Below are 115,343 nucleotides of genomic sequence, written 5' to 3' on the forward strand. Positions count from 1 at the left end.
CAATCGCCGGAAGAACGCGAAGAGCTGGACGGCGTGTACGAGTGCATCCTGTGCGCGTGCTGCTCGACGTCGTGCCCGTCGTTCTGGTGGAATCCCGACAAGTTCGTGGGCCCGGCCGGGCTGCTGCAGGCCTACCGCTTCATCGCCGACTCGCGCGACGAAGCGACGGCCGAGCGCCTGGACAACCTGGAAGATCCGTACCGCCTGTTCCGCTGCCATTCGATCATGAATTGCACGGACGTGTGCCCGAAGGGTCTGAACCCGAACAAGGCCATCGGCAAGATCAAGGAATTGCTGGTGCGCAGGGCGATCTGAGCCGGTCGTCCATGCATGACGTCCGCGTGGGCACGGTGTGCCCACGCGTGACGCCGGCGGACCGCAAACGTCCGGGTGGCACGGCGTGCCCACCCGGCGGTATCAAATGCCGCTGACGAACGCGTCGACCAACCGGTTGAATTCCGCCGCGTGCGTCACGTTCATCCCATGCGACGCACCCGCCATGGTGCGCGCCTCGGCATCCGTTATCCACTCCGCAAGCGACTCCACGTTCTGGCGATACACGCGCGGACTCTTCGCGCCCGCGATCAGCAACGTCCTGCACTTGATGCTTTCCGCCGCCGCCCGCGTATAGGCCGGCAACGGGTCGCGGAACTGCTTCGGCAGCGTGGCCGCGTTGTCGATCGCCATCGTGCGGAACGCGGTGGGGCTCTTGCGCCAGATGCCCGGCATGCTGACCGAGTCGACGAACAGCTCCAGGCCGGCCTCGATGGCGCCGTTCCCGATCAATGCCGCGGCTTGCGCGCGCAGCGCATCGGTCGCCGGTGCCGTCGGCGCTTCCGGCATGCCCTCGATGTGCAGCGGACCGCCCGGATCGGCGAGCGTCAGCGACTTCACCAGGTACGGGTATTCGCGCGCCAGGTGGAAGGCAACGCAGCCGCCGCGCGAGTGGCCCACCAGGTGCACCGGGCCGATGTCCATCGCGGTGATGAATTCGGCGAGCTCCGCGACGTGCGTGCTCCAGCCGAACGTGCCCGTTATCGCGGTGTCGTCGCCCGGCCAGTAATGACTGAGGCTGACGGACACGCACATGAAGCGTTGCGACAGGACGTCCGCCTGGCCGTTCCAGTAGCGGTAGTCGCACAGCGAGCCGTGGACGAACAGCAGCGGTGCGCCGGAGCCGCGCGCCACGTACGGCATGCGCACACCCGAGGGCAGGGTGGCGAAGTACGTTTCCGGCGTGGCGAGGACTTGTTGATCGGTTCGTGCGTTCATGATTGGGCTCCTTTCCGCTACTATGCACCACACCCAAGACCAAGAAAATCGCATAATATTGATCGAATCAATCAGATTTTCTGATACCCGTGAAAACACTCGATCTCGATGTCCTGGCCATGATCGTGGCCGTGGCCGATACCGGCAACATCAGCCGCGCGGCCGAAGTGGTGCACCGTTCGCAATCGGCGGTGAGCATGCAGATCAAGACGCTGGAGACGGCGCTCGGCAAGCCGTTGTTCGTGCGCGGGCCCCGCAGCGTCACGCCGACGCAGGACGGCGAGGTCCTGCTGACGTACGCGCGGCGCATGCTCGCGCTGCGCGACGAAGCGTGGGCCGCCGTGGTGCGGCCGGACATCACCGGGCGCGTCGTCATCGGCGTGCCCGATGATTACGCGTCGTCGCTGCTGCCGTCGATTCTCAAGAAGTTTTCCGCCACTTATCCGAAGGTGCAGATCCAGGTGGTGGGATTGCCGAGCGTGGCGCTCGCGCCGATGGTCAAGGACGGGTCGGTCGACCTGGTGTGCGCGACGCGCGTGAAGGGCCTGTCGGGAGAATTCATCCGTTTCGAACCGATGGTGTGGGCCGCGCCGCCCGGCGCCCGCGCCATCTGGAGCGAACGGCCGTTGCCGATCGCGGTGTTCTTGCCCGGCAGCGTCGCGCGCGAGAACGCGATCCGCAGCCTCGAACGGGCGAAGATTCCGTATCGGACGTCGTACGAGAGCCCGAGCCTGATGGGGCTCCTCAGCATGGTCGAAGCGGGGCTGGCGGTGGCGCCGTTGGCGCGCTGCGCGGTGCCCGCCCATCTCACCCTGCTCGGCCAGGCGCAGGGGCTGCCGGAAATCGACCCGCTGGAGGTCATCCTCGCGCGCAGCACCAAATCGAAGCGGCCGCCGTGCGATTTCCTGGCCGAGAAGATCATGTCGGAACTGCGGCGCTGATCGTATCCGCGCCGGGCGAGGCAAGCCGGCGCGGCGTCGATGCGTCCTACGCCGCAACCAGCGCGGGCGCCACGGGCTCCAGCCGGCGCAGGCGCAGCGTGATCATCAGTGCGGCGCCCAGGAACACGCCGAGCAGCGCCACGACGCCGCCCCAGCCGCCGTGTTCCCACAGCACGCCGCACAGCCAGCCGACGAGACTGGAGCCGAGATAGTAGAACGATAAATACAGCGCCGATGCCAGCGCCTGCTGCGTGCGGGCGCGCCGGCCCACCCAGCTGCTGGCGATCGAGTGCGAGGCGAAGAAGCCGAACGTGAACACGGCCATGCCGGCCACGATCGCGGCGAGGTTGTGGGCCAGCGTCAGCAGCAGGCCCGCCAGCATCGTCCCCATGACGGTCCACAGGACGTGGCGGCGGCCCAGGCGGTCGGCGCGGCGGCCGGCCCAGACCGAGCTGAAGATGCCGAGCAGGTAGAGCAGGGAGATGCCGCCGACGACGCTCTGGCGCAGTCCGAACGGCGCGCCCAGCAGGCGAAAGCCGATGAAATTGTAGGCGCTCACGAAGCATCCCATCAGCAGGAACGACAGCGCGAACAGCCAGGGCAGGCCGGCGTCGCCGAAGTGGCGGCGCAGGCCGGAGAGCGTCGTCGCCATGCCGCCCGACGACGGCCGGAAGTTGCGCGATGCGGGCAGGCTGCGCCAGAATTCCCATGCCGCCAGCAGGCCCGCGACACCCATCACGCCGAGGGCGGCGCGCCAGGACAGGAAGTCGGACAGGATCGCCGCCAGCATCCGCCCGATCATGCCGCCGAACGCATTGCCGCTGATGTACAACCCCATCGACACCCCGAGCGACGCCGGCTCGATTTCCTCGCTGAGATACGCCATCGCGACGGCCGGCATGCCGCCCAGCGCGAAGCCCAGCAGCGTGCGCGCCGCCAGCAGCTGCGGGTAGGTGCGCGCGAATGCCGCCACCACCGTCATGATCGCGGACACGACCAGCGCGACGACCATCATGTTCTTGCGCCCGAGGCGGTCGGACAGGACGGACGACAACAGCAGGGAGACGGCCAGCGCGGCCGTCGCCAGGGACAGCGACAGGCTGCTCTGCGCCGGCGTCAGCGCGAACTCCCGCGCCAGCAGCGGCATCAGCGGCTGCACGCAGTACAGCAGCGCGAAGCAGGAAAAGCCGCCGAAGAACAGCGCGCGGTTGGTACGGCGGTAGGTGGGGACGGGACGGGACATGGCGGGACCGGGCAGGATACGATATCCCATCGTAGGATTGCCGGAACTGACTGTCCAATATATATTTGTGGCGTTACTTATCGTTCAAACAGATAACATGGAACTCAGGCACCTGCGTTACTTCGTGGCCGTGGCGGAAGAATTGAGTTTCACGCGCGCCGCAGAACGGCTGCACATCGGCCAGCCGCCGCTGAGCCAGCAGATCCAGGCGCTGGAACACGAGATCGGCGCCCGGCTGTTCGAACGCAACAGGCGGCGCGTCCTGCTGACGGAAGCGGGCAGGCTGTTCCTGGCGGACGCGCGGCGCATGCTGGCGTTGTCCGAACAGGCCAAGGAAACGGCGCGCCGCGCCCACCTGGGCGAGGCGGGCGAGCTGCGCGTCGGGTTCACGTTCTCCACGCCGTTCACGCCGCTGTTCGCCAAGGTCGTGCGACGCTACCGCCAGCAGTATCCCGGCGTGCTGCTGACGTTCCAGGAGATGGCCACGCTGCCGCAGCTGGCGAAGATCGAGGCGCGCGAGCTGGACGTGGGCTTCGTGCGGCCGGCCTCCATGCCGCTGCCGTCCACGGTGGCGGTGACGATGCTGCGCCGCGATCCGCTGCGGCTGGTGCTGCCGGCGGACGGGCCGCTCGCGCGGAAAAAATCGATCGCCGTGAACGACCTGGCGGACCAGGCGTTCGTCGTGTTTCCCAAGGAAGCCGGCACCGGCATCTATCACCAGATCCTCGACATGTGCCGCGCCGCCGGCTTTTCCCCGACCATCGCGATGGAGGCGGGCGAGCCGTCGACGATCATCGGCCTCGTCGCCGCCGGCTGCGGCATTTCGGTCCTGCCCAGTTCCTTCGAAGGGATCCACATGGAGGGCGTCGTCTACCGGCCGCTGGTCGACGCCGCGGCCACGACGTCGATGTTGCTCGCACGGCATGCCGACGGCGGCGGTCCGCTGGTGGACGCGTTCGTCGCCATTGCGCAGGCCGCCGTGGAATGACAGCCGGCGACGCCATCCCTAGTCCGCATAGCTGATACGGTCACGGCCTTCGTTCTTCGACCGGTACAGCGCCTGGTCGGCGCGGCCGATCAGTTCGAGCGGATCGCGGCGGGTCGCGGGCGTAAAGCCGACGACGCCGAAGCTCGCGGTGACGGCCAGTGTCTTCCCCGTGCCGATGTCGACCGGTTCGGCGCGCACGATCCCGCGCAACGCATCGATCCGGCCCGAATCGGCCGGCAGCGTCAAGCCGGGCAATACGATGATGAATTCTTCGCCGCCGTAGCGCCCGACCGCGTCGTAAGGCCGCACGGCCGACTTCAGGCGGCGCGCCGTTTCCACCAGCACCGCGTCGCCCGCCAGGTGTCCATGCGTGTCGTTGACCCGTTTGAAGTAATCCAGATCCAGCAGCACCAGCGCGAAACTCTCGCCCGAGCGCAGGCATTTCTCGATCTCGCGCTCGACGATTTCCATCGTCGCGCTGCGGTTCCAGCAGCCGGTCAGCCCGTCCTTCAAGGCGCGTACGCGCATCTCCTCGCGCGACAGTTCCAGCTCGTGCGTTCTTTCCTGCACCAGCGCCGCCAGCCTGGTTTCGCGCCGCGTCAGCGCGCGCAGGCGGACGCGATGGAAGCCATAAAACGCACCCAGCGTGGCGACGACGCACAGTCCGTAGAAAAGGCCGCTGCGCCACCAGGGCGGGGCGATCGAGAAGGCCAGTTCGGCCGGTGCCGACTGCTCCCCGGTTTCATTGTCGACGGCAACGAGCTGGAAGCGGTAATCGCCGCCCGGCAGGGCCGCATAACGCACTTCCGGCTGCACCGTTTCATTCCACTGATCGTCGACGCCGAGCAGGCGGAATCGATAATGGAATCCCTGGCGGTCCTCGTATTGCAGGTTGGCGAGGTGGAATACGAGCTGGTCCGCCGTCCACGGCAATGCCGCGGCGCCTGCCGCCAGGGGGCGGCCGGCGCGGATCGCCGCTTCGATCACCGGCTTGCGTGCGGCGGCATCGAACAGGCGTTCGGGATGCAGGACGTGCGACAGGCCGTTGCTGGTGATGAGCCACATCGAGCCGTCATGGTCTTCGTATGATGTGTAGCCGTTCGAATCGTTCCATGCCAGGCCGTGCGTCTGGTTCAGCAGGCGCCAGCGCTTGCGGTTCCATACCGCGAAGCCCACGTCCAGTCCCGCCCAGATCCAGCCGCGGCTGTCTTCGGCCAACGAATGGATGGCGCGATCGCGCAACACCGGCGCATCGATGCGCGTGGCGCGGGGGACGCCGCGGGGCTGAAGCTGCCACAAGCCTTCGTACGTGCTCGCCAACAGCGTACCGTCGCGCGTGCAAGCGAATGCCACGATGTCGCGGCCATGCAACGCTGCGCCAAACGGCAATACCTCCCAGTCACGGCCGTTGAAATGCAGGATGTCGGCCACGCTCGCGAACCACAGGTCGCCGTGCCGGTCCGCGCAGCCGGAACTCACCGGGTTTTGCGGGTGCCGGCCGGCCATGGCGGGAATGGGCGCCGCTTGCGGTTGCGCGCCGGCGGGCGCTGTGTCGGGCAGTACGCGCAGGCCGTTCGCGGTCGCCACCCAGATGCGTCCACGGTCCGCCAGCACGTGGCTGATCAGCGGCTGATGCGCGATCAACGTCGTTCGCGCGGCGCGGTCGCGGCGCAGCAGCAGGCCGGAATACGTGCCGGCCCATAACCGGTCCTGCGTGTCGGTGTCCATGCCCGCCCATTGGTGTCCGGCAAAGGCAGCCGGCCCGGCGTCGGCCGTGAACCGGCGCCCGCCGGGGGCTTGCGAGGCATGGCCCGAGCGCGTGCCTACGTGCAGGGTACCGTGGAGGTCCCGCCGCACGGAGATGACGACGTCGTCCGGCAATCCCTGGGACGCGGTCCAGTTCTCCAGATTGCCATAGCCGAGCCAATGCACCAGGCCGCGTCCCAGGGTGCCCAGCCAGATGCCGTGCTCGTGGTCCTGCAGGATGGCCGTGACGCCCCCGCCGGCATGCAGATCCTGGTCGCTGCCGAAGGATTCCCATTTGCCCGCATGCCAGCGCACCAGGCCCGAGTCGGCATTGGTCATCACCCTGCCATCCGCGTCCACCTGCAGTTCGGTGCGCAGGGAATGCTTGCGTATCTCGTCCGGTGTGCGCTCCTCGAAGCGCCCGGCGCCTGCCGGCAGTGCGAAGACGCGTGTCGCGCTGCGGATCCACAGCGTGCCCGCGGCGTCGCGCGCGATGCTGGTCCATTTATCCGCGGGCAGGCCGGCGTCGCGCCCGTCGACGACGACACGGCCATGACTGACGGTGCACAAGGACTGCATGCATCCCATCCGCAGGCTGCCGTCCGCATCGACGTGGATGCTGGCGATTTTTGCCAGTTCCGGCCGGGCCCGTATCTGCGCGGGGGTGAAGTAATTGCGGACGCTGGTCTCGCCGCCGTGCCGTGCGATCGCCAGCAGGCGGCCCTCCGTGACGAGCAGGACGTCCTTGTCCGGCCCCTCGGCGCCGACCTGTCCCGGCCAGACCGCGATCGGCTTGCCCTGGTACAGGACGACGGACAGCCGCCCGCCGTCGAGGCGGTAGAAATTCTCGTACGTGCCGACCCAGGTTCCCGCGGCGCGGCCGGCGAACAGCGCGGTCACATCGGCATCCGCGAGGCCGTCCGGCGCGCCGTAGCGGCGGAAATCCGCGCCATTGAAACGGAACAGGCCGTTTTCCGTGCCGACCCAGAGATAACCGGCACCATCCTGCGCCAGCGCCGTGACGGCCAGATTGCCCAGTCCTTCGCCCTGGCCAAATTGCTTCAGTGATAATTGCTGGGCAGGCGCCTGCATGACCAGACAGGTGAGGGCAAGCCCGGAAAGGCGTTGGGTCAACTTCGGATTCATGACATCGAGATAAATATGGCGTTACATTGTCCGATCTTACCTTATATTGCGCGATAGCAATATTATTGTCGCCTGTTCATGTTGCAGCGCAGCGCAGCAAACTATCGTATGTTTTCAATTTATAGAATACAATTGGCACACTACTCCAGTCAGCAGTAAAGGATCGTCATGTCCAGCACCACCCCAGCGCAGGCCGGCAGCCTGCTGCTCATGTCACGCGAGGACAACTGCCTCATCGCCCGCGTCGACCTCAAGGCCGGCGCCACGGTCGTCATCGACGACCGCGCCGTGACCCTTCCCGGCGACGTCCGTCTCGGCCACAAGGTCGCGCGCCGCGACCTCGCGCCCGGCACCAAGGTGCTGCGCTACGGCGCCATCATCGGCACCGCCACGGTCCCCATCGCGATCGGCGCGCACATCCACACGCACAACCTGGAAAGCGACTACATCCCGACTTTCACGCTCGACCAGGACGGGCACCACTTCATCGGACACAAGGCACCATGAGCACCATCGATATTCCCGGCACCGCCCTGACGGGCTATCCGCGCGCGGACGGCCGCAAGGGCATCCGCAACGTCGTCGTCGTGGCCTACCTGGTCGAATGCGCGCACCACGTCGCGCGGCTGATCGTGAACGCGTTTCCCGGCCAGCCGGTGCACCTGATCGGCTTCCCCGGCTGCTATCCGAACGAATACGCGGACGCGATCATGCGCCGCGTGCTGACGCACCCGAACGTGGGCGCGGCGCTGCTGGTGTCGCTCGGCTGCGAGAGCTTCGACAAGGGCGGCGTGGCCCATGCCGTCGCGGACAGCGGGCGGCCCGTGCACACGGTCACGATCCAGGACGTGGGCGGCACGCGCTCGGGCGTGAAGGGCGGCGTGGAATGGGTGCAGTGGGCCGTCGAGGACCTGGCGCGCCAGGAGCGCGTGCCGATGCGGCTGGATGAACTGGTCGTGGCCACGATCTGCGGCGGCTCGGACAGCACCAGCGGCATCACGGCCAATCCGGCCGTGGGCGCGGCGTTCGACCAGTTGATCGCGGCGGGCAGCGCCTGCATATTCGAGGAAACGGGTGAACTGGTCGGCTGCGAATTCCACATGAAGCGCCGCGCCGTCACGCCCGAGCTGGGCGACGAGATCGTGCGCACGGTCGAGAAGGCGTCGCGCTACTACACGATCATGGGCCACGGCAGCTTCGCGCCCGGCAATGCGGACGGCGGCCTGACGACCCTGGAAGAGAAATCGCTGGGCGCCTACGCCAAGAGCGGCGCGTCGCCGATCTGCGGCATCCTGAAGCCCGGCGACCTGCCGCCGACCGGCGGCCTGTACCTGCTGGACGTGGTGCCGGACGGCGAGCCGCGCTTCGGCTTCCCGAACATCTCGGACAACGCCGAGATCGTGGAGCTGATCGCGTGCGGCGCGCACGTCACGCTGTTCACCACGGGGCGCGGTTCGGTGGTCGGGTCGGCCATTTCGCCCGTCATCAAGGTGTGCGCCAACCCGGCGACGTATGCGCGCCTGGAAGAAGACATGGACGTCAACGCCGGCCGCATCCTGACGGGGCACGCCAGCATCGAGGAGGTCGGCACCGAGATCGTCGGGCTGGTCGCGGGCGTCGCGAACGGGGCGTGCACGAAGTCGGAAGACCTGGGCCACCAGGAATTCATCCTCACCTATAAACAGTTCGAGCCGATCGGGCCGGGCTGCCTGCCGTTGAAGGTCGCCTAGGATGGAGAGCAACGACACGGAAACCAGGCGGACGAAAGGCCTGCCGTTCACGCGGCTGGGTCTCGGCTGCGCGCAGCTGGGCGGCCTGTTCGAGCCGATGGCGGAAGCCGACGCCCTGGCGCTCGTCGATGCCGCCTGGGACCTGGGCATCCGCTATTTCGATACGGCGCCGTACTACGGCTTCACGCTGTCCGAACGCCGGCTCGGCGCGGCGCTGCGCGCGCGGCCGCGCGACGCTTACTTGGTCAGCACGAAGGTGGGCCGCCTGATGCGGCCCGATGCGACCGTGCGGCCGGGCGAGTGCGGCTGGGCCGCGCCGCTGCCGTTCCGGCCCCATTACGACTACACGCACGACGGCATCCTGCGCTCGCACGAGGACAGCCTGCAGCGCCTGGGACTGGATCGCGTCGACATCCTGTACGTGCACGACATCGGCCGCGTCACCCACGGCGAGCGCCATGCGCACTACTGGACACAGCTGACCGAGGGCGGCGGTTTCCGCGCGCTGGAGCAGCTGCGCGCCGAGGGCGCGATCAAGGCCATCGGCCTCGGCGTCAACGAGTGGGAAGTGGTGGCCGACGCGCTGGATGTGTGCGCGCTCGACTGCGTGCTGCTGGCCGGGCGCTACACGCTGCTGGAGCAGGCGTCGCTGGCGCCGCTGATGGACCGCTGTGCGCGCGCGGGGACGGCCGTCGTCATCGGCGGGCCGTTCAACTCCGGCATCCTGGCCGGCACGAACAAATTCAATTACGAGGACGCCCCGGCCGCCGTCGTCGAGCGGGTGCGGACCATCGCCGCCGTGTGCCGCGCGTTCGACGTGCCGCTGCAGGCGGCCGCGCTGCAGTTCCCGATGGCCCATCCGGCCGTGGTGTCGTGCATCCCCGGCGCCCAGAACATCGCCCAGCTGTGCCAGAACGCGCACTGGTTCGACGAGCCGCTGCCGGCGTCGCTGTGGGCGGCGCTCAGGCGGGCCGGCGTGCTCGACCCGAACGCGCCGGTCCCGGCGGCGTAACCATTTAATGCAACCCGTACCAAAGGAATGACATGAAATTGCTGCGATTCGGCCCCAAGGGCGCCGAGAAACCCGGTCTGCTCGACGCCGGCGGCGTGATCCGCGACCTGTCCGGCGTGGTGCCCGACCTGACCTCGGCCCAGCTGGCCGGCGGCCTGCTGGCCCGCCTGTCCGACATCGATCCGAGCCGCCTGCCGGCCGTGGCCCAGCCGGTGCGCTACGCGCCCATCGTGGCCGACATCGGCAAGCTGATTTGCGTGGGCCTGAACTATTCCGACCATGCGGCCGAATCGGGCATGGCCGTGCCGGCCGAGCCGGTGCTGTTCACGAAGGCGACCAGCTCGATCATCGGCTGCAACGACGCGGTGGTGCTGCCGCGCGGCTCCGTCAAGAGCGACTGGGAAGTGGAACTCGGCGTCGTGATCGGCAAGCGCGCCCGCTACGTCGACGAAACCGATGCCCTCGATTACGTGGCCGGCTACTGCGTGGTGAACGACCTGTCCGAGCGCGAGTACCAGCTGGAACGGGGCGGCCAGTGGGACAAGGGCAAGGGTTGCGATACGTTCGGTCCCGTCGGCCCGTGGCTCGTGACGACCGACGAGGTGCCGGATCCGCAGAACCTGGACATGTGGCTGGAAGTGAACGGCCAGCGCTACCAGACGGGCAACACGCGTACGATGGTGTTCACGGTCGCGCACCTGGTCAGCTACATCAGCCGGTTCATGACCCTGCAGCCGGGTGACGTCATCAGCACGGGCACGCCGCCGGGCGTCGGGCTGGGCCAGAAGCCGGATCCCGTCTACCTGGCGCCGGGCGATCGCATGCGGCTCGGCATTGCCGGGCTGGGCGAACAGGAACAGACCGTCCACGCCTGGAACGAGGCGCTGATCGACGGCTGATCGCCATGTGGCCGCGCGTGCCGCATGTGGATGATCGGTGCTGCGCGTGGGCACCCCGTGCCCACGCGTGGCGTATGTGGATGGCTGGCGCGAAATACAGGCCAGGCACCGGAACGGAGACTTAGCAGACATGACGGACCCCTCGACGCGGCAGTACCGGTTTTCCCTCGTGATGATCACCACATTGTTTTTCATGTGGGGGTTCGTCCATAACCTCGACCCGATCCTGATCCCGCACCTGCGGCGTTCGTTCAGCCTGACCGTGCTGCAGTCCGCCCTCGTGGATTCGGCCGTGTTCATCGCGTACTTCGTGATGGCGCTGCCGGCCGGGCTGCTGATCCGGCGGGCCGGCTACAAGGCCGCCATCATCTGCGGCCTGCTGCTGTTCGCCACCGGCTCGCTGATGTTCATCCCGGCCGCGAACACGCAGCAGTACGTGGTGTTCCTGGCCGCGCTGTTCACCATCGCCTGCGGCCTGACGATCCTGGAGACGGCCGCCAACCCGTACGTGACCCTGCTGGGCAAGCCGGAACGGGCGGCCCAGCGCATCAACCTGGCCCAGTCGTTCAACGGCCTGGCGGCCACGCTGGCGCCGATCATCGGCGCGCGCCTGATCCTCGTGCATGGGGCGAACGACCAGCAGCTGGCCGCGATGCCCGCGCTGGCACGCCAGGCGGCGCTCGCGGCGGAAGCGGCCAGCGTGAAAGGGCCGTACATGGTGCTCGGGCTCGTCATCCTCGTGCTCGCCGTCGTGTTCTACTTCCTCAAGCTGCCGGAGATCGGCGGCCGGTCGGGCAATGCGCCGGCCAAGAGTTCGGTCGGCGCGGCGCTGCGGGTGCCGTCGATCCGCCGCGGCGCCATCGCGCAATTCTTTTACGTGGGCGCGCAGGTCTGCGTGTTCAGCTTCTTCATCCTGTACGCCACGCGCTCGGCGGGCGTGTCGCCCGTCACCGCGGCCGATTACCTCGGGTGGGGCTGCGGCATGGCGTTCATGGTCGGGCGCTTCGTCGGCACGGGCCTGATGCGCGTGGTGGCGCCCGCGCGGCTGCTGTGGCGGTATGCGCTGGCCTGCATCGTGCTGGCGGGGGTGGCGATGGTGGCGCACGGCCTGCTCAGCATCGCGGCCGTGATCGGCATCGCCTTCTTCATGTCGATCATGTTCCCGACGATTTTCTCGCTGGGCCTGAACGGCGCGGGCCACCACGCCGACATGGGCAGTGGCCTGATCATCATGTCGATCGTCGGCGGCGCCTTGCTGCCGCTGCTGTTCGGCTTCGTCAGCGACGTGACGCACAACGTGCAGTTCGGCTACGCGGTGCCGCTGCTGTGCTTCGTCGTCATCGCCTGGTTCGCGCGCGCCGCGCTCGTGCAGGACGGCCGGGACGCCCCCGCGGCGGCGCCATCTTCAATAGGAGTTACGAAACGTGTTTAGACTGAACGACAAGACGGCCGTGATCACGGGCGGCGGCAGCGGCATCGGCAAAGCGATCGCCCAGCTGTTTGCCCAGCAGGGCGCGCATGTGCACGTGGTCGACCTGAACGACGCCGCCTGCCTGCAGGTCGTGCGCGAGATCCGCGAGGAGGCCGGCCGCGTCACGTCGCACGCCTGCGACGTATCGCGCCAGGCCGATGTCGAGGCGTTGATGACGGCGATCGGTCCGATCGACATCCTGATCAACAATGCCGGGATCGCCCACATCGGCAAGGCGGACACGACGAGCGAAGAGGATTTCGACCGCGTCATGAACGTCAACGTGAAGGGCGTCTACAATTGCCTGCACGCCGCGATCCCCCAGCTGCGCGCGAATGGCGGCGGCGTCATCGTCAACATGGCGTCCGTCGCGGCCTGGGTGGGCATCAAGGAGCGCTTTGCGTACTCGACGGGCAAGGGCGCCGTGATGGCGATGACGCTGTCCGTCGCCAAGGACTACCTGCAGGACGGGATCCGCTGCAATTCGATCTCGCCGGGCCGGGTGCACACGCCGTTCGTGGACGGCTTCCTGGCGCGGACCTATCCGGGCCGGGAGGCGGAGATGTTCGAGCAGCTGTCGAAGACCCAGCCCATCGGCCGCATGGCCAAACCGTCCGAGGTGGCCGCGCTGGCGTTATACTTGTGCAGCGACGAAGCGGCCTTCATCACCGGCACCGACTATCCGATCGACGGCGGCTTCATCACCCTGAACTCTTAAGCCCGCACGATGATCATTTCTTCCGCCACCGATTACCGCGAAGCCGCGCGCCGCAAGCTGCCGCCGTTCCTGTTCCATTATCTCGACGGCGGCTCCGGCACCGAGACGACGCTGCGCGCCAACGTCGACGACCTGCAGCGCGTCGCCCTGCGCCAGCGCGTGCTCAAGGGATCGGAAACGCTGGACCTGTCGACCGAGTGGTTCGGGGTGAAGCACGGCCTGCCGCTGGCGCTGGCCCCGATCGGCCTCGCCGGCATGTATGCGCGCCGCGGCGAAGTGCAGGCGGCCCGCGTGGCGGCGGAACGCCACATCCCGTTCATCCAGTCGACCGTGTCCGTGTGCCCGCTGCAGGAAGTGGCGACGCAGTCGGCGCAACCGATCTGGTGCCAGCTGTACGTCCTCAAGGACCGCGGCTTCATGCGCGACTACCTGCGCCGCGCGCGCGAGCTGGGCATCGACACGCTGGTGTTCACCGTCGACATGCCGGTGCCCGGCGCGCGCTACCGCGACGCCCATGCCGGCATGAGCGGCCGCCACGGCCCGCTGCGCCGCGTGCTGCAGGCGATGGCGCATCCGCGCTGGGCGCTGGACGTCGGCCTGCTCGGCAAGCCCCACGACCTGGGCAACATCTCGACCTACCGCGGCAATCCGACCGGGCTCGCGGACTACATCGGCTGGCTGGCCGCCAACTTCGATCCGGGCATCAGCTGGAGTGACCTGCAGTGGATCCGCGACGAGTGGCAGGGGCCCATGGTCATCAAGGGGATCCTCGACGCCGACGATGCGCGCGATGCGAAATCGTTCGGCGCGGACGGCATCATCGTCTCCAACCACGGCGGCCGCCAACTGGACGGCGCGCTGTCCACCGCGAAGGCGCTGCCGGCCATCGCGCAGGCGGTCAAGGGCGACCTGACCATCTTCGCCGACTCCGGCGTGCGCACGGGCCTCGACGTCGTGCGCCTGCTGGCGCTCGGCGCGGACGGCGTGTTGATCGGGCGCGCCTTCGTGTACGCGCTCGCGACGAGCGGCGCGGCCGGCGTGCGCAACCTGCTCGCCATCCTGGAAAAGGACATCCGGACCAGCATGGTGCTCACCGGCGTGCAATCCGTGCGCGATATCGACGCGTCCTGCCTGGCCTGAACGCCCGGGGCGGGATGCGACGGCGTCGCGTTTCGCCCTTGATTGTCTTAAATTTATAGAATACATTTCGAAAGGCGAAACGATGAACCAGATGAAAAGCATCGTGTGCGAGGGACCCGGCGAACTGCGCCTGCGGCGCGGACCGGTCCCGACGGCCGCGGCCGGCGACGTGCTGCTGCGCGTGCGGCGCATCGGCGTGTGCGGGACGGACATGCACATCTTCCGCGGCACCCAGCCGTACCTGGCATACCCGCGCGTGATGGGCCATGAATTGTCCGGCGAAGTGGTGACGGCGCCCGCCGGCTCCGGCCTCCTGCCTGGCGACGGCGTGTTCGTAATGCCCTACCTGTCGTGCGGCGATTGCGTCGCGTGCCGCAAGGGCAAGACGAATTGCTGCACGCGGATCCAGGTACTGGGCGTGCACCGCGACGGCGGCATGGCCGAATACCTCGCGGTGCCCGCCGCCTTCGTGCTCAAGACCGAAGGCATCTCGCTGGACGATGCCGCCATGCTGGAGTTCCTCGCCATCGGCATGCACGCGGTGCGCCGCGGGGCCGTGGCGGCCGGGCAGCGCGTACTGGTGGTCGGGGCGGGACCGATCGGCGTGGCGGTCGCGCTGTTCTCCGCCCTCGCGGGCGCCGAGGTCACCGTGCTCGACGCGCGCGCCGACCGCCTCGGTTTCTGCACGGACGTGCTGCGCGTCGCGCATGCCGTGACGGCGGGCGAGGGCGACCGCGAGCAGCTCGCGGCCATCACCGGCGGCGATTTCTTCGACGCGGTGTTCGACGCCACCGGCAACATCAAGGCGATGGAGCGGGGCCTGGACTTCGTCGCGCACGGCGGCACGTACGTCCTCGTATCGATCGTGCCGGAGCGGCTCTCGTTCGCCGACCCCGAGTTCCACAAGCGCGAAACGACGCTGCTCGGCAGCCGCAACGCGACCGTGGACGACTTCCGCGCCGTGCTCGCGGCGATGAAGGCGGGCCTGGTGCCGACGCGGGCGATGAACACCCACCGCGCCACGCTGGACGAATTCATCGACGCGCTGCCGCGGTGGATGGATCCGGCCAGCGGCGTGATCAAGGCCATCGTCGAGGTGTGACGATGCGGCCTTCCGCAATGACGCGCAGATCCGGTAGAATGACGGATTGTCCATATGGACTGGATCCCGGACTTCATGGCCCGACCTCCCACCATCTTCAAGCGCAGTGCGAACCTGCTGCTGCAGTATATTGCCGACCATGTGGCGGTCGGCGACGCGCTGCCGACCGAGCAGCACATGGCCGAACTGGGCGAGGGCAGCCGCACGGCGATCCGCAGCGCGCTGGCGCATTTCCGCGAGTGCGGCCTGATCAGCGACCTGAAGGAACGCCGCCTGCTGCGCAAGCCGCTGCGCGGGGATTACTTCGAGCTGGACGAACTGCGGACGGGCGCCGACCGCATCCGCGACGTGCTGATGGAGCGGATCTATCGCAGCGACCTGCCGCCCGGGGCGGAGTTCTCGGAAACGGAACTGGCGCGCGCGGCCGGCACGAGCACGATCAGCGTGCGCGAATTCCTGATCGGCTTTTCGCATTCGGGCCTGATCGAGAAGAAGCCGCGCGGCGGCTGGCGCCTGTGCGCGTTCGACCGCTCGTTCGCGATGGAGCTGGCCGACGTGCGCCAGATGTTCGAGTTCGCCGCCATCGACCGCTTCATCGCGCTGCCGCCGGACGATCCGGCGTTCCGGGAGCTGGGTCAGCTGATCGCGCGGCACGAGCAGCTGGGTTCCGTCATGCCCACGCATCACAAGGACTTCCCGGCGCTCGACCGCGACTTCCACACCTTCCTGATGGGGCAGTTGAACAATCGCTTCGCGCAAGGCTTCTTCGACCTCGTGTCGCTGGTGTTCCACTACCACTATCAATGGGACAAGTCGCAGGAAATGGTGCGCAACGAGTACGCCGTGCACGAACACCTGGACATCCTGCGGGCGCTGGCGCGGCGCGACGTCATGGCCGCGCGCGAGGCGATGCGCATCCACCTGAATTCGGCGCGCAGCACCCTGCTGCAGGCGATCCGCGTCCGCGAAATGAAGGCGCACCCCGGCTGACGCACGGGCCGGCGCGGGAGGGCATGTGATGCTCGTCGACGCCCACCAGCACTTCTGGCGGCTGGCCGACCGCGACGGCGCGTGGCCGCCGCCCGGGCTTTCCGCCATCTACCGCGACTTCCTGCCGGACGACCTGGCGCACCTGCTCGACCGCCACGGCGTCGCGCGGACGGTGCTCGTGCAATCGATGCCCAACGAGGACGACACGCGCTTCATGCTCGACCTCGCGCGCCAGCATCCGTTCATCGGCGGCGTGGTCGGCTGGGTCGACATGAAGGCGCCCGGCGCGGCGGCGCGGATCGCCGCGCTCGCGGCCGACCCGATGCTCAAGGGCTTGCGACCCATGCTGCAGGACCTGGAGGACGACGACTGGATCGCCGACGCGGCGCTGGCGCCGGCCGTGGCGGCCATGCAGCGCCATCGCCTCAGCTTCGACGCGCTGGTCCTGCCGCGCCACCTGCCCGCCTTGTCCGCGTTCGCGGCGCGCCATCCGGATCTGCCCATCGTGATCGACCACGGCGCCAAGCCGCTGATCGTGCACGGCGTGATGGAACCGTGGCGCGGCGACATCGCGCGCCTTGCCGCCATGCCGCACGTGTATTGCAAGCTGTCCGGGCTCGTCACCGAGGCGGGCCCCGGCTGGGATGTCGACCGCCTGCGGCCGTACGTGGCGCACCTGCTCGCGAGCTTCGGCCCGCAGCGGCTGATCTGGGGCAGCGACTGGCCCGTGCTGAACCTGGCGGCCGATTACGCGGGCTGGATCGCCGCCTGCGCAGCGCTGCTGGACGGCCTGGACGAGCCGGACCGGCACGCCGTGTTCGGGCTGAACGCCCGGCGTTTTTACCGTATCGATTGAGGAGGAGTGATATGCAGAGAATGGGAATGGTGATCGGCATCGCGCCGGAAAAGATCGCGGAATACAAGGCGCTGCACGCCGCCGTCTGGCCGCAGGTGCTGGCCCGGCTGAGCGAGGCGAACGTGCGCAACTACACGATCTTCCTGCGCGAGCCGGAGAACCTGTTGTTCGGGTGTTGGGAATACCATGGCGCGGACTTCAATGCCGACATGGGCCGCATCGCGGCGGATCCGGAAACGCAGCGCTGGTGGACGTTCTGCAGCCCGTGCCAGGTGCCGCTCGCGAGCCGGGCCGAAGGCGAGCACTGGGCGATGATGGAGTCGGTGTTTCACATGGATTGAGTCCGGAAATCCGGTGCGGGGTGCTAGTCGATGCAGGCCGCCAGGGCGCAGGTACACAGCGACGGCGCGAGGCGGCAGGTGTTGGTGCTGTTCATGATGTTATTTGATGAGGTAATGGTCCTGAGTCGCCATCGCGCGCGGTCGGCTTGGCGTCGATAATCATGTTCTCGCTGCCTTCGACTACGCTGCCGCCATGTGAGGTTGTGCCGTCGACCCGGATGGGTGGCCGGTTCATCGCTTGCCGACCAGCTTGATGCAAGTCTGAGCCGCGCGTCGTTGTTCCAGGTCGGGCACGTGTGCGACGGCCTCTTCGAACTGCTTGCGCAGGGGCGCGGACTTTTTCATGCCCATGAACACGGACAGCGGATCGCCCAGTTCGGGGTCGTAGTACAGCGCGCACGACGAATCCACATCGATCAGGGCCGCGCAACCCGACACTTCGGCCAGCGCCATCATCTTCGCCTCGTCCACGCGTGTCGCGGCCAATTTGTTGACGATCTTGCGCTGGTCGACGTGCTTGGCGTTCGATCCCAGTGCGGCATCGAACGCCTTGTTGAGCGCATTGAGGACATCCACTCCCATCTCTCGCGTGACTTTTTTCGTGGCGATGTTTTTAACCGGACAGACATAACTCGACGATGATGCAGGTAGCGCCTGTGAGCATGCAGTGGCGGAGGCAAGGACGAGGCCGATTGCCGGAAGTAATGCGTAAAGTTTCATGTTATTCCTCGAACCAAATCCAGGTGATCTTGTAGCGGACCGGAATAGTCCTGCCGACCGGCGACACCATCGTCAGTTCATTGGTCCGATAGGTCGGGTGGCGGGTGAAGTAGTCGCTGACGTCGCCGTCCTCGGTCTTGATTTCGATGTGTCCATACATCGTCTTGCCGTCGTGGACCTGATTTCCATGGGGCGATAGATGATGACGGAAACCACAGGTTAGGCTGCGCCTTTGCGGGAATGAAGGACGTTGTCGTCGATCGCGATTAGTTAGCGCCGGTATTTTCGTAAAAGTCCGTCAATGGCTGGCGGCTGAGGATGTGCTTGGCGTGTTCGCCGTACGCCGCGCCAATTGCGGCGTCCATTCTGGCATTCATGTTCCGGCTCTTGGTTTTGTTGTCGCGGGTGCTACCCACGAGTTTGCCGTCCAACGAGTACACGTCGATCCATTCGCACCGCTCGCAATTCCCGCCGTTGTCCATCGTGGCGACGACGAATTTGTCCTTCGCTTTCGTTTCGACGCAGGTGAGTTCACCAAACTGCTCCTCGACAGTAGGATAGGGAACGCCTTTCGTCGGCGTTGCTTGGAATATCCGCGCACCCAGCGGTTTGCCGGCGGCATCGAAAAATCGAATCGCCTGCTGCGTGCACATCATGATGGGACCGATATGTTGGAAACATGTGCCCTCGACGGTGACACGCCGGTCGGCGCACTGCAGGGTTGCGCTCTTGTCATGCAGCGCGGGGGCAGCCAGCGCGGAACCGGTCAGGGCCAAGCTCAGCACCGCGGCGCACGCAACTTTCGTACTCATTCTGGTCAGAGTGATGAACATCCTTGTCCTTTCGTAGTCCTATAAATTGATCGATCAAGCGTGCGCGCCGTCGGCGTGCCATCCGGTGTCGGCACGCTGCCGTTGTCGATGGCCTTCGCCGCGCCCACGTCGATATTGCCCTTGATTTCGTGGCTAGCCGTCGCTGCGCAGCGCCGCGATCGGGTCCAGCGCCGCCGCCTGGCGCGCGGGATACACGCCGAATCCGAGCCCCACCGCCACGCACGCCAGCACGGCCAGCAGCAGGCTCGCGGGCGACCACGCGACCGACCACCCGGCCAGCGCCGCGATGCTGTAGGCCGCCACGGCCCCCAGCACAAGGCCCAGCGCGGCGCCGCTGACGGCGATCACGAGCGCTTCGGCGAGGAACTGCTCCACCACGTCGCGGCGGCGCGCGCCCAGCGCCCGTTTCAGGCCGACTTCGCGGCGCCGCTCCAGCACGTTGGCCAGCATGATGTTCATGATGCCGATGCCGCCCACCAGCAGCGACACGGCCGCGATCGAACTCATGACGATGGTGAAGATGCGCTGCGTCTGCTGGTTCTGGCGGTACAGGCCCATCGGCACGATGAGGTTGGTGTCGTCGACGCCGCCGTGGCGCTGGCTGATCAGCGCCTGCAGCACGCGCGCCGCGGCGTCCGGCGCCACCTTGCCGTCCAGGCGCACGCTGAGGCCGTCCACCTCGTCGTCGATGCGGCGGAAGGCGAACCGGGCGCGGCCCGTTTCCCACGGCACGAACAGGCGTTCGTCGTCCAGCCCCAGCCTCACGCCTTCGAACTCGGATTTGCCGGGCGTGCGGTCGGCCAGCACGCCCACCACCTGCAGCCACACGTGGTTGACCTTGACCCGCTGGCCGACGGCCGGCGCGGCGCCGAACAGCGTGTGCGCGAGGCGCGCGCCCAGCACGCAGACGGGGGCCAGCGTGGCGCCGTCGGCCGGGGTGAGCCAGCGACCCGTCGCCAGCCGCAGGCCGCCGTGTTCGGCGTAGCCCGGCGACACGGCGAAGGCCTGTCCGCTCACGACGCGGGCGCCGACGATCAGCTGGTCGACCTTGATTTCCTTTTTCAGCGCCACCGAGCGGGCGCCCGGCACGACGGACAGCGCCGCCACGCCGTCCTCGGCCGACAGTCCGAGCGAGCGGGTGCGGACGTCCTTCAAGTGCTCGGCGTCGATGCCCTTGCTCTCGACCAGCACATTGTCCAGTCCCAGTTCGGCCACGAGCCGCAGCGCCTCGCGCCTGCTGCCTTCGCCCACGGCCAGCATGGCGACGATGGCGCCGACGCCGAAGATCATGCCCAGCAGCGTGAGGCCGGTGCGCAGTTTGCGCCGCCGCAGCTCGGCGACGGCTTCCAGTATCAATGCGCGATTCATGTAGTCTTGTCCTTGGGAGGCAGCAGCAGGACGCGCGCGCCGGGCGCGAGGCCGCTCCTGATTTCGCTGCGCACCGGGCCGCGCAGGCCCAGTTCGACGGCGTGCTTCACCGGCCGGCCCGCGTCGACCGTGTACACGGCGTAGGCGGCGCCGTCCTGCACCAGCGCGATGTTCGGCACCGTCAGCGCCGCCGCCTTCGCCACCAGGCGCACCGTGCCGTGCAGCGCCTGGCCCGGCTTCAGGCCGAGCTTCCGGGCCTGCTCGGTGTCGATGGCGGCGTCGAAATCGCTGTACTTGACCGGCGACTCGGGCGAGATGGGGCTGGCGCTGTTGCCGACCCGCGTCACCTTCAGGTCGAGCGCCGATCCGGTGCCGGCCAGTCGCACCCGCACGGGCAGGCCCGGCTTCAGGCCGTACGCCTGGCCCTCGGCCACGCTGAAGTGGGCCACGAGCTGGTCGAAGTCGGGCAGGGCGCCGAACGGCTCGCCGGCCATCTGGCTCGCGCCGACCTGGGGCTTGGCGCCATCCCAGCGCGCGGCCAGCAGGAACACGCCGTCGTGCGGCGCCACGAGTTCCAGCGATTCCAGGCTCTGGCGCTGCAGCGTGGCGTTCTGCATGACGCTGTCGCGCTGCGAGTGCAGCACGGCGTCCTGCGCGGCGCTGCGGGCCTGGACCTGGCCGCCCTTCCATTCCAGGTAGGTGCGCTTCTTGGTGAGGAAGCCGACGTCGGCCAGCGCATCGAGGATCGTGTTGCGGGCAAAGACGGAGAGGTCGACGTCGGCATAGCGCCGGGAGAGGCCCAGGTCGTCCTCGACCTTGGCGCGGTCGCCGGCGAGGACCCCCCGTTCGACGGCCGCGTTCTGGCGATTGGCTTCCTCGGCCAGCGTCTTGCGCAGCAGTTCGACGTCGGCCTGCGCCAGCTCCGCGCGCGCCTGCGGGGCATCGAAGCGGGCCACCACCTGGCCTTTCGTGACGCTGCTGCCGTCCGCCACCATGTCCACCAGCACGCGGGTGGTCCAGCCGCTGCCGGGCACCGCGAGCGGCGTGTTGGCGGCGGCCTTGATCTCGCCGTCCGCTTCCAGCGTCTCGGTCCACGCCCTTGCGGACAGGGTCTCGCCGGGGCCGGCGGCCGGCGACGACGCGGCGTCGCAGCCGGACAGCAGGGCGGCACAGGCCAGGCCGGCCGCCAGCGTGGCGGCGCTCTTGTGAAGATGCGGCATCGGGTCTCTCATGGCTGGGGCGCGGCGGCCGCCACGCGTCGAACGGCGCCCGGCAGCAGGTCCACCTGGACGGCGGCGCCGGGTTTGAGGTCTTTCGGCGGCGCGTCGAATTCGAGCTGGACGTCGCGCACGACGATCGCCTGCGCCGCCGACTTGCTGTGGAAGGCGCGTCCCAGGCCGGTCACGCGCGCGGCCAGCGCCTGGCGCGATCCGGTCACGGTGACGCGCGCCGCCTGGCCCACCTGCACGCCGGCCGCCTGCGCTTCGGGCACCTTGGCGTCGACGCCCAACTGGTCCGGGTCGGCCAGCGTCGCGACCGACAGGCCCATCCAGACCTGGCTGCCGATGCTGAATTTATTGCCATCCAACCCGATCCGGTGCAGCACCATGCCCCGCCGCGGCGCCAGGACGGTCAACGCCGCCTGACCCTTGACCAGGTCGGCGACCTGGCCGCGCATCTGCGCCAGGTCGGACTCCAGCCCAGTGCGCTCGGCCTGGCGGGCGCGCCGCTGGGCGTCGTACTGCGCCTGCATCAGCTTCGCGAGCTGGGCCTTTTCGGCGCGCTCGATCACCAGCTTGTCGTAGTCGACGCGGCGGATCAGGTCCTTGGGCTGGCTGGCCTTGCGTTCGGCCTTGTCGGCATTGCTCTGCGCCTCGGCCTGCGCCAGCGCGCCGGCGCGGTCGGCCTCGGCCTGGTCGAGCCGCTGCTTGTCCAGCGCCCGCTCGCGTTCCTGCAGCGTCGCCTGCAGCGCCATCAGCCGGTTCGTCACCTCGGCCGCCTCGAACACGGCGATGGGCTGCCCGGCCTGCACGATCGTGCCTTCCGGCGCGAGGAACGCCAGCTTGTACTGCCAGACGAAAGGGATGGTGGGCGGCGCCACCGGCGTCGAGCGGCGCGACGCGATCTCGCCCTCGATCGTCAGTCCGGCGGCAGACGCCTTGGCCGGCTGCGCGGAGGCCGGCGCCGCACCCGGCGCCAGCGGTTCGACGAGCACGCTCATGCCCGCCGCCAGCGGCAGGCCGTGATGGTCCGGCAGCGCGATCCTGGCGCGGAAGTAGCGCCCCTGGCCCCAGCGCGGGCGCGCTTCCGGCGCACTGGTGATGGCGGCCAGCGTGCCGGCCAGCGCCACGCCGGGCAGGGCGTCGAAGCGCAGGCCGACCGCCTGGCCGGTGCGCAGGTAGGGACGGTCCGCCTCCAGCACCCACGCCGTGACGACCATCCGGCCGTCGCCCAGCACCGTGCCGGCGGCATTGCCCGGCCAGGCCGACGATCCCTCGTCCAGCCGCTCGCCGCGGAAGGGACTGTAGCCGTGCACCACGACGCCGTCGCGCGTGGCCCGCACTTCGGACTGGGCGACCTGGGCGAGCTGGAACGCCTGGTTGATCTGCATTTTCCGCACTTCGAGCGCGCCGTCGTCCCGGCGCCGGACGACGGCCGCGCGGGCATTCCCGAGGCTCTCCCGCTTGATGGCGAGGTCGCGCGTGGCGCGGTCCAGTTCGGCCTGGTGGCGGTCGTAGTCGAGCGCCGCGATCTGCCGCTTCGGCAGCGCCGCGTCGACCTTCGCCTTGTCCAGCGCGGCCTGCGCGCTGACGAGCGCCTTGTCGGCTTCGACGGCCGCGACTTCCAGCGTGGCCGTCTCGCTGTCGGCCTTGGCGCGGGCGCGTTCCTGCTCCATCCTGAGCTGGTCGATATTGGCGGCGGTGGCCGATTCCGTCCGCAGCACCACGTCCCCCGCCTTCACCGGCGTGCCCTCGGGGAGGAAGTTGCGCAGCACGACAGGCGAACTGGTCGACGGCGGCACGAAGATGGTCTGCGAATCCTCCGCTTCCACTTCACCGGTCAGCAGCACGGGGCGCGCCGCGGTGCCGGCGGCAGGGACGGGCGCGGCGGCGGCCGGGGGCTGGCCGGCGGTCCAGGCATGCGACGTGGCGGCGCCGATCGCCAGCGCCAGGGCCGCGCACGACAGGGCGACGCTGCGCGGCTTCATGGCTGGCCGGCGGCGACGCGGCCGTCGCGCAGGTGGATGGTGCGCTGCGCGCTCGCGGCGATGGCCGGATCGTGGGTGACGAGCACCAGCGTCTGGCCGCCGGCATGCAGTTCGCGCAGCAGGGCCATCACGTCGGCGGCGCTGTGCGAGTCCAGGTTGCCGGTCGGCTCGTCGGCCAGCAGCAGGTCGGGCTCGTTGAGCAGCGCCCGCGCGATCGCGGCGCGCTGCAGCTGCCCGCCGGACAGCTGGCCCGGCAAGTGGTCGAGGCGTTGCCCGAGGCCGATGCGTTCGAGCAGCGCCCGCGCGCGGGCCGGCGCCTGCGGGTCGGGCGCGCGCGCGTAGCGCTGCGGCAGCAGCACGTTTTCCAGCACGGTCAAGCGCGGCAGCAGGTGGAAGGACTGGAACACGAAGCCGATGCGGCGGTTGCGCACGGCGGACGCGGCGTCGTCGTCGAGGGTGCTGACCTCGTCCTGCGCGAGACGGTAGCGGCCGCTGTCGGGGCGGTCCAGCCCGCCCAGCACATTGAGCAGCGTCGACTTGCCCGAGCCGGACGGCCCCATGATCGCGACGAATTCACCCTGCGCCACGTGCAGGTCGATGCCGTCGAGGGCGTGGATGTCGCTGCCGCCCAGGCGGTAGGTCTTGCGGATGGCGCTGAGTTCTATCATGCCAAAAAGTATTTCCGAAGACACAACAGCTTGTCAATTGTTAAAAACACCAGGCGGTATATTATTTTCTCATTGCAACAATCTCACATTGCCGCACGAGGTCGGCCAGCCGGCGGCAATCCGCCGCGAGACCGCGTTCATCGATGTTCGTCACCCCGAGCAGCAGCCCCTGCGGAGCGGGCGCGTGGACGTGCCACGGCGACAGCGGCACCGGTGCCATGCCGGCCAGCAGCGCGCGGGCCGCGACCGCGACGTCCGACACGCCGTCGGGCAGCCGCGTGACGACGGCCATGCCGGCCGTCGCCTGCACCGCGATCACGTCGCGCGCTTCCGCGCGCAGGCAATCGAGCAGGGCTGCGCGCCGGGCCGCGTACAGGCGTTTCATCCGGCGCAGGTGGCGCAGGTAGTGGCCTTCCTGCAGAAAGTCCGCGACGGCACGCTGGATGGGGGCGCCCGGCGCCGGCGCCAGGCAGGCGGCGACGTCGCCGAACTGCCGTGCCAGTGCGGACGGCACGACGAGGAAGCCCAGGCGCAGCGCGGGGCTGATCGTCTTGCTGAACGTGCCGATGTGCAGCACCCGGCCGCCGTGGTCGAGCGACGCGAGGGCCGGGGCCGCGCGCCCTTCCAGTTGGAGTTCGCTCAGGTAGTCGTCCTCGACGATCCACGCGCCGCTGGCCTCGGCCCAGGCCAGCAGCGCGCGGCGCCGGGCGAGCGTCATCGTCGTGCCGAGCGGCGCCTGCTGGCCGGGCGTCACGACGGCCAGCCGCGCGTCCGGCGCCAGGCGCACGCCGGCGCCGACGTCCAGCCCTTCCGCGTCGACCGGGACGGGCGTCACCGCCATGCCGCCCAGCGCGAGGGCGGTGCGCGTCAGCGGAAAGCCCGGGGCCTCGAACCAGGCGCGCTGGCCGTGGAGCCCGAGCGCGCGCAGCACGAGCCCCAGCGCGCCCGCGAAGCCCGCCGTGATCAATACCTGCGCCGGCCCGCAGCGGATGCCGCGCGCGATGCCCAGGTAGGCCGCGACCTCGCGCCGCAGGTCCGGATCGCCGCGCGGATCGGGATAGCCGACGGGCGCCGCCGCCGCGTGCCGGGCCGCGCGCGCCAGCATGCGCGACCACAGTTTATAAGGGAACGCGTCCTGGGCGGGCACGCCCATCTGGAACGCCAGCGGCGCGGCGCCGAAGGCGTGGAAGAGGTCGGGCATCGGCAGGGTCGACGGGGCACCGTCGGCCGCGAGCGACCCGGCCGGGCGCTCGGTGACGCGGGTGCCGGCGGCGCCGAAGCTCGCCGCGAGCTGCTCGTCGATCAGGCGTTCGTACGCCAGGCGCACGGTGCCGCGCGACACGCCCAGTTGCGCGGCCAGGTCGCGCCACGACGGCAGCTTCGCGTCGAACGGGATCTGGCCCGATTCGATGGCGGCGCGGATGGCCGCGTAGATCTGCGTGGCGAGGGGGATTTTCTTGGCGCGGTCGAGGCCGATGGGCAGCGAGGTCATGGTCGATGGTACATTAAAAATCACCAAACTTGGCCCTGTTTTTTGGCCACCCGAAGGCGCATGATGCGCCTGCGGCATGAGCCGTTCAGTGTCAAACAGGAGAATAGAATGACGCAGCGCATGGATTACAACGCGGCCACCCCGGCCGGCATGAAGGCACTCGGTGGCGTCTACGGCCACATTCTGCAAAGCGGCCTGTCCAAGGTCCTCGTCGACCTCGTCTATCTGCGCGTATCGCAGATCAACGGCTGCGCCTACTGCATCGACATGCATTCGCGCGACCTGCTGAAGGAAGGCGTCACCGTCGACAAGCTCGTGCTGGTGCCCGCATGGCGCGAAGCGGGCGCCCTGTTCGACAGGACCGAGCGGGCGGCGCTGGCCTGGGCCGAGACCGTGACCCGCGTGGCCGAGACGGGCGTGCCGGACGCCGATTACGCGGCGGCGGCGGCCGTGTTCGGCGAGCAGCAACTGGCCGACCTCACCATCGCGATCGGCCTGATGAACGCGTACAACCGCATGGCCATCCGCTTCCGCGCGGTGCCGGCTGCGGCGGCCCGCTGAGCCGCGCCGATCGGGCGCGCGCCAAGGCGTGCGGTCGTGCCGATTCCCGGCCTTGCCTGTTCGAAATCAATCAGGTAACGTTGGTGCCGTGCGCCTCCACGGCGGGGAATCGGAATCGGGATGCAGAAAACAAGTACGTTGACGGAAGTGGCCGAAGAAGCGGGCGTGTCGCTGATCACGGCGTCGCGCGCGCTGCGCGGCGTCGGGCGGGTCGCGAAGGAGACGCGCGAGCGCGTGCTCGCGGCGGCCGCGAAGCTGGACTACACGCCGGACATGATCGCGCAGAAGATGCGGGGCGGGAACTCGGGCCTGATCGGCGTGTTCGTGAACGGCTTCCGCTCGCTCGTCATGCACGAGCTGCTCAGCGTCATCAACGACGAGGCACGCCGGCTCGGCTTCGACCTCATCGTGTTCAACGCCGACCACTTCGACGATGCGCGCCGCGCCGGCACTGCGGAGATGCTGCGCAAGCTGTGCGACGGCCTGCTCCTGCTGCTGCCCGACGCGAACGACGGCCTGCTGGTCAAGCTGGAACGGGCCCACGCCCCGTGCGTGCTGGTGAGCTTCGCGGGCCGCCAGATCGACCTGCCGGTCGTCCTCGGTTCGAATCGCCTCGCGGCCCGCGCCGCCGTGGACCACCTGCTCGGACTGGGCCACCGCCGCATCGCCTTCATCGCCGGCACGTCGTTCACGGGCCAGAGCGAGGAGCGCCAGCGCGGCTACGAGGATGCGCTGCGCGCGGCCGGCATCGCGATCGAGCCGGCCTACCTGCGCCAGGGCGACTTCAACGATGCGAGCGGTTTCGTGGAGACGCAGGCGCTGCTCGCGCTGCCGCAGCCGCCGACCGCGATCTTCGCCGCCAACGACGCGATGGCGTTCGGCGCGCTGGACGCGATCTCCACCGCCGGAAAGAAGGTACCGGACGACCTGTCCGTCGTCGGCTTCGACGACGTGATCCGCGCGGCCTTCGTCCACCCGAAGCTCACGACCGTGCGCCAACCCCTGAACGAGATCGCGGTCCGGGCCGTGGCGGAGCTGGTCAATGCCATGCGCAGCGCGCGGGCCGACGGCTTCCGGATCGAATTGCCGGCCCGCCTCGTCGTGCGCGATTCCACGGGGCCGGCGCCCAGGGGCTGACGATCCGCCGCGGCAGCGGGATGGCATCGTTACCATCCCGCGCCGCCCGATCGTCTTGCGGGGCACGCCAGCACTTCGACCATCGTTTTGATCGAAAATCTATTGTCATTTGCCAAAACGAATGGTAACGTTGTCTCACCTGATACGGGAGACGACATGAATCGAAGGGATGCGCTGACCCGCGGGCTGGGCGCGCTGGCGCTGCTGGCCGGTCCGCGCCCGGACGCGGCGGCGGGACAGGAAACGGTGCAGGGCAGTGCGGCGCTCGGGCCGCGCGTGCCCAAACGCTACCTGCGCACGGTCGTCGACGAGGCGCTGCTCCGGCGGCACCTGCTGCCCGCGGACGCGTGGCATCCCTATCCGCAGGCGGGCGACCGCGCCGCCTGGGCGCGCGTGCCGGCCGACGTGGCGGCGTCGCTCGTCGCCCGCGCCGATGCCTGGCTGGGCACCGAGTGGCCCCAGCTGCCGGCCAGCCTGTTCCTCGAATTCGCCGAAAACGGCAACCGCACCCGCTACGAACAACGCTATTTCGAGCGCCGCAGCCGCCTGGCGGGCCTGGTGCTGGCGGAGTGCGTGCAAGGCCAGGGGCGCTACCTGCACGCGATCGCGGACGGCGTCTGGCACGTGTGCGAAGAAACGTTCTGGGGCCTGCCGGCGCACAGCGGCATGCAGAAAAGCGGCGTCGGCCTGCCCGATGCGCAGGAACCCGTGATCGACCTGTTCGCGGCGGAGACGGGCGTGACGCTGGCGTACGTCCACTACCTCGTGGGCGCGCAGCTGCGCAAGCTGTCGCCGCTGCTGCCGGTGCGCATCGCGGCGGAAGTCAAGCGGCGCATCCTCGATCCGGGCTGGCAGCGCGACGATTTCAAGTGGATGGGCCTGACGGCCGGGCACGACGGACGCCGGGAACCGCTGAACAACTGGACGTCGTGGATCGCATCGAGCTGGCTGGAAGCGAACCTGCTGCTGGAGCCGGACCCGGAGCGCCGCGTCGCGGCCACGCTCAAGATCTGCGGTTGCCTCGACCGCTTCCTGGAAGATTATTCGGACGACGGCGCCTGCGAAGAGGGGCCCGGCTACTGGGCGATGTCCGCCGGCCCCTACCTGGACTGCCTGATGGCGCTCGACTCCGCGCTCGGCGGCGCCGCGAATCCCGGCGCGGGCCTGGCGGCCGACCCGTTCGTGCGCCGCATGGGCCATTACGTGCTGGATGTCCACGTGGCGGGCGACTGGTTCGTGAATTACGGCGACGCGCACGCCAGGGTCCACCATTCGCCGCCGCTGCTGCACCGCTTCGGCAGGGCGACCGGCGACGGCGGGCTGGCCGCGTTCGGCGCGTTCCGCGCGCCCGCGCACGGCATCGCCCTGTCCGGCCAGGGGCGCCTAGCGCGCGACGTGGCCGACGTGCTGGAGGTCGCGCGGATGCGCGCGACGGCCGGCAAGGACGCGCTGCAGCGCGCGGCGTGGTATCCCGCCCTCGGCCTGGTGACGGCCCGCGCGCAGGCCGGCTCGGCGCAGGGCTTCTTTCTTGCCGTGCAGGCGGCGTCGAATGCGCGCAGCCACGGCCACCACGATTCGGGCAGCTTCATCGTGTTCCACGACGGCCTGCCCGTGTTCGTCGATCCGGGCGTGGAGGCGTACACCGCGAAGACGTTCGGCAAGGACCGCTATACCATCTGGACCATGCAGTCGGGCTACCACAACCTGCCGATCGTCGGCGGCCACATGCAGCGGGGCAGGGATGCGCGCGACCGGGCGGCCCGGGTGCGCGTCGACGACGGACGGGACGAGACCGGCATGGCGATGGACCTGGCCCCGGCGTACGGTCCCGAGGCCGGCATCGAGACCTGGGAGCGCCGCGTCGCGCTGTGCCGGGACACGGAGACGGTGAGCCTGCGCGAGACGTTCGCGCTGTCCCGCGCGGCGCCCGTGGCGCTCGTCTTCATGACGCCGCGCCGGCCCGACGCGGCGCAGCCGGGCATGGTGGCGCTGCCCGTGGCCGGTGGCCGGACGGTGCGCCTGCGCTTCGATCCGCGCCGGTTGCGCGCGGACGTCGAGCCGCTGCCGCTGGCCGACCCGGGCCTGGCACACGAATGGGGCGGGACGCTGTACCGCATCCGCCTGGCGTCGCAGCAGCCGCTGGCCGCGGGCGACCTGACCGTAACGATCGAACATGAAACCTGAAGGAGTCAAATTGAACAAGCGAGTGATGGCCGGCGTCCTGGCCGGCGGCATGCTCCTGCTGGCCGGCTGTGCGGACATGGGCGGCAACCATGCGGCTGTACCGGCGCAGGAAACACGTGCGGCGCTGCCGTCGCGGGCGGAGGCACTGGCCGTCATCGACAAGGTGAACGGCTACTGGCAGCGCAAGACGCCGGCGACCGAATGGGCGTTCTGGAACGTGGCCGCGTACCACACGGGGAATATGGCGGCCTACGAAGTGACCCACAACGAGGCGTACCGGCAGTACTCCGAACGCTGGGCCGACTACAACGGCTGGAAGGGCGCGAAGTCGGACGACAAGAAGGACTGGAAGCTCACCTACGGCGAGACCGACGACCACGTGCTGTTCGGCGACTGGCAGGTCTGCTTCCAGACCTATCTCGACCTGTACCGCCTCGGCCCGCAGGACCCGCGCCGGGTCGCCCGCGCGCGCGAGGTGATGGGCTACGAGATCGGCACCGACCGCAACGATTACTGGTGGTGGGCGGACGGCCTGTACATGGTCATGCCGGTGATGACGAAGATGTACAAGCTGACGGGCGACCGGCGCTACCTCGACAAGATGGTCGCCTATTTCGAGTACGCGAACGGCTTGATGTACGACGCCGACACGCACCTGTATTACCGCGATGCGCGCTACGTCTACCCGCAGCACAAGAGCGTCAACGGCAAGAAGGATTTCTGGGCGCGCGGCGACGGCTGGGTGTTCGCCGCGCTGGCCAAGGTGCTGACCGACCTGCCGCGCACTGACCCATACCGCCCCATGTTCGAGGAACGCTTCCGCGCGATGGCGCAGACGCTGGCGACGATCCAGAGTCCGGACGGCTACTGGACGCGCAGCCTGATCGACCCGGCCCACGCGCCCGGTCCGGAAACGAGCGGCACGGCGTTCTTCACGTACGGCATGCTGTGGGGTCTCAACAACGGTCTGCTGGACCGGACGACGTACCTGCCGGTCGCCGTGCGCGGCTGGCATTACCTGACGCATACCGCGATCCAGCCGGACGGCAAGGTGGGCTACGTGCAGCCGATCGGCGACCGCGCGATCCCCGGCCAGGTGGTCGACCGCGATTCGACCGCGCATTTCGGCGTGGGCGCCGTGCTGCTGGCCGCATCCGAGATGGCGAAACTGGCCCACTGATTCTCTCCTTCGCGAGCTCCGCGCCCGTGTTCGGCCTGCCCTGGGATGGCAGGTCTTTTTTTTTTGAGGGCGCGAAAAAGCTTGCGGTTTCCTTAAGCTGCGGCGATGCTTTAGCTCTTGTTAGTGGGAAACGCGTCCATGTTGGAAGACAAAAGCGCCTACGCGGTCGGCACGTTGCGCTATACGGCGGCGGGCCTCGGCATCGTCCTGTTCTGGCTGCTGTTCGGCGAATTCGCGATCGCCTTGCGCGACCGCTCGGCCATCCCGGGCGTGATGGAACTGCTGCGGCAGCACCACGCGAGCGACACGATGATCGCCGTGCTCGTGTCGGCGCTGCCGGCGCTGCTCGGCAGCGCGCTCGTGCCCATCGTCGGCTTCCACTCCGACCGCTTCCGCAGCCGCTGGGGGCGGCGCCTGCCGTTCCTGGTGGGGATCACGCCCGTCGCCGCGCTCGTCCTCGTCGCGCTGGGCAACTGCACGGCGTTCGGCCGCGCCACCGACCATTTGCTGGGCACGTTGTCCCCCGGCCCCGACGCCTGCGTGCTCGCGTGGTTCTGCGTGTTCTGGACGGTGTTCGAGGGCGTCGCGCTCGTCACCCTGGCGCTGTACGCGGGCCTCGTGAACGACATCGTGCCGCGCAGCGTCCTCGGCCGCTTCTACGCGGGATTCCGCATCGTCAGCCTGGTGGCGGGCATCCTGTTCAACCTGTGGTTCTTCCGCCTCACCGAACATCACCTGCGCGAAGTCTTCCTCGGCATCGGCCTGTTCTTCGGCGTCGCCTGCATGCTGATGTGCGTGCGCCTGAAGGAGGGCGAGTACGGCCCGCCGGCGCTGGACGGTGCGGGCGCGCAGGCCAGCCCGACGTCATGGCGCGCGATGGGCCGGGCCTATTGGCGCGAATGCCTGTCCGACCGCTACTTCCTGCTCGTGTTCCTCGCGCTGACGGCATCCGAGCTGACCTTCATGCCCTTCAATACCTTCTCGCAGCTGTACGCGGACTCGCTGGGCATGGACAAGGCCGTGCTGGGCAAGCTGCTGGCGACGTCGTACGCGCTGTCGATCGGCCTGTCGTCCGTGATCGGCTGGATGGTCGACCGCTACAGCGCCGCCAGCGTCACGGTGTGGACGATGGGACTGTACCTGTGCGTGGCCTGCGGCGGGTTCCTCGCCGTGCACGACCTGCAGAGTTTTGCCGTCGTCTACGTGCTGCACGTCGTGGTGGCGGGCACGTATTACACGGCGGCCGCGTCGCTGCCGATGGCGCTGTTCCCGCGCGCCCGCTTCCTGCAGTTCGACGGCGCCAAGCGCTTCCTGTTCTGCACGTCCAACATCGCGCTGAGCTTCCTGCTCGGCCCCATGCTGGATTCGACGGGCCATGACTACGGCCTGACCCTGTTGTCCGGGGCGCTGCTGGCGGCGGCCAGCCTGATCATGTTCCGGCGGCTGGCGCGCGCGGCGCGCGGGCGCGTCGGCGCGGCGTCGTCGGTGTGACGTCCGCGTGCGGCGCCGGCCCCGTCGATCCGCGCACGACGAGTTTCGCGGGGAAGGCGATGCGCGCCGGTTCCGCCGACCGTCCCGCGATCATGCCGACCACTTCGCGCACCGCGTACGCGGCGATGGCGTCGAACGGCTGATGCATCGTCGTCAGTTTCGGGAACACGCAGCTGGACGTCGGGATGTCGTCGTAGCCGATCACGGAGATGTCGCCGGGGACGCTCAGGCCGCGGCTGTTGACGGCGTCGATGGCGCCGAACGCCATCTCGTCGTTGGCGGCGAAGATCGCGGTCGGCGGGACGGGCAGGGCGAGCAGCTGCTCGGTCGCGGCATACCCGCCCGGCTGCACGAACGCGCCGTTGACGACGAGCGCGGGGTCGGGCGCGATGCCGGCCGCGGCCAGCGCGTCGAGGTAGCCCCGTTCGCGCTCGGCGCTCTGGCCGGTGCCGGGATTGCCGGCGATGTAGGCGATGCGGCGGTGGCCCAGTGCCAGCAGGTGGTCGACGGCGGTGCGCGCGCCCAGCCGGTTTTCCGCCGCCACGACGGGCACGGCGAGCGGGCGCGCGTCGAAGCAGAGCACGACGCTCGCGAGCTGCTGGCGTTCGATGGCGTCGAGATAGCGGTCGTCCGCGCTCGGCATCACGAGCAGCAGGCCGGCGCACAGCTTGCCGAGCAGGTCGCAGGTGGCCATGCGGTCCGGGCTGTCGAAGCGGTCGGCGTTGAACAGCAACAGGTCGTAGCCCTGGGCGCGCGCATGCGTGCTGAGAAAGCGGATGATCTCGTGCAGCACGACGGGGCCGTAATTGTTGACGAACACGCCGATCAGGCGGCTGCGGTCGCCGCGCATGCGCCGCGCCAGCGGGTCGGGCGTGTATTGCAGCTGCGCGGCCGCCGCCAGGATGCGTTCGCGCGTCTCGGCCGACACATAACCTTCGCCGCGGATCGCGCGCGACGCCGTGATCGGCGCGACGCCCGCGAGCCGGGCCACTTCACTGAGTTTGCTGACTTTGCGCATGGTGGCATCCGTAAAACACGAAGTTTGACGGAATAATGAGACAACGTACATCACAAAATTCATTGAAGGTATGACTGTTTAGTATGGCTGTAGTCGTTTCGCGACACAAAAATTGCCGAAACATCCGCTAATTCATAGAAAAAACAATGAGTTACGTGAATTTCGCCTTCGTTCGCGCGCTATTGCTCTTTAATAATCGCCTGTGGTAACGTGACCATCAGCCGGCGTAAAGATACCGCGACATTGCCCCAGTCCGGCACGAACAGGCCCAATAACGAGACAAGGATGGAGACAAGATGAACAAGAAGTTGCTCGCCACGCTGCTGCCGGTGGCGCTGGCCGCCGCCTACGGGAACCCGGTGCTGGCACAGGAAGCCACGGCGCCCGCCGCCCCCACGACCGAGCCGGCCCCGCCGGCCCAGGACGCACCCGCCACCACGACCGTCGTCGTGACGGGCTTCCGTTCCAGCCTGCAGAAGGCGCTGAACCTCAAGCAGCAGGCCGTCGGCGTGCGCGATTCGATCGTCGCCGAGGACATCGGCAAGTTCCCCGAGGCGAACGTGGCCGAATCGCTGCAGCGCGTGCCGGGCGTGATCCTGAACCGCGACGAAAGCTCGGCGGAAGGCCAGCGCATCTCGATCCGCGGCCTGCCGACCGAATACTCGGTGACGACGCTGAACGGCGCGCCCGTCAACACGACGTCGACCAGCACCATCGGCAGTGCCGCGCGCGGCTTCAACTACGACGTGTTCGCGTCCGAACTGTTCGGCCGCGTCGACTTCTACAAGACCCCGCTGGCCGAGCTGACCGAAGGCGGCATGGGCGGCGTCGTCGACCTGCAGACGCCGCGTCCGTTCGACAACCCCAAGCGCAACGTGCGCTACGCCGTCTCGGCCGCATACAACACGATGTCGGAGAAGGCCGATCCGACCGGCTTCGCGCTGTATTCGAACACCTGGGGACACTGGGGCTTCCTGGCCGGCGTGGCCCATTCGAAGGCCGTCAACAACCGTTCCGGCTTCGAGGCGACGGGCGGCTACAACAGCTCGCGCCGCGGCAGCGCCTCGCCGGTGCTGGGCAACTTCGCCATGCAGCTGGACTACGACGACCCGCGCGCGAACCTGTCGGGCTATACGCGCGACCAGGTCGACAACGCGCTGCTGCCGCGTATCTACCGCTTCTACGGCTCGCAGAACCGCCGTTCGCGCGACGGCCTCGTGTCGTCGCTGCAGTTCAAGGAAGGCGGTCTGAATATCAGCCTGGACGGCCTCGCTTCGCAGCTGAAGAACAGCCGCGACGAGCTGTATTACGGCCTCCTGATCCGCAACAGCAAGACGACGAACCCCAGCGCGCCGGCCGGCCAGTCCGGCCACAACGGCCTCGTGCCGCTCGACGTGCACATCGATCCGGCGTCGGACCTGCTGACGGGCACCTTCGGCAACACGTCGTACAGCAGCGGCGTCACGTACGGCGAGGACAAGACCAAGTTCGGCTACCTCGCGCTGAACGGCCGCTGGGAAGTCAAGAAGGGCACCGTGCTGACCGGCCAGCTGTCGGCCAACAACAGCGACGCGACCAGCTACCAGGACACCTTGTCGGGCCAGATCTTCGGCGTCGACACCACCATCGACTACGGTCCCGACCACGTGTATCCGTCGATGTCGTCGCCCGTCGACTACACGAACCCCGCCAACTTCACCGGCTTCGACATCAACACCGGCTGGACGCGCGAGACCGACAAGGGCCGCCAGGCGCGCCTCGTGCTGGACCAGGACTACGACCTGTGGGGCGACTGGACCGGCCGCTTCAAGGGGGGCCTGGTGTACGTCGACACGACGAAGAGCGTCGAGAAGCGCAACGGCACGTCGGCCATGGTGGCCAAGCTGAAACAGGCGGGCGACGCCGGCCTGCGCAGCAATATGGTGTCGAACCTGCCGATCTCGAACCTGGACATGGGCGACGGCTGGCCGCACCAGTTCGGAACGTTCACCCGCAGCTACACCATGGGCACGTACGATCCGCTGGCCTACAACACCAGCGACGCGTTCACGCCGGCGCAAAGCTTCGGCGCGGAAGAGAAGGTCACGACGGGCTTCGTGCAGTCCGACTTCAAGGGCGAGGTGCTGGACCGCGAGCTGCGCATCAACGCCGGCGTGCGCTGGGCGCAGACGAAGCTCGGCATCGACAACTACAAGAAGTCGGGCGCCGGCAATACCTATGCGCCGAACCAGGAGCACGGCAAGTACACGAACGTGCTGCCGGCCATCAGCGCCGCCTACGACCTGACGGAAGACGTGATCTGGCGCGCCTCGTACGGCAAGACGATCAGCCGCGCGTCGCTGTCGATCATCGCCGCGCAGACCGTCGTCCCGAACCCGTTCGACAACACGGCCACCGCGGGTAATCCGAGCCTGAAGCCGCAGCAATCGAAGAACCTCGACACCAGCCTCGAATGGTATTTCAAGCCGGGCAGCCTGCTGTCGGCCGCCTACTTCAAGAAGGACCTGACCGACGCCACCGTCTCGAGCACGACGCAGACCACGTTCGGCGCGCTGGGCCTGCCCGACACGGCGCTGGGCGCGATCTTCCACGACGCGAACGGCCACGTCGACCCGAACCTGCCGATGACCCTGCGCACCTACGGCAACGCGGGCCAGCAGACGCTGAAAGGCTACGAGCTCGCGTACCAGCAGGACTTCACCTTCCTGCCGGAGCCGTTCAAGGGCCTCGGCGCGCTGGGCAGCTACACGCACATCGACCCGTTCAACAGCCAGAAGTGGATCACGAACGCCGGCAAGGAAATCGCGGTCAACTCGGTGCCGAAATACGCGTACAGCTTCACGACCTATTACGAGCGCGGCCCCCTGGCCATGCGCCTCTCGTACAACTACAAGGGCCGCTCGCTGCACCCGGATAATCCGAAGAACAACGGCGACGACCTGATTCGCTGGCATGCCGCGCGGGGCTACCTGGACGGCAACATCAGCTATAAACTGTCGGAGAACCTGGAACTCCGCATCGATGCGCTGAACTTGTCCAACACGCTGTCGTACGATTATTTCGAGGACGCGACCGGGCAGTACGGCGACGGTCACCGTAGCCGCATGGATTATGCGAAGTACGACGGCCGCACGATCAAGATCGGCATCCGCGGCAAGCTGTAATTTTCGAAACTCGACGACGACTACATGACCATCAGTTTCCAACGCCGGCGCCTGCTGCAAGGCAGCGCCGCCGCGCTGGGCGGCGCGCTGCTGCCGCTCACCGCCACCGTCTACGCCGCGGCCTCGCACCGCTTCGCGATCGGCGACCACGACTTCCTGCTGGACGGGAAGCCCCTGCAGATCCGCTGCGGCGAGATGCACTTCGCCCGGGTGCCGCGCGAGTACTGGTCGCACCGCCTCAAGACCATCAAGGCGATGGGCCTGAACGCGGTGTGCGCCTACCTGTTCTGGAATTACCACGAGTGGCGCGAAGGCCGCTACGACTGGGCCGCGCAGCGCGACGCCGTCGAATTCTGCCGGCTCGCGCAGGAAGAGGGCCTGTGGGTGATCCTGCGCCCGGGCCCGTACGCCTGCGCCGAGTGGGAGATGGGCGGGATGCCGTGGTGGCTGCTCAAGCACCCCGGCGACGCCTTCCTGCGCACGCGCGACGAAGCCTACCTGGCGCCCGCGCGGCGCTGGCTGGCGGAAGTCGGGCGGGTGCTCGGGCCGCAGCAGGTGACGCGCGGCGGGAACATCCTGATGGTGCAGGTCGAGAACGAGTACGGCTTCTTCGGCGACGACGTCGGCTACCTGCGCGTGCTGCGCCAGGCGTTGCTGGACGCGGGCTTCGACGTGCCGCTGTTCCAGTGCAATCCGACGAATGCGGTCGCGCGCACCTACATCCCGGAACTGTTCACGGTGGCGAACTTCGGCAGCGATCCGGCCGCCGGCTTCAAGGCGCTGGACGCCGTGCAGAAGGGGCCGCGGATGTGCGGCGAATATTATTCCGGCTGGTTCGACACCTGGGGCGCGCCGCACCGCCGCGGCGGCGTGGAAGGGGCGACGGCCGACATCGCGGCCATGCTCAAGGCGAACGGTTCGTTCAGCCTGTACATGGCGCACGGCGGCACGACGTTCGGCCTGTGGGGCGGCTGCGACCGCCCGTTCCGGCCCGACACGACGAGCTACGACTACGATGCGCCGATCGGCGAAGCGGGCTGGATCGGCGAGAAGTTCGACGCCTACCGCGCCGCCATCACGCCGTTCCTGGCACCGGGCGAGAAGCTGCCGGCGCCGCCGCCGCGCATGCCCGTGATGACGATCGCGCCGTTCGCGCTGGCCGAATCCGTGGCCGTGAAGTCGGCCATGCCGGCGCGCGTGATCAAGGACGTGTCGCCGCGTCCGATCGAGCAGTACGACATCAGCCGCGGCCTCGTGTCGTATCGCGTCACCCTGCCGGCCGGACCGGCGGGCACGGTCGACGTGGCCAGGGTCCGCGACCTGGCGTGGGTCCACCTGGACGGCAAGCCGATCGGCACGATGGACACGCGCTACCGCCGCTACAAGGTCGACGTCCCGGCGCGCAGCAAGCCGGCCACGCTCGAGATCCTGCTGTACACGATCGCGCGCGTGAACTTCGGCGTCGAGATCCACGACCGCAAGGGCCTGCACGGCCCCGTGACGTTAACGCCGAAAGGCGGCGCCGCGCAACCGCTGGAGAACTGGGAAATCCGCGCCATCGACTTCGACGCCGACGGCGTGCTGCCGCCGCTGGCGTTCAGGAAGGGACGCGGCAAGGGCGCCGCGTTCTTCCGCGGCGGCTTCGATACCGCGCGCACGGACGACACGTTCCTCGACATGTCGGCCTGGGGGCAGGGCGTCGTGTGGGTCAACGGCCGTTGCCTGGGACGCTTCTGGAGCATCGGCCCCACGCAGACGATGTACCTGCCGGGGCCGTGGCTGCGCAAGGGCCGCAACGAGGTCGTCGTGCTCGACCTGACCGGGCCGCGCGGACAGGGACTGCCTACGATCGCCGGCCTCGCCATGCCGATCCTCGACCAGCTGCACCGCGAACGGGATTTCCCGCGTCCCCCGAGCACGGCGCGCCTGCATCTGGACGGCGTCAAACCCGTGCACGACGGCGAATTCGCGCCCGGCTCGCAGACGCAGGACGTGCGCTTCGGCGCGCCGAAGGCCGGCCGCCAGTTCTGCCTGGAGTCGCTCGACGCGTTCGACGGCAAGCCGTATGCCGCCGTCGCGGAACTGGCCCTGCTGGACAAGGACGGCAAGACGCTCGACCAGTCCAACTGGACCATCGCCTGGGTCGACAGCGAGGAAGCGACGAAGGAAGACGGCGGCGCCCTCAACGCGATCAATGGCCAGAACAGCGACTACTGGCATACGGCGCTGAACGGCACGGGCCATCCGCACCGCCTCGTGATCGACCTCGGTCGTTCGATGGAGGTGGCCGGCCTGCGCTACGTGCCGCGCCAGGGACCGGACGGCGTCACGGGACGCATCCGCCATTTCCGCGCCTATGTCGGCGACGGGCTGGTGGTCGAACAATGAAGAACAAGGAACACGCATGAAACGACGACACTTCATGGGCAGCGTCGCGGCGGCCGCCGGCGCGTTGGGCCTGCCGGGCGCCGACGCCGCCGTAGCGGCAACGGCAGCGCCGGGCGCGCGCGCGCGCGCGGGCGCCGAGCGCGAATGGATGCTCGGCCTGCTGCAACGGATGGCCGAGCCGGTCCTCGCCGCGATGGCGCGCGGCGAACTGAAAAAACGCTTCCCGCTCGAACTGAGCCCCACTTGGGATGGCCGCAGTCCGAACGTGGCCTACCTGGAATGCTTCGGCCGCCTGATCTCCGGCATCGCGCCGTGGCTGGCGCTGCCGGACGACGCGACGCCGGAAGGGCGGTTGCGGTCGCGCCTGCGCCAGCTCGCGCTGCAAAGCTATGCGCACGCCGTCGACCCGGCCAGCCCGGATTACCTGGGCTGGCACGCCGGCGGGCAGGCGCTCGTCGACTCGTCCTACTTCACGAACGCGCTGATCCGCGCGCCCAAGGCCTTGTGGGAACCGCTCGACGCGAAGACCAAGCAGCGCATCGTCGCCGAGATCAAGGGCCTGCGCAGCATCGAACCGCCGTACATCAACTGGATGCTGTTCGCGGCGATGAACGAGGCCTTCCTGCTGTCGGTGGGCGAACAGGCCGACCCGATGCGCACGAACGTCGCCATCCGCAAGGTCAACGAATGGTATGTGGGCGACGGCTGGATCAAGGACGGCGAGACCTTCCACTTCGACTACTACAACTCGTACGTGATGTACCCGATGCTGGTCGAGATCCTCGAGGTGCTGGAGCGGCACAACGCGCCGTTCTGGAACGGCAAGCCGGCCGACCTGCGCGCCCAGGCGTTGAAACGCATGCAGCGTTATTCCGAACACCTGGAGCGCTTCATCTCGCCCACGGGCACGTATCCGCCCATCGGGCGCTCGCTCACCTACCGCACGGCCGTGTTCCAGCCTTTGGGCCTGCTGGCCTGGCGCAAGCAGCTGCCCCCCAGCCTGCCCGAAGGCCAGGTGCGCGCGGCGCTGCAGGCCGTGCACGAAGCCGTGTGGACGGACCCGACCAATTTCACGAAGGACGGCTACCTGACCATCGGCTTCGTCGGCCACCATCCCGAACTGGCCGACATCTATTCCAACAACGGCAGCATGTACATCGCGTCGGAAAGCCTGCTGGCGCTGGGCCTGCCGGCGGACGATTCGTACTGGACGAGCCCGTTGCAGGACTGGACGCAGAAGAAAGCCTTCGCCGGACGGCCTTTCCCGAAAGACTACGCCGTCAATTACTGAACCCGCAATGGCATGCGATATGCATGGTCCTATATGTTTATGGCATGCCAGACGGTAAAGAATCCATAGTGGTAACGATTGCACTGCTACGTACAATTATTTCGTGCGTCCCTTAAACAAATACAAGGGCGCCACGTAATTCCGCGAAGACCGATGCGCGCCGCCCGTCCGTAAGCCGGACGGCATCGGCGCAAAGCCCCCGCTTTTGCGCCGTAATGCGACAACGTTACCGCTAACGCCTGTCGCATCGGGCGCATGGGTCGATCGAAAACCAAGCAGTCATATAAACGGAGCAAGGGAGATATTAGACATGGACAACAGCAGAATCTATAAAACCGTACTGGCGGCGCTGATCGCCGAACTGTGCGTGACCGCCTACGCCGGCGCGCAGACGACCGACCAGACGCCGCCGGCGGCCGACGGCTCGGTGCAGCAGGTCGTGGTCAGCGGCATCCGCGCGTCACTCAGCTCGTCGCTGATGACCAAGCGGCTGCAGGAAGGCGTCGTCGACGCCGTGTCGGCCGAGGACGCCGGCAAGTTCCCGGACACGAATATCGCGGAGTCGCTGCAGCGCGTCACCGGCGTGCAGATCCAGCGTAACAACGGCGAGGGCCGCTACATCTCCGTGCGCGGCCTCGGCCCGGAATTCAATAACGTGCTGATCAATGGCCGCACCATGACGAGCGACACGGGCGGCCGTGAATTCTCGTTCGACGTGCTGTCGTCCGACCTGATCTCGAAGGCCCTCGTGTACAAGACGTCCCAGGCCTTCCTGCCGGAGGGCGGCATCGGTTCGACCGTCGACATCCAGACGGCGCGCCCGCTGTCCGGAAAAGCCGGCCAGTCGACGGTGGTCAACGTCTCGGATTCGTACGACTCGAATTCGAAGAAGAACACGCCGAACGTCAGCGCCCTGTATTCGTATGCGAACGCGGCGAAGAATTTCGGCGTGTCCGGCTCGCTGTCGTACACGGACCGCGCATCGCGGCAATATAAAGCCCTCAACGACGCCTGGAATCTGCTGGACGTCAAGACGATCAACGGCGACCTGAGTTCCAAGGGGCTGACGGCAGCGGACGTCACGACCCGTAAGCTGCTCATGCCGCAAAGCTACGGCTTCCAGAACGAGGACGAAAGCCGCAAGCGCCTCGTCGCCAACACGACGGTGCAATACAATCCGTCGTCCACCTGGAAGATCACGGCCGACGCCCTGTATTCGCGCCTGAACCAGCGCAACAACGTGATCGCCATCAGCGACTGGATGAATCCGACCCAGCTGAACGTGAAATACGACGCGAACGGCCAGGTGACGGGCTTCGATCGTCCGGGTTCGGCCTTCGTCGCCAACAATCCGGGCCTGGCCGCGGCGGGCATCCTGACCGACGCCAATTCGAACGACATGATCGTCAAGGGCGGCGACCGCCTGTCGACCACGCTGGCCTATGGCGTGAATTCGAAGTGGACGCTGTCGCCGGACTGGAAACTGGACGCCGACCTGTCGACGTCGCGCACGGCGATCGGCTATCCCGACCTGTGGATCGTGGCCGGCATGGTGCCGAAGAACGGCGACGTGCTGACCTTCGGTTCGACGCCGACCGTGACCTTCGGCGATGGCATCGCCGACCCGTCGGCCGTGCGCGCCCACGCCGTCGGCAACAACATCGACACCAACCACGACAACCTGCACGAAGGCCGCCTGAACGCGTCCTGGACGCCGGACATGGGCGTGTTCAAGGGTCTCGACATGGGCGGCGCGTATTCGCAGCGCAAGGTCGAGCATATCTCGTGGAGCGCCGATTCGTGGAACGCCTTCTCCGGCTACCACGTGTCGCTGCCGTCGTCGCTGTTCACGGTGACGCCGCTGGGCAATCCGTTCGGCGGCGGCGGCGGCGTGCCGCCGAACTTCCTGAGCTTCGATCCGTACGCCTACATGGCCTACCTGAACCAGCCGTCGCTGATCCCGCAATCGAACGACCCGGCCCATTACGCCGACAAGTCGATTTATCCGAACGGCCCGATGGCGATCGACTACACGAAACCGTCGCTGTGGGCCGTGCAGGAAAAGGTGGCGAACGCCTTCGTCGAATCGAAGTGGGAAGGCGACGGTTGGTCCGGCGACCTGGGCCTGCGCTACATGCACGTGAAATCGGAGTCCTCGGGCACCAGCCGCGTCCTGCTGTCGGCCGTGCAAAGCCCGAACGACACGACGTACATCCAGAACTGGGGCCCGATGCAGACGAATACGGTCGGCAGCAGCTATAACGCCTGGCTGCCGTCCGCCAACGTGAAATTCGACCTCACGTCCGACATGCTGCTGCGCTTCGGCGCATCGAAGACGCTGACCCGTCCGACACTGGGCCAGATGGGTGTCAGCAATTCGTACGGCGGCCGCGTGGGTTATGTGACCAGTGGGGGCGGCAACCCCTACCTGAAGCCGATGCGTTCGAATAACTACGACGTGTCGTACGAATGGTATCTGTCGAAGACGAACTACGTCAGCGCCGCCCTGTTCATGAAGAAGGTGTCGGACTTCCTGGAGACGACGCTGGAGGACACGAAGGTCGCGCAATATCCGACCGAAATCGTGCACGACACCCGCATCCGCAACGGCCAGACGGGCACGATCAAGGGCGCGGAACTGGCCGGCCAGTTTGCGTTCGATAACATCCACCCGCTGCTGCAGGGCTTCGGCGTGACGGCGAACTACACCTACGTGGATGCGGAAGCGAGCCGCGATACCGACTCGGGTCCGGTGACCTGCGGCTATCCCGGCCTGTCGCGCCAGTCGTACAACGCGTCGCTGTTCTTCGAAAACAGCAAGTTCCAGGCACGGGCCAGCTATAACTGGCGCAATCACTTCTCGATCGATTGCGGCGGCGGCAGCACCTTGCCGCGCAACCGCGCGGCCTACGGCCAGACGGATGCGAGCCTGCGCTACAACCTGACCGCGCAACTGTCGCTGTACCTGGACGCCATCAACCTGACGAACGCCAAGGTGCACGAGTACGCCAACAACGACAGCCAGTTCCTCACGCTGGAAAACGACGGCCGCCGCGTCAACGTCGGCCTGCGGATGGTCTTCTAAGGCTGGAGGGCCGGAGTCCGCCGCCGCGGCGGCGCTCCGGCCCCGATCGATCAAGCCGCCGGGATCAGAGGGCGAGCCCGTTGGCCCCGCGGATCAGCGCATCGAGCGCCTGCTGGTCGAACACCGTGCCCGCGTTGCGGTCGAAGATGGCCGAGCCGTTGTTGCCCGTCCCGCCGGCGTCCCAGTAGAACGGCAGCAGGCCGTTGGCGACGGCCTGGCGCGACGCGTAGTTGAGGAAGTAGGCGCGCGAATTCAGGTGCAGTTGCAGGTTGTCGCCCGACAGCGTGGTCGAGCGGCGGATCGCGCCGAACTCGCCCATCACGACCGGAATGCCCTTGTCGACGAATTTCTGCTTCATCTTCGCGAACAGGGCGTCCAGGTCGGCTTCCTCGCCCCACGTCGCGTTGTGCGCCGTATCCGTGGTCGAGTGGTAGCCGGTGCCCCAGTAGTAGAACTGGTTGCCCCAGGTCGCGTCGGCCGTCATCAGCGTGAACTGGTACGGCGTGTAGTAGTGGATCTCCGCCATCTGGCGCGCCGTCACGGTGTCGGTCGGCATCGTGTTCATCAGGTTGTAGGTGAGGTCGATGTCCGTGCTCGGTCCCTGGACGACCAGCACGCGGTAGGCGTTCCGGCCGCCCGTCGAGCGCACGGCGTCGACGAACGTCTGGTGGTACGACATCAGGATCGCCATCTGGGTCGCGTCCTTCGCCGGCGGCTCGTTGGCGCTGGCGAACATCAGGTGTTCGTCGAAGCCGCGCAGCGTCGTGGCGATCTGTTCCCAGTAGGCTTTCTGCTTCATGTTGACGGACGCCTGGGCGCTCGACGTGATGTTGTTGTCCAGCCAGCCGCCGTCCCAATGGATGTTGACGATGACGTATAGCCCGCTGTCGACGCACCATTGCACCACCTGTTTCACGCGCGCCAGCCAGGCGTCGCTGATCTTGCCCGTGCGCTGGTCGGCATACTGGTCCCACGACGTGGGCAGGCGCACGGCCGTGAAGCCGTTCTGCTTGATCAGCTGGATCTGGGCCAGCGTGATCGGAGGATTGCCCCAGGCGGTCTCGCCGCCGATCGCCTCCAGCGAATTGCCGATGTTGATGCCGACCTTGATCTTGCCGGCCAGCGTGACGGCGTTGCTCGCCATGCCGGTCGCGTCGGCGGGCAGCGGGTTCGTGTTATAGCTGGGGAATCGGGCTTTCGCGGCTGCGACCGAGGACATCGATGCGGCCGTTTGCGTGGGGCTGGCGGGGTCGGTGGCCGAGCCGCCGCTGCAGCCCGTCAGGGCCAGTGCGAGCAGCGTCGCGCTCAGGATTGCTTTGCATTTCATGGCATGTCTCCTCATTACGTTAACGTGTCGTCGTACGGGATGGTGCAAGACAGCATGGTGCGGGCGGCTTTTGCCGGGGCGTGCGCCTCCTTTCGGGTGATGAGGGATAAGGTGCGGGCCGGCGCGGACCGGCCCGGGGATCACTGGATCAGCTTGCGGTCGCGCAGCCATTCCTCGGCGCGCTGCGGCCACAGCGATGCGTCGCCGTGGCCGGCGCTCATGCCCATGCCGTGGCCACCGCGCTCGAAGATGTGCATCTCGGCCGGCACGTGGGCGCGGGTGAGGGCCTGGAAGAACAGGATGCTGTTGTCGACCGGGACGGTGCCGTCGTCCTGCGAGTGGACGAGGAACGTCGGCGGCGTCTGCGCGCTGACGCGGGTCTCGACCGACATCCGCCTTACCAGGTCCGGCGCCGGGTTCGCGCCCAGCAGCGCGTGGCGCGAACCGGCATGCGCGGATGGCGGCATCAACGTGATCACCGGGTACATCAGCAGCAGGAAGTCGGGCCGTGCGCTGACGGCGTCGAGCGCCGCGCCCGTGCGTCCGGCCGGATCGTCGAACATCGTGGCCGCGCTGGCGGCGAGGTGGCCGCCGGCCGAACTGCCCATCACGCCGATGCGGTCCGGCGCCACGCTGTAGTCGGCCGCATGCGCGCGCACGGTGCGCAGCGCGCGCAGCACGTCCTGCAGCGGGGCGGGGTGGCCGAAATCGGACAGGCGGTACTTGAGCACGAAGGCGGCGACGCCCAGGCGGGACAGCCATTGCGCGTACTGCCGGCCTTCGTGGTCGAACGCCAGGAATTCGTAGCCGCCGCCCGGGCAGATGATCACCGCCGTCCTGGCCGCGCGGCCGGGCGCCGCCGGGTAATAGGTCAGCGTCGGCTGCGAGACATGGCTGATGAGCTCGCCATCGAGCTTTTCGGGGCCGGGATTCGCCTTCGCGTTCGGCACGCCTTCCGGCCAGAGCGGGATCACGGTGGTCTGCGCCTGGGCGCCGGCGGCGATGCAGAAGAATAGGGTGAGCAACAGCTTGCGCATGGAGGGGCCTTGAAAAAATCCGGAGAGGAGGGATTGTGGCCATCGGCCGCCGCACGGCGCAATTATGAAATCGGCGAACGCGGCGCATGATTTTTGCCAGAACCGCCCGCCGCTGCGATTTCATCCCGCGCACTCGCGATTTTCGCAATTGCGGTTCGGTGGCGATGTCCGGAGAATGGCTCCCTTTTTCTCCCGAGGTAAGCCCGTGCACCGCTTCTCCACATTGAAGAAGGCGATCGCCTTGTTGTACGTCGCAACCGTCTGCTGCACCAGCGCGACGGCGGCCGAGCCGTGGATGAACACGAAGCTCCCCGCGGACGAACGGGCCGGCCTCGTGCTGCGCGAGATGACGCTGGACGAAAAGCTGAAGCTTGTCTTCGGCTACCTGGGCGCGGACCAGGCGTCGAAGAAGACGAAGCGCCCGGCGCCTTCCCACGACCAGTCGGCCGGATTCGTCTACGGCGTGCCGCGCCTGGGCATTCCGCATTTGTGGGAAACGGACGCGGGCCTCGGCGTGGCGAGCCAGAACGGCCCGAACGTGCGCTACGCAACGGCACTGCCGTCCGGCCTGGCCACGGCGGCCACGTGGGACGTCGCCACGGCGTATGCGGGCGGCGCCATGATCGGCGCCGAAGCGCGCGCCTACGGCTTCAACGTGATGCTGGCGGGCGGCGTCAACCTGCTGCGCGAGCCGCGCAACGGCCGCAATTTCGAATACGGCGGCGAGGACCCGCTGCTGGCCGGCCGCATCGTGGGCGCGCAGATCAAGGGCATCCAGTCGAACCACGTCGTCTCCACGCTGAAGCATTTCGCGCTCAACGACCAGGAATCCGGCCGCACCACCGTGAACGTGCGCATCGACGATGCCGCCGCGCGCATGTCCGACCTGCTGGCGCTGCAGTTCGCGTACGAAGCCGGCGATCCGGGCGCCGTCATGTGCTCGTACAACCGCGTGAACGGTGTCCACGTGTGCGAGAACGCCCATCTGCTGAACGAGGTGCTCAAGGACGACTGGGGCTTCGCGGGCTGGGTGATGTCGGACTGGGGCGCCGTCCACAGCACCGTGCCGGCCGCGAACGCAGGTCTGGACCAGCAGTCCGGCATGCCGTTCGACGTGTCCGACTACTTTGGCGCGCCGCTCAAGGAAGCCGTGTTGAACGGCTGGGTGCCGCGCGCGCGCCTGGACGACATGGCGCGCCGCGTCCTGCGCTCGATGTTCGAACACGGCGTCGTCGACCATCCGGTGGCGCCGGCGCCGGACACGATCGCGTTCAAGGCGCATGCCGCCGTGTCGTTGAAGGACGCGCAGGAAGGCATGGTCCTGCTCAAGAACGACGCGCATGTCCTCCCGTTGAGCGCGACCGTCAAGCGGATCGCCGTCATCGGCGGCCATGCCGACAAGGGCGTGCTGGCCGGCGGCGGTTCGTCGCTCGTGTACCCGGCGGGCGGCAACGCCGTGCCGGGCATCGCGCCGACGACGTGGCCCGGTCCCGTGATGTACTACCCGTCGGCGCCGCTGGAGGCCATCCGCACGCGCGCGCCGGGCGCCACGGTCACCTATGCCGACGGCGCCGACCGCGCGGCCGCGGCCGCGCTGGCGCGCGACAGCGACGCCGTCATCGTGTTCGCGACCCAGTGGACGGGCGAAGGCATGGACGTGCCCAACCTCGCGCTGCCCGACCGCCAGGACGACCTCGTCGCGGCCGTGGCGGCGGCCAACCCGCGCACAGTGGTCGTGCTGGAAACGGGCGGTCCCGTCACCATGCCGTGGCTGGCCGACGTGGGCGCCGTCCTCGAAGCATGGTATCCGGGCACCAGCGGCGGCGCCGCCATCGCGGACATCCTGTTCGGCGCCGTCAATCCGTCCGGTCATCTGCCGGCCACGTTCCCGGCCTCGGAAGCGCAGTTGCCGCGTCCCGTGCTGGACGGCTATCCGGACGTGGCCGAGCGCCGCTTCGAGACCGATTACCACGAAGGCGCGGCCGTCGGCTACAAGTGGTTCGACCTGAAGGGCCTCAAGCCGCTGTTCCCATTCGGGCACGGCCTGTCGTACACCGACTTCACGCTGTCCGGCCTTGCCGCCGACGTGAAGGACGGCATCGTGCACGCCGCGTTCACGGTGACGAACACGGGCAAGGTGGAGGGCAGGGAGGTGGCGCAGGTCTATGTGGCGCCCGTCGAGGCGCGCTGGGAAGCGCCCAAGCGCCTGGCGGGGTTCGTGAAGGTGGACGTGAAGCCGGGTGCCGGCGTCGGGGCGTCGGTGACGGTCGATCCCCGCCTGCTGGCCGTCTTCGACGCCACCGCGAAGACGTGGAACGTGGCCGCGGGCGACTACCGCGTCATCCTCGCGGCCAGCGCGGCGGACGACAAGGCCGTCGCCACGACGGTGCACCTGGACGCGGCCGTGTACGACGTCCGCGGCAAGCTGCTCCGCGCGCGGGCGGCGCCGTGATCGCGGGGCGCCGCCGCGTTGTGTAGGCACAACGCGGCGGCGGCGCGGCGGCGAAACCGCGACCCGGCGAGAGTGGGCTGTTATGATTCCAGCGACGTCCCCATCAGAGGCGACGGATAGGAGTCAATCACCCACCATGCCATATGCAAGAGTTTTATAAGAAGGCGCTGCTCGCGTTCATTCTCATCGTGCTCGCGGACGCGTTGCTGGCTGCCATCCTGGTCGACCGCAGCTACCTGTCGGCGTCGATCCTGCCGGGGAGCGGCCATGCGGCACGGGACGCCGTGCGCTGGCGCCGCGGCTTCACCACGGGCCCGTGGGCCTGGAACGCGGGCGTCATCCGCGTCGACGACGCGGCCTCGGACCAGCTGCGCTTCGACCTGAACCTCCCGGCGACGGGGGCGGACCCCAGCGTGTCCGCCGACCTGCTGGCGGTGGACGATAAAGGCAAGCCTGTGCTGGTGGACCTGTCGACGTACAGCACCGTGTCGTTCGTCGCCCGCTGCGCGCCCGCCAATTCGATGGTGTTCGTCGTCTCCATCTACGACGAACACATCTCGAAGCCCGGCAACTTCCTGACCTATCCGCCGGCCATGACCTATTTCTCGTGCAACGAGGCCGGCGTGCCGGTGTCGCTCGACCTCACGCGGCTGACGGTTCCCGAGTGGTGGTTCGAAACACTGCACCGCGACCTGTCGCGCCAGGACTTCAAGCTGGACCGGGTCGCGCGGCTCGTGTTCGGCGCGACGTCGCAGAGTCCCCGCGGCGTCCCGTCCCACGTGGAGATCGGCAAGCTCACGCTGCGTGGCCGCGATTACCGCTACCTCGCCTGGCTGGCCGGCCTCGTGGCGGCGGGGTGGATCGCGTTCGGCATCTGGTTCTTCCGCGCCCATGCGCGCGCGACGATCGCGGGCATCGATGCGAAGCTCAAGAAGGACCTGCCGCTCGTCGCCTACCGCCAGCTCACGCTGGAGCCCTACCGCGACAAGGAAAAGGCGTCGGTCCTGCGCTTCATCGCGACGAACTACATCAATCCCGAGCTGGACCTCGAGGCCGTCGTCGCCGCGACCGGGACGAATCGCACGAAGGTCAACGACGTGCTGAAATCGGAACTCGGCATGACGTTCACCAGCTACCTGAACAAGCTGCGGCTGACGGAAGCGGCGCGGCTCCTCACCGAGAAAAGCGGCACGACCGTCGCGGAGATCGCGTACTCGGTCGGGTACGCCAACGTCTCCTATTTCAACAAGCTGTTCAAGGAAGAATACGGCTGCACGCCCAAGGCGTTCCGCACGCTGGCGATCCAGCCGGAACCGGGCGCCGGCCCGGGCCAGGAAACCGCGGCGCCTTGACGGCCGGGCCGCCCGGCCGCTCGAACTTCCCTCCCACGTCCCCTTCGTCGCGCCCGCGCGCCCACGCGCGCGGCGCCGTTGTGCATTTCCCACACATCGCATTTTTCATGCATCGGGTTGGTGATTTTAAGAATTGTCCTACACGTGGCTGCCAATCAGAATCAATTCACCGGTACAGGCGCGGATCCCGCCGCCTTCCGGCACCCACAAGAACGGATGCATAGAATGACGCAGAGGAGAATATCAGTGAAGCAGTTTCAAAGAACAGCCATCGCCGCAGGAGCGGCCCAATTCGTACTGATGGCGAGCGGGGTCCTGTTTGCGCATAGCGCACTGGCCGACGACACCACCACGAAGAAGGACGACGCCACGACCACCGTCGTCGTCGTGGGCCAGCGCGCCGCGCTGGAATCGGCCGCGATGCGCAAGAAGACTTCGGACGAGATCGTCGATTCGATCGTCGCCGACGACATCGGCAAGCTGCCGGACAAGTCGGTCACCGAAGTGCTGCAGCGCGTGGTCGGCGTCACCATCGACCGTACGATGAACCTCCCCGACAAGCTGCAGGGCGTGGGCGACGCGATCAACCACTTCGCCGCCGAAGGCACCGGCGTGACCGTGCGCGGCATGTCGTACGTGCGCTCGGAACTGAACGGCCGCGATTCGTTCTCCGCCAACGGCGGACGTTCGCTGAGCTTCGAGGACGTACCGCCCGAGCTGATGGCCGGCGTGGACGTGTACAAGAACCCGTCGGCCGAGCAGATCGAGGGCGCCATCGGCGGTCTCGTGAACCTGCGCACCGCGCTGCCGTTCGACTTCAAGGGCGCCAAGGGCGCGGTGTCGGTGCAAGAATCGCGCTCCCAGCTGCGCGGCAAGAATTCGCCGTCGTTGTCCGGCCTGGTGTCGAACCGCTGGAAGACCGGGTTCGGCGAATTCGGCGCGCTGCTCGACCTGGCGCGTTCGCGCATCGACACGCGCAGCGACGGCATGCAGATCTCGCCGTACATCGCGCGCACCGACGCCGTCGTGGGCGACACCAGCGGCGCGACGCGCTGGATCTCGGGCGGCGGCAGCTGGACGACGAACAACTTCGAACGCGAGCGCGACGGCCTGTACGGCGCACTGCAGTGGAAGAAGGATTCGCTGTCGTCCCACCTGACGTATTTCCGTTCGAAGTACGACATGAGCACGACGGAAGCGGCCCTGTCCGCGAGCGCGAATCCGGCGACCATCATGCTGGATCCGGGCGCCGTGTTCGACGACCGGGGCGTGCTGTTGGCGGGCACGATCCGTGCGCCGAAGGATCCGGGCGTCGGTATCGGCACCGATTCGCGCAGCACCGGCCGCACGTCCGACACGCGCGACGTCGCGTGGAACCTGCAGTGGCGCGCGACCGACCAGTGGGTCTTCAGCGGTGACCTGCAGCACACCCGCGCCACCACGGACGGCTATGACAACACCGTCGGCATGGGCGCCTATGCACCGAAGGAGGGTGTGGACTTCCGCTCCTCGCCGCCGAAGCTGACGTTCGACGACGCGGACCGCGCCTTCCTGGCCAATCCGAACAACTATTACTGGGGCTTTACCCAGGAGCACCGCGACGAGGCCGTCGCCGCCCAGAACGCGGCCCGCCTTGACGCCAAGTTCACCTTCGACAGCCCGGTCCTGAACGACCTGCGTTTCGGCGTGCGCTTCACCAACCGCAGCGCGGAAACGCGTGCGACGCACGGCAACAACCAGTGGCACGAGATCACGCAGCCGTGGGCCGTCGGCAGCGACGGATGGCAGCCGTTCAGCAAGCTCGCCTACCTGAGCGACCCGCGCTTCGCCGGCAATGCGTCGGTGGTGCCGTTCAATAACTTCTTCGGTGGCAAGGTCGCAATGCCGCCGTCGATCGTCGTGCCGAACCTGTCGCTGTCGCAAGGCACGCCGCCGCCGGGCTTCGCCCAGCTGCACGATATGGTGAAGGTGCTGTGCAATGGCACGTGCTCGGGCGATGCGCTCTGGGACTATGCGCTGTTCGGCGATCCGGAGAGCCGCAACCTGCAGCATGAGAAGACCAAGGCCGCGTATGCCCAGCTGCGCTTCGGCTTCGACACGCTGCGCTACCCGGTGGACGGCAACGTGGGTGTACGCGTGGTGCGCACCGACATGTCGGCGGCCGGCTACCTGCTGTTCTCGCCGCCGGACACCTCCAAGCTGCCGACCGTGCCGAAGATCGCCGCGACGTCCGATCCGCGGAGCTTCGACAACCAGTACACGAACGTCCTGCCCAGCCTGAACCTGCGCATGAAGGCCAGCGACCAGCTGCAGTTCCGCGCCGCGTTCTCGAAAGGGATGACGCGTCCGGACTTCTACCAGATGCAGACGTACACGACGCTGAGCCAGAACGTGCACACGCACACGGACAAGGACACGAACGCCACGATCCTCGACGGCGTGGACTACACCGGTACCGGCGTCGGCAACCCGATGCTCAAGCCCACGCGTTCGAACAACTTCGACCTGACGGCCGAGTACTACTTCGGCCACGGTGGCCAACTGACCCTCGCGCTGTTCAACAAGCGCCTGTCGGACATCATCGTCGGCAAGACGTCGTTCACGACGCTGAACGACTCGACCGGCCAGCCGCATGACTTCGCGGTCACGTCGCCCGTCAATGGCGCGACCGGCCGTGCCAGCGGCGCCGAGATCGGCTACCAGCAGTACTTCGACAAGCTGCCCGGATTGCTGTCGGGCCTCGGTGTGTCGGCCAACTACACCTACATCGACAGCCGCCAGGACCTCGGCAAGCCGCTGGCGCAGGTGTGGTGCACGCCGCAGGACAACCCGAACACGCTGCTGGCACGCGACCTCTCCGGTTGCGACACCGACGGCCACCTGCTGAACGTGGGTAACGTGCCGATGACGGGCATGTCGAAGAACGCCCTCAACCTGGCGGTCCTGTACGACAAGGGACCGGTGTCCGCCCGCGTGGCGTACAGCTGGCGTTCGAAGTACCTGCAGGCGATCAATGCCTACGGTACGAACGGCAACGACGGCATCGACGCCAATCCGGCGAGCCCGAACTTCGGCAAGAACTATGTGTTCTACTACGCACTGCCGACCTGGGGCGGGGCGTACGGCCAGGTCGATGCGAGCCTGCAGTACAAGTTCACCGATAACCTGAACGTGTCGGTGCAGGCGACGAACCTCACCAACGCGTTGTTCAAGCAGTACATGCAGCAGGGGATCGGCATGATGGAGCGCGGTGCGTTCTACACGGGCCGCAGCTACTCGGTCCGGATGGGTTACACCTTCTGATCGTAACCTCGTGAGCACACCTCCCGCACGCCATCCGGCGGCGGGAGGTTTTCGCGTTTTTGATATTGGAGACAATCATGTCCGACATGGCTATCCGCAACATCGTCATCGTCGGCGGGGGCACCGCCGGCTGGATGACCGCCGCGCCGCTGGCGCTGCGGCTCGGCACGTCCTGCAACATCGTGCTCGTCGAGTCGCCCGAGATCGGCACCGTCGGCGTGGGCGAATCGACGCTGCCCACGATCCGCTACTACAACCTCGCGCTCGGGCTGGACGGCACCGACTTCGTCAGGCGGACGCAGGCCACGTTCAAGCTCGGCATCGAGTTCCAGGACTGGGGCCACGTCGGCAACCGGTTCTTCCACGGCTTCAGCGACTTCGGTCCGTCCATCGAAAACCGTCCCGCGTACATGTACTGGCTGCGCCTTTCCCGCGCGCGCAAGGACATGCCGTCGTACGAGGAATGGTCGGTGGCGACGGCGATGGCGCGCGCGCACCGCTTCATGCCGCCGTACGGCGACCGGCCATCCGTCACCAATGCGTATTCCTACGCCTTCCAGTTCGACGCCGGCCTGTATGCCGCCTATCTGCGCGACTACGCGACGGAGCGGGGCGTCCAGCGCATCGAAGGCACGGTCGGCGACGTCGAGCAGCATCCGGAAACCGGCTTCATCACGGCCGTGACGCTGCGCGACGGGCGCCGCGTGGAAGGCGACCTGTTCATCGACTGCACGGGCTTCCGCGGCCTGCTGATCGAAGGCGTGTACCAGGCCGGCTACGAGGACTGGAGCGCCATGCTGCCCTGTAACAGCGCCCAGGCGGTGCCGAGTGCATCCGCGGACAAGCTGACGCCCTTCACGCGGGCGGCGGCCAAGAGCGCCGGCTGGACGTGGCGCATCCCGCTGCAGCACCGCACCGGCAACGGCCACGTCTACTGCGACGCGTTCATGTCGGACGAGGAAGCGGGCCGCGTCCTGCTGGACGGCCTCGATACCGAGGCGCTGGACGCGCCGCGCCAGCTGCGCTTCACGGCGGGCCGCCGGCGCAAGTCGTGGGTCAAGAACTGCGTGGCGATCGGACTGTCCAGCGGCTTCCTCGAACCGCTCGAATCGACGAGCATCAACATCGTCGAGCTGGCCGTCGGCTGGCTGCTCCAGTATTTCCCGGACCGCGACTGCCGCCCCGAGCTGGCCGACGAATTCAATCGCCTCGTCGCGCAGCGCTACGAGTTCGTGCGCGACTTCATCGTCCTGCACTACAAGCTCACGAACCGCGACGATTCCGAATTCTGGCGCTACTGCGCGAACATGCCGATCCCGGACTCGCTGCGGCACCAGATCGACCTGTTCCGCGCGTCCGGCCGCGTCACCCTCTACGATCCGGAGGGGTTCTCGATGGACTCGCACGCGTCGATCATGCTGGGACTCGGGATCAGGCCGGAGACGGGCGATCCCCTGATCGACCGCATGGACCTGAAGCGCCTGGACGAGCATTTCGGCAAGGTGCGCGCGACGATCCGGCAGGCGGTCGGCGCGATGCCGGACCATGGCGAATTCGTCGCCCAACTGGCAGCCGGCGCGAGGCGAAAATCGTGAGCGGACCTGGACGATTTCGTTGTTGCCGGCGCCGGATGCAACAGGTATCATTTTGTGTATAGAATACATAAAAAACCGACCTCCGAAGGATAGTGATGAAACGACGTGCACTCTTGCAGCATATGGCGGCCGCCATCCCGGCGCTCGCCCTGTCCCCCTATGCCGGCGCGGCCGGCGCCCGCGTCCCCATGGCCACCGGCCCGTTCGAGCCGAACTGGCCGTCGCTGTCCGGGTACGAGACGCCGGACTGGTTCCGCAACGCGAAGTTCGGCATCTGGGCGCACTGGGGCCCGCAATGCGAACCCGAACACGGCGACTGGTACGCCCGCGGCATGTACGAGCAGGGCAGCGATCACTATAAATACCACGTGGCCAAGTACGGCCACCCGTCCAAGTTCGGCTTCAAGGACGTGATCCGCCGGTGGAAGGCGGAGCGCTGGAATCCGGACGAACTCGTGAGCCTGTACAAGAAGGCGGGTGCGAAGTACTTCGTCGCGCTGGCCAACCACCATGACAACTTCGACCTGTACAAGAGCCGCTACCAGCCCGACTGGAACGCGACGAAGCTCGGCCCCGGCAAGGACCTGATCGGGGGCTGGCGCAACGCCGCCCGCAAGCACGGCCTGCGCTTCGGCGTCTCCGTGCACGCGGCGCACGCATGGTCGTGGTACGAGACGGCGCAGGGCGCGGACAAGACCGGCCCCCTGGCCGGCGTGCCGTACGACGGCCGCCTGACGAAGGCCGACGGCCGTGGCCAGTGGTGGAACGGGCTGGACCCGCAGGCGCTGTATGCGCAGAACCACCCGCTCAGCAAGGACGGCGGCACCGCCGATCAGCGGTGGGCGTGGGGCGGCGGCGTGCTGGCGCCGGACAAGGCGTATGCGGACAAGCTGTACAACCGCACCGTCGACCTGATCGACAACTACGACCCTGACCTCGTCTACTATGACGACACGGTGCTGCCGCTGTATCCCGTCAGCGACATCGGCCCGCGCCTGGCCGCGCACATGTACAACCGCAGCGTCGCGAAGCACGGCAAGGTCGACGTCGTCGTCAACGGCAAGATCCTCGACGAGGTGCAGCGCCATTCGCTGGTATGGGACATCGAGCGGGGCCAGAGCAGCCGCATCGAACCGCTGCCGTGGCAGACCTGTACCTGCATCGGCAGCTGGCACTACGACCGCCGCATCTACGACAACAAGGCGTACAAGAGCGCGCAGACCGTCGTGCACACGCTGATCGACGTCGTCAGCAAGAACGGCAACCTGCTGCTGTCCGTCCCCGTGCGCGGCAACGGCACGATCGACGAGCAGGAGCGCGCCATCGTCGAGGAGATCGGCCGCTGGACGGCCGTCAACGGCGAAGGCATCTACGACTCGCGCCCGTGGACGACGTGCGGCGAGGGTCCCGTGATGGAAGCGGCAGCGGCGCCGATGTCGGGCCCCGGCTTCAACGAGGGCAAGGGCAAGCCGTTCTCCGCCGCGGACATCCGCTTCACGGCCGGCAAGGATGCCGTGTACGCATTCGTGATGGGCTGGCCGGAAGACGGCACCGTGACCATCAAATCCATGCGCGCCGGCGGCGAGCACCTCAAGCAACCGGTGTCGCGCGTCGAACTCGTGGGTGGCGGCGCGCTCGCGTTCCGCCAGACGGCCGAGGGCCTGCAGGTCACGCTGCCGCGCGAGCGCCCGGCGCTGCCGTACGCAATCGCGTTGAAAGTGGCGTGAACATGCCGCACCCGAGGAGTCCACGCATGACCGACAACCTGTCCCGCATCCTCATCGCCGCCGCGCTGTGCGCCATCGGCAATGTCGTCCACGCCCAGGACGCCGACGTCAACGCGGACCGCGCGCGCGCCAATTTCGCCCGCCCCGTGGTCCTCGCGGCGGACGACGTCCGTGCCTTCGCCGCGCCGCCGCCCGGATTCGCGGACGCGCACGCCGGCACCGCGCAGGGCAGGGTGGAGCCGTTCACGTATCAGTCGGCCGTCACGGGGACGCGGCGCACCGCCAACGTCTGGCTGCCGCCGGGCTATGACAAGACGCACCGCTATCCCGTGCTGTACCTGTTGCACGGCATCGGCGGCAACCAGGACGAATGGCGCGGCTACGTGCGCGCGAACGACGTCCTCGACAACCTGGCGGCGGCCGGCAGGATCGTGCCGATGATCGTCGTGATGCCCAACGGCCGCGCGCTGGCGGACGACCGTCCGCCGCCGCCGGACCGCGTCTTCACGCCGGAAAACGCGGCCGGCTTCGCGCGCTTCGAGCACGACCTGCTGGAGTCGCTGATCCCCGCCGTCGACGCCGCGTATCCGACGCTGGCGGACAGCGGCCACCGCGCGCTCGGCGGCCTGTCGATGGGGGGTGGGCAGGCGCTGAACTTCGGCCTGAAGCATCCGCAGGCGTTCGCCTGGGTGGCGGGCTTCTCGCCGGCGCCGAACACGGAAGACGCGGCGACGCTGGCCGCGGAGGCGCACCAGGCGGGCGGCGGGCTGAAGCTGCTGTATCTGTCGTGCGGCAACCGCGATGGCTTGATCAACGTCGCGCAGGGCGTGCACCGGCAATTGAAGGCGCAGGGCGTCGCCCACGTGTGGAACGTGGACGGCTACGGGCATGACCGCGACAGCTGGGCGGAAAACCTGTACCACTACGCCCAGCTGCTGTTCCGATAAGCGCCGTCAGTTCTCTTCGACGATCGCGAGGTCCCACGGACCCAGGTTGACCGTCTCGTCCGCCTTCACGGCATGGGACGTCAGCAGGTCCGTGCCCGCCTTGTGGCGGTACGCGAAGCTTGCCGGGGCACCTGAATAGTTGAAGTAGTAGCGGATCGTCTTGCCGAACCGGTTGACCCCCGTGCGCGCCTGGATGTTCGCGGGCAGCTGCTGGTCGGGGCCGATCAGGCCCTGTTCCTGCAGCACCGATTGCAGCACCGCCTTCTGCAGCTGGTCCGACAAATACGTGCCTTCGTAGACGGCCTTGCCGCTGCCGTACTGGTTCGACGTGATGGCGGGCCAGCGGCCGAAGAACGGGTGGTCGTACCAGGCCAGGGCCTTGGCCGTGTCCAGCTGCAGGAACTCGGCCCAGTACCGCACCTTGTTGTCGGCGCCGGTGTGGTACGGATCGCCCTTGAGCGCGAGGGGCTGGGCGAGGTTCGAGAATTCCTGGTAGTGGAAGCCGAGCGCCTGGCGCAGCGGACCCGGCGCCATCGTCCAGCGCACGGCCGCGTTCTCGTTCGTGAAGCCGCTCTTGAAGGTCATCACGACGTGGCCGCCCTTGCGCACGTAGTCGGCGATGCGCTGCAGCAGGGCGTCGTCCGCCACGTACAGCATGGGCACGATCAGCACCTTGTAGGCGGACAGGTCCTGCGTCTCCGGGAACACGAAGTCGGTGCCGACGTTCAGGTCGTACAGCGCGCGGTGGATCTGGCGCACCTGCGCGCCGTAGTCGGCGTTGCTGCCGCCGGCGCCCCATTGCGACGACTTCGCGAACGGCATGTCGTTGACGGCGTTCAGCGAATCGCGGCTCCACAGGATCGCCACGTCGTTATGGATGCGCAGGCCGACGAGGCGCGGACCGATCTTCTGCAGCTCGTGGCCGGTGCGGCTCATTTCCGCATACGCGCGGTTCGGCTCCAGGTCGTGCGACAGCACGCCTTTCCAGTACGTCTCCTGGTTCGCGTGGATCGACGCCCAGTGCCAGTATTCGACCATGTCGGCGCCGTTCGACAGGTGCGTGTAGACGTCCTCGCGGAACTGGCCGTCGTACGGCGGGTACTGGAAGGACGAGCTCCAGTCGGTCGTCTGCGCGTTCGTTTCCGTGACGAGGAAGTTGCCGCCCTTGAGCGAGCGCGTGAAGTCGGCCTGCAGCTTCTGGTCGGCCCCGTTGTACTGGTCCTGCGTGCCCCAGTGATAGATGTTCACGCCGGGGATGTCGAGCCCGCGCGCGACGGCTTCCTCGTTGACGTCCGCGTGCAGCGAGCCGGAGAAATCGTGCGTGACGAACTGGCGCGGCCCGGCGCATTCGCGGATGAGCTGCGCCTGCCAGTGCAGGAAGTCGGTGACGCGCATCTGGCCCCAGCGCGACCATTCGAGCTTGTAGCCCGTGCTCTGCGCGCCGTCCGGCCGCGGCAGGTCTTCCCAGGTATGGAGGTTCTGGCCCCAGTAGTTCAGGAACCACGCGCGGCTGAGGTTTTCCGGCGTGCCGAATTTCTTTTCCAGGTAGTGCTGGAAGCGGATGAACACGCCGTCGTTGGCGGCGCCGTAGCTGCCCGTCTCGTTGTCGACCTGCCAGCCGATGACGTTGGGGTTGTCCTTGTAGTGGGCGGCGATGCGGCGGATCAGGCGCTCCGCGTAGAAGCGGTAGGCCGGGGCATCCGTGTTCATGTTCTGGCGCATGCCGTAGGTGTTCTTCGCGCCGCCCAATTTCGTCGCCAGGATTTCCGGATGCTGGTGCGCCATCCAGGCCGGGATCGAATACGTGGGCGTGCCCATGATGACCTTGATGCCCGCCTTGCCCATGGCGTCGACGACGCGGTCCATCCACGCATAGTCGAAGCGGCCGTCTTCCGGCTCCCACAGGCTCCACGTGGATTCGCCCAGGCGCACGACGTTGAAGCCGGCCGCCTTGATCATCTGGACGTCCTTGTCCAGCCGCTCGTACGGCATGTACTCATGGTAGTAGGCGGCGCCGTACAGCACGGTCGGGAAGTCCGGCTGCGTGGCCGCCGCCGTTGCCGCCCCCGCGGGCGCGCACGCCGCGATCGCGCAGGCGACCGCGCCGGCGAGGAGTCTCCGTGTAAGCATTCAATACCTTTCAGGTGGATACAGGTGTGGACAATATGCCATTGTGACGAGCCGCGCGATAGTCATGCAATTACAAAAACCGCCAGCGCCGCAACGATTTGTCGCAGGCTGCGACGCTGCGCATTTTGATGTCCGGCGCTGGCGGATTTCACAATTGCGGCGGCGTCGTCCTGCCGACACAATATCGACCAACAGCCGCTACGACCGCTGAACGACATCGCCGCCCGCAGCCATGCGGCCGACCGCTTTTTACCGACGATTTCCCAACCGGCCCGGCTGGAGGAGATGCCGGACCGGGCCCCTTCATGAAAGGTAGAACGACGTGAAATCACTGCTATCGAAGGCGATGTTGTCCATGATGGTCTGTGCGGCACCGTTCGCGCAGGCCCAGAGCTGCGGCAGCGGCGGCGGCGCCACGGTATGCCTGTCGGCGACCGGCAACGGCAATGGCGTCCAGCTGAACTGGACCGTCAGCGGCGCGGTCAGCGGCATCCAGGTCTACCGCGACACCGATCCGGACCCCAGCGGCCGCACCCGCATCGCGCAGCCGGGTAAATCCGCGACGAGCTACACGGACACCACGGCCGCGCCGGGCGAAGCTTACTGGTACTGGATCAAGTTCACGGCCGGCGGCACCGGCTACAACGCCGGCGCCGCGCGTGCCGTGCGCGTGGGCGTCATGCGCAACCTCACCAGCATGCAGATGTCGGCGCAGATGTCGCCCGGCTGGAACCTCGGCAATACGCTGGAAGCCATGGGTACGTATGTGTGGGGCAGCACCAACTTCGCCGAGACGAACTGGGGCAACCCGGCCGCGAACCAGGCGATCTTCGACGGCATCAAGGCGGCCGGCTTCAAGAGCGTGCGCATCCCCGTCTCGTGGAAGGAATACGCGGACGCCAACGACAACATCAGCCCGCAGTGGATGGACCGCGTGACGGCGGTGGTGAACTACGCCCACAACGCGGGCCTCGTCACCATGATCAACATTCACTGGGACGGCGGCTGGATGCAGCCGACCTATGCCCAGCAGGGCACCGCCAATGCGCGCCTGACGAAGTTCTGGACGCAGATCGCCAACAACTTCAAGAACCACGACGACACGCTGCTGTTCGCGGGCACCAACGAGGTCATGGTCGACGGTAACTACAATCCGCCGACGACGGAATACTGCAGCGTGCAGAACGGCTTCAATCAGACGTTCATCAACGCCGTGCGCGCCACGGGCGGCAACAACGCGTCGCGCCACCTGGTGGTCCAGGCCTACAACACGAACATCAACAATGCGGTGACGTGCAATGCCACGATGCCGAGCGACTGGATCGCGAACCATCTGATGATGGAGGTGCACTTCTACGATCCGTACAGCTTCGCGCTCGACACCAGCTCGACCGAGTGGAAGTGGGGCCAGGCCGCCAATCCGTCCGGTTGGGCCAACGAGTCCTACGTCGACGGCCAGTTCCAGAAAATGAAGTCGGGCTTCGTCGACAAGGGCGTGCCCGTGATCCTGGGCGAGTACGCGGCGAGCGTGCGCACCGAGTACGACGCCGCCGGCACGTATCGCAAGTACTGGGACCAGTACATCACGCACTCTGCGTTCACGCACGGCGTCGTGCCGATGTACTGGGATAACGGTTACACGTCCAACCACCAGTCCGGCCTGTTCAACCGTTCGAACGGCACGCAAGGGTATGCGGATGTGATCGGCGCCATCGTGAACGCCGCCAAGTAATTCACCCGGGAGGGGTGGGCGCATTGCGTTCGCGACGCCGGGTTTACCGAGTAGTCTCCTACCGCCTGGCATGGTAGGTTTTCGGGGCGGCCCTGGCCGCCCCCTTTTTTTTGGGGCCATTGCGGACTCGCTGTTATGATCGCAGCACGCGCCTCCGGCAGAGGCGGTGCACCGAGACACCCACCGACGTTCACAATGCAAGAGTTTTATAAGAAGTCACTGCTCGTCCTGATCGCGCTCCTGGCTGTGGATGCGCTGGTCGCCGTGTTGTTCATTTTCCTGAGCCAGCCGACCTACACGCTGTCGCCGGCGCTGCGCGACGGCGTCCGCTGGGAGGCTGTCGCGAGCGCGGACGGCGATCAGGGCGGGACGTCGACGGTACGGCTGGGCGAATCCGGGCCGGACAAGCTGGCGTTCGACTACAAATTGACGAAGACGGCGCACTATCCTTTCGCCGGTGCCAAGTTCGTGGCAAAGGACGCGAAAGGCAATCTCGCCACGGTGGATCTGTCGAAATACGACACGATCACCTTTCTCGCCCGTTGCAGCCCCGCGGATCCCATGGTGTTCGGCCTGACGATATTCGACGACAAGATTTCGACGCCCGGTCAGTTTCTCACTTACCGGTCGCCCGTGACTTTCTTCTCGTGCAACCAGCAGGGCGTGCCCGTGTCGCTCGACATGCGGCGGATGACCATTCCGGGCTGGTGGTTCTACATGATGAAACTGGACCTGGCGTCGCAGGGTTATAAGCTTGACAAGGTGGCCGTGCTGGCCTTCGGATCGAGTTCGCAAACGCCGTTCAATATCGATTCCCGGGTGGAGATCAGCAATATCAGATTGCGCGGGCACGATTACCGTTATATCGCAGCGCTCGCGGTGATCCTGCTGGCCGGCTGGATCCTGTTTGGCGTGTGGTTTTTCCGGACCCATGCGCGCACGCTGGCCGCCAGCGTGAATTACCGGCTGAAAAAGGATTTGCCGCTGGTCGCGTATCGCCAATTGACCGTGGCGCCTTATCGGGACGAGGAAAAAGCATCGGTACTGAAATTCATCGCGACGAATTACACGAATCCCGAGCTGGATCTGGAAAGTATCGTGGCCGGCACCGGCGCGAACCGGAACAAGGTGAACGAGGTGCTGAAGACGGAACTCGGCATGACATTCACCAGTTATCTGAATAAATTGCGGCTGACGGAAGCGGCGCGGCTGCTGACGGAAAAAAGCGCCGCGACCATCGCCGAAATCGCATATTCGGTCGGTTATGCGAACGTGTCGTATTTCAACCGGCTGTTCAAGGAAGAATACGGCTGCACACCCAAGTCGTTCCGGACTCTCGCGCCCCGCCAGGCACCGCCCGGCGAGCCGGCCTCCGGGGAATCGGCATCGTCAAAAAAGGTTGGGAACGGCTGATCCGGCCTTCCACTCCTTGCAGAACTGATCGTAATTTCTGCACGGTGATAGAAAACGCGGTACGTACGTTAGAGGCGCCCCGGGATGGCGCCCTATCCTTGAGTTGAAGGGCCGCCGCCGCCGGCGTCCCGGTCACGCTACGAGGAACCATCCCATGACTGCGCATCCCCCGTGCCTATCTCATTCCAGTCGCGTGCTCGCAACGAGCGCGCCGTCCTTGCGGCTGGAACCGTCCATTATCGCTGCAATTCGTCCCGGCCTGCCCGATGCGCGCCGCCGGGATCCGGATTGATTCCGGTTCCCTTTATTTTTTGCCGCGTGCTTCTGGCGCGGTCGGCGTGGCCTTTATCGGCTGGCGTTTACTAAGCATTCCGCGCCGGGTCGGATAACCCGGCATTAAAACAAAAAAAGAATCATACGGAGACGACGATGAATGAATTCGATCTGCGGGGAGGCGCCGCATGAAGACCAAGGCCTATCGGATTGCGCTGCTGTTCAATGGGAACAAAACCTTCGACCGCGAAGTGATCGCCGGTATTGCGGCCCACCTCGGCGGTACCCGCGTCGCCTGGGATTTATTTCTGGAAGAGGATTTCCGCCTGCGCCTGGCCGGCATGGACCGCTGGCAGGGCGACGGCGTCATCGCCGACTTCGACGACCCGGCCGTGGCCCAGGCCATGGCCGGCTGCACGGTGCCCGTCGTGGCCGTGGGCGGGTCGTATGCCAGCGACGCCGCGTATCCGCCCGGGGTGCCGTATGTGGCGACGGATAATTTCAAGCTCGTCAAGCTGGCCCACGACCACCTGATCGACGTCGGCCTGCAGCGCTTTGCCATGTTCAGCCTGCCCGAAGCGCAGGAAAGCCGCTGGGCGCAGGAGCGCGAGCAGGCGTTTCGCTGCCTGATGTCGGAAGACCGGATGGAAGCGGAGATCTTCCGCGGCTGCGAAACGAGCGCGGCATCGTGGGACGCGGCGGTCCAGGGCCAGATCGACTGGCTGCGCAGCCTGCCCAAGCCGGTGGGCGTCATCGCCGTCACGGACGCGCGCGCGCGCCAGCTGCTGCAGGCCTGCGCCATCGCCGGCATCTCGGTACCGGAGCAGGTGGCGCTGATCGGCATCGACAACGACCCGCTCGTGCGCATGCTCACCCGCATCCCGCTCAGTTCCGTGATCCAGGGCGCGCACGAGATGGGCCGCACGGCGGCGCATCTGCTGGAACAGATGCTGCACGGCGTACGCCTCGCCAACACGCAGATCCTCGTGCCGCCGGCCGGCATCAACGTCCTCGCGTCGAGCCGCTTCCAGGCCGTCAAGCATCCGCACGTGATGCGCGCCTGCCATTACATCCGCCAGTACGCGTGCCAGGGCATCAAGACGCACCAGGTGGCCGAGTACGTGGGGGTGTCGCGCTCGTCGCTGGAAGTCTACTTCCGCCAGGAGCTGGACTGCAGCGTGCACGACATGATCCTGCGTTCGAAGCTGGACGCGGCCAAGGCGGGCCTGGAAAGCGGCGAGCGCAGCATCGCGGACGTGGCGCTCGGCTGCGGCTTCACGTCCACCCAGTACATGCACCTCGTGTTCAAGCGCGAACTGGGTTGTACGCCGCGCGCCTGGCGCGACCGCGCGCTGGGCGAGCGCGACACGCTGTCCGTGGCGGCGTAGCGTCGGCGAGAATCGTTCTCGCCGTTGGTAATTTTCGTAATTGAAAGGCCTTGCGCGGGCCGGGACAATGGCTTCATATCCGACATCAGGAAGCCAGACTGTAATGACGATCCATCTCATCCAGGGTGCCCCGGCCCCTTTGGCCGGCGAGCGCGCATTCATGCTCGAGAACGCGGCCGGCATGACCGTGACGATCAGCGAGCGGGGTGCGCAGCCGCACGCCTGGCACGCGCCGGACCGTTACGGCCGCATGGCCGACATGCTGCGGGCCGGCCCCGCCGCGGCCGCGCCGGCCAGGGGCCGTGCCGCGCGCTGGGCGGGACGCCAGACCGGCAGCGGCGTCACGCTGGCGCTGACCTCGGGCGGCGACGGCGCCGGCATGCTGGTCCACTACCGGCTCGACGACGACGGCGCGCTGACGATCGAGTACCAGGCCGTGGCCGGCATGCCGATTCCGCTGGCGGCACTGGCGCATCCGTCCTTCAATCTCTCAGGCGGCCAGGCCGACGTGGGCGACCACATGGTGCAGATCGACGCCGACTATTTCGAGGAAGCGGGTCCCGGTGGCGTCCCGGCCGGCGTGGCCGCCGTGGGCGGGACGCCGTTCGACTTCCGCCAGCCGGCCGCCATCGGCCCGCGCCTGCGCTGGACCGACACGCAACTCCACCGGGCCGGCGGATTCGACCACTGCTTTTGCGTGCGCAACCACTTCGCGGGCGGGCAGGGCGCCCTGCGTGAAGCGGTCCGCGTGTTCGACCCGGCTTCCGGCCGCCGGCTGCAAATGTACACGACCGAGGCCGCCGTGCGCTTCTGCAGCGGGCGCGCGCCCGCGGGCGCGCAGCGCCTGGACGCCTTCCGCGTCGAAGCCCACGCCAGGCCCGGCCTGATGAGCGCCGCCTGGCCGCGGGTGATGCTCTTGCCCGGGCAGGTGTATCGGCAGACGACGGTGTACCGCTTGTCGTTGCAGGGGTAGCGCGGTCAGGCCTCGGCCGTCTGCGCGGGCGCGCTGCCGATCAGCGTAGCGCCGCACGACGTCTCCATACCATCGACGGCCACGCGCACGCCCAGCATCGTGACGGACGCGGACCCCGCTGCGATCACGGGATTGCCGCCGCATTGCGGACAACTGGCGCGATGGCCCACGCCGGCGACCGGCTTGCCGAGCAGCGTCACGAGCGGATGGCCTTCCAGCACGGTGCCGCCGTGCGACGTCTTGTCGCCGGCGCGGATGATGGTTTTCTGTGGCATGGGGTTATTTGTGGAAGTCGACCGTCAATCCTTCGTCGTCGCCTTTGGCGCAGGCCTGCGTGCGCAGTGCGGAAGGCATGGGGCTGCGCAGGGAGATTTTTTGTAGCGGGCCCTTGTACGGCAACGTCAGCGCAACGTCGTCGCCTTCGTAGCCGACGACCGGGGGCAGTTCGCGACCGCTGGCGTCCTGGGGATTGAAGACGGCCAGCTCGACCTTTCCGTTCACTTCATCGTAGACTGCCACCGCGTGGCCTGTCAGCTGGAACCTGCACGTGCCGGCATGCTGCTTGTAGACGTAATCGAACGAGGGAACGCCGCGGGCATCGACCTGCCAGTGGCTCAGCGCCAAAGTGTGTTCGACGTGGCCGGTCTTCGTTGTGAACGTGGGTGCCCCGTCGAAAGCACGGGCCAGGCCGGTGCTCAGGAGGATCGCGCAAAACAGTGTTGTCTTCATTGTCGTTTCGTGGTCAGTGATAGGCGGCTTGCCGCAGATCGCCCGTGCCCGCATGGAGCACGAGCGTGCTGCCATTTTCGCGCGCCAGGACGGCCCATATCGGGCCTTGCGTCGCCACATGCAGCGGTTCGCCCGGGATTGCCGTCAGCCGCTCTTCCTTGCCGGTGGCGGCGGCGATCGATACCAGTGCGTAGCCTTCTTTGCCGGTACAGGGCTGGCGTACGGCGACGATGCCTTCGCCGTACGGGGCAATCGCATCGGTCGCGCAGAACGCGCTGCGGTAGGTCAGCGGTACCCGGGCCTTTCCGTCCGGCGGGACGACGGCAAGCGTCGTCGTCTTCCGGTCGCTGCCGAGAGAATAACTGGTACCGTCGGCACCGACCGCGATCTCGTTATCCATATTCCACACGAGTGCCGTGGGCGTGCTCCAGACGTAACCGTCCCCCGTGCGCAGGCGCGACGCGGCATAGGTGCCGAAGTCGTCGTCCCTTGCCTCCGCCCGGTAGAATCTGCCAGCCACGTAAAGACTGTCGCCGACGATCCGTGCGTCGAGCGGGTAGGCATAGGTGCCGTTCTTGCGGACGACCGGCGCACCGGTTGGCCGCAGCGTGGCATCGAGCGTGACGGAATACGTGCCGTACCGTTCGGCCGGACCGCCCCGGTCCCGGGTATATCCCGCGATCCTGAGTCCGTCGGGCGATTCGGCCATCGCATAACCGTATTGGCTCATGCCGGGAACGTCGACCCGGGCGGACGCGATCCGTTTGCCGTGCAGGTCGAACGCGATCACGTGGGTCTGTGTCTCGGCGATCGGCGGCGAAAGGCTCGTGTCGGCGTTGGCCAGCACGTACACGCGGTCTGCGGCGACGAGGCATTTGACGGGATGGATGTTGGCGAGATCGTTCGGAACAGCCAGCTTCGTGCGCCACGCCACTGCGTTACGGACACGATCGATCAGCAGGAAGTGTACCGTCGTCGTCGCCATGTCGTCCGGGTCGGTACCCGCGAGGCACAGCTGGTCGCCGGACGCGGAAAATGCCATCGTGTTGACGTAGAAGGTCGTGCCGTCGAGCGGCAGCACCAGCCTCGCGGGTGCGTCGGGCGCGGCGGCGGCCACGGTTGCACATAAGGTGCTGCAGGCCGTCGCCAGGATGTCGTGCATGATTCTCATGGGTGCGCTCAATGGGTCGCCGCGGCCGTCATCGGCGCATGGTCGCTCGCGACGTCGTGCAGCACATAATCGTCATCATAGTCGGGGTAATCCACGGGATAACGATAGGTCACGACCCACGATTTTGGACAATAGCTGTGGCTGACCTCATGGGCATTGCCCTGGTTCCCGCCCAGCGTGGCGATCCGCCTGCCGTCGCGGCTGAGGCCTGCCACGAACGTGACGTGGTAGCTGCCGCCGTCGACTTTGACCAGCGCGACCGCGCCGAGGGCCGGGCGATTGTCGCGCGTCGGCCGTCCCCATTTCTTGAACGACAGGGCCAGCGCGCTCGCCGTTCCCTTGTAGCCCGCGCGGCCGAGGCACCAGTTCGCGAACGCGGCACAGTATGCCGTTTCGTCGACGGCTGCTGCATGCTTGTCGAGCGCCGGCGTCGCCTTGAAGTATTCCAGGATGCGCGGGTCGTTCCGGTCCCTGCCCGGGCGGCGGCGCACGCCTTTTTCGAATTCCTCCTGTGCCGGAACCATCCAAGGGGCGCGGCTCGCATGCATCAGGTCCGTCTGCGGATGCGCCTCGGCATTGCGCAGGTACAGCGTGTGCAGGTAGTTGCGGCCCTCCGTCAGCATCTGCCCCAACGTCGCAAGCGAGATGCCGCCGCCGTCGTTCGCGGCCGGCGCGGTCCGGTGCTGTTCCTGCGCTGCCGCGGCGGCCTGCACGTCCGGGATCCGCAGGATCTGGTCGGGGCGGATGATGAACGGCGACGTAATGCCGTTGGCCCTGGCGATGGCCTGGTAGCGTACGCGGTACAGCGCCGCGATCTTCGCCAGGCTCTCGCCTTGTGCGACTTTGTGGGTCTTGAATGTCGGTACCGCGGCGCCGGCCGGTTTCGCCGCCGGCGCCGGTGCCGGCGCGGGCTTCGGCGCAGGTTTCGGCGGCGTCGTCTTGTCGTGCTCGCGCGTGCTGGTTTGCGCGCTGAAATCCGGCGCTATCAGCGTCACGCTTTGTCCCTTGACCGATGGCGCGCATGCGAGCGGCTCCAGGTCGATCCATTTATCGCGGACCGTGTCGAACACCCTGAGGTGGAGGTCTCCGCACGGCAGTTTATGGCGGATGACCAGGCGTCCGTTGTCGTCAGTGATGGCCTCGGCCTTTTTTCCGTCCAGCTGGACTTCGACCTTCGCTTCCGGTACGGGGACCTTCGCGCCGTCGAGTACCAAGATGTCGACCGCGGGCAGCGCATGGGCACAGCCGCGTTCCTTGGCACGGTTGACAGCACGTCTGAACGAGGGGCCGTGAATGATATCGAGTATATTGCCCACATAGCGGGTGTTCGTGGCGTAGCCGCCGTCTTTCAGTGCGTCAGCCTCTCGCTCGTAATTGCCCTTGATGCCAGGTTGCTTCATGGCTGTGTAACGCGGGTTGTTCTCGACGAATGCAATCCTGTCCCTGAGACTTTCTTCGTAGGACGAGTAGACACGGAATGGATCGTCCACCCAGACAGTTCTGCCATGAATCTCTTCATGCACATGGAAGACCTTGGAGGGCCCTGTCCAGCTTTTGTCGGCCTTGATGTTATAGATATTATTTGTTCCTGGCAGGATTTTTTCACCCCAACCGGTCTCCTCAATGGCTTGGCCGACGAGGAGCTCCCACGACCATCCGGTCTGTGCCGCGACCACACGTGCGGAACAATATAACGATGCGGCGAAGTTTAGCTTGTCTTCGTAGGTATAGGTCATCAAAGCCCTCCATTTTCAGCGGTGTACAGAAAAACGCGTCCCTTCTTGTCGCGTGCGAGGAGAGCCCATCGATCACCTTTGGCGGCCAGGTACATCGGCTCGTCGGCCACCGGCTTGATGACCTGTTCGTTGCCCGTCGCGGCATCGATCGATACGAGCGCGCGACCTTTTACATCGCAGCGTTCACGTACCGCGACGAGATCCGCGTGATACCGGACCAGAGCCTTGGAACGGCAGTACGGGCTGGAGTAGGCAAGCGGCGGCAGCGCTTTGCCATCCGGCGTGACAATCTCAAGCATCGTCTTGTCGGCCATGTACCCGATGCTGTAATTCGTTCCGTCGTCCCCGACAAAGGCGCTCACGCCCAGGCGTGTTGCGGACGGTGCCCGGGTACTCCAGATGTAGCCGCCGTCCAGGCGCAGTCGCGACGTCATGTATTCGCCGGCGTCCGTTTTTTTCACGGTCGCCGGGAAAAACCTGCCGCTCAGGAAAACGCTGTCGTTTACGATGCGCGCGCCAGGCGGCAATACATACGCGCCGTTTTTTCGAAATAAGGGTACGCCGCGGGGCCGCAAGCCACGATCCAACGCCATCGTAAAAGTACCGTATCGTTCGGTGTCTTCATCCTGGTCACGCATATAGCCGACCACTTTCAGGCCATCGGGAGTTTCAGCAATCCTGTAGCCGTATCGGCTCTCGGCAGGAATATCCAGCGGCGCGGCCGCGATGCGGTTGCCCGGCAAGTCGAAGGCGTACACATAGATTCTTGACTGTGCGAGCGCGGGAGACGGGCTCGTCTCCGCGTTTGCAAGCAAGTAGACCCGATCGCTTCCGGCCACGCATTGCACCGGATCGAGGAGGGCGAGACCGTTCGGTACCGATATCGTCTTTTGCCAGGCCACGGCGCGTTGTGCCAGGTCGACCAGGACAAGGCGTACGGTCGATTCACCCATGTCGTTCGTGTCCGCCCCCCCGATACAGATGCGGGCTCCATCGGCGGAAAACGTGACGCTCGTCGTGTCGAACGCGCGCCCGATCAGCGGCAGCGCCAATTTTTCCGGCGCACCTGCGCCAGCAGCGTGGGCCGTCAGGCAGAAAGAAGCCGCGCCGATGGCGGTCCATAGATACGTTCTTGCAGTCGTCATTGCTAATCCGATGTAGTTCAGGCTAACGTTGAATCGTTTGATTCCTCGATCGAGGTATCGTCCTCGTCCTCCGGCTCGTGATCGTAATCGAACACGACCTGCGGCGCATCGTCGGGCACGTGGACGCCTTCGGGCCGGTCGAACACCAACTGTTCCCACTTGCCGTCGTTGACGTCGATCGTGACGTGCGCCGGCTCGCTGCCGTCCGTGAACAGCGGCTTCGACGTGCCGGCGCCGTCGAGCGTGCCGCTGCCCAGCGCCTGGCCGGTACGCGACAAGAAGGTGTATTTCAGCGTGCGCGCGCCGGACGGCAGGTCCCACAGGGCAGGGTCGACGAAAACCTGCTGACTGAACTTGCGCGGTTGCACGCGCTCGAATTCGGCCTGGTTGACGGCGTCGAGGTTCTTCGGCCCTTCCAGCTTGTGCGCGCCCGCGTGGGCGATCCAAGTGCCGTCGGTGCCGTGCTCGATGCCCTGGGCGTTGATGCGCAGGTAGCTGCCTCCGGCATTCAGCACGATCTCCCGCGCCGCCGTAATCTCGATGTTCGCCTTCGTGCTGATCAGCTTGAGCACCTGTTCGGCGATGACTTCGATGTTGTCGCTCTGGGCCTGGATCTCGACCTTGCCGCGCGCAGCGAACAGCTTCATACCGGCCTTCGAGACGAACAGGCTGATCTTCTCGGCCACGCTGGCGAACAGGCTCTTGCCGGCTGCAAGCGCGATGTGCCCGCCCGCCGTCGCCGCCACGTGCGCGCCGCTTTGCAGATGGGTGCTTTCGGGCGTGCTCGCAGCGATGCCGGCGGGACTCGACAGGACGAGGTGAGGCGCCGTGAATTCGTCTTGCGCGCCGCCGCCGCGGATCGCGTCATTCTGGGTGCGCACGGCCGCGGCAACGTCGCTCTGGTCGGTGCCGGCGGCTTGCGCCTGCTGGTGTCCGGCGTCGTCGGCCAGCTGGCGATGCAGTTCCGCGCCCGCGCCCAGACGTGCGACCGTCTCGCCCATGTCCTTCGTGTGGCCCGCTGCCTGGCGCCGCAGCTCCGTCGTCACGAGCAGGCCTTTACCGGCGCGCAGCGTGCCCCATGCTTCCGTGGCGAGCTCGAAGCCTTCGCCGCGCACGTCCTTGCGGCCCGCATTGTCCTCGATGCGGGCGATGTGGCCGAGCGAGAGCTGGCTATGCGCATGGTCGCTCTTCAACTGCGCCTGGATCCGTTCGTGCGTGTCGTCGAGGACCAGGTGGTTGCTGCGCCCGCCCGGCAGGTTGCCGCCGCCGGGTGCGAGTTCGCGACTGCGCAACCCGGTCAGGGCGTGCTGCGCCGGCAACGACCACGGCGGCATGTGCGTTTCGTTGAACACGGTGCCGGTCACGATCGGCCGGTCGGGCGAGCCGCCCAGCCATTGCACGATCACTTCCGAACCGACGCGCGGCACGGCGGCCACGCCCAGTTCGCCGCCGCTCCACGGGCTGGCCACGCGCACCCAGGCGGAGCTGCGTTCGTCGCTGTTGCCGGCCCGGTCCCAATGGAACTGTACGCGGATGCGCCCGTAGCCGTCGGTGTGGATGCTGTCCGGGCCGTCCGGACCGACGACGATGGCAGTTTGCGGTCCGGCGATGCGGGTCTCGACGCTGTTGCGGCCGCGGCCGGGACGCCATGGGATCGACCTGCGCAAGCACCGTATGTGGTTGCGGTACTCGGCCACGGCCGGCGCATCGCTTCGCGCGTGCAGATAGTTGTTCGTCGCTTCGTGCACCACCTCCACGACGAGGAAGGCATTGCGGTCGCCGTCGTATGGATCGTCGAAATGGCCGGTCAGTTCGAACCAGCGGCCGGGCTGCAGGCGTCGGCAGTTGCCCGCGCCGGCGAAGTGCTTGCCTGCCGCTTCGGCTTCTTCCATGCGCAGGCGCGCGGTGCGATCGGCGTGCGCGAGGTCGGGGAACGGATAGGCGCCCGCGTATTCGTAAGACTCGACCGGATGCACGTCGCCCTGGCGGTTGAGCGTGGGCACCTGCGCGTACTTCGCGACCGGTTGCTTGAAATCGAAGCCGGCGATGGCCACCGCGCTCTCGACGAGGCGGCGCGCCGGCGACCACTCGCCGATGCCGTCTTCCTCGACGGCCCCGCCGTGGCGCTGGAACGGCACCGCGCAGGCACCGTCGACGGCAGGCGTCGCGGTCGTGTCGTCGCACAGGACGAGCTTGTGGCCCGTCGCCCCGTGTTCGTACCAGTAGGACCAGCCGGCCGCCTCCCAGCGGCGATGGAGGTAATTGTGGTCGCTCTCGTCGAACTGGCAAGCGTCCGTCATTGGAGGATCTTCGCCCGCGACGCGGCAATCCCAGGACGGCAGCGCGCCGTAGTCCTCGAAGATGCTCTCGGTCTGCTGGCGCAGTGTCTTGCCGTGGAAGAGATAGTTGTCCCTGCGTAGCTTCAGGTAGGCGAGCCACGGCGCCAGCACGGCTTCGTAGAACGCCACGGCGCCGTCCGTGCGCACGAGGCGGAACGCGAACACGTGGCCGGTGAAATGACGCAACGAACCGTCGTCGCGGACGAGTTCCACACACATCAGGCGGCCCATCAGGTCCTTGAGGGCGAGCGACGCGTCGTCGGATAGCAACTCCACCGTGTATTCGAAGTCGCGCGACAGCGCTTCGGTCGCGTGCAGGCGCTGTGGCAGCAGTTGGGCGGCCGGCCCGTCGTCATGGGGGAACGTCAGGCGCAGGATACGGTTGGTCTGGCGGCGGGCAATGATATCGTGCAGGGACAGCATAAAGACCTGTTGCGGAAAAGGATCGTTACGGCAGCGTGATCGTCAAATTCGCCGCCCGCGGCGCCATCTTGACGACGTCGCTGTAGCCGTTCATGCGTGCCTCGCTCGTGCGGCCGAGCGACGTGCGCAGGCCCGCGTACCCGAGCACGCAGATCAGGCCGAACACCGAGTACAGCACCCACAGCGGCAGGTCGCTGCGCAATTTGTGGCGGATCTGGTCGGGGCGCTCCGCGTGCGGCGCGAAGCCGCCGCGCCGGCCCTTCATGTGCGCGATCTCGTCGCCCAGGCGCGACGTCAGGTAGTTCAGCTTTTCCGTCCCCTCCAGGATGTAGCGGCCCTGGAAGCCGAGCAGGAGGCACATGTGGAAGACCTCGAGCGCTTCCACGTGGCTGCTGCCGCGCGCGCGCAACTGCTCCAGGCGCTCGAAGAAGTGTTCGCCGGCCAGCTGGTCGCCGAACAGCTGCAGCTGCAGCGGGCGGCGTTCCCACGCGTCGCGGATCGTGAAGGTCGAGCGCAGGATGATCTCGTCGACGGCTGCGCAGAACGCGTATTTCGCGGCGTCGACGTCGTCCGGCGACGCGTTGTGCTTGCGCGCGTTGCGGCCGAAGTCGTCGAGGAATTGCGTCATCTTGCGCGCGAACGCGGCGTCGTCCTGCGGGCCGTTGCCGTTCTTGAGCATGAACAGGGCGTAGAAGCCGTCGTACATCAGGTCCAGCAGCGCCTGCGGCGCGGTTGGCGCCGACGCGGCGGCGCCGGCGGCCATGAGGGAAGGTGCGGTTGCGGTGGTCATGGAAAGTCTCTCGTTTTCAGGATGTCACGGCGACCAGGTCGGGCTTCATGTCGGCCATGCTGCCCGGGACGTAGATCGAGATCGACTGCGCCTGCAGCATGCGTTCGTACATCTGGCCCTTGGCCTCGATGGCGAAGTACACCGCGTCCGGGCGCACGGGCACGGCCGCGGGGACCTGCGGCGCGTGCACCAGGCGCACGCCGGGCATCGCGGACAGCACGAATTTCTCCACGTCGTCCGGCGCGCCGATCTTCAGGCGCAGCGGCACCACGTCCACCAGCTCGCTGGCCGGCATGTCGCCCGACACGGCGAGATAAAACGTCGTCTTGTCGTCGATCTTCTCGGAGTCGAGCATGCCGTGCCAGTACGACGGCTTCACTTCACGCAGGGCGATGGCGAAGTAGCGCGACGAGATCACGGTGTCGAGCAGTTCGCGGATGATCTGGTGCAGCGTCGCGAACGCGGGACCGGGATCGGCATGCTGGTAGGGCGGCAGGTCGGCCAGCGTCCAGCTCTTCGAGAACGTCATCAGGCTGCCGGCCAGCGACAGCAGCTGTTCGTACAACCGTTCCGGATGCAGCGACGGGTGGTGGAAGTAGTGCGCCAGCGTCGCGCATGCCGTGCTGGCCGTGTGCAGGAGCCAGAACGACGACATGTCGCCCGAGCGGAATTCGATCACGTGCCGGCTCGGCTCGCGGTGGTGGCCGTACAGGGCGCTCACCTTCGCCTGCAGCGCGTCGAGCAGCCGGCGCAACTGCAGGAACAGCAGCGGCGCGCTCTTGATCGTCAGGCAGGGCGGCACGAACGAGCCATCCAGTTCGAAGCCGCCGGTGGCCGCGCGGCGCAGGCGCAGCACGGGCACGTGCACATAGGCGTCCAGCGGTTCCGCATCCGAGACGAGGCGCACGGTCTTGCGCAGATAGGTCAGCTGGGCGCTGGCGGCCTGCGTGTACAGATCCGGCGTGTCGCGGTCGAGCTGGCGGAAGCGGGCGGCGTTGGCCGCGTCGGCGCCATCCGCGCCATCCGTCTTGCGTCCGCTGAAATTGGCGCCGTAAGGCTTGAAGCCGGGCAGGGCGGCGTGATAGGTCACGGTCTGCACGGATTGCGGCAGCTGGCCCAGGTCGATGGCGTCCGGCAGTTCGTCGCCGCCCGGCGCCGAATACAGTTCGCCGTCCGGGAAGCGCAGCGCCAGTTCGAGCAGGCGCAGCGTGTCGTTCGCCAGCGCGTCGCGGTCGACCTGCAGCGCGCCTATGCCCCAGGCATACGGATGCAGCAGCGCCGCCGTGCGGTGCAGGCGCTCCTCATGGTAGTGGTCCTGCTGCTGGAAATGCTGGGGGCGCAGGAAGAGTCCTTCACCCCATAAGATTTTGCCGCTCATGCGCTCGTCGTCCCTGTGCTGCTGAAGATGAAAATAGCATAACAGTAACATTTATTACGGATACGTAGCGCACAATTAAGACACAAATTTTCTTTGTGACAATCCGTGATATTTCTCCCTATAAACATAGAATTCCTTCCGGTTACGGGGCGATTCTTGGGGAAATAGTGAGTTTTAGTGAGTGTTTCACTACTCATCGACACGCGTACGATTGACAAAAAATTGAGCTTGATCAAGAAAACAATTCTGATACTATAAAAAAAGTTTTACAAACTTAATCGCGTGACATCATTTTTTTAACAGTTGCGAGGACCCGCATGACCCCAGCATTCCCGTTCGGCCGGATCAGCCGTTTCATCGGCGCCGCCGCCTGCGCCATCCTGCTTTCCGCCTGCGCCACGACGAAGCCGGAGGTGGCCGAAAAGCCGCCCGCCCCGACGATGGAAGAGCTGCTCGCCAAGGCCGCCGACGCCAATACGGCCGGCCGCAAGGAGGATGCGGTGACGCTGTGGAAGGAAGCCGCCGCCGCTTATCCCGCCGACAAGGCGCCGTGGTCCAGCATCGCCCAGACCCGCTACGACGCCGGCCAGTACGGCGAAGCCATCGTCAACGCCCAGGAAGTGCTCGTGCGCGATCCGAACGACCGCCTGGCCAACAGCATCATCGCCATCAGCGGCCTGCGCCTGTCGACGCGCGCGCTGGCGGACCTGAGCCGGCAAAACAATTTGTCCGGCTCGATCCGGACCGAATCGCAGGATCTGGCCAAGCTGCTGCGCGAGAGCCTGGGCGAGCAGGTGCTCGTCCCGCCGCCGGTCGCCGCGCCCGCGCCGCCGAAGGCCGTCGCGAGGGGCCGCGCGCGGGCGAGAGTCAAGCAGGCCGCCGCGGCATCGTCCGGTGCCGACCCGTTCGGCGCGCTGAAATAACAAGTCCGATTCAACCCAGGGGAATCCCATGTCCAGAAATTCCAGTGTGCAGAAAAAACTGCAGAAAGTCCGCCCGCCGCGCGTGCAAATGACGTACGACGTCGAGATCGGCGACGCGATCGAGAACAAGGAGCTGCCGATGGTCGTCGGCGTCGTCGGCGATTTCGGCGGCAATTCGGAGGCGCCGCAAAAACGCCTCAAGGAGCGCAGCTTCGTCGGCATCGACCGCGACAACTTCGACGAAGTCATGAAGGGTGTCGAGCCGCGCGCCGCGTTCCGCGTGCCGAACGAGCTGACGGGCGAGGGCGGCCAGTTCGGCGTCGACCTGACGTTCCGTTCGATGGACGATTTCCGTCCCGAGGCCGTCGTCAACCAGGTCGAGCCGCTGCGCAAGCTGCTCGAGGCGCGCACCAAGCTGGCCGACCTGCGCAACAAGCTGGCCGGGAACGACAAGCTCGAAGACCTGCTCAACGACGTGTTGAACAGCACCGAAACGATGGCCAGCCTTGGCCAGCAGACGACGAAGGAGTGATCATGTCCGCACTCCAAAGCACCGCCCTCGCGGCCGACACCCCCTTGCTTGCTCCCGAAGCGGATCTGCTCGACCGGATCGTCGAACAGAGCAAGGTCGCCAAGTCGAGCGCCGAGCATGCGCGCGCCCGCGACCTGATCGCGGAACTGGTCAACCAGGTCATGGAGGGCACGGTTGTCGTGTCCGACAACCTGGCGGCCACCATCGACGCCCGCGTGGCGGAGCTGGACCGCCTGATCTCGGCGCAGCTGTCGGCCGTGATGCACGCGCCCGAATTCCAGAAACTGGAGTCCAGCTGGACGGGCCTGAACTACCTCGTGAAGAATACCGCGACCGGCCCGAACCTCAAGGTCAAGATGCTCAACGCGACCAAGCGCGAGCTGGTGAAGGACTTCCAGAGCGCCATCGAGTTTGACCAGAGCACCATGTTCCGCAAGGTCTATGAAGAGGAATTCGGCACCTTCGGCGGCGCGCCGTTCGGGGCGCTGCTGGGCGACTTCGAGATCACGCGCCAGCCGGAAGACATGTACTTCGTCGAGCAGATGTCGCACGTGGCCGCGGCCGCGCACGCGCCGTTCATCTCGGCCGCGTCGCCCGAGCTGTTCGGGCTGGAGAGCTATTCCGACCTCGGCAAGCCGCGCGACCTGTCGAAGGTGTTCGACACGGTCGAATACGCGAAGTGGAAATCGTTCCGCGAGTCGGAAGACGCGCGCTACGTCGGCCTCACCCTGCCGCGCTTCCTGGGCCGCCTGCCGTACAACCCGGCGGACGGCGCCACGACCGAAGGCTTCAACTTCGTCGAGGACGTGGACGGCACCGACCATCACAAATACCTGTGGTGCAACGCCGCGTACGCGTTCGGCACCAAGCTGACCGGCGCGTTCGAGGACTACGGCTGGTGCGCGGCGATCCGCGGCGTCGAAGGCGGCGGCCTGGTCGAGAACCTGCCCACGCACACGTTCAAGACGGACGAGGGCGAGATCGCCCTCAAGTGCCCGACCGAGATCGCCATCACCGACCGCCGCGAAAAGGAGTTGTCGGACCTCGGCTTCATCTCGCTCGTGCACTGCAAGAACACGGACTACGCCGCGTTCTTCGGCGCGCAGTCGGCGCAGAAGGCGCGCAAGTACGCCAGCGACGCCGCCAACGCGAATGCCGTGCTGTCGGCCCAGCTGCAGTACATCTTCGCCGTGTCGCGCATCGCGCACTACATGAAGGCCATGATGCGCGACAAGATCGGCAGCTTCGCGGCCGCGTCCAACGTCGAGGACTTCCTGAACCGCTGGCTCACGCAATACGTCCTCCTCGACGACAACGCGAGCCAGGAACAGAAGGCGCAATTCCCGCTGCGCGAAGCGAGCGTGCAGGTGTCGGAAGTGCCGGGCCGTCCCGGCGTGTACCGCGCCGTCTCGTTCCTGCGCCCCCATTTCCAGCTCGACGAGCTGTCGGTGTCCCTGCGCCTGGTCGCGGAGCTTCCGGCATCGGCGAATAGCTGATCAACCCGTTTTACCCCCCCGTTATCAACTGAACTGAAAGGAAGAGAACAACATGGCAATCGACGTCTACCTGCAAATCGACGGCATCAAAGGCGAATCCGCCGACGCCACCCACAAGGACTGGATCGAAGTGAAGAGCGTCCAGTGGGAAGTCCTGCAACCGAAATCGGCCACCGCGTCGACCGGCGGCGGCCACACGGCCGAGCGCACCGAGCACAAGGACATCGTCGTGTCCAAGCTGGCCGACCTGGCCACCCCGATCCTGCTGCAGACCTGCTCGTCCGGCAAGACCATCCCGAAAGCGAAGTTCGAGTTCCTGCGCGCCGATGGCCAGGGCGAGCGCGTCAAGTACTTCGAGATCGAGCTGGAAAATGTCCTGATCAGCAGCGTGGCACCGACCGTCGAGCAGGGCAACATCCTGACCGAAGACGTGGCGATCAAGTACTCCAAGGTGAAATGGAAGTACACCCAGCAGAAGGTCGGCGGCGGCTCGGGCGGTAACACGTCGGGCGGCTGGGACCTGTCGGCCAACAAGATCGCCGCCTGATAGCGGGCCGGCACGATGTCCGCCAAAGGTTTCATGCCCGGGCTGTTCGACCGCCTCATCGAGCGGCCGGGGCACGCCCAGGCGGGCACCGTGCCGCGCGTCTCGCTCGAGGAAATGAAGGATTCGGTGGCGCGCGATCTCGAGGCGCTGCTGAATACCCGCTCCGTGATGCCGGAAGATACTTTCCGGCGCTTTCCCGAATGCGCGCGTTCCATCGTCGCGTACGGCCTGCACGATTTCGCGGGCCTGTCGCTGTCGAGCACCGACGACCGCGCGTTCATCTGCAAGAGCCTGGAGGCCGCGATCGCGCGCCACGAACCGCGCCTGCGCAACGTCCAGGCGCGGCTCGAACTGCGCGAGGATGCCGTCAACCGCCTGAACTTCTCGATCACGGCGCTGATGGTCGTGAGCGCGGCGCACGAGCCGGTGAACTTCGACGCCGTGCTGCAGCCCTCCAGCCAGCATTACACCATCAGCAAGGCACGCCGGCAGGCAGCCCCGGGAGCCTGAGTTGGACCAGTTATTACCGTATTACGAGCAGGAGCTCGGCTTCCTGCGCCGCCACGCGCGCGAATTCGCCGAACGCTATCCCAAGATCGCGGGCAAGCTGCTGATTGGCGGCGAGGTGTGCGAAGACCCGCACATCGAGCGCATGATCGAATCGTTCGCGCTGCTGAATTCGCGCATCGCCAAGCGCCTGGACGACGATTACCCTGAATTCACCGAGGCGCTGTTCGAAGTGCTGTATCCGCACTACCTGCGTCCGTTCCCGTCCTGCTCGATCGCGCGCATGGACTTCGGCGCGGCCGCCGCGCAGCCCGGCGCCGCCGCGGAAATCCCGCGCGGCACGCAACTCGCCACGCGTCCGGTGCGCGGCGCGCCGTGCACCTTCCGCACCGCGTATCCCGTGACGGTGGCCCCGCTGGCACTGGCGCGCGCCCGCTTCGACGCGATCCTCGACGCGCCGGACGCCGTCCGCCCGCCGTCGCAGGCGTCGTCGTCCATCGCGATCACGCTGGCCGCCACCGGCGCCGCATCGATCGCGGGCCTCAAGCTCGCGAGCCTGCGCGTGTTCATCGACGGCGAACCGTCGTTCTGCGCCGCGCTGCGCGACGCGCTGTTCATGCGCGCCGTCTGCGCCTATGTGGAAGCCGACGGCAACGGCCGCTGGATCCCGCTGTCCGCGCTTCCGCTGCGGCCGGCCGGCTATGGCGAGGACGAGGCGCTGATCGACTTCCCGGCCCGCTCGCACACGGCGTACCGCCTGCTCACCGAATATTTCTGCTTCCCGGAGAAGTTCAACTTCTTCGACATCGACCTGGCCGCATTGACGGCCGCGCTGCCGGCGGGAAGCCGCACCATCACGTTGCACCTGGCGCTGTCCGGCCTGCGCGCCGACTCGAACACGGCGCGCATGCTCGGCACGCTGTCCGCCACCAACCTGCTGCTGGGCTGCACGCCGGTCGTGAACCTGTTCCGCCAGCGCGGCGAACCGATCCGCCTGACCCACACGACGGACAGCTACCCGGTGCTGGCGGACGCGCGCCGTGCGTTCGCGTTCGAGGTGCAGTCCATCGACAGCGTGCGCCTGGTGCGCCAGACACCGCAGGGCGAATCGATCGTCGAGTTCCGGCCGTTCTACTCGCTGCGCCACGGCCAGATGCCGGACAAGAGCGGCCATTACTGGATCATGCGGCGCGATCCGCTGCTGGCCGAAAGGAGTCCCGGCTACGAGACCCAGATCTCGGTCGTCGACATCGATTTCGATCCGGCCGACGTGGAGACCGACACGCTCAGCATCGAGCTCACGTGCACCAACCGCGACCTGCCGGCCCTGTTGTCGTACGGCGTGCGCGGCGGCGACCTGTTCCTCGAGGGCGGGTCGACCGTGCAGGCGATCAGCTTCCTGCGCAAGCCCACGCCGTCGTACCGCTTCGAGCGCGGGCGCGGCGCGCACTGGCGCCTGATCTCGCACCTGTCGCTGAACCACCTGTCGCTGTCGGGCGGCGGCATCGCCGCGTTCCGCGAGATGCTGACGCTGTACGACTTGCCGCGCTCACCGTCGTCGCAGCGCCAGATCGGCGGCGTCCTCGCCGTCGAGCACCGCGCGACGACGGCCTGGCTGGCGGGGAATCCGTTCGCCTGCATGGTGCGCGGCATCGAGGTGCGCCTCACCATCGACGAGGAAGCGTTCGTCGGCAGCGGCGTCGACGCGTTCGCCCACATCGTCGAACGCTTCCTCGGCCTGTACGTGCATGCCAACAGCTTCACGCAACTCGTGATCATTTCGAACAAGACCGGGGGAGAGCTGCTGCGATGCACGCCACGAAGCGGCGATTTGAGCCTGCTGTAATCGAGCGGCTGTTCGCGCAGCCGTACCGCTTCCAGTATTTCCAGGCCGTGCGCATGATCGAGCTGTGGCTGCTCCGCCGCGGCATGCCGGAAGACGGACTGCTGCCGAACTTCCTGCGCTTTTCGAATTCGACCTCGCTCGCCTTCCCGGCCAGCGAGATCGAGGCGCTGCAGGCGGAACCGCGCGCAGTCGCGCCCGGCAGCGCCGCGCTGGCCGCCGCGCTGCACGCGCGCGAGCTGCGCTACATCCGCCTGACGCCGACGTTCATGGGCCTGCTGGGCTCGAGCGGCGCGCTGCCGGCCCATTACACGGAACGCATCGCGGCGCAGCAGGTCGCCGAACGGGACGACGGTCCGCGCGCCTTCCTCGACACCTTTTCGAACCGCACGCTGGCGCTGTTCTACGAGGCCTGGCGCAAATACCGCCTGGAGCTGAAATACGGCGGCCGCAAGGACGGCTTCCTGCCGCTGCTGCTGTCCCTCGCCGGCATGGGGCATGCGGCCCTGCGGCGGCGCCTGGCCGACGACGGCGACGGCGTGCTGGACGAATCCGTGGCGTACTTCGCGACGGCCATGCGCCAGCGGCCCGCATCCAGCGTGCAGATCGCGCGCGTGCTGTCCGAGTACTTCGGCCAGGGCGTGTGCGCCGAACAATTCGTCGGCCGCTGGTACGACGTGCCGGCCGCCCAGCAGACGGCGCTCGGCATGGGCAACGCCACGCTGGGCGCGGGCGCCATGGCCGGCATGCGCGTATGGCAGCGCGACCTGCGCCTGCGCCTCGTGATCGGCCCGCTGGACCTGAAGGCGTACGAAGACTTCCTGCCGGGCGGGAGCGCGGCGCGCGCGCTGGCGAACATGGTCACCATGTTCACCGGCCTGTCGCTCGAATACGAGGTGCAGCTCGTGCTGCGCGCCGCGGACGTGCGCGGCGTCGCGCTCGCGGGCGACCGCGCCGGCGGGCGCCTGGGCTGGGACGGCTTCCTCGTCGACGGCCCGCAAACAGCCGACCGCGCCGACGTGAATTACGAAATCCATGCCGCCTGAACGGGGCGGTTCCACTACTGAGGAGACTCGATGAGCATCAACCTGAAAACCCTGATCGGCAAACTGGACGACACCTGCCGCGCGGCCGCCACGCGGGCGGCCGGCCTGTGCGTGTCGCTCGGACAGTACGAGGTCGACATCGAGCACCTGTTGCTGGCGCTGCTCGAACAACCGGCCTGCGACGTCGCGGTCATCGCGCGCCGCTCAAGCGTCTCGCTCGAACGGCTCGAGGCCGACCTGCAGGCGGAAGTGGCCGGATTCAAGAGCGGCAACACGCGCACGCCGGTGTTTTCCGAGCGCCTGCCGAAGCTGTTCGAGCACGCGTGGCTGATCGCGTCCCTCGACCTGCGCGCGGGACGCCAGGCCAGCATCCGCAGCGGCCACCTGCTGCAGGCGCTGCTGAATTCTCCCGAGCTGTCGCAGCTGGCGCATCGCGTGTCGCCATTGTTCGCGGAATTCGACCTGGACCGCATCAAGCACCACTTCGACGACGTCACGGCCGGTTCCGACGAAGACCCCGCCGTGGCGCCGGTGGCGGCGCAAGGGCAGGACGGGGGCGCCGACCCGCTGGGTGAGCTGCGGCGCGAGAAGGCGTCGAAAACGCCCGCGCTGGACCAGTTCACGACCAACCTCACGCAGCGCGCGCGCGACGGCAACGTCGATCCCGTGATCGGGCGCGATTTCGAGATCCGCCAGCTCGTCGACATCCTCATGCGCCGGCGCCAGAACAACCCGATCCTGACGGGCGAGGCGGGCGTCGGCAAGACGTCCGTCGTCGAGGGCCTCGCGCTGCGCGTGGCGACGGGCGACGTGCCCGAGGTGCTGCGCGGCGTGGAGATCCACGTGCTCGACCTGGGCCTGCTGCAGGCTGGCGCCAGCGTCAAGGGCGAGTTCGAGAACCGCCTCAAGAACACGATCGACGAAGTCAAGAAAAGCCCGCACCCCATCATCCTGTTCATCGACGAGGCGCACACGATGATCGGCGCCGGCGGCCAGGCGGGCCAGAACGATGCCGCCAACCTCCTCAAGCCCGCGCTGGCGCGGGGCGAGCTGCGCACGATCGCGGCCACGACGTGGAGCGAATATAAAAAATATTTCGAGAAGGACCCGGCGCTGGCGCGCCGCTTCCAGGTCGTGAAGGTCGAGGAGCCGAGCGAGGAACTCGCGTGCGCCATGCTGCGCGGGATGGCGCCGCTGATGGAAAAGCACTTCAACGTGCGCATCCACGACGAGGCGATCACGGACGCCGTGCGCCTGTCGCACCGCTACATCAGCGGACGCCAGCTCCCGGACAAGGCCATCGGCGTGCTGGACACCGCGTGCGCCAAGGTCGCGCTGGGCCGCGACGCGGCGCCGGCCCGCATCGAGGACCTCACGCGCAGCCTGGAACGCATCGCCGCCGAACGCGCGGCGCTGGAGCGCGAGCGCGACGCCGGGGAGGGCGCGCATGATGCGCGGCTGGCCGAACTGGCATCCCTGCGCGGCGCGTTCGAGGACGAGCTGGCGACCCTGCGCGTGCGCTGGGAACGGGAGCGCGACCTCGTGCGGCGCATCCGCGATGCCGCCGACGCCCGCGCGTTGCGCGACGAACTGCGTTCGCTGCAGGGCGAAACGCCGCTCGTGCCGCTGCAGGTGGACGGCCACGTGGTCGCCGGCATCGTCGCCGGCTGGACCGGCATCCCGCTCGGCAAGATGGTCAAGGACGAGATCCGCACGGTGTTGAATTTGAAGGACTTGCTGGAGCAGCGCGTGCTGGGCCAGCCGCATGCGATCGAGGCGGTCGCGCAGCGCGTGCGCACGGCGCGCGCGAACCTGGACGACCCGAACAAGCCGCAGGGCGTGTTCCTGTTCGTGGGCCCGTCCGGCGTCGGCAAGACGGAGACGGCGCTGGCGCTGGCCGACGTGCTGTACGGCGGCGAACGCAAGCTCGTCACCATCAACATGAGCGAGTACCAGGAAGCGCACAGCGTCTCCGGGCTGAAAGGCTCGCCGCCGGGCTATGTGGGCTATGGCGAAGGCGGCGTGCTGACGGAAGCCGTGCGGCGCAACCCGTACAGCGTCGTGCTGCTGGACGAGGTGGAAAAGGCCCACCCCGACGTGCTGGAGCTGTTCTTCCAGGTGTTCGACAAGGGCGTGCTGGACGACGCGGAAGGCCGCGAAGTCGACTTCCGCAACACCATCATCATCCTCACGTCGAACGTGGCATCCGGCACGCTGATGCAGGCCTGCCTGAACAAGGCGCCCGAGGAACTGCCGGCGCCGGACGAGCTGGAAGCGCTGATCCGGCCGGCGTTGACGAAGCAGTTCAAGCCGGCGTTCCTGGGCCGGTTGAAGGTCGTGCCGTTCTATCCGATCCCGGACGATGTGCTCGTCGGGATCATCGAACTGAAACTGGAGCGCATCGGGCAGCGCGTGGCGGCGAACCACAAGGCCTCGTTCGCGTACGACGAGTCGCTCGTGGACGCCGTGCTGGCCCGCTGCACGGAAGTCGATTCCGGCGCGCGCAACGTCGACAACATCCTCAACGGCACCTTGCTGCCGCAGGTCGCCGAGGCCGTGCTGGCGCGGATGGCGGACGGCGCGGCCATCGGGCGCATCGCGGTGGGGGCGGGCGCAGCGGCGATTTCACCTACGCGATCGACTGAGTTCACCGCCACCGGCGCGACCCGCACGACCGTTTGATTGTATTGGATATATATCGGACCAATACCTGTCGACGACGTGCGGGACCGCGCCGAATGGATGAATTGCGGAAGAAAACGTAGACACGGCCGCAACAATGTCCTAGTATTTGATATCGATAACGAAAACAGGCCGGTCAGGCCCGCCGCGGAGCGTCCGCGGCGCGGGACGCGCATCCACCGTGCGTCTTTTTGTGTTGTTTCGCACGTCATGCAGCAAGCATCACAGAGGCCCGGGTATATCGCCACAGGGCATTTTTTTTACGCGCCAGGGTATTTTATATACAAGAAACAAGCCGGAACAGAACCGGCACCTTTGCAGTGCAACGAGGAGGAGACAAGATGAGACTATTAGGATTGGACGGTCCGTTCAGGCGGATAGCCCACATCGTCGTCGCGGCGGGCGCCGTCGCGGCACTGGGTACGTTGCCGGTGCGCGTCGCCCGGGCGGCGGACGCGATCCAGACGTTGGCCACGAGTTACCAGCCGACGATCAACGAGACGATCGACGCGAGCGGCTTCAAACATCCCGGTGTCGGCCTGACCAAGGATGTGCTGGAGAATGTGCGCACCCAGGTGCGCGCGCAACAGGAACCGTGGAACACGTACTTCAACAATATGGTGCTTTCCGGCTCGGCGTCGACCACCCCGTCGATCAAGAACCTCAACGGGGCCGATCCTTCCAAGCCGCGCTACTACGGCTTGAACAGCCAGGGCGTGGAGGGCGGGTTCATCGCCGACGCGCTGACGGCCTATACGCAGGCCATCCTCTATTACATCACGGGCAACGAGACCTACCGCGCCAACGCGATGCGGATCATCCGCCTGTACGAGCAGATGGACCCGAGCCAGTTCGCGTACTACACGGACGCGCACATCCACACCGGCATTCCGCTGCAGCGGATGGTGGGCGCGGCGGAGATCCTGCGCTACACCAGCTACCAGACGTCGGCGCTGGCGTGGACGGATGACGACACGAACCTCTTCTGGAACAACTTCGTCCTGCCGACGATCGACATCGACGACAGCTGCAACTGCCGCTTCATGAACCAGCACCTGTACACGACGATCGGTGCCATGTCGGGGTATATCTTCGCCGGCGATCGGCCCAACTACAACAAGACGGTCGAGTGGTTCACGGTGAACAAGGACGCGGTCGACCAGGGCCAGAACGGCGCCATCAAGGCGCTGTTCCGCATGGTGACCAGGAACGACGACACGGGCGAGGACGTGACGCCCGGCGTGCAGCACGTCGAGATGGGCCGCGACCAGGCGCACGGCGCGGGCGACCTCACGAACGCCGCGATCCTGGCGCGCCTCATGATGGCGCAGGACACGAAGGTCGACCCGGTCGAAGGCACGGCGTCCACGGCGCCGGACGCCGTCGGGCCGTACGAATTCCTGGGCGACCGCATCTTCACGGCGACGGAGCTGTGGAGCAAGTACATGCTGGGCTACGAGATTCCCTGGGTGCCCACCGCGTCGCACACGGACGCCGACGGCAACCCGACCGTCGTGTACCACGGCCTGTCCGGCTACTACCGCGGGCGCATCGGCCAGAACACCTGGGAAACGTTTTACTACTACCAGTACCACCGCGGCGTGAACATGGAACAGGCCGCGCCCAATTTCACGCGCTTCTTCTCCAGCCGCACGGGCTATAACTGGGACGGCGGCGATGGCGGCGGCGACTTCTGGCTGTTCATCCCCGCTGCCGCGGCGAGCGAGGGCAGCAAGTACCTGGCGAAGGTGCCCACCGGACCGTATCGCGAAGTCGAACTGCACTTCACGCCGCTCGACGCCAATTCCGTCGTCATGACGGACGCGACCGCGACCTACATCCACACCACGGCGACCGAGGCGGGCAGCAATTTCGTCGTATTCGGTTATGGCGACGGCACCAGCAGCCTGGCCTTCAAGATCCGCACGAACGGCATCGCCACCATGGAGACCCTCGGGACGACGATCCAGCTGCCGAACACCAACGGCCAATGGATGTATGTGAATTACGCCGGATCGCTGGATGACTTCATGCACGCCACGATCAAGGGCGCCGGCACGACGGTGGACCTCGACCACATCAACGTCAAGGGCAGCAGCCTCAGCCTGCCTGCGTTCACCGCCGGGAACGCCGACCAGACCGAGTACACGTATGCCGGCGCCGGCCAGGCCGTCACCACCACCTTCGCGGCCACGGATTCGAGCCCGACGGCGACGTTGACCTACCAGATCGACCACCTGCCGCCCGGGGCCACCTTCAACGCCAGCACCGGCGCGTTCTCGTGGTCGCCCACCCAGGCCGGTACCTATGCGTTCGTCGTCCAGGCCAGCGACGGCACGACCGTGGCGAGCAAGCGCTTCAGCGTAGTCGTGGGCGCGGACCGCCAGGCGACGGTCGATACCGTCACGGCGACGTATGACGCGACCAAGCCGTACGTCACCTCGACCCTGGCGACGTACCAGGCCGCGTACAACGACATGCGGGGCGTGATCGCGAGCGCGACCGACGACGTGTACTTCCAGAAGCTGGCCACGCTGAGGACGGCCACGGCCGGCCTGCAACTGCTGACGCCGGTGATCTACGACGGCAGCCTGGATTACACCAATATGCTCGTCGCCTCCACCTTCAACACGTCGGTGGCGGCGGCGCTGGACAACAATACCAGCAGCTTCGTGTATTTCGGCTGGGCGCAGAACCTGACCCACACCCTGGACTTCGGTCCCAGCTTCAAGATCGCCGCATCGGCCTTCGGCCTGCAGGTGCGCAACAGCTTCCCCGAGCGCATCGGCGGCACGACGGTGTACGGCTCCAACGACAACATCAACTGGACCCGCCTCACGCCGGGCCTGACCACCGTCACGGAAGAGATGCAGACCCTGCCGGTCTCGGACGACCTGCGGAACCAGCGCTTCCGCTTCATCAGGATCGCGATGATCGAGCCGTCGAGCACCATGCTGGAGCTGAGCGAGTTCCACATCTTCGGCACGCGCTACGAGACCGTCAACCAGATCGCGTCCGTGGGCTTGAGCTCGGACCAGGCGCTCAAGAACCGCGTCGTCCCCGGCAATACGGTGAAGCTCAAGTTCGTGTCGACCGCGCCGATCAACAACGTCGCCGTCACCATCCAGGGCCAGCCCGCGACGGTGACCACGACGGACAACCTGAACTGGACCGCGACCTGGGTCGCCACCGCCACGGCCGGATACGGCAAGGTCGGCTTCCTGCTGAACTACAAGACCGCCGAGGGCGTCGACGCCGAACCGACCTTCATGACGACGGACGCCAGCACGCTGACCCTGGCCGACCAGACCGGCCTGATCGACAGCGTCACGACGATTGCCAGCGTGACGGATTCCTACGGCCGCAACGCCGCCGACGCGATTTCGACGGCCAACCTGCTGTTCGACGGTAACATCAACTCGGCCACCGACTACCGTCTCAACGGCAGCGGCGCCGGCAGCTGGGTCGAGTTCGACTTCCGTGGCGGCGGCAGCGTCGTCCTGTCGCGTGTCGACGTGCTCGCCCGCCAGGACCAGGTCGGCCGCATCAGCGGCGTCATCGTGCAGGGATCGAACGACAACACGAACTGGGTCACGCTCACCAACGCGGCGGGCAATAACGCCGACTGGCAGACGTTGACGGCCAACAGTGCCACGCCGTATCGCTACCTGCGGGTCATCAACGGCAACGCCTGGTACGGCAACATGTCCGAGCTGCGCCTGTATGGTGTCTACAAGTCGTCCGCGCAGATCGCGTCGGCGTCGCTGACGTCCACCCAATCGCTCAGCCCGGCAAGTGTGCTGAACAAGCGCGTCGTCGCCGGCAACACGGTGACGCTGAAGTTCACGGCCAAGTCGGCCATCGGCAACGTCACGGCCACGATCCAGGGCCAGGCGGCGGCCGTCGCCACGACGGACAACGTCAACTTTACGGCCACCACGACCTTGCCGCAAGGCGCGGCGCCGGGCAAGGTGGCGTTCGCCGTCAACTACACGTTGGCGGACGGTTCGGCGGGCTTTCCGGCCACGGCCACGACGGACGGCAGCGGGGCCTACGTGGTGGATGAATCGGACCTGATCCGCAACGTCTCGACCGTCGCGACCCTGATCGATTCGACCTACAACCGCAGCGCGGCGGCGACCAAGGCGAACGTCGACGCTCTGTTCGACAGCAATATCTTCTCCGCCTCCGACTTCCGCATCGGCACCAACAACAGCGGTACGGGCAGCTACATCATCTTCGACTTCAAGTCCGGCAATCAGGTCAGCCTGGCGAGCGTCGAACTGCTGGCGCGCCAGGACCAGGTCACCCGCGCGAAATACACGGTGTTCCAGGGTTCCAACGACGGCACGACATGGGCCGATATCACGACCACCGCCGCCGCGGTGCAGGATTGGCAGACCCTTGCGGTGAAGAGCAACGCACCGTATCGCTACATCCGCATCTACAACTTCTCCAACTGGGTCGGCAACCTGGCCGAAGTGCGCCTGCACGGCGCGCTCAGCGGTCCGGCCGACCTGGGCGCGAGCGTGCACATGACGCAGCAGGGCGCGACCCTGAACCGTGCGACCGGCAAGTATGTCGGCGCCGTCACGATCGCGAACACGAGCGGGGCGACGTTGAACGGCCCCCTGGCGCTCAAGCTGAACAACCTGGCCAGCGGCCTCGTGCTCGACAACGCGACGGGCATGGATGGCGGCGCGCCGTATGTCAGCCTGGCCGATCCGCTCGCGGCCGGCGCGTCGGTCACCGTGAACCTGACGTTTTCGAATCCCGGCCGCGTCCCGGTCAGCTACACGCCGCAGCTGTTGCGCGCCCAGTTCTAAGGACACTCCATCATGCAAAACGATATCAAGCATAACGTTATTTCCCGCCTGACCCGCACGGCGCTGGCGCTGGCCCTGGCGGCGGGTTGCGGCCTGGCGGCGGCCAGTCCCGTCCATGTGACGATCGACACGTCCTCGTTCGGCGTGGCCAGCGGGTACCTCGACATGAACCTCAGTGCCACCGACAACGTGCCGCTCGCCACGGTGACGGTGACGGGGCTGGCCGGCTTCCAGAGTTCGCCCTATATCGATACCTGGGGCGTCACCGCCGTGGCCGGCGGCTGGCGGTTCCGCAACGATACGGCGAATGACCTGTTCCAGTCGGTCGATTTCGGCGGCCCGCTGTCGTTCGACCTCGATGTGGAGGGGGCCGCCGGTCCGGCCTCGACGTTCGTCTCGGCCTTCGCCGTGTCGGCGTTCGGCAGCGACGGCACGACGCTGCTCGGCCGCCACGACGCCCTGACCGGCGCGCTTGCCGAATTCACGTGGACGCCCGCCGCGCTGGCGGGCATGGATGGCCAGCTCGGCATCCGTATCGTGGATCCGGGGGTGACGGTCGTTCCGGAGCCGGTCGACTGTGCGTTGCTGGGCATCGGCCTCGCCGGGCTGGCCCTGGCGCGGCGCCCGCACAACAAGCGGCGCTAGCGCGACGACCTCTCCTGCATGTCGCCGGCCGGCGGGCGCAATGCCCGTCCGGCGGGATGCCACCGATCCGAAGAACCAGACGTTTCATGAAATCGCTACTTGCTGCCCTGGCGCTTGCCGCGCCATGTGTTTTTTCCAGCTGGGCGCACGCCGCCGAGCTCGCTCCCAAGCCGCTGTACCGCGACCCGGTGTTCGACGGCGCGGCCGATGTCTCCATCGTGTTCGATCGGGCGGCCCATCTGTGGAAAATGTTCTACACCAATCGCCGGGCGACGATGACGTTGCCCGACCCGGACGACGTCGAATGGGTGCACGGCACCGCCATCGGCATCGCCGTCTCCAGCGACGGCGTGCACTGGCACTACCAGGGGACGGCGGCGTTCCCGAAGGCATGCACGGACGTGACGCTGTGGGCGCCGGACGTGCTCTACGAAAACGGCACCTACCACATGTGGCTCACGGTCGTGCCGGGCATATTCCACCGCTGGGGCGCGCCCGGTTCGCAGGCGCGCATCGCGCACCTGACCAGCACCGACCTGTCCACGTGGAATTGCGCGGGTGACGTGACACTGGGCACGGGCAGCGTGATCGACCCCAGCGTCATGAAGCTGGGGCAGGGCTACCGCATGTGGTACAAGGACGAGCACGCCCAGAGCCGGATCCTCGCGGCCGACAGCCCGGACCTGCGCACCTGGACGAAGGTCGGCGACAAGCCGGTCAATCCGACGCACGGCGAGGGGCCGGTGGCGTTCCGGTTCAAGGGGCACTACTGGCTGATCGCCGACGTGTGGAAGGGCCTGATCGTGCTGCGTTCCGAGGATGCGCTCAACTGGACGGAGCAGCCGGGCTACATCCTCGGCACGCCGGGCCGCACGGCGACCGACCGGGCCATGGGACAGCACCCGGACGTCGTCGTCGATGGCGAGCGCGCATTCATCTATTATTTCGTGCATCAGAAGAACGAGGCCGAGGCGGCCGCCGACCCACGCTGGAACCAGCGCACGGTCATCCAGGTGGCGGAGCTGGTCTACAAGGATGGCAGGCTGGTCGTCGACCGCGACGCGCCGCTCCGGTTCCGGCTCCACGCCCCGTCCCCATGACGACCGGCCGGCGCGGCGCCGATTCCCATGCTTTTGCCGGTCGGTTGGTATAGAATTTATTTTAGACCGACAAGGCGGCGCCGCTGCGCCGCCGACACCAGACTCTCCACAGGACACCCGAATGACTTTTCCCCGATTTTCATCCCTGCTCGCCGCCGCCGTCGCATCCGTCGTCGTGCCGGCCGCTTCGGCCCGGACCGCGCCGCTCGTCGTGTCGTCGCCGGACGGGCGCGTCGCGATCCGCATCGAGCGGGATGCCAGCCGGTTCACCATCGCGCGCCGCGGCAGGCCCGTCATCGCGGCGTCGCCGCTGGGCCTGGAGCTGGATGGCGTGCCGGCATTCGGCGCGCTGGCGCTGGAACGGCGCGAGGACGTCGCGGTCGACCGCACGATCCCGCTGACCGCGACCAAGGCCGCCGCCGCGCGCGACCATTATCGGGGCGCGACGCTGACGTTCCGCGAGCGCGGGGCCGCCGGCCGGCGCCTGCTCATCGACGTGCGCGCCTATGACGACGGCGTCGCCTTCCGCTACCGTATCGACGGCACCGATCCCGTGCGCCTGCGCGGCGAACGGACCGCGTTCGTGCCGGCGGGGGATCCCGAATGCCTGGTGTCGAAGGCCGTCGGCGCCCACGAGGTGCCGTTCGAGCGCGTGAAGGTGTCGGGCATGCGCGAGGGCGTCGCCTACGACGTGCCGGTGGTGTGCACCACGCCGGCCGGCGACAACTCGTACGCCATCACGCAGGCCAACCTGAACGGCTATACCGGCGCGTCCCTGTGGCGCGAAGGCGGCGCGTTGCGGGTGCGGCTGTCGGCGGTGCCCAAGCGCGACGGCCCGGCGTTCGTGTCGAAGTGCGGGCTGACGACGGCCTGGCGCGCGGTCATGCTGGGCGACCGCATCGGCGACATGATCGGCTCCCAGCTGGTCGGCAACCTGAATCCCGCGCCGACGGGCGACTTCGGCTGGGTGCGGCCGGGCAAGGCCGCGTGGGACTGGTGGTCCGGCCCGCTGGCCGGCATGAAGCCCGACATGGCGAGCTATCGCCGCTTCATCGATTTCGCCGCGGCCGCCGGATTGCCGTACTACCTGATCGACGCCGGCTGGGCCTACGGCTCCGGCCCCGACTGCTGGATCGCGCTGCCGGGGACCGACATCACCCGCGCCGCGGACGGCATCGACATCCCGGCGCTGGTGCGCTACGCGGCCGGCAAGGGCGTGGGCCTGATGTTGTGGGCGCACTGGGAACACGTCGCGCAACGCATGGACGAGGTGCTCGACACCTATGCGCGCTGGGGCGTCAAGGGCGTCAAGATCGATTTCATGGACCGCGACGACCAGGAGATGGTCGACTTCTACCAGCGCGTCGCGCGCGCCACCGCGCAGCGTCACCTGCTGCTCGACCTGCACAGCGCCTACGTGCCGGACGGGCTGCAGCGCACGTACCCGAACTTCATCACCCAGGAAGGCGTGATGGGCGCGGAGTGGAACAAGATGAACCGGACGATCACGCCGCGCCACAACCTGATGCTGCCCTATACGCGCATGCTCGCCGGCCCGATGGACTACACGCCCGGCGGCTTCCACAACGCCACGCCGGACACCTTCGCCGTGCGCGCCGAGATGCCGCAGACGCAGACGACGCGCGGCCAGGCGCTGGCGATGTACGTGGTGTACGACAGCCCGCTGCAGATGGTGTCCGACGACCCCGACGCGTACCGCGACGCGCCCGGCTTCGATTTCATCCGGCGCGTGCCGACGGCGTGGGACGAGACGCGTTACCTGGCGGGCGAGCCCGGACGCGACATCGTGCTGGCGCGGCGCCAGGGCAGCACCTGGTACATCGGCGCGATGACGGCCGACGATGCCAGGGACGGCCGCGTCGAGCGCGTCGCGCTGCGCTTCCTGCCCGCGGGGCGCTACCGTGTCACGACCTGGGAGGACGGCGCGACGCCGAACGACGTGGTGCGCAAGGAACGCGAAGTCGGCGCCGGCGACGTGCTCCCGTTGCGGCTCGCGTCCTCCGGGGGCGCCGCGGCGATCCTGGAACGCGTCGAATGACCGCGCACATCGCGGCCGGCGCAAGCATGGTGGGAGGCGTTCGCATGACGTCTTTCCCGCGCTGGCTGGGCGCACTGTCCGTCGTCGCGGCCGGCGCCGCCGTGGCGGCAAGCCCCGGCTGGGCCGCGGCGCAGCCGGCGTCCGGCCGCACCGCGCAGTGGGGCGACCTCGGTCATGGGCGCTACCGCAATCCCGTCCTGCCGGCCGACTACAGCGACCTGGATGCGATCCGCGTCGGCGACGACTATTACGCGATTTCGTCGAGCTTCCAGTTTTCGCCCGGGATGGCGATCCTGCATTCGCGCGACCTGGTCAACTGGGAAACCGTGGGCCACGCGGTGCCCGACCTGACGCAGGTGTCGCCGGAACTGAACTGGGACCGGATGAACCGCTACGGCCGGGGCATCTGGGCCGGCGCCATCCGCCATCACGCGGGCCGGTTCTGGATCTACTTCGGCACCCCGGAGGAAGGCTATTTCATGACGAGCGCCGCGCGGCCGGCGGGACCTTGGGCCCCGCTGCGCCAGGTGCTGCGCGCGCCCGGATGGGACGACTGCGCGCCGTTCTGGGACGATGACGGCAAAGGCTATTTCGTCGGCACGAACTTCAGCGACGGCTACAAGATCCACTTGTGGGAAATGGCGCCCGACAACGCGACGCTGATCGCCGCGTCGGACCGCGTGATCTACCAGTCCAAGGGCAGCGAAGCCAACAAGCTGTACGAGTTCAACGGCACCTATTATCACTTTTTCAGCGAAGTCCAGGGCGACACCCGCGTGATGATGATGCGGCGCGCCCCGTCGATACACGGGCCGTGGTCCGCCAAGCGCCAGCTCATGCACGCCGACGTCAGCGCCATGCAGCCGAACCAGGGCGCGATCGTCCAGGGCCCGGACGGGAACTGGTATTTCTTCACGCACCATGGCGACGGCGATTGGGCCGGCCGGGCCGCGAGCCTGCTGCCGGTCCACTGGATCGACGGCTGGCCCGTGATCGGTCAACCCGACCGCGACGGCATCGGCACGATGGTGTGGGAAGCCCGCATGCCGGCATCCAATTCGCGCCGCCTGTTCCCGCAAGGCGGCGACGGCTTCGGTGGCCCGGCGCTCGCGCCGGCGTGGGAATGGAATTACCAGCCGCGCATGGACAAGTGGTCGCTGGCGGCCCGTCCCGGCTATCTGCGCCTGCACGCGTTTTCCGGCCTGGATGGCGGCAACCTGCTCAAGGTCGGCAACGTGCTGACCCAGCGGGTCGTGCGCACCGGCGGCCAGTCGTTCGCCGCACGGCTCGAACTGAAGGGCATGGCCGACGGCCAGCACGCGGGCCTGCTCCACTTCACCGCGCAGCCGCACGCCGCCAACCCGGCCGCCTCCACGGCGTCGGCCGGCATCGTGATGGCGGACGGCCGGCGCTACCTGGAAATCTCGCGCGACGGCACCTACACGCGGTTGCGGCCATGGACGCACGACGCGATCTGGCTGCGTTCGAGCTGGGGACTGGACGGCAGGAGCACGCTGGCCGTCAGCGCCGACGGCAAGCGTTTCGAACCGGTGCTGCCGGACTTCCAGTTGACCTGGGGCGCCTACCGCGGCAGCCGCGTCGGGCTGTTCACGTTCAATCCGGCGGGCGAACGCGGGTACGTGGACGTCGACGGCGTGACCTATGCCGTCGACAACCGTGCCGGTGCGTCCGTGCGCTGAGCACGCGCGCCTATCGGCATTGCCGATGGCGCCGATCGGCATTTCCCGTTTCCCTTCCGCGTCGATCGATACGAGAATCGGCTGCCTGCCAATGTGCAGTCGAATCAACGATCGACAAGGAGAGAAAATGAGTGAAACGATATTGATCGTCGGCGGAAGCTCCGGCATGGGGCTCTGCCTCGCCAGGTCGCTGATGGCCGACGGCGCCCGGGTCGTCATCGCGGGCCGTTGCGCCGACCGCCTGCGCCGTGCGGCGGACGCGCTGGCCGACGTCGGGGACGTCCGCACGATTGCCGCCGACATCGCGCGCGAGGACGACGTCATCCGGCTGTTCGCGGCGTGCGGCGACCTGGATCACATCGTGTCCACCGCGGCGGACATCGAGGGCGCCTACGAATTGCTGCCGGCACTGGACGTGGCCGCCGCCCGCAAGGTCGTCGACTCGAAGTTCATCGGGCCGCTGCTGCTGGCCAAGCACGGCGCCCCGCGCCTGGCCGAAAAGGGCTCGATCACGTTCACGTCCGGCATCGCGGCGTATCGGCCTGCGGCGCGCGGTTCCGTGGTCGCCGGCGTCAACGGCGCCCTGGAATCGCTCGCCTACGCGCTGGCCATCGAGCTGGCGCCGATCCGCGTGAACGTCGTGTCGCCGGGCTGGGTCGACACGCCGATCTGGAAGCAGGTCGCGGGCGACGAGGCCAGCGCCAGATTGAACGACATGGCGAAGCGGCTTCCGGTGGGGCGGATCGGCCACGCCGCGGACATCGCCGACGGCATCCGCTTCCTGATGCGCAATGGCTTCGCTACCGGGTCGGTGCTGCACCTGGATGGCGGACATCGGCTGGTGTAGCGCCGCCGCTTGCCGGCGCCAGCGCGGCGAGCAGCGCCGCGAGGCCGAGCGACGATGGCTGGCGCTCACGGTACGCGATCGACACCGGCACCGTCGCGGCGTCGCCGTGCATGGGAACGACCGCCAGATGCGCGTCGCGGATCGACGGCACCATGCGCGGCACGATGGCGCAGCCCAGGCCGCGCTCCACGAGACCCACGATCGCCGCCACGCTGCCGAATTCGCCGGCGATGCGCGGCAGCCCGTCCGCGCGGGATCGAAAGGCCGTCTCGAACATCCCGCGATAGGCGCAGCCCTGCGCCGTCACGAGGAAGCGCTCGTGCGCGAGGTCGTCGTGGCCGACGCTCGCGCGCGTCGCCAGCGGATGACCGGGCGGCGCGATCAGCACGAGGGGTTCGCGCGCGATCTCGCGGCAAACGACGCCGTCGTCCGGCGCGCGGGTGCCGAAGAAAAACGCGGCGTCGAGCGTGCCGTCCTTGACCCCGGCGTGCAGTGCCGACGTCGCGGCGACGGCCACCCGCACGCCGACGTCCGGATGCGTCGCCGCCAGCCGCGCCACGACGTCCGGCAGGAACGCGGCAGCGATGGTCTCGATGCCGCCCACGTCCAGCGTCTGGCACGCGATGCCGCCCGCGGCCAGCACGGCGTCGCGCGCCGCGTCCGCAAGGTCGATCAGCCGGTCCGCGTAGCCGAGCAGGCATGCGCCCGCGGCGGTCAGGGCGAGCTTGCGGTTGGACCGGTCGAACAGCGCCACGCCGAGATCGGCCTCCAGCGCCTGCATCTGTTCCGTGACGCTCGACTGCGTGCGGTGGATCTGGCGTGCGGCTTCGCTGAGGTTCAGGGTGCGGGCGACGCGTATGAAGGTCTTCAGGCGTTTCAGGTCCATCTTGTGCTGGTTATGCCGTTGCTACTGGGCGCGGGCCCGGAATTTCTCGTCACCGGCCGTTCCGGTCACCAGATACCATGTCACGGGGCGGTCATGGGTATCATATTGTGGAAATGGTACGGATTCGCCCTCGCGAATGATCAGGCGCTTGCTGTCCAGGCGGCGCGCTTGCCATTCTCCCGTCACAGGACATAGTTGCCCGGGGAATACGGCAAGGCCGGTGCATGACCGTTTCATGGTTTTGTAGACGTCGGAGGCAAGCAGTTCGACAGGATCGATGCGGGAAAGGGTGTCACGCAGCCGCCGGTTTTCCTGCTCGTCAAAAAAGCCATCGCGCACCAAGAGAAATTTTTTTAAGCCGAGTTTGCTTAGGCGAATGGCGCCGACCCGTTGCTCGTCCCAGGCGACAAGGCCGGCGTGCTGCGCCGTGCCGAGAGCTTCATTGACGAGGTCATTGGACATGCCGTCCAGGATATCCGATGACTGGATGGCTTTGATTGACACGGTATCTTCGCCGTCGTAATCTGCCATGGCGAAGGCATACATCACTGCACGGACCAAGTCATCCGGAACGGTATCCAGATCGCGCATGCTAGTTTGCATCGTGATGTGTTCCATTTAACGGGCGCCATTCTGGCGAACGACTTTGTTGCCGTGAACCAGGTATCGGATCGGATTGGCATGTGTACCGACGTCGGAGACTTCATAGCCGACATCGGTTCCGTCGTTAATGATCTTGTACTCGCGGCCACAGTCACCAAATTCGCGGTTCAGTACAGTCGCGTTGTCTGCGTCGATCGACACCAAGTACGCTCGGCTTTCCCCCATGCCGCCCGCGCAAGGGACGTATTTCTTATTATATTCCGCCGGTCGCAACATCGTCACGACGAGGAAGTCTCCTTGCGGTTGTTTCAGCACGGATTCGTTATCGATTTCGACTTCAAATTTTTCCTTGAGCAGTCGATCGATTTCCGCCGAGTGTTTCAGTTTCGCAGGCGCGGGTGCGGTGATATCTAGTAAGTACGCTCGCGTATTTGCCTCGTTGCCGCAGCAAGGCGACCCATCCGCATGTACGAGCACGTATTTGACGGGCGTCGCCGCGTCCTTGTACTCCGCGCGATAGGCTTCGAGACGGCTTTTGTTTATCGTTTGCGCGACGGCGGCACTGCCCAGACTGACGCAAAACGCGAAAACGAGGCACTTAGTCGCCGGCGACATGGTCTGCATAACACACTCCAGTATAGGTCCAGGGATGCTCGGCCGTCTGGCCGGCTTTCATTTTCTTGTACTCTTCTTTGTCGCGCTCGTGCAAGTCGGCTTCGGTCTTGTTGGAATTGACCGCGACACCGGTGTCCCATCCAATATTCCCGGTCGCCTTGTCGCACAAAATATTATTCTTTCGTTGCCATTTCTTCTCCGTACTGTTCCATTCGTGGTAGCTGCCACCATTCCAGCGCGAAATAGTTTCTAGATCGAGCATGTCCTGCGTATAGGACGACGCGCCGTGCGAGTCGAGGTGCCGCTTTGCTTCCTTTTTTTTCACGGCGACGAGAGCAATGCCGGCGTCCAGGTTCTCCTTCCAACTCCAGATTTGCGAGAACGTCGGCACGGGGCGCGTCAACTGGGTCAATCCATATCCTTTGTCGCCTGCGACAACCGGCTCTGAATCCAGTTCAATGAAATGCTTGAAACGAGATTCTTGGGCCACCAGTTTTTCTAGGGCCGTTGCGTCGCGAGCCTCCAAGTACGCCTTAATTTTTGCCGGTGCCGGCTGTTTTCCGAGGACGACCACCGTGCGTTGGAATTTCTGCCCACCGACGTCGACTGTGACGATAAGCTTCCCGCCGACGACGCTGTTGATCGACTTCGCATTCCACGAAGTGCCAGCTTGGATAAAACTGCCTTTTTGACTGAACGAGGCAACCTTCGCTCCGCGCGCTCTCTCGCGCAGCCCGCTGACATGCGCATCCCACGCCATAATCCAGCTCCACTTGTATGGCCCAGGCACATCGGTCTTGATTTCAAAGTCGATCGAAGGAAAAACAGCTTCGTCGTCGATGTAAAACTTGTCAAGGGTATTCGGCTTGACCCATTCGCCGACATCGTTAGGCTTGACGACGACTTTGATGACGGACCCGTTGGTTTTGTTGGTGGTACCGGCGGTTTTGTTTCCCTTCTTTTTCCCGTGGTTTTTATGCGCTGTCATCTGTCGTCTCCACTATTTCGATGTCGAGAGTGCTCGGCTTTTCGGTGAATACACGCTGCGTGAAACCCTGAGCGTCGCTCACACCTTTCCACGTTTTTCCGCATGAGCTCCTGATCTTGTAACGGCAATTCGGTAACGCGCGCTCATGCTCATCGACCAAGCGGAATTGCTCGTCGAACCCGTCGACGATCGGCAACGCGAGGTTTGGCGCCGGACGGCACTTGTTGTTTTCGAAACTCGTTTGGGCGGCGTGCACCATGAAACTGCTGTTCGTTCCCAGTTCGATACCATTCGCGCCAAAAGTGGCATAACTGCCGCCGCCATTGATCACCACCTCATCGTTCGCTTCGATCGTGATCCGGTTGGCGCTCTGCGTAATATTCAGCTTGGCCAGCAGATTGATGCTGTTCGATAGGGCATGCATATCGATATCCCCGGCGGCGGCGATGAGCTTCATACCGGCTTTATGGACGAAGAGCCTGAGCGTCTGGCGCACGGTCGCGAACAAGCTGTTGCTCGCCGCAATGGACACATTTTTACCGGCAGTTATGGCCGTGTTTTCATTACTGGCGATATGCGCTGAAGTCGAAGTCGCAATCGCGATACCAGCTGGGCTCGCCAGCACCAATGCCGGCTCCGCCAATTCGGGGAAGTCGGACGACACATTGGCGCCTTTGATCGCATCGTTTTGTGCCTTGATGTCTCTAGCGACGTCCGCCTGGTGGCCGACTGGGTCCTGCGCCCCTGCCTTCTCTGCAAGTTTCGCTTGCGCCTCCTGTTCCTGCCGGGCATTCGTCAGCCGCGCCAGCGCTTCGCGCAAATCCTTTGTGTGCGACTCTGCGTTGGCGCGCGCGTCCGTCGTGATGAGGAGACCTTTGCCGGCGCGTAATATACCCCATGCATCGGTCGCCAACTCCCAGCCTTCGCCACGCTCATCCTTGCGCCCGCTGGTATCGTCAATGCGCGTGATATGCCCCAGCGAGAGTTGACTGCACTGGTGATCGCTCTTCAGTTGTGCCTGGATCTTTTCGTTGGTGTCATCCAGCACCAGGTGGTTGCCACGACCACCCGGTGCGTTACCGCTGCCTGGCGCGAGCTCGCGGCTGCGCAAACCCGTCAACGAGTGTTGAGTAGGCAATGTCCACGGCGGCATATTGCGAGCATTGAAGACGCTGCCCATGATGATTGGGCGATCTGGGTTTCCACCTAACCATTGGACAATCACTTCGCTACCCACTCGCGGCACGGCCGTGGCTCCGAGTTCGGCGCCGGACCAGGCACTCGCAACTCGTAACCATGTGGAGCTGCGATCGTCGTTGTCGCCGATGCGGTCCCAATGGAATTGGACGCGGACGCGTCCGTACTCGTCGGTATAGACATCGTCCTGCCCAACCGGCCCCACGACTGTGGCAGTCTGCGGGGCGAGAATTCTCGTGTCCACGCTGTTGAAGTTGCGGCCGGGCCTCCACGGCACGTTTCTACGGGCGCAGGTCAGCCAGTTGCGATAGCGGATCTGCTCGCTTTCCTGCTGCAAGTAATTATTGGAGGCCACGTGCCGCACGGATAGAATGAGAAACCTGTCCTTGTCCGGTCCACCTCCGTAATGCGTATCGTGAATGAAATGGTCTATCAGTTGAAAGCTGCGTCCCGGCGCCATGTAGCGATTATTGCCTTCAGCTTCGATCCATTTGCCGGCGGCTTCGATTTCCTCCATGCGTATCCGGCCCTGCATGTCGCCGTCAGCCGCATTCCTGAAACCATAGGCGCCGGCAAATTCGTATGATTCCGTGTCGGGTACGTTCCCCTGCGCATTGAGTGTTGGGACGGCGGCACTCGAAGGAGCAGGCGATTTGAAGTTGAAGGTATTCAGGGCAACGCTGGAAGATACGATTTGACGGACTGGCGACCAGCGATCGATTGCGTCCTCTTCTTGCGAGCCGCCCTCGCCGTGAAAGCGCACCTTGGCGTCGCCGTCGATAGGCGCAGCTTGCGTCGAATCGTCGCCCACGACGAGTGTGTGCCCGTCGGCGTCATGCTCGTACCAATAATGCCAGCCTGCTGCTTCCCAGCGCCGGCTCAGGTAATTGAAATCGGTCTCGTCGAATTGGCAGGCATCCGTCATGCGCGAGTCATCGCCAGCGACTTGCCATTCCCACCGAGGATAGATGGAGTAGTCGCCAAATATGCTTTCCATCTGTTCTCGTAGCGTCTTGTTGTGAAACAGATAATTATCCTTACGCAGGCTGAGGAACTTCAACCAGGGGCCCAGCCTGGCTTCGTAGGTCGTGATGCTGCCGTCAGAATGGCCGCGCCGAAAGCTGAACACGTAGCCCGAAAAATAGCGCACGGTGCGGTCACGTCGCACCAGCTCAATATTCAGGAGTTTCCCCTGCATTTCCTTGAGTGGGATGTCCGCGTTGTCGGAAAGTAACTCGACAGTGAAATCGAAGTCCATTGACATGCTTTCCTTGGCGTCAATTTTATTGACGAGGAAAAGTGCATCCGGCGCGTCATCGTGAGGAAAAACAGTCGCAGAAGGCGGTTATGCTGCCTGTCAAAGATCAGATCACGAAGAAGTTGTCTGTTTGTCATGCGATCCCAATTTTTCGAATAATAAGGGTTAGAACCATTGAGCGATGGCCGTCACTTGGCCCGCGGCACCCCCAGCAACTCTTCCAGATGCGCCAGCGACCCCTCGTCCTTGATCACTGACCGCAGCCAGGTATGCAGATCCTGCTCGCCCGCGCTCGCGGCCTTCTCGGCGAAGTATGACACTGGGCTGTGCGGCTCCGTCTCGCGGAAGAACTGCGCGATCGTGCGCAGTTGGGCGATCGCGTCGGCGCGCGAGCGGATCGGACCGGGGGCGGCGGCCGGCGGCTGCGGCGCCACCGCGACGGCCGGCAGCGCCGGCGATGCGTGCGCGGGTGCCTCGACCGGCTGCGGCGACCGAGGCGGGGCCGCGGGTGCCGGCAGCGTATGCAGCAGCGTCTGCACCGCATCGCGCGCGGCCGAGAAGCCGGGGCTGTCGTGGCCCAGGCGCGCATCGGCAGCCCGTTCCAGCTGCGCCAGCGCGTCCAGGCAGGCCTGCGCGTCGGTACGCAGCGCGTCGATGAAGGCGGGGGAGCTCGCGCGCTTCGCGGCCTCCATGTCCGCCACGCGCGGCGGCGTGTCGGCGTCGCCGGCGGCGCCGCGGCGGCGCGCCGCTTCGAAATCGACCGTCGAATACGCGGTGCCGCGGCCTTCCGTCAGCGGCATCTCGCGCACGAGGGCACGCGTGCGCGACAAGATCCACGCGAGGTTGCCGATGCGCTGTTCCTGGTCGCCGCCATCCGCTTCCGGATACAGGCCCGCGTCCCAGAAGCGGTCGCACAGGCCCGCGAGCAGCAGGAAGCCTTCGCCCAGGCCGCGCAGGTGGTGCTTCTTGGCGGCAGCCTCGGTGAGCCAGACGGCGAGGCGCAGGTCCTTCGTCTGTTCGGCCAGCAGGCGCGCGCAGCGCTCGACGACGAAGCCCCAGTCGGCCTCCTTGAGGTCCGTGACCCATTCGCCTTGCGCGAGCGACGGGTCGTCGAACTGGCGCGCGCGGGCGATGGCGTCCAGGTCGGGGGAAAACGCGAGGTCGGCGCCGCACGGTTGCGCTGCGGAGATCGGGGCGAGCAGGGCGGCGGCGGTGAACATGGTGTCTTTCATCATTGGATCATTGCGCGAGGCGGAATTCGATGCGGCGGTTGCGCGCACGGCCCTCGGCGCTGTCGTTGCTGGCGATGGGGCGGTCGGGGCCCTGGCCGCTGGCGGCGAGGTTCTCTTCCGCGACGCCGTGCGCGGCCAGGTAGGACTTGACGGTGGCGGCGCGCGCCTGGCTCAGGCTCACGTTGCTGGCCCTCAGGCCGGCGCTGTCCGTGTGGCCGATGATCTCGATGCGGCGGCCTTTCAGCTTCAGCATCGCGGCCACCATCTCGTCGAGGATCGCGCGCCCCGTCGGGGTCAAGGTTGCCTTGCCGCTTTCGAATTCGACGGTGCGGTTGCCCAGCGTGTTGTCGAGCAGGGCCTGTTCGGCGGCGGACACGCGCAAGCCGTTGTTGACGGTATAGGTCGGGTTCAGGTTGGTGGCCACGTTGCTGGCGATGCGCTGGCGCAGCGCCTCGTTGGCCACTTCGCCGCGCAGGCTGACGTTGCTGCCGTCGATCTTGAGCTGGCCGCGGCTGATCTGGCGCAGGTCGGGCGTGATCAGCTTTTGCACATAGCCGTTCCAGTTGGCCGGCATGGCGACGGGGCCGATGGCGATCTGGTCGACCACGCGTTCGGCCCCGTACACGTCGCGCAGCTTCGCGAGCACGGCGGCCTTCGTCGCCTCGTCCGGCACGGTGCCGCTGGCCAGCACCTGGCCCGGCTGCGGCGTGGCCGGTGCCGGCGCGGTATTCTGGGCCGCCGCGGCGGCGCAGCACAGGGTCAAAAAGGCGGCGAGGGCGCGCTGGGTGATGATTCGCATATCAGGTTCCGATGAATGCCGCGCCGACGGATTCGAGCGCGGACTTGAGGGACAGGCTGCCCTGGGCCAGGTAGGACGAGAGCTTGCGTACGGCGTAGTCGCCGTCGACCTGGTCCTCGACCCACTCGAGGTCCGCGAACGCGATGAGGTGGTCGAGGCCAGCCTGCGGGTCGATGAGGGTGCGCAGCGTCTGCGCCGACGCGCCGGAAAAGCCGACGACCAGCGCGGGCCGGCCTTCCAGCCGGGTGATGAACAGCGCCAGCTCGAAGTCGGCGCGCGCGAGGAACGGGGCGATCACGTGCATCCAGAACGCGGCCACGAGGTTGCGGTGGATGGCGTCGTCCGGCAGCGGCAGCACGAGGCTTTTTTCGAGCCGGCCGGAGCCGCTGTCCAGCACGGGCTGCAGCAGCATGCCCAGCGCCAGCAGCACCTGGCGCGCCGAGACGCGAAAGCCCGCGCGGTCCAGCAGCGCGTCCAGCGCGCCGATGGTGATCACTTCCAGGAAGTCGTCGAACGCGGCGTCGTAGGCGCACGCGCGCAGGTCCAGGTCGACCGGCTGGCTGCTCGCGGCGGCAAGCGGCGCGGCCGGATCGCCCGCGTTGCGCACGCCGAGCGTCAGCGTTTCGAGCCGGTGCCACAGGCGCGTGAACACGAGCGGGGTGGTCGGCAGGAAGGCGGCCGGCTCGGCGATTTCCATCGCGCTGGCCATCAGGAACGGATAGCGCCGGCTCGATTCGTCGCTGCTGGCGACGATGTGGCCGCCGATCGCGTGGCGCCGGCGCGGGCCCACGAAGGCGAAGTGCAGCGGCGCGGCGGCGTCGTAGGCGAGCTTCCAGCGCGCGTTGGCGCTCATCAGGTCCATCGCTTCGGACAGCCAGTCGTCCAGCACTGTCAACAAGGCCGGGCTGGCGCTGGCGCGCACGAAGTCGCCGCGGCTGGGCAGCTTGCCGAAGTAGCCGACGCTGACCGGGGTGAGCTGGCGGCTCATTGCGCGTCTCCCGCCATGGCCGTGCGCAGCGGCGCGGTCCTCGGCGTGGTGATCGTGTCCGGCAGGCGCAGGCGCTTGAATCCCTGGCCGGGCGCGGGCGCCTGGGCCTGGACCAGCGCGGGCGCGGCCGGCAGGACCTTGAGGTTCGCCGTCACCGTGACGCCGGCATTCTGCCAGCTCATCTCGAACACGCCGCCGTCCTTGCGCTTGCGCTGCGCCGCGTCGATCATCTTCTTCAGGCCGAAGTGGCCCGGCTCGTCCAGCAGCACGACGTTGCGGCCTTCCGGCGTGACGGCCGTGATCTTCGCGCCAGGCACGCCGGCCGGATTCGGCCACACCATGTGCACCCAGGGCTGCGGCTGGCCGCGCCAGCGCAGCGCCTGGCCGTCGATCTCCAAGGTGAATTCGGTGGCGCCGGACGTAGCAAGCGCCTGCAGGTCGAAGCGGGTCTGCGCCTCGCCGCCGCTGGATGCGGCCGCGTTGGCGACGCCGCCGGCGGCCAGCGGCGCGACCCAGCCCGGGAAGCTCGCGACGACGTTCGGCGCCAGGTTCACGCCCATGTCGGCCCACGTGCGCGGGCTGAGCGAATCGCCGCGGCGCACCACCAGCGGGCCCACCGTCGTCGTGAAGAATTTCGCGATGGCGCCGTCCGGGCCGAAGATCTCGCCGATCTCCGCGTTGCTGGCCTCGGCCTTCGACTCGGTCGCGAACGGATATTTCAGCGCCAGGCCGCGGTTGAACGGCTGGACCACCTGGGCGGCCCACACCTTGTTGATCTCGTTTTCGGCCGGCTGCACGATCACGGCGAACGTCTGCATCAGCGGGCGCACGAGCACGGGGCGCAGCGCCTGGCGCTGGGCGTCCGTCATCCCGACCAGCATCTGCTCGTCGACGTAGCGCAGCGCATCGGCCAGCTCGGAACCGCTGCCGTCCAGCGTCTGCTGCATCAACTGCTTGGCGCCGGGGCCCGGGTCGCCCTGGTTCTTGATCTGGTTGAAGCGGGCGCGCAGCTTCGACAGATTGTCGATGTAGCCGCGCATCAGCGACGCGTCCTTGTCGCGCGCGACGACGAGGCGGGCGACGCCGGCGAACTCGCGGCCGACGGGACCAAGGGCCGGCGTGGTCGCCGTCTGTGTGCCTTGTGCCGGCAGGCTGACGTTCACGATGGCCGGCTTCTGGCGCAGGATCGTCTCGCGGAACCAGCCCGTGAGGCCGTTCTGCGCCCGCTGCAGGCTGGCGCCGGCCAGGGTCGGGTTGTCCCACGACGTCTGTTCATAGACCGTGGACACGAGCTTGTTGATCGGCGAATTCTGCGGATCGCCCAGGCGGTTCATGGCGCTGGCGGCGCCGTCGAAGCCGTCCAGGTCCTTCACCGTCACGCCTTGCATGAACTTCTGCCACTCGCGCGCGTACTCCGCCTTGTACAGGTCGACGAGCGATTTCTGGATCTGTTCCGGGCTGCCTTCCAGCGTGAGGTCGTCGCGCGCCGCCGTCTTCAGGACCCAGTCCGCGCTCTGCAGCTCGCGGTTGGCGGCGTCGCGGAACGCCTGTTGCACGAAGCCTTCCCAGGCCTGGCGCGTGAAGGCGCCGGAGATGGCATAGCTGCCGAGGACGAGCTCCTTGTCCTGGTCGCCGACGATGCGCGCCACCGTGATCGACGGATAGCGGGTCGCGGCGCGCGCCTTCACGTCCGCGTACACGCGCTCGCGCGCGGGCATGCCGCGCACGACGCGGCGCAGGCTGTCGCGGGTCTGGTCGACGAGGGCCAGCCGGGTGTCGATGACGGGCCAGGACGGATCGTTCACCTGCGCGAGGTAGAACGAGATCATGCGCTCGGCGCTGCGGATCAGCTGCTCGCGCGGCATCGCGCCGCGGTTCGCTTCCAGCCAGTTGCGCCAGAAGCGCGTGAGCTGGTCGTTCAGGTGGGCGCTTTCGGCGCGCGATTTATCGCCCAGCATCAGGTAGGTCTTCAGCGCGTTGTAGGCGTCCTCGGTGTCGAGCGGCGACGCGTCCTTGAACTGCTGCGGCGCGTCGGCTGCCGCCGTGGCGCCGGCGGCCGGCGCGCCGGCCGGCTTGTTCATCGGCTGCAGCTGGGCCGCGTTGCCGTTGACGTCGGCGAGATAGGATTCGAGCGATTGCGCGACCGGTTTCAACATCACTTCGCGCACGCCGTTGAAGTATTCCTCTTTCAGCTTGCGGTCCAGGAGGTTGCCCTGGTAGAGGCCGAGGCCGAGCGACAGCGGGCGGTGTTCGGCGTAGCGGTCGAGCTGCTCGATGCGGTCCTGCAGGATCTCCAGCGCCTGGAAGCGCGATTGCAGGTCCATGCTCTTGCCCTGCACGCGGATGGCCTGGTCGAGGTCGGCCTGGACGTTGGCGACGAGCTGGCGGTTGTTCATGTACGACCAGCTCCAGCCCGCGAGCGCGAGGCCGACGAGGGCGGTCGCCGCGAAGAACGCCGCGTAGCGCAGGCGCGTCTTGGCCGGGCTGGCGTATTGTGCGACGAGGTCCTTGTCGGCGAAGATCACCTTGCGGAACAGGTTGAGGAGGAAGTAACCCTGCTGCTGGTGCTGGTCTTCGTGCGCGGGTGCCTGCAGGCGCAGGTCGAAGCGCTGGGCGACGCGGGCCGACGACGTCGACACCGTCTCGCCTTCCTGGAGCGCGCTGGTGAAGTAGAAGCCGCGGAACACGGGCTTGAACTGGAACGGATTGTCCTCGAACAGCGTGGCGACGAAGGCGTGCAGCGCCGGCTTGATGGACGCGAATTCGAGCGGGAAGGTGAATACGCCGGACGGCATGGCCTCGCGCGCCTGCTGCGACATGTTCGCGAGGCTCAATTCCTTGAGACCGTCGTACAGCTCGTCGAAGCGGGCGTCGAACTGGTCGAGCAGGCGCTCGCTCGTCACGTTCTGGTCGTAGGGCAGGGTGGCGCCCCACACCTTTTCGCGCTCGGCGCGCTCGCTCTCCTGGAAGAATTCGTTGAAGCCGTCGATCAGGTCGGCCTTGGTGAACACGACGTAGACCGGCGCGTGCACTTCCAGCCGCTCCGTCAGTTCCTGCACGCGCTGGCGCAGGTTCTTGGCCAGGTTGATCGCGAACTCGGGACGGTTGCGTGTCAGCTCGGCGATGCTGACCGCGATGATGACGCCGTTGATCGGGGCCTTGCGGCGGTGCTTCTTGAGCAGGTCGAGGAAGCCGAACCACTCGGCGCGGTCCTGGTCGACGACGGAATAGCGGCCCGCCGTGTCGAGCAGGATGCCCTCGGTCGTAAAGAACCAGTCGCAGTTGCGCGTGCCGCCCACGCCCTGCACGACCTTGCTGTCGGCGAACGGGAACTGCAGGCCGGAGCTGGCGATCGCGGTGCTCTTGCCGGCCGCCGGGTTCCCGATGATCATGTACCACGGCAGTTCATACAGCGCGGCGCTGCCCGACAACTGTCCCAGCTTGGAGCCCTTGATCGTGGCGATGGCGTCCAGCAGGCGCTTGCGGATGACTTCCGTTTCCTGGCGCTGGGTCGCGTCGGCGACGGGTTGATCGGCTTGCGGGCCGGCCTGCTGTTCGAGCATGGCGCCGATCTGGCCGGCCTTGCGCGCATGGCGCCAGCGGCGCCACAGCCACAGGGCCGCGCCCACGAGCAGGGCGGCGCCGAGCACGATCCAGGGGAGCGCGGGCGGCCATTGCAGCAGCCGGGCGGCCGCGAACAGCAACGCGGCGAAGGCCGCCCAGCCGATGACGGTCAGGCTGGTGCGGGCGGTCAGGAAATGCCAGATTTTTTGCATGATGACGAGTGAGTGGTTGATGCCGTGGTGCGCGTGGTGCGAGATTGGTGAGTCAGCGTTTCATGACGCCGGGCAGCCGCAATTCCGTATGCCCGAAATCCATCATCTTCCAGCGGCCGCCCCAGGTCAGGCCGACGGATTCCGCCACCTGGCCGTACAACTGGTAGCCGCGCATGGCCCAGGGATCCTTTTCGGAGATCACGAGCCGGCCGTCGCGGACGAACGCGCAGTCGGCGGCGAGCCCGTACTGGTGCCAGCTCTGCCACGAGCGGGCGTTCGTGACGCCGGGGCCCAGCGCGGCCAGCGCGTCCTGGCGGGCGGCGCTGCGGTAGCCTTCCAGGATCGCCATGTCGTAGCCGTAGCGCGTCTTCATGATCCGGAAGACCGTCAGCAGGCGCTGCGTGTAGTCGGCGTTCAGCATGGCCCAGTCGCGGCTGGCCGAAGCGAGCAGCGGCCGCTCCTGCGCCACTTCGGCCGTCGCGAACACGAGCGGCGGCAGCGCGGGCGGCGGCACGAGCTGCTCGCCCTGCAGCAGGTCGGCCACCTGCTCGTTCACGGCGCGCGTCGACGGCTCGTAGGCGCTCAGCATGGGCCGTTCCGCGAGCAGCAGGGCGGCCAGCGGCGGCAGGCAGACGAGGGCGGCGCCGCATGCACAGGCGATCCAGTGGCGCCGCACGAAGCCCGCCAGCCGTCCCGCCGCCGCGCGGCCGGTCGTGCGCACGGCATCGGCATCGCGCATGCCCTGCTGCGCCAACGCGCCCGCGCGGCGGCCGAGCCGCAGTCCGGCCCCGGCGAGCGCGCCCAGGATGAATTCGCGGCCGGACGGAAACAGCACCATCCAGCTGACGGCGCACGCCACGATGAAATAAACGGTTACTGCCAGGACCCACACCAAGGACGCTCCGGATAGTCGGACACATAGTTGTCGTTAAAATATTTCCGGAAAGTATAAATCCGGCAACCGACAACCCTGCGCACGATTGAAAAAACGCAAAAACTCACCAAATGTGTTAATCGCGCACGATTAAAAGCAAATTATGGGCACAATTGTCTTGATTCTTGTAAAGTAATGCAAACATTTTTAAGGAGCTAATTTGCAACATCAAGGCGAACGCCCGGTCCGAGGCGGCCGGCCCAGTCTGCTTTCGCCCGACGAGCAGGCTGTTCCGGAACAGAAGGGCATCCTCAGCTCCCTGGACGGCATGCACGGGCAGCCTCGCGCTCCGCAGGGGCCGCGGCCCCGTTCGCGCGCGCTGGCGTGGGGCGTTGCCGCCGTCGGGGTGGTGGTCGCGGGCGGTGCGTTGTTCCTGCTCGGCGGCGGTGAAGAGGCCCGTCCGCCGGCGGTCGCCGTGGCGGCCGCGCCGGCCGTGGCCAGCGTGGCCGAGGTGCCGCGCGCGGCGCCGTTGACACCCGTGTCGATGCCGGCGCCCGCCGCGTCGATGGCGGCCGTGCTGCACGACGAGCCCGCGGCGCCGGCGCTGGCCGAACCGGCGGCGCCGATGGCCAATCCGCTGGCCGACATGGCGGCGTCGCCCGCGCCGGAACGCCACAAGACGCATGCGGAGAAGCCCGAACGCAAGGAAGCGCATGCGAAGGCCGCGCACCGCAAAGCGCACGACGCGGCAAAGGAAATGGCGCGCGGCGGCAAGGAAAAACGCACAAAACCGCGCTCGGCGCACGAGCAGGACAGCGACGTCGTCCTGCTGGCGGCCCTGATGAGCCACATGGAACCGGTGAATCGCAAGGCCACGCCGGCGCAACAGCTGGAGGCGTGCCGGCGCTACAACGCGGCCGGTGAAGAGCAGTGCCGCGTGCGGGTGTGCGACGCCGTGGGGCGCAAGGAGGCGGCGTGCAAGCGGGTGCCGGCCGCACGGTCCGAGCCGGAGACCTGAGCAGGCAAGACCGGCGTGCCGAAAAGATGATAGAGTGCGAGCCCCGGCATGTGCCGGCAGTTCATCATCTTTTGACTCGCATGAGAGACTTCGCGACCACGGCGCCCGACGCGGCGCCGGCGGCGCCGTCGTTCGACGCCGCCTTCCTGCACGACCCGTATCCCGCCTACAGCCAGTTGCGCGCGGCCGGACCGGTGCTGTGGCGCGACGACGTGTTCCAGGGCGCGTGGCTGTTGACGCGCCACGAGGACGTCGAGCTCGCGCTGCGCGATCCGCGCTTATCCTCGCAGCGCACGGGCGGCTGGGTCAAGCGCATTCCCGGCGTCGATGCGAGCTTCGCGGGCCGGCGCGCGCAGGCGGGGCTGGACGCGTTCCAGCGCCTGTTCGGCAGCGCCATGGTGTTCCTCGACGGTGCGGATCACCAGCGCGTGCGCAAGGCCATGGCGGCCGGTTTTCATCCCACGTTCGTCAAGACCTTGCGTGTCGAGGTCGAGCGGCTCACCGACGAATTGCTCGACGGGCTCGATGCGGGCGCCGGCTTCGACTTCATCGCCGCGGTGGCGCGCCCGCTGCCGTCGCGCGTCATCGGGCTGATGCTCGGCATACCCCGCGCGGACGAAGCGCGCTTCATGGCATGGTCGGACGATCTCGCCGCATTCATCGGCGCGCTGCAGCCGACGGCCGAGCAGTTGCGTGCGGCCCAGCGCAGCCTGCTGCAGATGGTGCGTTATTTCGACGCGCTGCTGCCCGCGCGCCGGCGCGAACCCGGTACGGACCTCGTCAGCCGCCTGCTGCTGGCCGAGGCCGCGGGCGACATCAAGGCCGACGGCGAATTGCTGGCGCAATGCGCGATGCTGCTGTTCGCGGGCCACGAGACGACGCGCAACCTGCTCGGCAACGGGCTGTACACGCTGCTCACGCATCCGGACGCGTGGGCGCGCCTGTGCGCGGACGCGGAGGGCATGCCGCTGGCCGTGCGCGAACTGCTGCGCTACGACAGCCCGGTGCAGTACACGGGCCGGCGCGTCGCGACCGACTTCACGCTGCACGGCACGACGCTCGCACGCGGCGACCTCGTGATCGCGCTGATCGGCGCGGCCAACCGCGATCCCGACCGCTTCACGGACCCCGATACCTTCGACATCGGCCGGCGCGCCGGCAGCCACCTGTCGTTCGGCAGCGGACCCCACGTGTGCATCGGCGCCGGGCTGTCGCTGCTGGAGGCCGACGTCGTGCTGCGCGCCGTGCTGCGGCGCTGGCCGGGACTCATGCTGGCCGCCGCGGCCCCGCGCTGGAACGGCATCGCGGGCTTGCGCGGACTCGCGGCCTTGCCGGTGGCCGCGGCCGTCAGCGTTTCGTGAAATGCTCGACGGCGTCGAAATTCGTGCCGTTCGACTTGACCTCGTACAGATCGGTGCCCTGCACGGACAGGCCGTCGAACGGGGCCGCGCCGGCCGCGTAGACCTGGTCGGGCACGCACACGGAACCGCCCGCGTAATCGACGCACCAGTTGGGCTGGCCGTCGATGATCTTGTGGCTGACGAACGTGCCCGTGAGCGTGACGCTGCGCTGGGGCACCTGCGTCGTCACCTTGTCCACGGAAGCGGAGATCACGGCCACGCCGGGGGCGGGCGTGATGCTCGATGCCGCGGTGCCGACATAGGTCGCCGTCGTGTCGGCGCTCCACGTCTGCGTCGCGATGACGTCGCCGGTGCAGGTCGTGTTGGCGTAGTAGTTGGTCGTGACGCCGATGGTGAGCGTGTTGGCCGATCCGGCCGGGCGCTGGATGACGGCCGTGTCGAGTGCGTGCGACGTGCAGGCGGACGTCCAGGTGCCGACGTAGGCGTCGAGGTTCCCGCCGCCTGTCACCGGCGGCGGCGTCGGACTGCTCGCGGACCCCGGATTGCCGCCACCGCCGCCGCATGCGGCCAGCAACGTCGCCAGCAACGTCGCCAGCGCGGCGGTACCCATCATGTTCTTCATCGTCGTCTCCCGTCTTCAGCGTGTGGACTCACTGTTCAGGGAGGCATGATACGCGTGTGCGCCGCCGCCCGGCTCACCGTTTGTCACGGCGCCGGGCGGGACGGCGTCAGCGCGCGGCCAGCTGCTGCAGGATTTCGCGGTCGAGGGCCTTCAACGGCACGGATTTCTCCACGCCGCCGCGCTTGATCGCTTCCTTGGGCATGCCGTAGACGACGCAGCTGTCCTCGTCCTGCGCGACGGTACGGCTGCCCGCCTTGCGCATTTCCAGCAGGCCGGCGGCGCCGTCGTCGCCCATGCCCGTCATGATGATGCCCAGCGCGTTGGCGCCGGCGTGCTTCGCGACGGAGCGGAACAGCACGTCCACCGAGGGGCGGTGGCGGTTGACGAGCGGGCCGTCGATGACGTCCACGCAGTATTGCGCGCCGTCGCGCCGCAGCAGCATGTGCTTGCCGCCCGGGGCGATCAGCGCGCGGCCCGGCAGTACACGGTCGCCGTGGCGCGCCTCGCGCACCTCGATCAGGCACAGGCCGTTGAGGCGCCCGGCGAAGGCGGCGGTGAATTTTTCCGGCATGTGCTGCACGATGACGATGCCGGGCGTGACCCGCGGCAGCGCCGTCAGCACTTCTTCCAGCGCCAGCGTGCCGCCCGTCGAGGTGCCGATCGCGACGACGCGTTCCGTCGTGCGCAGCAGGGGCCGCGCATCGTGGGCGGCATGCTGCGCGGCCGGCAGCACCGCGTCCGCGGTCAGCTTCGCGGGCACGGGCACGGGCGCGGGCGCCACGCGCGCGGCGAGGCGCCGCACGTTGACCTGGCTGGCCGCCCGCACGGCCGCAACCAGTTCGTCCGCGCTGTCGTTGAGGAAGTCCTTGAGCCCGAGTTTGGGCTTGGTGATGATGGAGACGGCGCCCGCCGCCAGCGCCGCCATCGTCGTCTCGGCGCCCTTGTCCGTCAGGGTGGAACAGATCACGACGGGCGTCGGCCGCTCCGCCATGATCTTCTTGAGGAAGGTGATGCCGTCCATGCGCGGCATCTCGACGTCCAGCACGATCACGTCGGGCCACGCGTGTTTCATGCGCTCGATCGCGAGCAGCGGATCGGATACGGCGTGCAGCAGGCGGATGCCGGGCGCGCCCTCCAGCATCGCGCCGACGATCTTGCGCACGACGGCCGAATCGTCGACCACCATCACATCGATTGTCTTCATGCCGGTTTGCGGTAGACGGAAGGCATGACGGGACGGAGCAGGTCGCCCATGTCCTGCAGGCTCTCGGAATGGCCGATGAACAGGTGCCCGCCGGGTTTCAGGCGGCCCAGCACGCGCGTGACGACCTGGCGCTTGGTCTCGCCGTTAAAGTAGATCATCACGTTGCGCAGGAAGACGACGTCGTACGTGCCCAGGTCGCCGGGCAGCGCCGTGTTCAGGTTCACCTGGCGGAACTGCACGCGCTCGCGCAGGGCGCGGTTGACGAGCAGGGTGCCCTGCTGTTCGCGGACGCCCTTGAGGCAGTAGCGGCGCAGGTAGTCCGGCGGCACGTGGCTGGTCCGCTCCAGCGGATAGTGCCCGCTGCGCGCGCGCTGCAGCACGCGGGTGCTGATGTCGGACGCCGTCACGTCCCACGGCGCCGCGCCCAGCACGTCGGCCAGCACCATCGCTACGCTGTACGGTTCTTCGCCGGACGAGCACGCGGCGCTCCACACGCGGAACGGCGCCCCGGCGGGCAGGCCTGGACGGGCGCCTTCCGCGGCCTCGCGCAGCAGGTCGAAATGGCGCGCCTCGCGGAAGAAATAGGTCTCGTTCGTCGTCAGCAGGTCGACGGCCAGCTGCACCTCGTCCTTGTGCGCGCCGTCCGTCAGCAGGCGGAAATAGGCGTCGTACGTGGGCAGGCCAAGGTGCTGCAGGCGCTTGGCGAGGCGGCCGCTGACCAGCGCCTTCTTCGAATCCGACATCGTGATGCCGGCCATGTCGAAGATGAAGCGCTGGAAGCGCGCGAACTCGCCCTGGCTGATCGCACTGTGGTCCATGCCTGCCTCAGGCCAGGGCGGCCGCGTCGGCCGGCAGGTCGGGCAGGTCCGCGAGCGCCAGCACGGCATCCGCGTTCAGCAGGATGACGAACCTGCCGTTCACCTTGCCCATGCCGGCGATGTAGTCGCCGCGGATGCGCGTGCCGAACGACGGCGCCGGTTCGATGTCGGCGGCCGGGATGTCCAGCACGGCGCTGACGGCGTCGACGACGACGCCCGTCAGCTGGCGCTCGCCGTCGGCTTCCAGCTCGACGATGACGATGCAGGTGCGCTTGCCGGCCACGGTCTGCGGCCGGCCGAAGCGGGCCGCCAGGTCCATCACGGGCACGACGGCGCCGCGCAGGTTGATCACGCCGCGGATCGAGTCCGGCATCATCGGCACGTCGGTGATGCCGGCAAATTCGATGATCTCCTTCACGGCCATGATGCCGATGCCGAAGGCTTCGCCGCCCAGCATGAAGGTGAGGTATTGGGCGGCCTGGCCGTCCACGTTGGTGTCCTGGTTGGTGTGCTTCATCGGGTCGCCATCCGGTCAGAAGGGGGTGAAGTTCGCTTCGTCCGGCTCGCCCTGGGCGGCGACGCCGCCGGCGAGGCGCAGCGTGCTGCGCCTCGCGGCACGGGCCGGACGCGCGGCGGCGCCGCGTGCCGTGTCACCGGCGAGCTTGAAGAAGCCCATGGCCACCTGCAGCTGTTCGGCCTGGGAACTCATCTCCTCGGCCGTCGCCGCCAGCTCTTCGGAACTGGACGCGTTCTGCTGCGTCGTCTGGCTCATCTGGCCGACGGCGGCGTTGATCTGGCCGACGCCGGCCGACTGCTCTTCCGACGCCGCCGTGATTTCCTGCACGAGGTCGGACGTCTTGCGGATGTTCGGCACCATCTGGTCGAGCATCGTTCCCGCCCGCACGGCCAGTTCCACGCTGCTCGATGCGACTTCGCCGATCTCCTGCGCCGCCACCTGGCTGCGCTCGGCCAGCTTGCGCACCTCGGCGGCGACGACGGCGAAGCCCTTGCCGTGCTCGCCCGCGCGGGCCGCCTCGATGGCGGCGTTCAGCGCCAGCAGGTTGGTCTGGTAGGCGATGTCGTCGATGATGCCGATCTGCCTGGCGATCTGCTTCATCGCCACGACGGTGGCTTTCACGGCTTCGCCGCCTTCCGCCGCCTCGCGCGCCGCTTGCGTGGCCATGCCGTCGGTGACGCGGGCGTTTTCGGTGTTCTGCGCGATCGACGCAGTCATCTGTTCCAGCGAGGCGCTCGTCTCCTCGACGCCGGCTGCCTGTTCGGACGCGGACTGCGACAGCGATTGCGCCGTGGCGCTGACCTGTTCGGACGCCGACGCCAGCGACTGTGCGCTGCCGTTCACCTCGCCGACGACCTGCGCCAGCTTGTCCATCGTGCCGTTCGAATAATCCTTCAGCTTCGCGAACGCGCCCCGGTAGTCCTTGTCGATGCGCTTCGTCAGGTCGCCGTCGGCCAGCGCGGACATCACGCGCACCACGTCGTCGACGCTGGCGCCGGTCGTCGCCACCAGCTGGTTCAGGCCATCGCCCATCTCCTGCTGGAAGCCGCGCATGCCGGCCGTGTCGACGCGCGCGTCGAATTCGCCGCGGT

86 protein-coding genes and 1 pseudogene (1 of these 87 running past the window's edge) are annotated in these 115,343 nt (G+C 67.2%); 49 read left to right on the forward strand and 38 right to left on the reverse strand.

Translation table 11 applies throughout. The annotated features are described in order from the left end of the window. Positions 1-315: 4Fe-4S dicluster domain-containing protein (locus tag U9J41_RS19860; RefSeq protein WP_322403893.1), on the forward strand; the 315-nt coding region annotated here is incomplete at its 5' end. 102 nt (positions 316-417) lie between these two features. Here the strand turns inward: U9J41_RS19860 and U9J41_RS19865 are convergent. Beyond that, positions 418-1,272 carry an alpha/beta fold hydrolase gene (locus U9J41_RS19865; RefSeq protein WP_322403894.1) on the reverse strand — a complete coding sequence of 285 codons (855 nt, stop codon included), beginning with the start codon at positions 1,270-1,272 and terminating at the stop codon, positions 418-420. Positions 1,273-1,391: 119 nt separating this feature from the next. Here U9J41_RS19865 and U9J41_RS19870 point away from each other — a divergent pair, with 119 nt between their 5' ends. Next, positions 1,392-2,213: a LysR substrate-binding domain-containing protein gene (locus tag U9J41_RS19870; protein ID WP_322403981.1), complete on the forward strand. Its 822-nt coding sequence runs from the start codon at positions 1,392-1,394 to the stop codon at positions 2,211-2,213. Positions 2,214-2,259: 46 nt separating this feature from the next. On the opposite strand, the gene U9J41_RS19875 is transcribed toward U9J41_RS19870, so the two are convergent. Further along, positions 2,260-3,456, reverse strand: coding sequence for an MFS transporter (locus U9J41_RS19875; protein WP_322403895.1), 1,197 nt, complete (start codon positions 3,454-3,456; stop codon positions 2,260-2,262). Positions 3,457-3,553: 97 nt separating this feature from the next. Between U9J41_RS19875 and U9J41_RS19880 the strand changes: the two genes are divergently transcribed. Further along, positions 3,554-4,444, forward strand: coding sequence for a LysR substrate-binding domain-containing protein (locus U9J41_RS19880; protein WP_322403896.1), 891 nt, complete (start codon positions 3,554-3,556; stop codon positions 4,442-4,444). A gap of 18 nt (positions 4,445-4,462) precedes the next feature. Here the strand turns inward: U9J41_RS19880 and U9J41_RS19885 are convergent, their stop codons facing one another. Continuing rightward, complete coding sequence (locus U9J41_RS19885; RefSeq protein WP_322403897.1) at positions 4,463-7,324, reverse strand: ligand-binding sensor domain-containing diguanylate cyclase; 2,862 nt, start codon at positions 7,322-7,324, stop codon at positions 4,463-4,465. Positions 7,325-7,504: 180 nt separating this feature from the next. On the opposite strand from U9J41_RS19885, the gene U9J41_RS19890 reads away from it, so the two are divergent. The 11 genes from U9J41_RS19890 (at position 7,505) to U9J41_RS19940 (ending at position 17,595) form a co-directional block, all read left to right on the forward strand. Continuing rightward, on the forward strand, positions 7,505-7,843 hold the full coding sequence (locus tag U9J41_RS19890; protein ID WP_322403898.1) for a UxaA family hydrolase: 339 nt from the start codon (positions 7,505-7,507) through the stop codon (positions 7,841-7,843). Then, positions 7,840-9,066 carry a UxaA family hydrolase gene (locus tag U9J41_RS19895; protein WP_322403899.1) on the forward strand — a complete coding sequence of 409 codons (1,227 nt, stop codon included), beginning with the start codon at positions 7,840-7,842 and terminating at the stop codon, positions 9,064-9,066. The genes U9J41_RS19890 and U9J41_RS19895 overlap by 4 nt, the downstream gene beginning before the upstream one ends. Before the next feature lies 1 nt (position 9,067). Beyond that, complete coding sequence (locus U9J41_RS19900; RefSeq protein WP_322403900.1) at positions 9,068-10,078, forward strand: aldo/keto reductase; 1,011 nt, start codon at positions 9,068-9,070, stop codon at positions 10,076-10,078. A gap of 32 nt (positions 10,079-10,110) precedes the next feature. Then, a complete protein-coding gene (locus U9J41_RS19905; RefSeq protein WP_322403901.1) occupies positions 10,111-10,977 on the forward strand; it encodes a fumarylacetoacetate hydrolase family protein in 867 nt (288 codons plus the stop codon). A 130-nt stretch (positions 10,978-11,107) separates the two neighbouring features. Further along, a complete protein-coding gene (gene fucP / locus U9J41_RS19910; protein ID WP_322403902.1) occupies positions 11,108-12,409 on the forward strand; it encodes an L-fucose:H+ symporter permease in 1,302 nt (433 codons plus the stop codon). Beyond that, on the forward strand, positions 12,402-13,166 hold the full coding sequence (locus U9J41_RS19915; protein ID WP_322403903.1) for an SDR family NAD(P)-dependent oxidoreductase: 765 nt from the start codon (positions 12,402-12,404) through the stop codon (positions 13,164-13,166). Before fucP ends, U9J41_RS19915 begins: the two co-directional genes overlap by 8 nt. Positions 13,167-13,175: 9 nt before the next feature. Next, the gene (gene lldD / locus U9J41_RS19920; protein ID WP_322403904.1) at positions 13,176-14,306 is read left to right on the forward strand and encodes an FMN-dependent L-lactate dehydrogenase LldD; all 1,131 of its coding nucleotides are present in this window, start codon (positions 13,176-13,178) and stop codon (positions 14,304-14,306) included. 91 nt (positions 14,307-14,397) lie between these two features. Continuing rightward, positions 14,398-15,408, forward strand: a complete 1,011-nt coding sequence (locus U9J41_RS19925) for a zinc-binding alcohol dehydrogenase family protein (protein WP_322403982.1) — start codon at positions 14,398-14,400, stop codon at positions 15,406-15,408. A gap of 75 nt (positions 15,409-15,483) precedes the next feature. Next, on the forward strand, positions 15,484-16,398 hold the full coding sequence (locus U9J41_RS19930) for a GntR family transcriptional regulator (RefSeq protein ID WP_322403905.1): 915 nt from the start codon (positions 15,484-15,486) through the stop codon (positions 16,396-16,398). Between the two features lie 28 nt (positions 16,399-16,426). After that, positions 16,427-17,254 carry an amidohydrolase family protein gene (locus U9J41_RS19935; protein ID WP_322403983.1) on the forward strand — a complete coding sequence of 276 codons (828 nt, stop codon included), beginning with the start codon at positions 16,427-16,429 and terminating at the stop codon, positions 17,252-17,254. 11 nt (positions 17,255-17,265) lie between these two features. Continuing rightward, the gene (locus tag U9J41_RS19940; protein WP_322403906.1) at positions 17,266-17,595 is read left to right on the forward strand and encodes an L-rhamnose mutarotase; all 330 of its coding nucleotides are present in this window, start codon (positions 17,266-17,268) and stop codon (positions 17,593-17,595) included. 231 nt (positions 17,596-17,826) lie between these two features. On the opposite strand, the gene U9J41_RS19945 is transcribed toward U9J41_RS19940, so the two are convergent. From U9J41_RS19945 to pdxR, 8 genes are all read right to left on the reverse strand, one after another. After that, positions 17,827-18,315: a hypothetical protein gene (locus U9J41_RS19945; protein ID WP_322403907.1), complete on the reverse strand. Its 489-nt coding sequence runs from the start codon at positions 18,313-18,315 to the stop codon at positions 17,827-17,829. Position 18,316: 1 nt separating this feature from the next. Beyond that, positions 18,317-18,475 (reverse strand): hypothetical protein, encoded by a 159-nt coding sequence (locus tag U9J41_RS19950; protein WP_322403908.1) that lies wholly within the window; start codon positions 18,473-18,475, stop codon positions 18,317-18,319. A 106-nt stretch (positions 18,476-18,581) separates the two neighbouring features. Continuing rightward, the gene (locus tag U9J41_RS19955) at positions 18,582-19,148 is read right to left on the reverse strand and encodes a hypothetical protein (RefSeq protein ID WP_322403909.1); all 567 of its coding nucleotides are present in this window, start codon (positions 19,146-19,148) and stop codon (positions 18,582-18,584) included. A gap of 132 nt (positions 19,149-19,280) precedes the next feature. Further along, the gene (locus U9J41_RS19960; protein ID WP_322403910.1) at positions 19,281-20,516 is read right to left on the reverse strand and encodes an ABC transporter permease; all 1,236 of its coding nucleotides are present in this window, start codon (positions 20,514-20,516) and stop codon (positions 19,281-19,283) included. Next, on the reverse strand, positions 20,513-21,736 hold the full coding sequence (locus U9J41_RS19965; protein WP_322403911.1) for an efflux RND transporter periplasmic adaptor subunit: 1,224 nt from the start codon (positions 21,734-21,736) through the stop codon (positions 20,513-20,515). The genes U9J41_RS19960 and U9J41_RS19965 overlap by 4 nt, the downstream gene beginning before the upstream one ends. An 8-nt stretch (positions 21,737-21,744) precedes the next feature. After that, entirely contained in the window at positions 21,745-23,724 is a 1,980-nt protein-coding gene (locus tag U9J41_RS19970) for an HlyD family secretion protein (protein WP_322403912.1), read from the reverse strand. Beyond that, positions 23,721-24,392 carry an ABC transporter ATP-binding protein gene (locus tag U9J41_RS19975; protein ID WP_322403913.1) on the reverse strand — a complete coding sequence of 224 codons (672 nt, stop codon included), beginning with the start codon at positions 24,390-24,392 and terminating at the stop codon, positions 23,721-23,723. The genes U9J41_RS19970 and U9J41_RS19975 overlap by 4 nt, the downstream gene beginning before the upstream one ends. A 61-nt stretch (positions 24,393-24,453) precedes the next feature. Next, positions 24,454-25,884: a MocR-like pyridoxine biosynthesis transcription factor PdxR gene (pdxR, locus tag U9J41_RS19980; protein WP_322403914.1), complete on the reverse strand. Its 1,431-nt coding sequence runs from the start codon at positions 25,882-25,884 to the stop codon at positions 24,454-24,456. 108 nt (positions 25,885-25,992) lie between these two features. Between pdxR and U9J41_RS19985 the strand changes: the two genes are divergently transcribed. The 5 genes from U9J41_RS19985 to U9J41_RS20005 all read left to right on the forward strand — a co-directional run bounded on the left by U9J41_RS19985 (position 25,993) and on the right by U9J41_RS20005 (position 32,437). Next, on the forward strand, positions 25,993-26,445 hold the full coding sequence (locus tag U9J41_RS19985; protein WP_322403915.1) for a carboxymuconolactone decarboxylase family protein: 453 nt from the start codon (positions 25,993-25,995) through the stop codon (positions 26,443-26,445). A 120-nt stretch (positions 26,446-26,565) separates the two neighbouring features. After that, positions 26,566-27,582 carry a LacI family DNA-binding transcriptional regulator gene (locus U9J41_RS19990; protein WP_322403916.1) on the forward strand — a complete coding sequence of 339 codons (1,017 nt, stop codon included), beginning with the start codon at positions 26,566-26,568 and terminating at the stop codon, positions 27,580-27,582. A 156-nt stretch (positions 27,583-27,738) separates the two neighbouring features. Further along, positions 27,739-29,766, forward strand: a complete 2,028-nt coding sequence (locus U9J41_RS19995) for a heparinase II/III domain-containing protein (protein WP_322403917.1) — start codon at positions 27,739-27,741, stop codon at positions 29,764-29,766. Continuing rightward, positions 29,756-30,946, forward strand: coding sequence for a glycoside hydrolase family 88/105 protein (locus U9J41_RS20000; RefSeq protein WP_322403918.1), 1,191 nt, complete (start codon positions 29,756-29,758; stop codon positions 30,944-30,946). The genes U9J41_RS19995 and U9J41_RS20000 overlap by 11 nt, the downstream gene beginning before the upstream one ends. A 138-nt stretch (positions 30,947-31,084) precedes the next feature. After that, the gene (locus tag U9J41_RS20005) at positions 31,085-32,437 is read left to right on the forward strand and encodes an MFS transporter (RefSeq protein ID WP_322403919.1); all 1,353 of its coding nucleotides are present in this window, start codon (positions 31,085-31,087) and stop codon (positions 32,435-32,437) included. Here U9J41_RS20005 and U9J41_RS20010 read toward each other — a convergent pair. Beyond that, a complete protein-coding gene (locus U9J41_RS20010) occupies positions 32,376-33,455 on the reverse strand; it encodes a LacI family DNA-binding transcriptional regulator (protein WP_322403920.1) in 1,080 nt (359 codons plus the stop codon). The genes U9J41_RS20005 and U9J41_RS20010 overlap by 62 nt on opposite strands. 296 nt (positions 33,456-33,751) lie before the next feature. Between U9J41_RS20010 and U9J41_RS20015 the strand changes: the two genes are divergently transcribed. From U9J41_RS20015 to U9J41_RS20030, 4 genes are all read left to right on the forward strand, one after another. Continuing rightward, a complete protein-coding gene (locus tag U9J41_RS20015; RefSeq protein WP_322403921.1) occupies positions 33,752-36,619 on the forward strand; it encodes a TonB-dependent receptor in 2,868 nt (955 codons plus the stop codon). A gap of 24 nt (positions 36,620-36,643) precedes the next feature. Beyond that, a complete protein-coding gene (locus tag U9J41_RS20020; protein WP_322403922.1) occupies positions 36,644-39,007 on the forward strand; it encodes a beta-galactosidase in 2,364 nt (787 codons plus the stop codon). A 16-nt stretch (positions 39,008-39,023) separates the two neighbouring features. Further along, positions 39,024-40,298 (forward strand): DUF2264 domain-containing protein, encoded by a 1,275-nt coding sequence (locus U9J41_RS20025; RefSeq protein WP_322403923.1) that lies wholly within the window; start codon positions 39,024-39,026, stop codon positions 40,296-40,298. A gap of 310 nt (positions 40,299-40,608) precedes the next feature. After that, positions 40,609-43,383: a TonB-dependent receptor gene (locus U9J41_RS20030; protein ID WP_322403924.1), complete on the forward strand. Its 2,775-nt coding sequence runs from the start codon at positions 40,609-40,611 to the stop codon at positions 43,381-43,383. Positions 43,384-43,447: 64 nt separating this feature from the next. Here the strand turns inward: U9J41_RS20030 and U9J41_RS20035 are convergent, their stop codons facing one another. Then, positions 43,448-44,710 (reverse strand): glycoside hydrolase family 5 protein, encoded by a 1,263-nt coding sequence (locus tag U9J41_RS20035; protein WP_322403925.1) that lies wholly within the window; start codon positions 44,708-44,710, stop codon positions 43,448-43,450. 140 nt (positions 44,711-44,850) lie between these two features. Beyond that, entirely contained in the window at positions 44,851-45,747 is an 897-nt protein-coding gene (locus U9J41_RS20040; RefSeq protein ID WP_322403926.1) for an alpha/beta hydrolase, read from the reverse strand. Between the two features lie 295 nt (positions 45,748-46,042). On the opposite strand from U9J41_RS20040, the gene U9J41_RS20045 reads away from it, so the two are divergent. From U9J41_RS20045 to U9J41_RS20070, 6 genes are all read left to right on the forward strand, one after another. After that, positions 46,043-48,199, forward strand: coding sequence for a beta-glucosidase (locus U9J41_RS20045; RefSeq protein WP_322403984.1), 2,157 nt, complete (start codon positions 46,043-46,045; stop codon positions 48,197-48,199). Positions 48,200-48,342: 143 nt separating this feature from the next. Beyond that, entirely contained in the window at positions 48,343-49,551 is a 1,209-nt protein-coding gene (locus U9J41_RS20050) for a helix-turn-helix domain-containing protein (RefSeq protein WP_322403927.1), read from the forward strand. Positions 49,552-49,797: 246 nt separating this feature from the next. Further along, complete coding sequence (locus tag U9J41_RS20055; protein ID WP_322403928.1) at positions 49,798-52,854, forward strand: TonB-dependent receptor; 3,057 nt, start codon at positions 49,798-49,800, stop codon at positions 52,852-52,854. 77 nt (positions 52,855-52,931) lie between these two features. Continuing rightward, the gene (locus tag U9J41_RS20060; protein ID WP_322403929.1) at positions 52,932-54,449 is read left to right on the forward strand and encodes a tryptophan halogenase family protein; all 1,518 of its coding nucleotides are present in this window, start codon (positions 52,932-52,934) and stop codon (positions 54,447-54,449) included. A 95-nt stretch (positions 54,450-54,544) separates the two neighbouring features. Continuing rightward, entirely contained in the window at positions 54,545-56,176 is a 1,632-nt protein-coding gene (locus U9J41_RS20065; RefSeq protein WP_322403930.1) for an alpha-L-fucosidase, read from the forward strand. A 26-nt stretch (positions 56,177-56,202) separates the two neighbouring features. After that, entirely contained in the window at positions 56,203-57,123 is a 921-nt protein-coding gene (locus U9J41_RS20070; protein ID WP_322403931.1) for an alpha/beta hydrolase, read from the forward strand. A 6-nt stretch (positions 57,124-57,129) separates the two neighbouring features. On the opposite strand, the gene U9J41_RS20075 is transcribed toward U9J41_RS20070, so the two are convergent. Next, entirely contained in the window at positions 57,130-59,253 is a 2,124-nt protein-coding gene (locus U9J41_RS20075; RefSeq protein WP_322403932.1) for a beta-galactosidase, read from the reverse strand. A 322-nt stretch (positions 59,254-59,575) separates the two neighbouring features. Here U9J41_RS20075 and U9J41_RS20080 point away from each other — a divergent pair, with 322 nt between their 5' ends. From U9J41_RS20080 to U9J41_RS20095, 4 genes are all read left to right on the forward strand, one after another. Beyond that, positions 59,576-60,985, forward strand: a complete 1,410-nt coding sequence (locus U9J41_RS20080) for a glycoside hydrolase family 5 protein (protein ID WP_322403933.1) — start codon at positions 59,576-59,578, stop codon at positions 60,983-60,985. A 135-nt stretch (positions 60,986-61,120) separates the two neighbouring features. Then, positions 61,121-62,398 (forward strand): helix-turn-helix domain-containing protein, encoded by a 1,278-nt coding sequence (locus U9J41_RS20085; protein ID WP_322403934.1) that lies wholly within the window; start codon positions 61,121-61,123, stop codon positions 62,396-62,398. Between the two features lie 461 nt (positions 62,399-62,859). Continuing rightward, the gene (locus tag U9J41_RS20090) at positions 62,860-64,059 is read left to right on the forward strand and encodes a XylR family transcriptional regulator (protein WP_322403935.1); all 1,200 of its coding nucleotides are present in this window, start codon (positions 62,860-62,862) and stop codon (positions 64,057-64,059) included. 103 nt (positions 64,060-64,162) lie between these two features. Further along, positions 64,163-65,032 (forward strand): aldose epimerase family protein, encoded by an 870-nt coding sequence (locus U9J41_RS20095; RefSeq protein WP_322403936.1) that lies wholly within the window; start codon positions 64,163-64,165, stop codon positions 65,030-65,032. 5 nt (positions 65,033-65,037) lie between these two features. Here the strand turns inward: U9J41_RS20095 and U9J41_RS20100 are convergent, their stop codons facing one another. From U9J41_RS20100 to tssK, 8 genes are read right to left on the reverse strand one after another with little or no spacing between them, the layout of a single operon-like run. Then, positions 65,038-65,307, reverse strand: a complete 270-nt coding sequence (locus U9J41_RS20100; RefSeq protein WP_322403937.1) for a PAAR domain-containing protein — start codon at positions 65,305-65,307, stop codon at positions 65,038-65,040. 4 nt (positions 65,308-65,311) lie between these two features. Then, on the reverse strand, positions 65,312-65,761 hold the full coding sequence (locus U9J41_RS20105; protein ID WP_322403938.1) for a hypothetical protein: 450 nt from the start codon (positions 65,759-65,761) through the stop codon (positions 65,312-65,314). Positions 65,762-65,774: 13 nt separating this feature from the next. Then, positions 65,775-66,923: a TolB-like translocation protein gene (locus U9J41_RS20110; RefSeq protein WP_322403939.1), complete on the reverse strand. Its 1,149-nt coding sequence runs from the start codon at positions 66,921-66,923 to the stop codon at positions 65,775-65,777. Positions 66,924-66,940: 17 nt separating this feature from the next. Continuing rightward, on the reverse strand, positions 66,941-68,668 hold the full coding sequence (locus U9J41_RS20115; RefSeq protein WP_322403940.1) for a TIGR02594 family protein: 1,728 nt from the start codon (positions 68,666-68,668) through the stop codon (positions 66,941-66,943). After that, a complete protein-coding gene (locus U9J41_RS20120) occupies positions 68,668-69,813 on the reverse strand; it encodes a hypothetical protein (RefSeq protein ID WP_322403941.1) in 1,146 nt (381 codons plus the stop codon). The genes U9J41_RS20115 and U9J41_RS20120 overlap by 1 nt, the downstream gene beginning before the upstream one ends. A 17-nt stretch (positions 69,814-69,830) precedes the next feature. Beyond that, positions 69,831-72,575, reverse strand: coding sequence for a type VI secretion system Vgr family protein (locus tag U9J41_RS20125; protein WP_322403942.1), 2,745 nt, complete (start codon positions 72,573-72,575; stop codon positions 69,831-69,833). A 25-nt stretch (positions 72,576-72,600) separates the two neighbouring features. After that, positions 72,601-73,365: a type IVB secretion system protein IcmH/DotU gene (icmH, locus tag U9J41_RS20130; RefSeq protein ID WP_322403943.1), complete on the reverse strand. Its 765-nt coding sequence runs from the start codon at positions 73,363-73,365 to the stop codon at positions 72,601-72,603. A gap of 16 nt (positions 73,366-73,381) precedes the next feature. Next, positions 73,382-74,743, reverse strand: a complete 1,362-nt coding sequence (gene tssK / locus U9J41_RS20135) for a type VI secretion system baseplate subunit TssK (protein ID WP_322403944.1) — start codon at positions 74,741-74,743, stop codon at positions 73,382-73,384. A gap of 317 nt (positions 74,744-75,060) precedes the next feature. On the opposite strand from tssK, the gene U9J41_RS20140 reads away from it, so the two are divergent. The 14 genes and pseudogenes from U9J41_RS20140 (at position 75,061) to U9J41_RS20205 (ending at position 95,496) form a co-directional block, all read left to right on the forward strand. After that, entirely contained in the window at positions 75,061-75,666 is a 606-nt protein-coding gene (locus U9J41_RS20140) for an outer membrane protein assembly factor BamD (protein ID WP_322403945.1), read from the forward strand. A gap of 28 nt (positions 75,667-75,694) precedes the next feature. Continuing rightward, complete coding sequence (gene tssB / locus U9J41_RS20145) at positions 75,695-76,198, forward strand: type VI secretion system contractile sheath small subunit (protein WP_322403946.1); 504 nt, start codon at positions 75,695-75,697, stop codon at positions 76,196-76,198. Between the two features lie 2 nt (positions 76,199-76,200). Further along, the gene (gene tssC, locus U9J41_RS20150; protein WP_322403947.1) at positions 76,201-77,694 is read left to right on the forward strand and encodes a type VI secretion system contractile sheath large subunit; all 1,494 of its coding nucleotides are present in this window, start codon (positions 76,201-76,203) and stop codon (positions 77,692-77,694) included. A gap of 52 nt (positions 77,695-77,746) precedes the next feature. Then, the gene (locus U9J41_RS20155; protein WP_322403948.1) at positions 77,747-78,241 is read left to right on the forward strand and encodes an Hcp family type VI secretion system effector; all 495 of its coding nucleotides are present in this window, start codon (positions 77,747-77,749) and stop codon (positions 78,239-78,241) included. Between the two features lie 15 nt (positions 78,242-78,256). After that, positions 78,257-78,751 carry a type VI secretion system baseplate subunit TssE gene (gene tssE / locus U9J41_RS20160; protein ID WP_056442842.1) on the forward strand — a complete coding sequence of 165 codons (495 nt, stop codon included), beginning with the start codon at positions 78,257-78,259 and terminating at the stop codon, positions 78,749-78,751. Between the two features lies 1 nt (position 78,752). Then, positions 78,753-80,594: a type VI secretion system baseplate subunit TssF gene (tssF, locus tag U9J41_RS20165; protein ID WP_322403949.1), complete on the forward strand. Its 1,842-nt coding sequence runs from the start codon at positions 78,753-78,755 to the stop codon at positions 80,592-80,594. Further along, complete coding sequence (gene tssG / locus U9J41_RS20170; RefSeq protein ID WP_322403950.1) at positions 80,558-81,637, forward strand: type VI secretion system baseplate subunit TssG; 1,080 nt, start codon at positions 80,558-80,560, stop codon at positions 81,635-81,637. Before tssF ends, tssG begins: the two co-directional genes overlap by 37 nt. Positions 81,638-81,667: 30 nt before the next feature. Further along, a pseudogene (tssH, locus tag U9J41_RS20175) lies at positions 81,668-84,282 on the forward strand (type VI secretion system ATPase TssH). Between the two features lie 378 nt (positions 84,283-84,660). Continuing rightward, a complete protein-coding gene (locus U9J41_RS20180) occupies positions 84,661-89,145 on the forward strand; it encodes a discoidin domain-containing protein (protein ID WP_322403952.1) in 4,485 nt (1,494 codons plus the stop codon). A 12-nt stretch (positions 89,146-89,157) separates the two neighbouring features. Next, a complete protein-coding gene (locus tag U9J41_RS20185) occupies positions 89,158-89,790 on the forward strand; it encodes an NF038129 family PEP-CTERM protein (RefSeq protein WP_322403953.1) in 633 nt (210 codons plus the stop codon). An 86-nt stretch (positions 89,791-89,876) separates the two neighbouring features. After that, positions 89,877-90,890, forward strand: a complete 1,014-nt coding sequence (locus tag U9J41_RS20190; RefSeq protein WP_322403954.1) for a glycoside hydrolase family protein — start codon at positions 89,877-89,879, stop codon at positions 90,888-90,890. A 121-nt stretch (positions 90,891-91,011) separates the two neighbouring features. Then, positions 91,012-92,949: a glycoside hydrolase family 97 protein gene (locus U9J41_RS20195; RefSeq protein WP_322403955.1), complete on the forward strand. Its 1,938-nt coding sequence runs from the start codon at positions 91,012-91,014 to the stop codon at positions 92,947-92,949. Positions 92,950-92,993: 44 nt separating this feature from the next. After that, a complete protein-coding gene (locus U9J41_RS20200; protein ID WP_322403956.1) occupies positions 92,994-94,649 on the forward strand; it encodes a glycoside hydrolase family 43 protein in 1,656 nt (551 codons plus the stop codon). Positions 94,650-94,776: 127 nt separating this feature from the next. Further along, complete coding sequence (locus U9J41_RS20205) at positions 94,777-95,496, forward strand: SDR family oxidoreductase (protein ID WP_322403957.1); 720 nt, start codon at positions 94,777-94,779, stop codon at positions 95,494-95,496. Here U9J41_RS20205 and U9J41_RS20210 read toward each other — a convergent pair. The 10 genes from U9J41_RS20210 to U9J41_RS20255 all read right to left on the reverse strand — a co-directional run bounded on the left by U9J41_RS20210 (position 95,450) and on the right by U9J41_RS20255 (position 108,730). Next, positions 95,450-96,382: a LysR family transcriptional regulator gene (locus U9J41_RS20210; RefSeq protein WP_322403958.1), complete on the reverse strand. Its 933-nt coding sequence runs from the start codon at positions 96,380-96,382 to the stop codon at positions 95,450-95,452. The genes U9J41_RS20205 and U9J41_RS20210 overlap by 47 nt on opposite strands. A 21-nt stretch (positions 96,383-96,403) precedes the next feature. Next, the gene (locus tag U9J41_RS20215) at positions 96,404-97,000 is read right to left on the reverse strand and encodes a hypothetical protein (RefSeq protein ID WP_322403959.1); all 597 of its coding nucleotides are present in this window, start codon (positions 96,998-97,000) and stop codon (positions 96,404-96,406) included. Then, entirely contained in the window at positions 97,001-97,609 is a 609-nt protein-coding gene (locus tag U9J41_RS20220; RefSeq protein ID WP_322403960.1) for a hypothetical protein, read from the reverse strand. Next, positions 97,584-98,588, reverse strand: a complete 1,005-nt coding sequence (locus U9J41_RS20225) for a hypothetical protein (RefSeq protein WP_322403961.1) — start codon at positions 98,586-98,588, stop codon at positions 97,584-97,586. The genes U9J41_RS20220 and U9J41_RS20225 overlap by 26 nt, the downstream gene beginning before the upstream one ends. Next, complete coding sequence (locus U9J41_RS20230; protein ID WP_322403962.1) at positions 98,575-101,043, reverse strand: type VI secretion system Vgr family protein; 2,469 nt, start codon at positions 101,041-101,043, stop codon at positions 98,575-98,577. Before U9J41_RS20230 ends, U9J41_RS20225 begins: the two co-directional genes overlap by 14 nt. Positions 101,044-101,231: 188 nt before the next feature. After that, complete coding sequence (tssA, locus tag U9J41_RS20235) at positions 101,232-102,275, reverse strand: type VI secretion system protein TssA (RefSeq protein WP_322403963.1); 1,044 nt, start codon at positions 102,273-102,275, stop codon at positions 101,232-101,234. Between the two features lie 7 nt (positions 102,276-102,282). Next, complete coding sequence (locus U9J41_RS20240; RefSeq protein WP_322403964.1) at positions 102,283-103,074, reverse strand: OmpA family protein; 792 nt, start codon at positions 103,072-103,074, stop codon at positions 102,283-102,285. Position 103,075: 1 nt separating this feature from the next. After that, complete coding sequence (tagF, locus tag U9J41_RS20245) at positions 103,076-104,062, reverse strand: type VI secretion system-associated protein TagF (RefSeq protein WP_322403965.1); 987 nt, start codon at positions 104,060-104,062, stop codon at positions 103,076-103,078. After that, positions 104,059-107,838, reverse strand: a complete 3,780-nt coding sequence (gene tssM / locus U9J41_RS20250) for a type VI secretion system membrane subunit TssM (RefSeq protein ID WP_322403966.1) — start codon at positions 107,836-107,838, stop codon at positions 104,059-104,061. The genes tagF and tssM overlap by 4 nt, the downstream gene beginning before the upstream one ends. Positions 107,839-107,890: 52 nt before the next feature. Next, positions 107,891-108,730 carry a M15 family metallopeptidase gene (locus U9J41_RS20255; protein WP_322403985.1) on the reverse strand — a complete coding sequence of 280 codons (840 nt, stop codon included), beginning with the start codon at positions 108,728-108,730 and terminating at the stop codon, positions 107,891-107,893. A 310-nt stretch (positions 108,731-109,040) separates the two neighbouring features. Here U9J41_RS20255 and U9J41_RS20260 point away from each other — a divergent pair, with 310 nt between their 5' ends. Both U9J41_RS20260 and U9J41_RS20265 read left to right on the forward strand, forming a co-directional pair. Beyond that, positions 109,041-109,730 (forward strand): hypothetical protein, encoded by a 690-nt coding sequence (locus U9J41_RS20260; protein ID WP_322403967.1) that lies wholly within the window; start codon positions 109,041-109,043, stop codon positions 109,728-109,730. A gap of 80 nt (positions 109,731-109,810) precedes the next feature. Continuing rightward, complete coding sequence (locus U9J41_RS20265) at positions 109,811-111,091, forward strand: cytochrome P450 (protein ID WP_322403968.1); 1,281 nt, start codon at positions 109,811-109,813, stop codon at positions 111,089-111,091. Here the strand turns inward: U9J41_RS20265 and U9J41_RS20270 are convergent. The 5 genes from U9J41_RS20270 to U9J41_RS20290 form a co-directional block, all read right to left on the reverse strand. Next, the gene (locus U9J41_RS20270) at positions 111,078-111,713 is read right to left on the reverse strand and encodes a hypothetical protein (protein WP_322403969.1); all 636 of its coding nucleotides are present in this window, start codon (positions 111,711-111,713) and stop codon (positions 111,078-111,080) included. The genes U9J41_RS20265 and U9J41_RS20270 overlap by 14 nt on opposite strands. 106 nt (positions 111,714-111,819) lie before the next feature. Next, on the reverse strand, positions 111,820-112,917 hold the full coding sequence (locus U9J41_RS20275) for a protein-glutamate methylesterase/protein-glutamine glutaminase (RefSeq protein ID WP_322403970.1): 1,098 nt from the start codon (positions 112,915-112,917) through the stop codon (positions 111,820-111,822). Beyond that, a complete protein-coding gene (locus U9J41_RS20280) occupies positions 112,914-113,735 on the reverse strand; it encodes a CheR family methyltransferase (RefSeq protein WP_322403971.1) in 822 nt (273 codons plus the stop codon). The genes U9J41_RS20275 and U9J41_RS20280 overlap by 4 nt, the downstream gene beginning before the upstream one ends. A gap of 7 nt (positions 113,736-113,742) precedes the next feature. Beyond that, complete coding sequence (locus U9J41_RS20285; RefSeq protein WP_322403972.1) at positions 113,743-114,252, reverse strand: chemotaxis protein CheW; 510 nt, start codon at positions 114,250-114,252, stop codon at positions 113,743-113,745. 15 nt (positions 114,253-114,267) lie between these two features. Further along, positions 114,268-115,343, reverse strand: partial view of a methyl-accepting chemotaxis protein gene (locus U9J41_RS20290; protein WP_322403973.1) — the 3' portion only. It continues 826 nt past the right edge of the window; 1,076 of the gene's 1,902 nt are visible here — the last part of the coding sequence; the start codon falls outside the window, past its right edge; the stop codon is at positions 114,268-114,270.

Source organism: Massilia luteola (assembly GCF_034420155.1).
GTDB classification, from domain to species: Bacteria; Pseudomonadota; Gammaproteobacteria; order Burkholderiales; family Burkholderiaceae_D; genus Telluria; species Telluria luteola.

Bases quoted from the DNA above. Each gene is read 5' to 3' on its own strand.
- pdxR (WP_322403914.1), bottom strand. From the start codon at position 25,884: ATGACCTCGCTGCCCATCGGCCTCGACCGCGCCAAGAAAATCCCCCTC.
- icmH (WP_322403943.1), bottom strand. From the start codon at position 73,365: ATGACCACCGCAACCGCACCTTCCCTCATGGCCGCCGGCGCCGCCGCG.
- U9J41_RS20070 (WP_322403931.1), top strand. From the start codon at position 56,203: ATGACCGACAACCTGTCCCGCATCCTCATCGCCGCCGCGCTGTGCGCC.
- U9J41_RS20240 (WP_322403964.1), bottom strand. From the start codon at position 103,074: ATGCGAATCATCACCCAGCGCGCCCTCGCCGCCTTTTTGACCCTGTGC.
- U9J41_RS20090 (WP_322403935.1), top strand. From the start codon at position 62,860: ATGAAGACCAAGGCCTATCGGATTGCGCTGCTGTTCAATGGGAACAAA.
- U9J41_RS20180 (WP_322403952.1), top strand. From the start codon at position 84,661: ATGAGACTATTAGGATTGGACGGTCCGTTCAGGCGGATAGCCCACATC.
- U9J41_RS20010 (WP_322403920.1), bottom strand. From the start codon at position 33,455: ATGCGCAAAGTCAGCAAACTCAGTGAAGTGGCCCGGCTCGCGGGCGTC.
- U9J41_RS19955 (WP_322403909.1), bottom strand. From the start codon at position 19,148: ATGTTCATCACTCTGACCAGAATGAGTACGAAAGTTGCGTGCGCCGCG.
- U9J41_RS19990 (WP_322403916.1), top strand. From the start codon at position 26,566: ATGCAGAAAACAAGTACGTTGACGGAAGTGGCCGAAGAAGCGGGCGTG.
- U9J41_RS20005 (WP_322403919.1), top strand. From the start codon at position 31,085: ATGTTGGAAGACAAAAGCGCCTACGCGGTCGGCACGTTGCGCTATACG.
- U9J41_RS20270 (WP_322403969.1), bottom strand. From the start codon at position 111,713: ATGAAGAACATGATGGGTACCGCCGCGCTGGCGACGTTGCTGGCGACG.
- U9J41_RS20000 (WP_322403918.1), top strand. From the start codon at position 29,756: ATGAAACCTGAAGGAGTCAAATTGAACAAGCGAGTGATGGCCGGCGTC.
- U9J41_RS20190 (WP_322403954.1), top strand. From the start codon at position 89,877: ATGAAATCGCTACTTGCTGCCCTGGCGCTTGCCGCGCCATGTGTTTTT.
- U9J41_RS19940 (WP_322403906.1), top strand. From the start codon at position 17,266: ATGCAGAGAATGGGAATGGTGATCGGCATCGCGCCGGAAAAGATCGCG.
- U9J41_RS20115 (WP_322403940.1), bottom strand. From the start codon at position 68,668: ATGACCTATACCTACGAAGACAAGCTAAACTTCGCCGCATCGTTATAT.
- tagF (WP_322403965.1), bottom strand. From the start codon at position 104,062: ATGAGCCGCCAGCTCACCCCGGTCAGCGTCGGCTACTTCGGCAAGCTG.
- U9J41_RS20035 (WP_322403925.1), bottom strand. From the start codon at position 44,710: ATGAAATGCAAAGCAATCCTGAGCGCGACGCTGCTCGCACTGGCCCTG.
- U9J41_RS20285 (WP_322403972.1), bottom strand. From the start codon at position 114,252: ATGAAGCACACCAACCAGGACACCAACGTGGACGGCCAGGCCGCCCAA.
- U9J41_RS20200 (WP_322403956.1), top strand. From the start codon at position 92,994: ATGACGTCTTTCCCGCGCTGGCTGGGCGCACTGTCCGTCGTCGCGGCC.
- U9J41_RS20050 (WP_322403927.1), top strand. From the start codon at position 48,343: ATGCAAGAGTTTTATAAGAAGGCGCTGCTCGCGTTCATTCTCATCGTG.
- U9J41_RS20040 (WP_322403926.1), bottom strand. From the start codon at position 45,747: ATGCGCAAGCTGTTGCTCACCCTATTCTTCTGCATCGCCGCCGGCGCC.
- fucP (WP_322403902.1), top strand. From the start codon at position 11,108: ATGACGGACCCCTCGACGCGGCAGTACCGGTTTTCCCTCGTGATGATC.
- U9J41_RS20215 (WP_322403959.1), bottom strand. From the start codon at position 97,000: ATGGAACACATCACGATGCAAACTAGCATGCGCGATCTGGATACCGTT.
- tssA (WP_322403963.1), bottom strand. From the start codon at position 102,275: ATGAAAGACACCATGTTCACCGCCGCCGCCCTGCTCGCCCCGATCTCC.
- U9J41_RS19975 (WP_322403913.1), bottom strand. From the start codon at position 24,392: ATGATAGAACTCAGCGCCATCCGCAAGACCTACCGCCTGGGCGGCAGC.
- U9J41_RS20195 (WP_322403955.1), top strand. From the start codon at position 91,012: ATGACTTTTCCCCGATTTTCATCCCTGCTCGCCGCCGCCGTCGCATCC.
- U9J41_RS19950 (WP_322403908.1), bottom strand. From the start codon at position 18,475: ATGTATGGACACATCGAAATCAAGACCGAGGACGGCGACGTCAGCGAC.
- U9J41_RS20220 (WP_322403960.1), bottom strand. From the start codon at position 97,609: ATGCAGACCATGTCGCCGGCGACTAAGTGCCTCGTTTTCGCGTTTTGC.
- U9J41_RS20105 (WP_322403938.1), bottom strand. From the start codon at position 65,761: ATGAAGACAACACTGTTTTGCGCGATCCTCCTGAGCACCGGCCTGGCC.
- U9J41_RS20265 (WP_322403968.1), top strand. From the start codon at position 109,811: ATGAGAGACTTCGCGACCACGGCGCCCGACGCGGCGCCGGCGGCGCCG.
- tssK (WP_322403944.1), bottom strand. From the start codon at position 74,743: ATGAGCGGCAAAATCTTATGGGGTGAAGGACTCTTCCTGCGCCCCCAG.
- U9J41_RS20260 (WP_322403967.1), top strand. From the start codon at position 109,041: ATGCACGGGCAGCCTCGCGCTCCGCAGGGGCCGCGGCCCCGTTCGCGC.
- U9J41_RS20140 (WP_322403945.1), top strand. From the start codon at position 75,061: ATGACCCCAGCATTCCCGTTCGGCCGGATCAGCCGTTTCATCGGCGCC.
- U9J41_RS20065 (WP_322403930.1), top strand. From the start codon at position 54,545: ATGAAACGACGTGCACTCTTGCAGCATATGGCGGCCGCCATCCCGGCG.
- U9J41_RS20225 (WP_322403961.1), bottom strand. From the start codon at position 98,588: ATGACAGCGCATAAAAACCACGGGAAAAAGAAGGGAAACAAAACCGCC.
- U9J41_RS19995 (WP_322403917.1), top strand. From the start codon at position 27,739: ATGAATCGAAGGGATGCGCTGACCCGCGGGCTGGGCGCGCTGGCGCTG.
- U9J41_RS20280 (WP_322403971.1), bottom strand. From the start codon at position 113,735: ATGGACCACAGTGCGATCAGCCAGGGCGAGTTCGCGCGCTTCCAGCGC.
- tssB (WP_322403946.1), top strand. From the start codon at position 75,695: ATGTCCAGAAATTCCAGTGTGCAGAAAAAACTGCAGAAAGTCCGCCCG.
- U9J41_RS19890 (WP_322403898.1), top strand. From the start codon at position 7,505: ATGTCCAGCACCACCCCAGCGCAGGCCGGCAGCCTGCTGCTCATGTCA.
- U9J41_RS20045 (WP_322403984.1), top strand. From the start codon at position 46,043: ATGAACACGAAGCTCCCCGCGGACGAACGGGCCGGCCTCGTGCTGCGC.
- U9J41_RS20185 (WP_322403953.1), top strand. From the start codon at position 89,158: ATGCAAAACGATATCAAGCATAACGTTATTTCCCGCCTGACCCGCACG.
- tssM (WP_322403966.1), bottom strand. From the start codon at position 107,838: ATGCAAAAAATCTGGCATTTCCTGACCGCCCGCACCAGCCTGACCGTC.
- U9J41_RS19965 (WP_322403911.1), bottom strand. From the start codon at position 21,736: ATGCCGCATCTTCACAAGAGCGCCGCCACGCTGGCGGCCGGCCTGGCC.
- U9J41_RS19930 (WP_322403905.1), top strand. From the start codon at position 15,484: ATGGCCCGACCTCCCACCATCTTCAAGCGCAGTGCGAACCTGCTGCTG.
- U9J41_RS20205 (WP_322403957.1), top strand. From the start codon at position 94,777: ATGAGTGAAACGATATTGATCGTCGGCGGAAGCTCCGGCATGGGGCTC.
- U9J41_RS19905 (WP_322403901.1), top strand. From the start codon at position 10,111: ATGAAATTGCTGCGATTCGGCCCCAAGGGCGCCGAGAAACCCGGTCTG.
- U9J41_RS20120 (WP_322403941.1), bottom strand. From the start codon at position 69,813: ATGACGACTGCAAGAACGTATCTATGGACCGCCATCGGCGCGGCTTCT.
- U9J41_RS19935 (WP_322403983.1), top strand. From the start codon at position 16,427: ATGCTCGTCGACGCCCACCAGCACTTCTGGCGGCTGGCCGACCGCGAC.
- U9J41_RS19925 (WP_322403982.1), top strand. From the start codon at position 14,398: ATGAAAAGCATCGTGTGCGAGGGACCCGGCGAACTGCGCCTGCGGCGC.
- U9J41_RS20210 (WP_322403958.1), bottom strand. From the start codon at position 96,382: ATGGACCTGAAACGCCTGAAGACCTTCATACGCGTCGCCCGCACCCTG.
- U9J41_RS20125 (WP_322403942.1), bottom strand. From the start codon at position 72,575: ATGCTGTCCCTGCACGATATCATTGCCCGCCGCCAGACCAACCGTATC.
- tssC (WP_322403947.1), top strand. From the start codon at position 76,201: ATGTCCGCACTCCAAAGCACCGCCCTCGCGGCCGACACCCCCTTGCTT.
- U9J41_RS20085 (WP_322403934.1), top strand. From the start codon at position 61,121: ATGATCGCAGCACGCGCCTCCGGCAGAGGCGGTGCACCGAGACACCCA.
- tssG (WP_322403950.1), top strand. From the start codon at position 80,558: ATGCACGCCACGAAGCGGCGATTTGAGCCTGCTGTAATCGAGCGGCTG.
- U9J41_RS19900 (WP_322403900.1), top strand. From the start codon at position 9,068: ATGGAGAGCAACGACACGGAAACCAGGCGGACGAAAGGCCTGCCGTTC.
- U9J41_RS19875 (WP_322403895.1), bottom strand. From the start codon at position 3,456: ATGTCCCGTCCCGTCCCCACCTACCGCCGTACCAACCGCGCGCTGTTC.
- U9J41_RS20275 (WP_322403970.1), bottom strand. From the start codon at position 112,917: ATGAAGACAATCGATGTGATGGTGGTCGACGATTCGGCCGTCGTGCGC.
- U9J41_RS20155 (WP_322403948.1), top strand. From the start codon at position 77,747: ATGGCAATCGACGTCTACCTGCAAATCGACGGCATCAAAGGCGAATCC.
- U9J41_RS20025 (WP_322403923.1), top strand. From the start codon at position 39,024: ATGAAACGACGACACTTCATGGGCAGCGTCGCGGCGGCCGCCGGCGCG.
- U9J41_RS20020 (WP_322403922.1), top strand. From the start codon at position 36,644: ATGACCATCAGTTTCCAACGCCGGCGCCTGCTGCAAGGCAGCGCCGCC.
- U9J41_RS20060 (WP_322403929.1), top strand. From the start codon at position 52,932: ATGTCCGACATGGCTATCCGCAACATCGTCATCGTCGGCGGGGGCACC.
- U9J41_RS20110 (WP_322403939.1), bottom strand. From the start codon at position 66,923: ATGCACGACATCCTGGCGACGGCCTGCAGCACCTTATGTGCAACCGTG.
- U9J41_RS20075 (WP_322403932.1), bottom strand. From the start codon at position 59,253: ATGCTTACACGGAGACTCCTCGCCGGCGCGGTCGCCTGCGCGATCGCG.
- U9J41_RS19985 (WP_322403915.1), top strand. From the start codon at position 25,993: ATGACGCAGCGCATGGATTACAACGCGGCCACCCCGGCCGGCATGAAG.
- U9J41_RS20100 (WP_322403937.1), bottom strand. From the start codon at position 65,307: ATGCCACAGAAAACCATCATCCGCGCCGGCGACAAGACGTCGCACGGC.
- U9J41_RS20095 (WP_322403936.1), top strand. From the start codon at position 64,163: ATGACGATCCATCTCATCCAGGGTGCCCCGGCCCCTTTGGCCGGCGAG.
- tssE (WP_056442842.1), top strand. From the start codon at position 78,257: ATGTCCGCCAAAGGTTTCATGCCCGGGCTGTTCGACCGCCTCATCGAG.
- U9J41_RS19970 (WP_322403912.1), bottom strand. From the start codon at position 23,724: ATGAAGCCGCGCAGCGTCGCCCTGTCGTGCGCGGCCCTGGCGCTGGCG.
- U9J41_RS19870 (WP_322403981.1), top strand. From the start codon at position 1,392: ATGATCGTGGCCGTGGCCGATACCGGCAACATCAGCCGCGCGGCCGAA.
- lldD (WP_322403904.1), top strand. From the start codon at position 13,176: ATGATCATTTCTTCCGCCACCGATTACCGCGAAGCCGCGCGCCGCAAG.
- U9J41_RS19945 (WP_322403907.1), bottom strand. From the start codon at position 18,315: ATGAAACTTTACGCATTACTTCCGGCAATCGGCCTCGTCCTTGCCTCC.
- U9J41_RS19895 (WP_322403899.1), top strand. From the start codon at position 7,840: ATGAGCACCATCGATATTCCCGGCACCGCCCTGACGGGCTATCCGCGC.
- U9J41_RS19865 (WP_322403894.1), bottom strand. From the start codon at position 1,272: ATGAACGCACGAACCGATCAACAAGTCCTCGCCACGCCGGAAACGTAC.
- U9J41_RS20230 (WP_322403962.1), bottom strand. From the start codon at position 101,043: ATGGACTTCGATTTCACTGTCGAGTTACTTTCCGACAACGCGGACATC.
- U9J41_RS20015 (WP_322403921.1), top strand. From the start codon at position 33,752: ATGAACAAGAAGTTGCTCGCCACGCTGCTGCCGGTGGCGCTGGCCGCC.
- U9J41_RS19880 (WP_322403896.1), top strand. From the start codon at position 3,554: ATGGAACTCAGGCACCTGCGTTACTTCGTGGCCGTGGCGGAAGAATTG.
- U9J41_RS20030 (WP_322403924.1), top strand. From the start codon at position 40,609: ATGGACAACAGCAGAATCTATAAAACCGTACTGGCGGCGCTGATCGCC.
- U9J41_RS19960 (WP_322403910.1), bottom strand. From the start codon at position 20,516: ATGAATCGCGCATTGATACTGGAAGCCGTCGCCGAGCTGCGGCGGCGC.